We start from the raw sequence: 99,595 nt of genomic DNA, 5'->3' as shown, positions 1-99,595 counted from the left end.
CCTGGCGCATGCTGCGCTTCTGGCGTTCGCGTCATTGGCGGTAACGGTGGCAGAACTGGCTGTAGCGCAACGCCTGTCCGCCGTGCACGGCCACGTACTCCGACCACAGCAATTGCAGGGTGACGCCCTTGCGCTTGAGCTCCTGATGGATGGAGGGGTAGTCCAGTTCGGCCAAACGCGTGGTGGCGGTTCGAGGCGGATACAGGCGCGCCTCCAGTGCCGCCTCATCCATCCCCTCGGGCAGGGGCCAGGACAGGCCCTGCGCCTGGGCCAGGCTCACATACTTGTTGACCGCCCCCTTGGACAGGCCGACGGCACGGCCGATCTTCTCGTGGCTGAGTTTGGCCTCGAACTTCAGTCGAAGTACTTCGGTAATTTTACGCATTGGAATCCTCTTGCCCGGCATCGTCTCCCCCGCTTGAGAAAATGCGGGGGGCTATGCCTGAAAAAGTTGAAAGATTCCAGTGCTTTTCGAGAGATTCCGGGGATCGTGACCGGCGTTTCCGGCATCGTGACCGCCGATTCCGGCAAGCTGGCCAAAATCGGTCACGATAAAACGGAATCACCGGTCACGTTCGACCGGAATGAGCGGTCACGATCAATCGGAATGGGCGGTCACGTTCGTCCGGAATACGCATTTACCTGATTACCCATCTAACTCAGCTGTGTTGCGGAAAATATTATCCGCGAGGAGTGGTACAGGGATGCACCTGTTAATGGCCATTTAAACTGACCCACTATTGGCCATTTATTCTGACCCACCTTGGGTGGCTTTGGCCACCAAGCCATGTAGTGTTCCCGGTCTTATCCAGCGGTGTAGCCTGGATGAAGCCGCAACCACCGAAACAGGGAGTTGAGCACAGGGGCTGGCGGCGGCGTAATCCGGGGCGTGGGGCGACGCAGCGCAGAGTCCTGGATTCCGCCCGATCGGGGGTGAGGGTCTGTCGGGGTTTCGTGGGGCGGGCTTCATCCAGGCTACAGTGCTTGTCAATCTCCCTAAGCATGTAATGGATACGTAATCCGATAGTTGCATCAAGATACGTTAAATATTACCCAAAGCCGTGTATTTTCAGGTTAAACGCTCGTCCTGTTTCCGCAGCCGGAATTCACCGGCAGTACCATCCAGTCTGTGTGCACATCCCCACACTTATTTCCATCGGCACGCTGAAAATCCATCAAGGATCGACTATAGTTCAGGCACGCATCACAACTATATGTGTGCTTATAGATTGCCATTATTAAGATAGAAAATAGGGACTAATCAGAACTATGCGCTGCCTTCGACCAAGGATTCAAAAGACAGGCAATTCCTGGAACATAATTCTTTAGCCAGGTCCATTTTAGGACCAATCATGGAGGAGTCCATGTTACAAGAAAAGGAATTTGCATTAACCGAGCGCCAGAAACGTGAACTTGAATATCACCGTGAATACGCTCGTCAGCATACCGCCCTGTTAAAAAAACCCTTTTCCTGGGATGTTCTGGAGCACCCCTCTGACCGATGGTGGAACGCCTACTGGCAGATGTATGATCACCTCACTAAATTGAAACTTGAAGGAAAACGCGTACTGGTAGTGGGATGTGGATTTGGTGATGATGCCTTGCGTCTGGCGAAACTTGGCGCAACTGTATTTGCTTTCGACTTATGCCCTGACTCACTAAATATCGCGAAAGCACTAGCAATTCGGGAAGGGTTAAGCGTCACATTTGATAACATGGCAGCTGAATCACTAGCGTATGAAGATAATTTTTTTGACGTCATCATTGCCAGGGACATCCTTCACCATGTCGATATACCCTTGGCCATCAGGGAGATTAAGAGGGTGGCCAAACCCGGCGGATTACTCATCGTCAATGAAATATACTCCCACTCGATCACAAACCGAATCAGGCAATCCGCTTTTGTTGAAAGATTTCTCTATCCCAAAATGCAGAGATTGATCTATGGTGCTGATACCCCTTATATCACCCAGGACGAAAGAAAGTTAACGGAACTGGATATCGAGGAAATTGTAAAGAACTCAAACAAACCTAATTCTGAAAAATACTATAATTTCTTGGTTACCCGGATTGTGCCTGATCGATTTGTTGCCTTTTCGAAAGTTGACCGTTTGCTTTTGATCATGCTGAAACCAATTGCCCATTTTTTGGCAGGACGGATTTTTTTCTCTATACAGATCGCCAAGTGAATGAATAGGCAGTCGGCTAGCAGTCCATTCACCCGGTGAGTGAATCAAGACAAACTGCAAGTTTCTGTGAAGACGTTCGCCTTGAATATTTTTCGATGACGATATCCGATGCCACCGTTGCAGATCCATTTTCGATACTGGTGATAAATTGCAATAGGGCCTGTTCTATTGAGCCGACATCATCCAGGGGCGCTATATCAGACAATCCCGCTTCTCGCAAGGTATGTGCGGTATCCCCACTGGCATCGGTAAGCGCCAGAATCGGCCGACGGGCTCGAAAATATTCATAGAGTTTTGCAGGTACCTGATGATTACAATTGGCTGCCTGGAGTATTATCAACCCGTCGGCTGATAACATCTCTTTCAAGGCATGGCGATAGGGTATACGCGGCTTCATCTGGACAATATCATCGATCACCAATCGATTCAGGGATTTTTGAAACGACTCATCATGCCCCGTGGCTCTGAGTATGATGTTTAGTCGCTGTTTATCGATCAGCCGCCGCTTTTTCAGATTCGACAACGCCTGAAAGAAAACCTCTGGGTCCCTCTCATCAGGATAGATGACACCACTGTGGATCAACTTTACAGCCCTGGTATCTTTCTGTGGACTTGCGGTGAGACAGGGCGAGATAGCCGCCGTTTCTATTTCGGCGAAAATATCTTCATTGTAGCCATTGGGTAGTTGGAGCCATTTTCCGTCTGGTTCTCCGGGATAACGTTTCTGATACATCGAAACCGCCCCGGGTGTAGTAAAGACCGCTTTCGAACAGGCCTGGATCGTTTTCTTTTCAATCCATAAAAACACCCTCCGTCGTGCCTCTTCTCTCGGGTAGGTTGGCTCTGTCATTGAATCGCGAAAATCGGCTATCCAGGGCAGGCCGGTGAGCTTATGCAGGGTCAAGCCAATAAGATGGGAGGTGGCGATCGGATAGGTACTCCATATCACCTTCGGCCTGTATTTTCGGATTAGACGCAACCCGGACCAGACGCCCCCAAACCACCAACTGGACCATGGATCGGGTAGTGCCAACAGGTCGAGGTAGCGCCCCCCGAGGGAGAGATGTTTTCTGGAGTTCAGGGCAAAGGCCCTTATCACAGGCACCCCCTGTGGAATATCCCTTAACTGATCGTCATTGGTATCGGCATAGGCGCGTGTATGTGCCGAAAGAATCAGGGGAGACCAACCATAATCGCCAAGATATCTGGAGAAGGCCAATGTACGCTGTAACCCGCTGCTCACCTGAACGGGTGGATAGTGGTAAGCCACCATCAGTACCCTGTTTACCATGATTTAAGCCAATCCCGAATCTCCGCAGTAACGGCATCTCTCCAGACAGTTCGCGAAAATGTGTGATCGGCCTCATCGATCTGTTTAATCCTGAAACGCCCCTGCGCAACAATACTCTGGAAGGCTGACGAGGCATCGACAGCTTGCCTGAACTCAGCAGCAGTGAAATCATTACCACTGAGCACCAGCAACACCTTGCCGGTAAAGGTTTCCAAGGCCCGTTCCAGCCTCAGCGCCAGTGACAAGTCAGACTGGCTGATACGCGGGTCGGCCGTACTCGGGACAGCGTGGCTGGAACCCCGCCCGGTTGCCCTGACAACCAACTCAAAAAAAGAGTTCAGGGCAGACCAGTAATCCACTCTACCGGCACGTAGCTTTCGCCAAAATCCCTTACTGAACAATCGATTCAGATAATAGTGTCTGATATAAGTCCTGGCCTCGCCTGCGTCACTGCGTACCCAGGGATTCAATAGCACCAAGCCCTGAACACGTTCATCATCCGCGGCGTAGAGTGCCGCCGCGGTGGCGGCGTCACACAAACCCAAAATCACTACTTCCGTGAGCCCCGGACATTCGTGCTGGAAACAGTCCATGGCAGTTGCGATATCGTCGGTGATACCCTCAAAACCGATCAAGTCACCACTGCTATCCCCCATTCCTCGATAATCAAAACGAAATACCGGTATATCAGATTCAGCCAAGTCTCTTGCCAAGAGTACAAATTGGCGATGACTACCGACCCGATACTGTGGTCCTCCTACGACCAACAAGACACCGCACTGAGCGGGCTGCCTGCCAGGGTGTATAACGCCGATCAGCCGTTCTCCCTGACAAGCGAAGTTTAGCGGACGCTCAGTGGCCACATTTTCTGAGACCTCCTCAGGGGTCGGAGTCTGGCAGGATACGGGCTCATTCAAATCCCCACCATCCATCACAGCCCCATCATCGCGAGGACAACTGATTGCAGCACGTACGCCTTCCTCCGAACGCAGGATCAAATCCGGCACCAGGGTAATCTCTGGCGTCATCCAGAATGGCTCACCTGCGACTAACTCAACGGTGATCTCGACTCCATGATGTTGCCAGGACTCCACAATCCGTTGCTTATCGATTGGCAAAGGGGTATCGGAAGTTTTTGTTAACTCCAGCCAGTTGATCTTGGTCCCTGCTGCAGGCAACATTAATGATAGATTCAGCTCATCCAACTCATTCGCCAGCTTTGGCGATAGTCTATAACCCGCGATTTCCAGACTTGTGCCCTGACCAAGCTGAGTTCGTAAATCACTTACCTTTTCTTGCTGTCCGTCCATGAACCCGGCCACCGTGCGCAGTCTCAAAAACTGGGTCAGCATCCGTGCGCCAGTGCAGACCGGCTGCCACAATAGCAGGCTGCTGACCGGGTTATTCAGTCGCCTAGCCACATCCAGGGCCAAAAGCGCACCGAGTCGAAGACCCCAAAAATGAATTTTGATGGCGCCCTGCGCCCGCATCCAGTCGACAAGGTAAAGCATATCCGCACACCAGACCGACCAATCCGCCTCGGAGAAATCCCCACCACTCTCCCCCGTGCCATACAGGTCAGGGACAACTACCGTCATCCCCATCCCAGCAAATGATCGTGCTTGGGCACTGACCATTTTACGACTTTTATTCATCTCTTCAGCAAAGGCAGGAAAATGCAGGACCCAATGATCGAGTGCGTGATTTGAAGGGGTATACAGCGTGACAAACAGCTTTCTATTCTGATGATTGAGGAAAAAAGGTTCGGTATTGATGGTGTTCTTCATGAGAATAGATTTCATCAATGGGTAGGGGTATGTCGCGGTGCGCCAATTGAGGTCTTATCTTTATACCTGAACGGGATATCTGCACCTACCCACCGCTTGACATCCATCTGTTGCAGCCTCGTGAGACTACGACTGGGACATCTTCATCGTCACGAAGGCATGGAGTGACCCTAATGACTCGAACACATCAGCATTGACCTCGTCGTCATCAAAATAGATATCATACTGCTCTTCGAGTGAGGTCATCAGATTGACGACCGCTAAAGAATCCAATTCCTGCACATTCCCCAATAATGTCGTATCCGAGTCAAACCCGTCAATCCGCGACCCCAGTTGTAGAACCTCAGCCACCGTGCGCTTGATATCATCCAGTGCTACCACGTATAAATCTCCTCTGCTATCTTTTAAGCGGTTCGTTGCCTATATTAATTAAATCATATACTGCCAAACCGGGATGCCGTCAATCGCAACCCGCTCCCCGACACCGGTTGGGGATAACTACTGGGCCAGTGCGATGCCGATTAGTCAATGCGTCCTTGATTGTAGCCAATGGGTTTCCTATCAATGTCCCCCTGGCTAGCGGCGCTAGACTTGTTACGCTCGCATTATAAGCATACGGGATAAATGGATAGTCAGTCACTCGGTTATTGAGCATGGCGGTTATGGCCACACACATACCGACTAAGCTATGATAAACGATTATCCCCCGGCAAAATAATAGACAGGAAGCACGTTGGAAGATGGAACAAGTCACCAGTAACTTTGAACTTAATGTCAGAGCATTTAAAGAATCGCTAAAGTTCAATATACCGGCAAGTCATAACCTCACTGAACATCTCCATGCTGTCATGCGGTGGCTCTGCCGAGCCCATGATATGACTACCGATGACGGGGTTTCACAGACCTATCTGGTCAGGTATAAAAAATGGGCCAATTCTTACCCCGAGACCACGGGCTATATCATCCCTACGATGTACCGATATTGGGCCATCTCGGGTCTCGATGAATTCCGGGAACGAGCCAGGAAAATGACAGATTGGGAGTGTGACATCCAACTGCCCAACGGCGGTGTTTTAGCCGGTGCGATAGGTGATTCTGACAAACCTACTGTATTCAATACCGGCCAGGTATTATTTGGTTGGACAAGGGCATTCGAAATAGAAAATATTGAGAAATACAGAGAATCTGCCGTAAAGGCGGCACACTGGCTCTGCAATATTATGGATGATGACGGTTGCTGGAGAGCGTACGGCTCACCGATGACGCTTTCAACTGGACCCAATTTATATAACACGCGCAGTGCCTGGGGATTGACCAGGACGCATCAAATATCGGGTGAAAAGCGATTTCTGGATTGCGCGATCAAAAATCTGGAGTGGGCACAATCTAAAAGCCACGTTAACGGCTGGCTGGAGGAAAATTGCCTGCAAGACAATAGTCAGCCATTTCTTCATACGATCGCCTATGCCATGCGTGGATTTCTGGAAGTCGGGATTTATGCCCAGCGCCAGGATTTTGTCGATCTCTCGATTAAAATTGGAGATGCTCTGCTTCATCAACTACCCGCAACGGGGTATATGCCGGGCCGATTCAATAAAGACTGGGAGCCCACCGTGAAATGGTGTTGTCTTACCGGGAATGCCCAAATCGCCATCAACTGGGGCAGGCTATATCAATTGACAGGAGACACAAAGTACAAAGAGGCGGTTATACGTATCAACAAATTCACCAGGAGCACTCAGAAATTAAAAGGTAATCCGGATGAACTTGGTGGTATAAAAGGGTCACATCCAATCAATGGGGGATATCATCCCTGGCAATACCCCAATTGGGCCGCGAAATTTTTTGCTGATGCATTGTGCATGGAAGGTTATCTGACGAATCTTATCGAGTGCCCGGAGGAGATGGATAACGTGACCACCTGACTAGTCTATTTCCGGTGCATGCTCTGATAACCAAAGTTCCAGCACAGTCAGGATCCATACCAGCTCACCATAGTAGACCACATGCCTTTCCCGATGCATACTGATGACCTTATCTATGAATTCCGGTTTGAAATAACCCCTCTTTTTTAAAGAATTCAGGGAGTCATAAGCCAACTCCTGCAGGGATTTATGCGTACTCATCCAAATTCCAAATGGCAGCCCGAAACCGTGCTTCTTTTTGTTGATGGTGGCGTCCGGCAGCCAGCCGCGGAGCGCCTCTTTATAAAAATACCGCAGCTTTTGCCCTTTCAATTTCCACCGATCTGGCAGTGTGCAAGAAAACTCGATCAGTTCATCATCTATCATTGGATAAGCGACCTCGATACCGGCAACTGCACACATGTGGCTCACTTTTCGTAAATCGTTGTCAGCCAGCGTGTACTGCCAATCCAGATATAGCATCCGGTTGAGTTTTGATGCATCCTTGGGAAGACTATAGACCTCTCGATAATATGCCTCTGGATAACTAACGTTGACCGCCTGAAGAAATTCATCAGTGAACAATTCGGAGGGGGAGTGAAGATTAGTGTAGTTGTTAATTTGTAACCTATCAGGGAGGGAGACGTTGGCCTGTCTGATGTAACTATTAATTTTACGAAACAGATATAACTTGTCGGTAGTCAAACCAAAAGCTGGCTCTAGTACATTCGTACGTAACCATTTTGGCAAACTGCCGTAGGCCTCAAAAATCGATTGTTTGGCATATCGCTCATTGCCGGCAAACAATTCGTCCCCGCCATCGCCTGCCAAGAGCCGCTCTATTCCGTGGTCCTTCGCGAACTTGGCGCAAAAATAGGCAGGCAATGCCGATGAATTGCCGAAAGGCTCGTCATAACTGGTTGCGACCTTTGGAAGCGCCTCCACCACATCATCAGGGGTTACATAGTATTCGTGTAGCTTGACACCGAAATGTTTGGCTGTGATACGGGCATAGGGAACCTCATCATAACCCTCCGCATTAAAACCTATGGCAAAGGCCTCCTGCTCCCCCTCACCTATCTCCGCCAACATGCCCACAACCGTGGAACTATCCAGACCACCACTAAGAAAGGCCCCCGTCCGCCGCGAAGAATCCAGGCTTTTCCGTAGACTTTTTCTTAGCAACTCCCTGAGTTGCGCACCCGCTTTGGAAAATTGCTGAGTTGAACTATTCTTGAATACCGGTATGGACAAATTTCGGATGCGTATTTTATCCTTATCTGCAATCAACAGTTCGCCAGCCGAGAGTTTCTTAACGCCTTCATAAACGGTGCTGGGACTGGGAATCATATGCGAGTAGACATAATTGTAAATACCCTGGTTACTCAGGTTAACGGCCACCTCCGGACAGGCCAGGACAGCACTGGCTGACGATCCCAAAACCAGGCCGGATGCCAAGGTTGACCAATAGAGAGGGTATCTGCTCATTCGATCAACACCGGCCAAGACGATGTCTTCAGAATCATCAACCAGTACGAATAAATACTCGCCCCAAAGCGATTTTAAAAACGATTCCCCCTGTTGATGATATTCCTTGACAAAAGCCTGGCAGAGAGCGGCGGCGTTACCGGTGGTCGTATCCGGCATGCCTGGCCAACAGGGTAAGCCCAATATAGCCAGTAGTCCATTCTCACCAAATGTATAAATATGGCCTGTTGTTCTGAAGGAGCACAAGGCATTCCCGACTATCCTGTGTGGCAAGGAGGTGTTACTCGCCTTGCCCATCCACTCTTCTGGCTGGCCAGTGTTTTTTAGTTGGGCAGACCAACTCCTATACCCCCACAGCGAGGGAGACATGATGTTATTCATAAATGTTTCCTGATTACCCATCATACTCAGCCAAGTTTGGATACCGGTTATTAAAACCGCGAGTGAACGGAAATACACGCAAATGGCGAGCAGGTGGGCAAAGCTTGCTGCTCACACTTTGTGGCCTGGGTGGAGTCCGCTCCAGGGGAACTTGACAGGCGCACAGCACTGTAGCCTGGATGAAGCCCGCCCCACGAAACCCCGACAGACCCTCACCCCCGATCGGGCGGAATCCAGGGCTCTGCGCGGCGTCCGCCCCACTTCCCGGATTACGCCGCCGCTAGCCCCTGTGCTTAACTCCCTGATTCGGTGGTGGCGGCTTCATCCAGGCTACGCGGCTACGATGCCTGCTGGCATCCTGCCTTAGTAACTTTATTTGCGTTCATTTGCGGCTCATTTTTTCCTGGGTACGGCTGAGTTAGATGGGTAATCGGGTAAATGTTTGAATGAAAGTAGGTTATGGCCAATAGCCGACGTTTTTCAATTTATTGATTAGTCCCTGTAGGGGATGCCCTTGGTTACCTGCTTTGAGCGCCATCTGTTTGGATTCAGGATACTTTTTTAGATCGAACAATAACAGTCCATAGTTATAGTAAAAATCCGGGGAGTCAGCCCCCAGTGATTCAGCCACCCTATACTGTTCCAGCGAATTATCCGCCGCTCCCGACAAGTGCAGGTGGGCCGCATAAATTGTGCGGACTTTGGAATCTTTTGGCCGAAAGCGAATGGCTCGATCGAAGAAACAATGGGGTGTGCGTTTCCAGTCCCCAAATCGCCTTATATTTCGCTTGGCGTTTTCTTTATACTTCGCCAGCCGAAAATAGCGTGACATAGCCCAGAGTGCGCGGTGGTGATTGGGGAACCGTCTCAAGGTATATTCGATGTCCCCAAACGGGTCCTCGCCGCTTGTATTGCCTTTTACTAGCGCTTCGATATAGGGCTTGAAATGGACATTTTCAACCAACTTGATCCTACTCTGCGGTGCATCGCCTGAGGGTTGCCAGTTTTTCGGATCATTATAGTCCCAGGTAAGGCCGTCATTGACCAAAGGTCCGCAGTCAATTTCCGCCGAGGAAGCAGTTGAAAGCATGACGATACTCATCATGCCGCATGCCATCAATATGAGCTGTTTCTTGTCCATGATCATTTATGCATTCATATCCATTACAGGTTTGACCGACTTATTCTCTTCCGGGTTCTCTTCCGGGGTGTCGAAAAAACTCTTTCCTTTTTGGTACATCTCTTCAACACAGTCTCGCATCCGTTGACACTCGACCAGTAGCAGACGGGTATTACCTATTCTTGACCGCTGGATAATTCCATGCCTGTCCAACTCCTGAATTAAGCGTTCTTCGCATCGCAATGCATTGGCCCGTTCACTCAGCACAAAAGCTTTTAACTCCCTTCTATTCCCCGCTTGATCTATCAATATGCCTGTCATCGGTTGCGATTCATAAAGGGAAAAAGGGAGATGCCCTGCAATCCGATCTTCGAGGTGATGCGTGAAGGTAATGCTGGAAAACGGGGTGTTGATACAAAGCACTTTTCCGTTGAGCTTTAATAGTCTATTAAATACGGAGTCTTTACCAAAGGGTTTATCATTCTGCGCCTGGCCCTCTATCAGGGCCGTGCCACCCTTGCCCCAGACCAAGATAGGGTGGGTAACACTCTGGCTTCGCTGAACCGCTCTGTTCCTTCGGAAAACCTCACTCAAGATGCCCATTTTTGACGGACTACGGCGAATATCCACGGGTTTGCCTGACTCAAGAAATTCCCTTGAGGATTGATTGTGGTAAGTCATCGATGGCATGGCCAGTAATCCCTCTTCACCCACTGTCGACTTCAAAGCTTCAATCATTTCCAAAGGGCTTCCCCGGAATCCACTGGTTGGTATCCAGGAGGCATGAACCATCAGTGCATCCCCTGCCCCAACTCCCATTTTTGTTAGTTTAGCCTTTAACTTATTGCCATCATACGAAAATAAGTATTTAATTATCAAATGCTTACAGTTTTTATATGGATCCATCACACTCTACTTTATTTCATATTCATCGGTTATAAGCTACAGTTTATGCCGAATACCTGTCATGCTCATATAATGAATTTAAGTAATAGCAGGCCACTCTCCCTTACTCTCCGACTCTATGTAACATCATGACAAGTATTAGAAATTCCCTGGCCGTCTCGTTCCTCGACAAGTATAGCTCATTGGTGTTACAGACCCTATCAACTCTGATTCTAGCCAGGTTGTTGACCCCGGAAGAGATCGGCATCTATTCTCTGGGGGCCGTTATAATCGGTTTCGCTCAAATGCTTCGGGATTTCGGGGTTTCCAATTATCTGGTTCAGGAAAAAGATTTGACCAGAGAACGCATTCGAACAGCATTCGGGGTAACCCTTTTGATAGCCTGGAGCGCTGCGACTCTGCTCCTGATTTTTAGTGATAGCTTGGCCACACTCTATGACAAACCGGAAGTTAGTACCGTTATCTGGATATTAACCATCAGTCTCTTCTTCATTCCAATCAATTCGACAGTACTCGGTTTGCTGAGGCGCAATCTCGATTTCAAAACCATCTTTCATATCAATATCAGTAGCGCTATATCACATGCAGTAACCGGCGTCTTCCTGGCCTATAATGATTTTGGCTTCGCGAGTCTCGCCTGGGCTTCTGTTGCGAGCGCCGCTACAACACTGCTTGTTGGCCTACTGAAAAGACCGGATGATTCTGAGTTTATTCCCTCACTCAAGGAGTTCAAACGCATCTTTTCTTTCGGAGCCTATGCAAGCAGCTCCTCACTTCTCTCGGAAGCCGGTTTAAGCGCACCGGATCTTACCATCAGCCACAATCTTGGATTTTCATTTTTAGGGTATTACAGCCGGGCGGTAGGTCTGGTATCGATATTCAACTACACGGTATCTGCTGCCATTAACCCCGTCATACTCCCGGCCTTTTCCAACAGTCTGCGCGAGAATCGCCCCATTAAGCAACCCTATTTAATGGCAGTCAGTTATATGTCTGTTGTCTCCTGGACTTTCTTCGGCTTTTTGACGCTATTGGCTTTACCAGTTACCAGAGTGCTCTATGGGGATCAATGGGATGATGCTGTATTGGCTGCCCAGATACTGTGTTTCGCCTTCATGATCCAGTCGGTTATCTCTTTTGCTGGCCCCGGGCTCATGTCACTCGGAATGATCAAGTATACTTTTTTCATTCAACTCATCGTTCAGACGCCCAGAGTGATACTGACCGTAATTGCGTCTTTTTATAGTATCGAGCATGTTGCCCTGGTTCAGGTCCTGTTCTATTTCTATTGCCTGGTCATTTATCACTTGATTTTACATAAAAGGCTCGATATATCCGTCGCCGACCTATTCCGTAATACATCCAAAAGTTTTGTCATCGCGTTCATTGCTAACTTGATCCCTTTCGCTATAGTTTATACTTCATTTTTTGATAACCATTTTATTATGGTGTTATCAGCTGGTATCGGATGTTTGATGGGTTTTGTACTGGGTATTTACATAACCCACCACCCATTATCCCTTGAGATTAATGCTCTCAAGGATAAACTATTCTTTTTCGTAAAAGGAATTAAAAATGAATCCTGAAAAGAAAGTTCAGAACAGTAATACCTATGACGAGATGTACGCGTCAAATCAAGAGTCTGGAGCCTATGGCTTACCTTACTATAAATCATGTTACTTCCCCCTCTACAAACATGTAAAACGGATCCTAGATAAAAATCGGGATAACAGGATTCTCGAGGTGGGTTGTGGATCAGGTGGATTCGCTCACTATCTGTTTGATACCACAAACATGATTTACCGAGGCTTTGATTTTTCAGGTGTCGCTGTTGATTATGCCAGGATGCGAACCGGCCGTTCAGATGTTTTCCATATTGGTGATGCTACCCATAAAAAGAGTTATCTCTGTGATTACGATACGATCATATGCACCGAAGTGCTTGAACATGTCGAACAAGATCTCGATATAATGAGTATGTGGAAATCGGGGACCTTCTGTATTTGCAGTGTTCCGAATTTCGACTCCCCATACCATGTAAGACACTTCAAAAATGAAAATGAAGTGATATCCAGATATGGTGATATCATCCAAATTGACTCATTGAAAATCATTAAAAAGCCGGTGATCGAGGATATTTCCCTGTCAAATAGACTCAAAATGATTCGCTGGAACCGTTATCGCCCAAAGCGATTGATTGAGCTACTTGGGCTAGGCGATTTTGACACGGTAGGTGGGTGGTATATTTTTACTGGTTACAAAAAATAACGGGGTAAGGATATTGCTCAACAAGAGTATCTGAAGCATGCATGGATGGTATCTAATAAAACCTTTTTAGGCGATCTTGTTAAGCCTTGACAGTCAAAGTAAGATATTGAACTTATATACCAAAATATAGGTGATAGTGATTTTCTAATAGCTGGACGCGAGCGTCCCATGAATGCTGTTGAGCGATGGTACGACGTCGATGTGATAACTCCATGCTGGGTTCCAGTAAGGCAAATTCAATCTTCTGCTCCCACTCTGAAGCCGAATTTGCGACTTGAATAACGCCACTGAAATAGTCATTAATACATCTCAATGGTGATGAAACTATCGGTTTACCTGTTGCCAAGTATTCTACCAATTTTAGTGGAAAAGCCACATGCCCCCATGCACCCGAATCTTTGCGGATCACTGAAGTAAGAATATCGAAATGATGGTTATAAGCTGGAATCAGGCCCCGATGGCGCTCACCTAGCAAGTGGACATTAGGTAACTCACATAATACTTTATAGGCCTCAGCATTATAGGTATCTCCAAGAAGCTCTTTGTGTTCGACCCTCCCAACAAATACCCAATGCCAGTCAGGCCGGTTGCGGACAACAGCAGCGACAACTCTCAAATCCAATTTTCGATTGAATGAGCTGATATGACCGATTCGCGGATGTGGGATTTGTCGAATGTCTTCTGGCTCGGACACATTGACATCGGCGAACAGCGCTACATCTCCACCGTTCTCTACACATTCCGCTGTAACATGATACTTTTCCAATAATACATCACATAGATGCTGAGACGATGCGGTGACAAGATTACTGGCATTGAGACATTGCTTCATGAACAATTCATTATTAGCAGTCCAAGCTCCTTGCATCCAATACATATCGTATGCATGAAAATGATTATATCGAGCATTCAACTCTTTTACATAGGGCCAGTAAATCGGATTAAAATTAGCAACAATGAAATTATCATTCCGGATACCAGCAGCTTGCCTGATATACCTGCAATAAAAGCGAATAGCAGCTTGCGTGGTTATCGGTGATTTGAGCCAGGTAGGAAATACTCTCCCCGCCCTCACTATATTAACTTTATCCATTTTCACATTATGATGAAAAAGCGTGGCCTCCTGCCAATCAAGCTGATGGCGATCCCACAGATCAAGGCATCCTGTACAGTAGTATACTGGCCACCCCATTCCCGCCAATCTTGACAGTATATGCTGCCTATTCATCCATTGGAGTTCGTCCCATGGATGGCTGGCAAAAGCAATGATTGGAATTCGAGTCATAGAAATAGAATCCTGATTACTGATATCTCTATATTTGTCGGGAAAAATGTATAATCCTTGGTAAGGCAATATGCCTTAAGTAGAGCAACTTCCCAGCTATAGATTTACTATTTATCAACATAATTCCCCAACGCTCCCTCTTTTTAAAACCCCAATCTTTCTTATAATTATCATCACCGATCAAAAAATCGATTGTAGTTATTCCTTCATGCAAAAGTAGATTTTTAATAATTTCATGGAACAAAAGGGTACCGACAGAATATTGTCGAAACTCTTCGCAATGGGCGAGTTTGAATATTGACGCTATACCATCCTTCACATACCACAGTTGAGCGGCCGCTAACTGCCCATTCAATCTAAGGATCCCAAGCCGCAACCAGCCCTCCTCAGCAGCACGCGTAGAAAACTCACGTATAAATTCAGGGTTACCTTCTTTCTTCTTCCAGCTTCTGTCATAGACCGTTTCGAAATTCCGAATTGCCTCATCGATATTCTCTCTTCCATTGATCATCTTGAAATCATAACCATCAAAGCTGGCTTCCAGCTTCCTGGATTTCCGCTTGATGGTGTTCCTTAGACGTGAAGGCAATTGGTTATAATAGTTTTCATAATCCACACTGGATAGGTCTAGTGTGTAATTATCAAACCAATAATAGGTAGTATAGGGAATCCCCAACTGTTCGCATGCTTCAATTATCCGGGAAAATGACTTACCGCCTTTATCCATCGGTCCCAACGTCATTTGATCCCATGCCCTGTTTGCTAGCAGATTGGATAGCAGGGTGCGATAAGAGGTGGGGCCGGATGGTGAATCATCAAGTTCCAATATTTCGAATAGGGAGGTGTAGTAGTTGGCAATCGGCACAATCTGATTAAACAGAAACTTTTTTCTAAAGATGACAGGAAGCACTAGCGCCAAATCATTAACATCATTTAATAGTACAGCAACCATGCCGATATCGTTTTTGCTTTTTATATACTTGAGCAGTACCTGATACCAGATATAGGCTTGTTCAAATCTCAAAACGCGGTCATTGTCTTTCCACTTACGCGCTATTTCGGGAATATCAGCTGAATCAAACGCGGTAAGCTTAAATTGAGTTATATCGCTACTCATGATTTATTGAAGTTCCAACAGATCCTCAAAAAGAACCGCAGGGGGTCTCTATCCCATGGGGTAAATCTTTGTAGAAAGTAGCGACTGCTGTTCTTGTTTACCGCCCCCCAATTGGTTGTAACCGCCGTTTTAAATCCAAGCGAAGCAATCATATTTAGATGCTCAGCATGAAAATTTTCGCCATACTTTCCATAGGGATAGGAGAAGTGCCGGATTGGTTTATTGATAATGCTCTCTATATACTCTTTCCCTTCAATAACATCGGACTGCGCATCGGTTATACCTATGTACGACATCATAGGGTGTCGCATTGTATGTGTACCGATGGTCATCCCTTTCTCTTCTGACAAGCTAATCAATTCATCTTTTGTCAACATATTTCTTGTAGTCAATGAGACGTTGCCAGTGATGACCTTCAATGTGTTGATTCTATTTTTCTGCTCTTCAGGCATAAGCGTCTTTAAGTTTTCAATCAGAAGATTCATTACATTTTGTTTATCCCGATCCGATAAAAATGGATATTTGCCCAATCCCAATTCGCTTAAATCTATCTCAGGTTGGCGCGTGGCCTTGATAATTTCAAATACTGTATCGTTCCACAACGCCCCACTACGCACTGCGTCACCAACCACATAGAATATCGCGGGCAATCCATATTTTTTTAAAATGGGAAGAGCTTCATGATAATTATCGCTATACCCATCATCAAAGGTGATTACTATTGTCCTGGGTGGAATATTACCTTGCTCGATATACCTGGCAGCCTCTTCTATAGTAACCACATTGAAAAGCTTGCTGATGATCCGCATTTGCTGATCAAACTCTTCACGATTAATACAATCCTGTCGTAAATTGTCTTTAACGGGCAGTACCTGATGATAGATGAGTATGGTAATATTGTTCCTCATCCCAAATGGCGCAATAATATGAGCTACGATCTTCAAAAGACGCCAGAACCACTCTCTGTCCGAATTGAATAACCCACTAAAACTCATAGAATTTTCCTTTATTGGACTATCCCATAATATACTGTGTGCTTGATTTGTCATCATATACTGATAGACTTCATTATTAAACAATTAGGAACGTTATTATTTACTTAAAGGGCAAAAATAAATAGATGAAGTGCCTCCTGGTTTCGAGCTTTTTCCCACCAATCAGTGGCGGTTCTGCCGTAGTTTATGAAATGCTTTGCCGGCACTCGCCCGACCATGCTGTATACGTACTAGCACCAAAAAGGCATTGTGCAACAAATGTGGAGCTCGCCTGGAGGGAATACGATAAGACAGCTCCGTTCAGTATCTTTCGGTTAAAACTACTGCGGCCACTGGTAGTTCAATCCAGGTCCAAGTTGCATTCGCTATTTTTGGCGCTTTGTTATGATCTTCCCCAGCGGCTGAAGATTTTTATCTATACCTCATTGCTCATCAAGAAATACGATATTGATGTGATCTGTATTGGCGAACTTAACTCTTTAAGCTGGCTAGGCAGCGCTTCGAAACTTTTTTATGGAACCAAGGTAATCAGTTATATTCATGGCGAGGAGGTCACCACAGAGACGAATTTTTTTCGCTATGGAAAACGTCGAGGAGAATATCTTAGAAATTCTGACGCCATTGTAGCAGTAAGTAAATTCACTAAAGAGTACCTTATTAACCGTTTCAATCTGAGCGATCCAGATATTACACTGATACCAAACGGTGTTGATTTGGACAAATTCAGTCCGAGTGAGAAACCTGACGCGCTCCTCGACCGGTATGACCTGAAAAACAGGTTCATTCTATTGACCGTGGGGCGGTTGGTGCCGAGAAAAGGAATCGACACCACACTGAAAGCCCTGCCGCTTGCCTTGCAGTCGATCCCCAATCTTCACTACATGATAGTTGGAACCGGCCCCTATGAAGATGAGCTTAAACACTTGGTTGATGAATTGGATCTGAACGACCATGTCACCCTCACCGGCCGAATCGATGAAACCGAACTGGTCGATCATTACCGACTATGCGACTTGTTTATTATGGCTAACCGGACGATGCCGGATGGGGATACAGAAGGCTTTGGTTTAGTCTTTCTGGAGGCTAACGCATGCGCCAAGCCGGTAATCGGCGGTAAGGCTGGCGGGGCCGTTGAGGCAGTTATAGACGGATATAACGGCATCTCTGTCAATGCCTTTAAGCCAGAAGAGATTGCCAAAGCGATTATCAAGATTTACTCTAATGACACATTACGTAAAAGATTAATCGACAACGGAATTGAATTTGCCAATCGCTCGAGCTTCCATAATTGTGCTTCGCTGTTTAACGAACTCTGCCTAAAGCTTTCTAATGAAAAATAGAAGGAAGGTTCTTGTAATAGCCGGTGAATTTCCACCATTAAAGACTATTGGCCGTATTCGCAGCGCCAAATTCGTACAACATATGCGTCAATTTGGTTGGCAACCGTACGTCCTGACCCAGGATTACAGCACATCGGATCCCAATTATTTTTGCGAGTTGGAGGATGAGATACCCGATGATGTAAAGGTTTTCAGAGTCAAAAATGATGTCTACGATGAATTACTGATTCAAAAAGTTAAACGTTTAGTCCATCGAAATCATATCAAAGCGAGTGAATCCACTGGCCATACGCCACACGAAAATACTCGACAAAGGCGTCATAACGATGCACTAAAAGATATTTTGCTCGATCATTTCAAGTCTTTTTTCAAAAATTGGGTGCACATTCCAGATGACTATATTATCTGGAGCAGAAGAGCGTTTACGGAGGCACTCAAAATAATAGATGAATACAACATTGACTTGGTATATACCAGCCTTCCCCCTATTAGCGCGTGCATCACTGGCTATAAGCTCAAATTGGCAACTAATTTACCCTGGATTGTTGACTACCGTGATTTGTGGACAGGTGATGTGCTTCGTGAATGGATTAATCCATTACGCAATAGCTACGAAGTTTATCTTGAAAAGAAGCTGATTAAAAAGGCGGATGTGGTTATTTCCGTCTCAGAACAGAAAACTCAATATTTGAGAGAGCTGCATTCATCTTCCCGATGTCAATGGGTAACGCTCACCAATGGATATGACAGCGATGTATTTGAACCATTTTTGAAAGAGCGGAAGCCCACGCAAGAGTTGGACGAAATCAGCTTTGTATATACCGGCAGACTCTTTAAAAACCGACGCGGCTATTCATTCGCAGAGGCGCTTGGGCAGATTTACCGGCAACAGCCTGAATGCGTAAAAAAAATTCGCGTCCATATATATGGTGGCATTTCACCTGAAATTCAGGAACGGTATAACCAGATACTCAACCGGTATGAGATCCACCATCTCTACCAATTTCATGGTGACGTTTCATACCATGATGCCATGAGGGCTCAGGTCAATGCGGACTATCTTTTGCTAATTGTAGATACAGGCACCACGTCGGATGGCGTTATACCTGGAAAACTCTTCGAATATATCGCATCGAAGCGCCCCATATTTGCACTCTGCGATTCAGGTGCTACCAAGGACATTATTGAGAAATCAAATGCCGGAGTTGTCGTACCTGTAGAGTCAGTGGAATTGTGTAAAAAAGTGTTACTTGAGGTACTGCAGCAGGATACTCCCACTACTCTCCCTGTAAATCAACCCTATCTCTCCCAGTTCGAACGTCTCACCATCAGTAAAAAACTTGCTTCATTATTTGATCAGACCGTTAAGAATAAAGCCCGTTAAATACATTGTCTGTCAAGCAGTTTTGGTGTCGAACTGATACTGTTTTTCAACAAGGTCATCCTTGAGGTAATTTTTACAGCATATTGTCAGAGCCAAGACATGGTAAGGCAAATCCCAGTACGCAAGACCTAAAAAAGCTCCCCCTGTCATGTAGGCTATCAAACTGACCTGCAGCATTCTGTTTAATTGGACTATCCATAGATCTTTCTGTATTCCACTTTTTCTGACATGTTGAATATTTCGCCGCGCACCGAACCAGATACTTCCCAATATCATCAGAAAAAGAATCAATCCTGGATAACCCAGTTCGCCAAGCACCTCAAAATAGATGCTATGGACATCGTGTACATTTTTGGGATCCGGCGCATAGATGTGGAAGACTTCCGGCTGGAACATATTGAACCCCCCCCCCGTGAACCGGTCATTGGCCACGTTGATGGCCACACTCCACGCATTGATCCTTCCCATCGCAGAGGCATCCTCTTCATAATGTTGTATCGAGGCCATGCGATCGTGCCAGGACTGTGGCAGTAGAGGGAGTGCGACCAATACGCCCAGAAGGACCAGGGACCCGATTGCCAGTTTTGATTTGCTCTTTGACCATAGAAATATTCCCGAGCAGATGAGTGCTAAAAATGCACCGCGCGATTGGGTGCCGGCAACCGATGCAATAATGAGCAGCATTGACACAATCAACGCATATTTAACCCATTTATTGCTGTACTGTTGGTATAGAAAATACCCCATGGGTAATACAATCAAGAGCGCCAAACCGATTTCATTATTGCCCTCAATAAAGGAGCCTTCCGGCCCCCAGACATGGAATGACCCCGCAGTCAAGATTGTAAATACGCCTCCTTTTATCCCATAAAAGCCAATAGATAAGAATATTGTCCATACCAATCCTATTATTTGGGTTTTTGATCTAATTATCATAACTGTCAGGAATATGATCAGTTGTATCTTGAAAAATCGCATCAACTCGATATAGGAAAAATCGCCGTAGATGGCATTTACTGAGCTTATTCCCCCCCAGACAAACATGAGTATGATGAGTACCAAAGGTAGCGCAAACCAATCCTTTGGCTTCTCCTTATAGAAGAGATAGCCGGCAACGGTTAAAGCGAAGGCAACTGCCGAAAGCGGAAGAGAATAGACGAAGCTCCACGGAACCATTCTGTGTGGGCTCATATATCCTAGCCAACTCATTAGATACACTCCGATATGGGGCGCTTGCAGTGTCTTAATACCAGCCAATATGAATAAAGTCAGTATCAGTAGCGCTTTCATACCGTGGACTGCCTCCCGCTGAGCCAGCTATTTCCGCTCTCCGGACAGAGCGTCCAGAGACGGCAATATCGAACGCCGGTAAGCCTTGCTTTAAAGACATACTGAGAGATCAGCCCGTTGCACCACGGTGGTCCCCCTTGGAAAACCTGATCACTTTGTGGACGGAGGCCCGCTATGTAGATCTGCTCACGCCCGCCCGTGGCAGTGAAGCCTGCCTGCCATAAGATCATCCCCGCTCTATAGACAAGATGAATCATGATGCTAGAATTCATTGCTCATACAAATTTCGCTAAAACTCTTTTTTATCGAACTTGATATCTCACTCCATGATAGTGTTTCGGCATATTTTCTTACCGAATCTCTGGAGGGGTAACTGCTTTTTAAACTTCGAATACCCGATACGATATCTTCTACGCTTCTTGTCTTGAGAATCAGACCCACCTCCCGATCCTGCACCACCTCCCGATTACCACCAACATTGGTAGCAATGACGGGTGTGCCACAAGCCAAGGATTCGAGTAACACATTTGCCATACCTTCCCTGCTAGAGGCGAGTACCAGTACGTCTGCTGCATTGTAGAGCTTACAAAGTTCTGATTGTGATACGTTATCCAGAAATCTGACTCTGTCACCCACTCCACTCTGTAGTGCCAATTTTTCCAGCTTATGGCGCATCTCACCCTCGCCTACTATCATAAGCACGGAGTCTGGAAGCTTATTCATCGCCTGTATGACGAGATGATGGCCCTTCAATTCGATAAGATTACCCACTGAAAGTAACACAAATTTACTCAGGTTCAATTCCTGACGAATACGGGTTCTATTGAGTGGACGAAACTTATTGAGGTCAACACCATTTCTAAATACTTCGATTTCTGACTTCTCAAGCCCCAGGCCAGCCAACTCACATTTTAGACTTTCTGACACAGCGGCTATTTTTTTTGCGCGATGAGCCGCCCATTTAATCATTTTCCGCGGAAGGTAATATTTTGGTATCAAGTTAATATCACTGCCTCTGGCAGTTATCATTACGGGTTTATCAAGCCAGTTACCGAGAATTGCGGCTGCAACACCATCAGGATAAAAATAGTGGGCATCGATCAGGTCGAAGTTATACCCTTTTCGTTCTATCTTTTTAAGCAACTGATAGGTGAACCCTGCGAGAAGTAATGGGGCGATATTCATGCCGATCTTGGGAAATACTGGATATCTTGGATGATAAATCTGGATCCCGGAATACTCCTCCTGTCTCGGAACGTTCGCGTAAACAGCATACTTTACAAATTTTTTATGCTTGAAAGGAAACCAGGGCACAGGCGCAACAACCTTTATTTCAACATCCTTATATTCATTCAATTGTCGAATCCGCTCTCCGACAAATATTCCATGTCTTGGTTGCGATGCGTTGGGAAATAGCGTGGTGAAAGTTAATACCCTCAACGCGGGCCACCAATAAGCCGTTCAAATACCGGTTTATACTGTGCGACGCTGACCGACCAATTTCTCTCATTTTCGACATAAGTACGACCGGCACGTCGATACAAACTCCATAATTCATTGGCCTCTATCATATCCACCGCCGTTTTTATTAATGAGGCTGTGTTACCCGCCTTGAACAGACGGCCATTTTCACCGTCCTTGATCAACTCCTTATGACCACCCACATCGGAGGCCAGGACCAATTTCCCCTGAGCCATGGCTTCGAGCGGCTTGAGCGGGGTCACCAGGTCAGTCAATCGCATGGAAAATCTCGGGTAGATAAGTATATCCACCAAACTGTAATACTTCTCAATATCGGCATTAGGAATTCTTCCGGTGAACAAGACCTTGTCCTGAATATTCAGTCTTTTTACAATAGCCTCGATTTGGTCCTGTTGCGGTCCGCCTCCCACTAGCAAAAGTCGCACATCAGGCATCAACTTCAGGATTTCAGGCATTGACTGTACTAAAAATATCAATCCCTCATAGGCATAGAAGGAACCAATGAACCCAAGCACGATGTTATTTTCAAGACTGAGTTCGTGCAGGAGTTCTGTGTTCTTACTCTCGCTAACTGAAAACCGCTCGATATCAACACCATTCGGTATGACGGTTATTTTTTCTTCCGGTAGCCCACGATTGATGATATCGCGCTTAAGCCCCTCGCAAATGGTTGTGATCGCATCTGCCCTTTGAAAAACATAGGATTCAAGGCTACGCGTCAATCGGTACCTGAGGCCCCATTCTCTACTCGTGCCGTGATCGACAGCTGCATCTTCCCAGAAGGCGCGACATTCATAAACCACCGGTATCCCATATTTTTTACCCGCCTGGATCGCCGCTATTCCATTCAGAGCAGGAGAGTGGGCATGAAGAATATCAGGTCTCTCCATTTCGATAACCTGATCCAGCCTTTTCCGTAAGGAGGAAACCACGACCAACTGGTTGAGAATAGGCAACTTGTCAAATTTCCGGCCGGTATGTGCGCTTCGGTAAAAAAGCAGTCCGTCAACGGTTTCTTCGTCCATTGAGTCCGCCGTATGTTTAATACTCGTAATGTGGAAGGTTGACCAGCCCATGGCGCGCTGTTGGTCAAGAATTGCCCTGCTACGGAACGTATATCCGCTGTGCATTGGTATGGAATGGTCAAATATGTGGAGAACCTTCATGTTCAAATACCGGCTAACACATTCTGAGATGCAGTAATTCCTTTCACCATTTATGTTACTTCCTGTGGCGATGTGGATTTATTGTCAATTGTGATCCAGGCCCCGGGAATCTGATTAGGCATTCAAAACACCTGATGACGGTATTTTCCTTTCGACAGGATTTTGCTCGTCTGTATTCGAATGCACTATCTGCCGCTGAAACGACTCAAACATGAGAAGGCTCCATATGGCTGCACTGTAATCACGAAGGCCTGACTGATGCTGCCTGATGAGTTGTTCGACATATTCCATATTAAATAAACCACAGTCCCTCATCGACTTACCGAGTAAATCATCTCTTACTCTTTGCTTCAGGGGACCACGGAACCACTCCGCCAATGGAACGGCGAAACCCATTTTACTTCTATACAGTATGTCATTGGGGAGATAGGGTTCCAGTGCTTTCTTCAGGATAAACTTCCCCTCCTGGCCCTTTAGTTTTAGTTCGGGGGGAAGCCCGGTTACCCACTCTACCAGTTTATGATCTAAAAATGGTGCGCGCACTTCGAGTGAATTGGCCATGCTCGCCCGGTCGACCTTGGTATGGATATCCCCCACCAGGTAAGTCTTGATATCCAAGTATTGAATCAATGACAATGGGTCCCGACTTGGGGCTTGACTGGCATGATGTCTGAACACCATCACCGCATTGTAGCCTTGCAATGATTTTTTGAGTTCGGGTGAAAAGAGATTCTCGCGCATTTCATCCGACATCAGTGAAACAGTGTGAAAATAGGCCGCCACACTATCACGTCCCAGCGCCTGCAAAGTGGTCTTAGCCCGGAGAAACCTTGGTGCCCAATCCAGCTTCGGATACCAGCTGCCCAGCAAGCCAAAAATCGGCTTGCGTAGACTATAGGGTATTAAGTTTCTGATGCGCTCCTCATTCATGTGCCATTGATGACGTCGATAACCAGAAAAATATTCGTCCGCCCCATCTCCCGATAATGCGACTGTGACCCGCTTTTTAGCCAGAGAACAGACCCGGTACGTCGGGATCGCGGAGCTGTCGGCGTAGGGCTCGTCGTAAATGTTGGCCAGCTGATCAACTAAACCAAAGTCATCAGGATCAACCTTTTCCACATAGTGGTTGGTATGACAGTGCTCGGCCACCAGTGCGGCAAACTCCGATTCATTGAAGCGGTGACTGTCGAATGCGATGGAACAGGTATTGATCGGTTCATTCGATACACTGGACATTCTGGAAACCACCGCACTCGAATCCACTCCGCCGGATAAAAATGCGCCAAGGGGAACATCCGACACCATTCGGACTCTGACGGCATCCGTCAGTTGTTCGATCAATTGGTGTGCTATCTCTTCCTCGGCGATTTTCTCATGTACCTCAAAAGCCAAGTCCCAGTATTTACGCGGAGTAAAATCCAGGTTCCCTCTGGTTAGAGTCAATGTATGTCCGGGTGGTAATTTATAAACACCCTTAAATATTGTCTTGGGGTCAGGAACATAACCCAAAGCAAAATAGTCTTCTATCGCCGTGGGGTCCATATCCTTCTTCAGCAGGGGGTGTACATAGAGGGCCTTCAATTCGGAAGAAAAGATCAGCTCACCACTCGTTACCCTGGCATAGTGAAGCGGTTTCTTTCCAAGCCGGTCCCTCGCCAGGAACAATGTTTCCCTGTTTCTGTCCCAGATGGCGAAGGCAAACATCCCGCGAAACCTTTCGACACAGGCCCTTCCCCACTCCTCCCAGGCATGTACGATGACTTCCGTATCACAATGGGTGCGGAAGATATGACCTCTGCTCTTTAGTTCCTGGCTAAGTTCTTCAAAATTATATATTTCACCGTTGTAGGTGACGACTACGCTCCCATCTTCGTTGAATAGCGGCTGCTGCCCACTGGACAGATCGATAATGGAGAGGCGGCGGTGCCCCAGACCCAGACCAGGCTCAATATGCAGCCCCCCCGCATCCGGACCCCGATGGTGCAGGGTTTCATTCATCCGGGTGAGCAGATCACGGGATATTTCCCGATTACCCGTCAGATCAAAGATACCGACTATTCCGCACATAGATTCAGTTACTTGCCAATCTATCCAGCGTCGTTTCCAGCGCCGGAATCAACTGATTAAGGAATTGCTGTTCCGAACTGAGATTATCGCTGCCAATTATCTCCCGCGGAATCGAAATGACCACCCGGGCGCTGTCTTGTCGACCGAAGGTTAATCGATAGAAGGCCTCAAGCAGCTTTCCTTTATAGCGACTTGCCGTGTAAGAGTCCCCGATACGGTACCATGTCAATACCTGAAAAGTACCCTCTCTCCCTTTGACTATATACTGATCTATCTGCAAGGGCTCGCCTTTGATCTGGATGGTGAGTTTGTTGGTATCCGTGATTCGCCATTTCTTTTCATCTTTTCCCAACAGCAGATTTTGACTGTTGATCAGCTCTGCGTCCCGCTTGCGTTGTGCATAGTGACCAATGGAGACCCGTATCCTTTCTTGTCCATTCCGATATTGACTATGCACAACCTGACTGGCCCCATTGAATTGGGGCAGCCACGTCGTGCCCGACGCGGGCACGCTTTTCCAGACGCCGAGCTGGGCCGGCAGGGCCAACGGATCAGCGGAGGTGATCTCTTGCCGGTTATCCATGGCGAAGGCCAATATCGGCCATATCGCGGCGCCCAGCAGGACCATGGAAAAGCTGGCAATGAGGCGTCCCTTGTTGACCCTGGCTGAAGATCCGGTTTCACCAGCTTTCTGTTTCGGCACCTGAAAAGTGTCACGCCAGATGGCACCGATTGCGAAAAGGATGAACATCACCAATCCAAAAAATAGCCAGCCATAAATCAGGTGGTCGACACCGGTTGCAATCTTCATGTCGCTCAGGTGGCCCAGCATGACGATAATGTAGGCACGCAGGCTATTGGCGATAATCGGCACGATTGCACAGGCAAGAATGAACATGGCCCGCTTGAATAGACGGGTATAGCTCATATAGGCATAGAGCGTACCAAGGGTTATGGAGGCGATCAGGTAGCGCACACCGCTACACGCCTCAACTACCGACCAGTCGCCGGACGGAAGTGAGAAAAACAGCCCCTCCCGAAATACCGGAATGCCGCTCAACTTGATCAGATAGACCGTCGCCGTGGCGGTGATCTCCATGAGCCCCGGGACCAGATCCTCACCCATGGGTACGGCAAAAAAGAGAAAGGCCAGCGGAAAGGCCAGGAACCAGGTGACCTGGTTTCCCAGTAAGGTCCAGATCCCGAAAATGATTAGCGAGACCAGGGCCAGTTGTTGAATGACCAGGGCATCCGCGAGATAACCGATCAGCCAGAGAAACCCTCCCCCGGCCAGCAACAGCAACGCCCGGTACTCGGGGTGCGGTACCAGCGACTTCAGAACTGAGCGCTTTTCCCAGATTAGCCACAGGGAGATAGGGGCTATGATGAATCCGTGTGCAAAGGTTTCCGATCGATACCAGATGGAGACCATGGACCAGGCGGTTTCATAAAACAGGCCGATGATAGCCGCGATCAGGAGGATAGTCAGCACCAATGCGACTGACCAGGGGGATGACTCCGAATACACTTCCCTTTGCGAGCCCATAGATTCAACCTCTACTCCCTTTTTCCGCCTCCAGCCACTGGTACACAATAGGCAAGTTCGCTTCCCAACTGAAATCTCTTTTCACGCGGACGCGGGCATCCTTTCCAAGGCCATCATACGCACCCGAAACCAGCCTGGGAATATAGGAGACAAACTCTTTTGTCGTGTTGGCCAGCAACAGCTCTTTACCCGGTTCGGCAGTGATTCCCTCAAAACCCTGATCGCTCACAATAACCGGTTTCTCCATAGCCATGGCTTCAAGAACTTTATTCTGTATCCCCCGTGCAATCCGCATCGGCGCCACGGCGGCCCTGGCGAACTGCAGATAGGGCCGAATATCTTCCACCCTGCCGATGACCTCTACCCGGTCCAGTCTGGCCAGCTGTTTCACCGCCTCGGACGGGTTGCCGCCGACAATACAAAAACGCACCTTGGGGGCAAGCCGCGTGATCTCCGGCAGAACCTTCTTTGCGAACCAGCTGACCGCATCGATGTTGGGCCAGTAGTCCATCGCCCCGGTGAACACCAAGACTTCATCTCCATCCTGATAGGGATTAACAAAATCCCCGGAAGGGGAAAAATAGTCGGTATCAACCCCATTATTATAGTAGGCGATCTTTTCATGATCGGCCGGAATCAGGCTGCGAAACATCGCCGCCTCGGCGGACGAGACAAACAGACTGGCATCGAAAACCGCTGCAAGGGACCGCTCATAGGCAAGCAGCTTGTTCGCCTCACGCCGGTACACCCAGTTCATCGGCCACTGTTTCCTCAGGGCATACTGGCGCCATTTATCTGAATCGATATCGACAAAGTCGATCACCCGTCGTTCCAGTCTGGCGAGTTGCCCGGTGACATATTGAGCCATGGCCGAAGAGTAGACCATGGCGCGGACTATCTGTTGCTCTGCCACGATACTGTCTACCCACTGGCTCATCTGTGCATCGGCATAATAGGGCAACGTCAGGGGCTGCCCCCTCAGCAGGCCGGAGATACTTTTTATCCGTGCCTTTCCGGGATTCAGATCCACAAAACAGCAGCCGTCACACAGGCTTTCCATATGCGCAACATAAGCCCAATCCTGCTGGTCATCGATGAACGCGCCCAGGTATACCCGGTAGTGTTCACGAAGATAGCGCAATAGATGATAGGAGCGGATCTTGTCTCCCTTGTTGGGTGGATAAGGGATCCGATGGCAGAGATAGAGCAGCGCCGGTTTCATTGGCACAATCAGCCTAGCTTCCTGGCCAAAAACGGGCCTATCCTGTTGGCCACAGGGAGAGGAAGTTTTTGCCACGCCTTGATAAACAACTGATATTTTGGATTGTTCGGATTGATTTCCGGAACCGCCGTGGAGTTCACCAGATAGTATTCATAATGCAGCGGTTCCGGGCTGAAACCCCAGTTTTTCTTGAAGCTGTAGGAACCCGCATCCAGCTTGCTGCGGCCATAATCAAACACCCTGATACCACGCTCTCCGCACCGCCGCATCAGCTCCCAATACATGAAATCGTTACCCTTCAGATTGCGGGCCAGGGGAATGCTGCCACCATAGTAGGGCAATACTTCATCCCTGAAATAGAAACTCATGACGCCGGCGATATCCTTGCCCTCATGGGTCACCATCAATACATCACAATCGTTACCGAAGACCGCCCTGAGCAGTTGGAAATACTTCAGCGGCATGACCGGCGTACCCAGATTCCGGACACTCTCGGAATAGATGCGGAAAAACCTGTCGCAACCGTCGACGCTTTCGCTGGCGAGTCCGGCGTTGATGCCTTTCCTGACCATGGCCCGCTGTTTTCTGGGTATTGCCTTGAGATTTTCTTCCGGATCCTGCGAGATCTCTTTCCTGAACGTGACATACAACTCCTTGACCGGCCAGCCCTGATTGGACGGCACCCGGTTTTTCAGTTCCAGAGCATCCACACCCAGGGTGTCTGCCAGCCGACAGGCAGCCATTCTCAGCACCATCGCGGATTCGTCGTCCTCGGCGATCACACCGCCATAGACACAGAAGGGGACCGAAATCAGTGAATTACCAAAGAGGACACTTTTAACATGTCCCAGCGGCAGGACACCGGTAATTTGCCCGGCCCGTTCGGTGTAGAAAAAGTATACCTTGAATCCGAAAGCCCGCTCGATCACCTCCTTCCAGCCGGATAGATGAAAAAAAGTACCGTCCGCCGCATCCTTTACAAACCGATCCCAGCGCGCATAGTTCACCCTGTCGAGTTCGTGGAGCGTGATCGCTTCACCCACAGTTTTTGTCGATTCCATTACGATAAAAATACCCGGTCCATCCTGCTCCAGTGAAAATCAGCGAACAGGCGGTTTAGCCGTTTTTCCGTGTGATGAAGATTCAGATAGTGCCTGAATCTCGTTTTAAAGCCGATGCCGTGCTGGCGAGGTTGCCCGGGATCAATCTCCCAGGGGTGGAAATAGAATATTCCCGGTTGCTGTTCCTTATTGTTCACCTTGCGCAACATAGCCCTGGAAAAAGCGTAGGGAAAAAAGCGGAAATAGCCGCCACCACCCGCCGGCAGGCGCCGGTTGAGTACATAGGATGTGGTAATCGGGATCTCGAGAAATTCCGAATCGGCTATCGGATGATAAGCAAACCTGGGCGCCGACGGCATGCCATAGTGATCATGACTTATGGGATAGATGCTGGAGCTGTAGCGATAACCGGCGCGTTGCAGTTCCTCATGTGCCCAGAGATTGTCGGCGCCTATCGAGTAACTGGGAGCGCGATAGCCCAGCACCGCGACGCCTCCGATATCTTCCAGCAGCTTTTTCGTATCGATTATCTCTTCCATGAACTCTGTTCTACTCTGATTACTCGCGCGTGTATGCCAGTAACTATGGCAGGCCAGTTCATGTCCGGCATCAACCACGGTACGAATCAGCCCGGGATAGCGTTCGGCAACCCAACCGAGAGTAAAAAATGTGGCCTTTATCCGATGACGTGCCAGTAATTCAAGAATAATCTCCATATTCCGTTCGAGCCGGCACTCCAACCCATCCCATCGGGATTTGTCAAAATGATGTTCAAATGCGGAGACATGGAAATAGTCCTCCACGTCAATGGTCATTGCATTGGTGATGGCACTCCGGGATGTTGCAGAATCGCCGGACACGATCAATTCACCGCTGCCGGGCCCAATCGATGATCACCTCGGCAATCCGCTCAGCCGCCCGCCCATCCCAGTATTCCGGTACCCTTCCCTGTTTACCGCCGCTGCCAAGCACCTCATCAACACATGTCCGGATCTTTTCGGGATCGGTACCCACAACCGTGTTGGTCCCTTCATTCACCGTAATGGGTCGCTCCGTATTCTCCCGCAGGGTGATACAGGGAACCCCCAGCGCGGTCGTCTCCTCCTGGATACCTCCGGAGTCGGTCAGGACCAGCTTGGCATGCCGCATCAAACCCAGCATTTCCAGGTAACCCTGGGGTGGCAGGCACAGTATGCGCGGTGAGTTGGTCAGGTTCTCCAGGGCGAACTCTTTGATACGTTGGGCGGTTCTCGGATGCACCGGGAAGGCTAACGGCAGCCGGTCACTGATTGATCTCAACTCAGTAAGCAGGCGCTTCAGGTTTGCCGGGTTATCGACATTGGATGGCCGGTGCAGGGTCACCAGCCCATAACCGGCGCCAAAGGGCTCAGGCACTATTTCACCACCCGCGGCCGAGAACAGGCTCATCGGCTCAATGGCCCGGTCGAGATTGTAACGCAGGGTGTCGATCATGACGTTCCCTACAAAGTGAATCCGCTCGGCCGCGATCCCCTCGCGCAGTAGGTTGGCTTCCGCGCCTCTTTCGGTGGTGAACAGCAGGTCCGAAATCTGATCCGTGAGTACCCGGTTCACCTCTTCCGGCATGCCACGATCATAACTGCGCAGACCGGCCTCCACATGGATTACCGGAATACCCTTCTTGACCGCTACCAGGGCACAGGAAATTGTCGAGTTGACATCCCCCAGCACCAGTACCGCGGTCGGCTTCAATTCCTCCAGCACCGGCTCGAACCGCCGCATGATTTCCGCGGTCTGCACGGCATGGCTGCCGGAGCCCACACCCAGGTCGATATCCGGTTCAGGAATATGCAGCTGGTCAAAAAAGGATTTTTTCATGGCCGCATCATAATGCTGTCCGGTATGCAACAGGGTTGCACCCAGGGTGTTTTCATGACGTTTAAACACCCGCATGATGGGGGCGATCTTCATGAAGTTTGGCCGTGCACCCACGACACAGAGTATATTGGCAATATTTGCAGACATGGTCAGCGCCGTCCCACTCGCCCTCTCCCCGGATTGGGGAGAGGGCACTCAGTTTTTGCGACATTCACGTCTCGACACCTTTGTGTTTGATCAATGTACTGCCGGAGGCAGTGGATTGTCATGATTTGGATCCTGCCAATGCGACACCGGAACTGAACGAACCTCTACAAGGTATGTATCAGGGTCAGGGCCAGTTTATTCTCTTCGTAGCTCTGCCCTGCCTGGTTTGAGCTGCGATCGGTATAGATGTAATTTAAGCGGAGATTGGTCTTCTGGCCCAGCCGCTGATTCAGGCCGGCCTGCAATCGCCAGGTGTCCGACTCCCGGTTGCCGGTGCCGCTCTCCTCCTGCTGGTTCCAGTTCAGGCCGACATCTGCGGACACCTTCCCGGACAGGGTTCGACTGAGAGACGCCCCTAGTCCCCTTAACGTTACCTCACGGTTGGAATCCTGGAAGGTCTGATCCGACATATCCGCGTTCAGGGTCAGACGGGTTCGGCGCCCCTCGAGAGTATAGGAGAGCGCCAGCCGTTCATCGACAAAGGTACTGGTGCCGATGGTCGCCAGGTTGCCGGAAATCAGGAACGGGTCGCCGGTGACCGGGTCGATAATTGGCTGGCCGAACTGATCGGTCACGAGAAACACCACCTGGTTACTCAACAGGGCGGTGGAGTCGGTCAGTGCGTGGGTAAAACTTGCCGTCAAGACCGAACGTCTCGATTCGTGACTCAGACTCAGCCGCTGGGTGTTGCCGAAAAACCGTTCCCCTATGCCGAAATCAAGCACGGTCCTGGCACTGGGCGTCCACGTGGCGCCGATATCCCAGCGGGATCCGTCACGGCTCGACTGAACGGAAGCGAATTCATTGGATTCATTGCCCACCGATCCGTTTATGCGCCATTGGCGGTTGATCCGGTAACCGAGCCGCAGATCCAATGAATTCAGCTCGCTCACCTCGCCCTGGTCGTTGTCGGTAGTGCGGCGGTTGGTGTCGATCCCCCAGGTTCCCTTGGCAAAGTCGCTGCCACTATCAATCGACAGATTGAACGCCTCGCTGCTGGTATCGGCAACCGTGCTTTCAGAGTGATTCAACTGATTGTAGGTATAGCGCAGTTCCATCTCCGCCAGGCCCTTGTAGCGATGCTTCAGATAGGGGCTGATTCTGTAGCTGTAGGTGGTCGTCTTGTTGCCACGATTGCTCAGGTTGTCCGTGCCCGTGACCGCCAGCGGATCGATAGCATTCTGGGTCGCCGTGGCATTGAGATCGAGGAAAACCACCCGTTCGTAAAGTTCCGCATTGGCATCCGCCTGCAGGCGTGGATTGACGGAATCGTTATTGCCGCCCTGGCTATTGATTTCAAGGGCGCCGACCAGGTCGAGGTTGGCGCGTGCCCCCCTGCCGTGCAGCGTGATATTGGGCGTCAGTATGCCGTTGACTTCGCTCTCCTTACCGGTACTGGCCAGATTGATATTATCGCTATAGACGACACTGGTATTAATACTAGCCGACCGGGTCCACTCAGCCGCGGATGCAGTCATCGACAGCAGCAGCAAGCCGGTTCCGACTATACAAGTTGAAAAAAACGATCTCCCCATACTGACCATCAAATTGAGCCCCTGTTAATTATTTTTTCGATCACGTTTGTAGCCATACCCATACCCGTAGCCGTAGCCATAACCAAAGCCATAACCGTCTGCTCCATTTCCCCTATTGGTCGATTTATTGAGCAGGAGTCCGATGATTTTTTCCGACCCAAGATGGCTGAGTGCCTCAACAACCTTCCCCTGTGGGGTCTGGGTTTCAGCCACCACAAAAACTATCTGCCCCATAAGACTGGCCAACACCCCCGCTTCCGTTGTGAAAAGGATGGGTGGCGAATCAAAAATAATCACTCGGTCCGGATAGCGCTGTGCCAACTCGGCCATCAACCGCTGCATCCCGGCACTGGCCAGCAACTCGGTGGAACGCTCGTGGGCGTGGCCCGCGGGCAATACGCGCAGATTGGGGATACTGGTGTGTAACAGCACATCTCTTATTTTGGTGCCGTTGTCCATTAGCAGATCAATAAGCCCGGGATAGTCATCGGGAATTCCCAGTAGTGCGGCAGCCGAAGCCTTGGCCACGTCCGCATCGACGAACAACACCGTTTTATCCTGCTCCATGGCGATACTGATTGCCAGGTTGAGCGCGGTAAAGGTCTTCCCTTCACCGGATTGTGCGCTGGTGACCATGATCAGGTTTGGATTATCGACAGTAGTAGCGCCCTTCCCGGCTATATTCATCAGCAGCGGCCGCTTGATAATCCGGTTTTCCTCGGCGATCCTGCTGCGCGGATCATCGGGCGTCACCATGCCGAGCAATTTGAGCCGGTCAAGCGGCAAGTCGATAATCTTCCCGTTTGGCTTTACCGCGGGCGATTCTTGTGGCTGCTCAAAAGTGGGGGCGGGACCATCGTCCTGCGGCTCCACCGGCGCGTGTCCGGACACCTGCGGATCCCGCGCGGGATCAAGCGGCCGATCGACATTATCCGCAAGCCCATCCTGCTTGCCCGCCTGCTCCGCATTCAGCTTCTCTATCGCTTTTTCGATAATGCTCATAAAATCCGGACCCCGAGACCTTGCATTTTCCCTAACAGATCAATCCCCAGGTCATGCATCAGATTGATCCCGACCAACAGGGTTCCCAGCAACAGTACCAGGGAGACGAACACGGCACTTGCGAGCCGCTGTTTCCGTTTTTGAGCATTGGAAAGAACGAATGCCACCGAGCCCAGTACCGGCAATCCCGTTATCCGATTGAGCGCACCGCGACTGTAGAACACCGGTCGAATAAGCGAACTCAATAACGCCAGACCGATACCCGCCATCAGGCTACCGATGAAAACCGCCCCATTCAGCAAAAGTTTGTTGGGCTCGGACGGCTTGAGCGGTACAAACGGCGGATCGATCACCCGGAATTTGATTTCCGACGCATCCTGCTCGGCCTTTTCCGAAAGATGTGCCGACTCGCGACGCTTTAACAGCGCCGCATGCTGTTGCGCAACCGCGTTATAATCACGATTCAACTGCTGCAGTTCAGCCTCGATCAGGGGAATCTGATCAACCTTCGCCTCCAGTTCCCGGGCCCGGTTGGCGTACTCATCGGCGCGCACCCTGAGTTCAGCAACCCGCGCCTCCGCTTCGGAAAGCATGGTGCGCATCTGCTGATAGACCGGGCTGGTCTGCAGTCCCCCCACCTGGAAGGCTGAGGGTTCCGTCTGGCGCGCTTCCAGCTCCTGTTTTCTCTCTGTTTCGAGTGTGGCCAGAATGGCCTTTATCTCGATCACATCCGGATGGCGATCAGTATACTTCAGCAACAGTTCGTCCAGGCGCGACTGCAAACCCTGGATACGTTGATCCACCGATGAAGGGATGCCGAAATCCTCGACCTCGCCCGGCAGAAACACCGGCTCCTCGCCAGCCAGCTGGCGTTTGATTTCAGCACGCCGGTTCTCAGCCTCCCGAAGATCCAACTGCGCGGTGCTCAGCTGGCCTTTGGCGATATCCAGGCGCTGATAGTAATCCCCCTGTTCACCGGGCATAGTGCCCACATAACGTCGCTTGAAGTCGGCCAATCTAGCTTCCGCCTCCGCCAGCCTGATTTCATATTCGGCAATCTGCTTGTCCAGGAACTCCTGGGCACCCGCGCTGTCCTTGCGCTTGTCACCCAAGGTGCTCTCGATAAAGATTGAGATCAGCGACTGCACCACCCGTTGGGCAACCAGTCGATCGGAATGGGTGTAAGAGATCGAATAGAGGGAGGCATTGGTACGCTGACCCTCCAATTCAATATTCTCACGCAACTCCGTTATCAGGCTCTCTTTATCCTGATCATTCCTGATCCTGAGGTCGAGATCGACCATGCGCATCAGTTTTTCCATGTTTGGCCTGCTGAGCAGCGTCTTGCTCAACAGGGTCACCCGCTGTTCCACATCCGGCTGGATTGCCAGTCCACGCAACAGCGGCCCAAGAATAGTGTTGCTGTCAACATGCAATCGGGCGGTGGCTTCATATTTATCCGGAAGCTGTGCCACGCCGATCCATCCGGCAATGGCGATACCCCATGCCGCCACCAACGCCACCCAGCGAAATCGCCAGACACCATGAAGATATTCTGTAGTCTGCTCAAGGAGTTCTCGCATATATCCCTACGCCCGTGATTGTTGAGGTTTAAACCTCAAGGTCCCTGCTGGTTTTATCTAAATATCTTTTTGCGATCTTTCGGCCAGTTTAAGAATTCGGACTGCCGGATGGATGAACGGCTTGTCAGACCGGGCCTCGGTTGACTAGCGACCGTGACCCGATCTGACTCAGGCACATACCAATCCGCCAGAAGGTCCGTATAGCCGGTCTAGAACCAGGCCTCGGGGATGATCATGATATCGCCGGGCATCAGTGCAAGATTTGCGGAGATATCACCGTCTTTTACCAGATCTTCCAGCCGGACGTTATACACCTGCTGCTCACCACCAACATTTCTTATCAGCACCGACTTGTTGCCGTCGGCAAATTCCGTCAAACCACCGACGTCAATCATCAGATCAAGCAGGGTCATGTGTTTTCTGAACGGCACCGAAAGCGGTTCCGCCGCCTCCCCCACAACCCGGACCTGTTGCGTGGGAATGCCGACAAACTCATCTACAATGACCGTGACAACGGCATTTTTCACATATTCGGAATAGGCCTTCTCAACGTCCCTGGCCAATTGGGTGGGTGTCTTGCCACTGGCCGGGATATCTTCCACCAGACGGGTCGTGATCTTGCCATCCGGACGCACGGGAACCGTCACCGTCAGCTCCTGATTTCCCCAGACGAAGATATTCAATTCGTCTCCAGGCCCGATGATGTAGTCGAAATCCTCTTCCACATTCAACTGATCACTGGTGACCTGAGGATATTTCGATGCACAACCGGCAAGCAGCAGAACCAGTAGTATTGAAAGACATTGGGTTAACAATCGACGAGATGGTAGTGATTTATTGATAGGCACGAGCATGTTCTCCCTTACGCTATTGTTGTATAACCGTTTATCCAGCACCTTGCCAAGACAAGAAATGACCTGATAGTCCCGTCACAGACTCACGCCGCTCCCCGGTTCCGATTACATTCCTATTCGCCACATCAACCGTCAGAACGATGGAAGATCGGCCGGGCTCCAGCCGGTATAGATTCACCCAAAACCTGAAGATAACAATCCAACCATCTGGGTTTGTTAATAAATCAGTGGTTTATATTACCCCACTGTTGTCCGTCGGGCCAACTATAAATAAACTGATCCTAACATGTGAACGGCAAAATCCAACACCATTCTCGTCACAGATCCAGGGTTCAGCGCTACAAACCAAGTTTAGTTCCTGTTTGCTCTTTAAAACAGTCGCTTATGCGTATAATTACCACCACGAACAAAAGGCTTACCGATTACCACGGCAGCGAGGCCCCGAACCAAGCGGCTCTGCACCGAACAAGGCTGGCCGTGACCGCAGTCGCACCTACGCTCAACCCTCGTTATCCCCTCCCTTGTCCCTGGCGACCCGCCGTTTCATGAACAGCCCCTCCCGCATCTTAGCGGACGGACGCCGGGCGTATATCAGAACCAGCAGCGCGGGCAGGAGCAGCAGGTCAAAGAGCAGCGCGGTGACCAGACCGATACTGGTCAGAAGCCCGAAATGTGTCGTCGGCACAAATTCCGAGAGCGTCAGCACGATGAATTGGGCGCTCAGGATTATCGTCGTGGTCATGACCGCCCTGCCCGCCTGCTTATAGGTCTTAACCAGGGCGGTGATCGGACTGATACCCCTGCGCACACGACTGATGAAACCGTGATAGACATGGATAGTGTCATCCACGGCGATGCCGACCGCGACACTGGCAATCATGGCGGTTGCCATATCCAGCCATAGACCAAACATCCCCATGATGATAAAAATCAACAGGATAGGAGACAGATTCGGTATCATGCAGAGCAGTGCACTGCCAATGGAACGCCACTGTATCAGCATCAGCAGGAATATCAGCCCCAACGCCCCAATCAGACTCTTCACCTGCCCCTCTATCAGCAGATCCTCCTGATCCGCAAACAGCCGGCCGAACCCCGCTATCTCCCATTCGACGCCATTTGCGGGATGATCGCCGAGATAGGTCCTGATTCGCCCCATCAGCTCGGAAAGCGCATTGGCACCGTGCACATTCACATTAAGGCTCACATGGGCGATGCGATACTCTTGATCGACAAAATCAAACAGATCCTCCCCGTCATAGACCAGCAGATACTGGCTGATCAACTCAATGTTATCCGGAATGCGCCGGTACTCGGGATCCTCCGCATTGAAGCCCCAGTGCATCTCCTCGACGAAATCGGCCATGGAGATACTCTTATCCACCTCGGGTTGCGCCTCCGCCCAGCGCTGAAACGCCCGCATGGCATTCAGCACCCTGGGCTGCTTCAACCCGCCCCGCTGTTTTGCCGTGAAGACAATATCCAGGGAGGCGGTGCCAACCAGCTTCTCCTCGATGTGTTGCGTGGCCTGGCGAAGCGGATGGTGAGGATAGAAAAACTCCTGGAGATTGGTCTCCACAACAATATTGCCGAGCTGGGGCAACAGTAGCCCAAACCCCACACCGATCACACCGACCACATAGAGCGGATAGCGGACACCGATACGGAACAGTCTGCCGACCAGTCGGTCCAGGCCGGCCAGCCCCGATTTCCGGCTGGGCCAGGGCGCATAGTCAAACCGGGCAAAGATATTTGGCACCAGGTGGATCACCACAAAATAGATCAGCGCCACCCCGGCGGCCGAGATCAGCCCGAACACCTTGATCGGCGGGATCGGACTCAGGCCGAGTGAGGAGAGGCCGGCGACCGTGGTCAGGGCGGTGTACAGCGCGGGCCGCCGCACTTCGTTGAGTGCACTGCGTACCCGGCGCGGTCCGGTCAATCCACGTTTCGAGGCATAGTGAAGGGCGTTGAACAGATGCACCAGCGCAGCCACCGTCAAGGCCGACAGCAGCGGCGGAATAATACTGGAAATCAGGTTGAACGGTTGATTGAAAACCACATAAAACGCCACGGTGGAGCTGACCACTACCCCGATGACCACGCCGGCCACTATCACCGCAAGCCAGCGATGGAATAGCCACCATATCAGGAACAGGCCGATCAGCGTGGTGGCGGGTATGAAGATCATGTTATCCCGCAACATCGATCTCATCTGCGCCACATCGGTGGTGATCTGCCCGGCCATACTGGTCAGATAGCCAGCCAGCCTGGCCTTGCGGACCTGCTCGAGAATGGCGTCCTCCAGGGCCAACCGTTCGAGGCTCGAATCGATCGCGACAGGTATCACCAGCATCGCAACCGCGCTGCCGTCCGCTGCCACCAGGGCGTTTCTGGCAAAGCGGTCGGAGAGTACCCGCTCCAACCGCTGTGGCGGCCTGGTTTTCTCCAGATCCCGGACACTGAGCAGCGGCTCAACCAGAAAGCCCTCGTCGGTCCCGTGGATATGATCCTGCGTGGTCATATTCACCACGTCATCAATCAGCGGATGGGCAGCCAGCGCCTCGGCCAGGTCTTTGAATGCCCGGGCGAATCCGTCCGAATAGAGCGCCACTCCTTCGAACAGCAGCAGGACGACCTGATCGCTGGGAAAATGGCGCCGCAGTTCATCATCAATAATCACCGAAGGCGCATCCGCCGGCAGGTAGACCCTCGGGGCGTTGTTGATGTTGAGATTCAACAGCAGCCCATTGGGCAGTACCGTGAATAAAAACAGGAACAGCACACTGAAGTAGTATTTCCAGGGCAGATGCAGAAAAATATACTTCAACTGCACGTCCGCTTCGGTGGTGAGCGAGAACTCGATCGACTCCTCGCCATCGACCAGGGTAGAGCAGGAATTCATGATGGCCACCAGACGGTCACCATCACTCTTCAGCAAGGTCACTTTGGCCCGGGGATATTCCCTGGCGCTGCGGGGCACCTGCCCGGCTTCGGAAAAGTGCTCCCGCAGCCGCTCCTTGTGACGGTCAACCACCAGGTCGAGAACCGGTACAGCTTCAAGTTCACTGAAAGATCGATAGCCCAGGAGCCTGAGAAAGGCCGGATTGGCATAGACAAACATGCCATCATGTTGAATCGCTATCGGTTTGCGATCGTGATCATAGCGGGCGTATAGGGTGGTGTCAGCTTGCATGCGAAGTCAGATGTGAGACCAGGTCATTGGAATACACTCCTGCAATATTGATTCAAATTCGGCACGACCTCTGCACAAATCTACCTTATTACCCATCTAATTCAGCCATCATCAGGAACAACCTTAGCCGCGAATAAACGCAAGTGAACACGAATAAGCCCGTTCCTCGGGGTAGGAAGCCGGTGAGGCACGAACCGCATCAAACCCTACCGCGAACGATGCGGTTCGCAAGCTCACCGGTATCCTACGTTACCGGCAAGCACCGTGGTCTGGATGAAGCGGCCATTCCCCCAACAGGATTAACCGCGTTATTTGCGTTTATTCGCGTTCATTCGCGGCTTTATAAACGGTATCTGACTTTAGCAGTAGTCTGATGGGTAATCAGGCAAATTCATAAAATCTTGGGGTCAGAACTTTGCTCGCCACCCGACGGCGAGCAGTGAATTATCCTGATGGAAGGCGCCGGGCGTACCGGCGGAACCCTCAAAGTAGTGCGCCTCCAGATACACCTCCTGGGAGTCCCAGCCGGTGTAGGCAATTTCGGGATTGAGATAGAGATCATGGGTATCCAGCCCCTTATAGAATCGCGCCTTCACCCGCCATTGATCACGGGCAAAGGGGACCTCTAACGAGCCGCCAAACAGGTAGACCTCGGTCCGGTCTATGACAGCCGGCGCATCGAGATGGTTGATGCCGGTCAACTGCAGATTGACCCGGGCATCGCCATCCCCCGGAAAGAACTCCACGCCGGCACCCCAGTTCAGGCTCCTGACCGTATCGAAGGAGCCGTCGGTGCGGGTAACCGGGGCATCACTCAGCCAGCCGGCCTCAAGACGCCAGATCGCCCCCAGCGCCTCCACACCGAGATCGCCGCCGAGCAACCAACTGCGCGGGTATCTTGCCTCGAGCACCCCACGGGAACTGTTGAAGCTGAAATAGGGGATCGATTGCCGGACCTTCTGCACGGTCAGGGCGTAGTCCAACCCCTCCCCCGTGCCGCTATAACGAATACCGAAACCACCATCCGAATCCGCCGCCTTGACATCCACCGGGGCACTCTGGATCAGTGCCGCACTGGCCGGCGTGGATTTCAAACCAAAAATCTGGCCCGATTCCCGGTCAACCGGGAACCAGACACTGTCGACCCCCGGTAACTCCGCTTCCCTGAAATAGGGTAGAAAGACCACGTCCAGTTTGTTCTCGCCGAAGAAGTGTTCATAGCGGATCGCCGGCGAGGCCCGCTTGCGATCGGCCAGATCATCCAGGATATAGCGGGTCAGGTCGTGGGTACTGAGTCGATCGGTAGGGGGAAATTCATCAATCCGCCCCCAGACTATTTTCTGCGCCCCGGCGGTCAGCCTGAAGTTATCCGCACGATAACGGATGAAGGTCTCGCCATAATCAAGCGTGGCATGTTCCCAATCCCGGCTGCCGTGCTGGAAATAGCCGTCCAGCCGGACGGAGGCCTGCAGGTCCCAGCGACCGGCGGGACTCCAGAGCGCCGTCGCCTGGCCATGCAGATAGCCCTGGCCATTGGCATTCGAGGCCGAACGGTTGAACACCCCGTATTCGGCCCGCAACTCATCCAGCTTGAGGGAGAGATCGCTGTCCCCGGCAATAGCCTGGTCACTCTCCGGGATGGGCGTCTGCTCTTCCGACTCAAGCAGAATCCCGTCACTCCCCGACTCTTCAATGATCAAAAGCTCTTCCGACGGTACGGCAGGCCGACCTTGATCAATCGCCGGCTCCTCTTCAATGATCAAAAGCTCCTCATCCGGCGCATGTTCCGCGGCCGACGTGGCCAGTGGCGACAGTGCAATACAGAGCCAGGCCAACAGCGTGGTGCTGTCGAATTTATTATTGATGTGTGCCATACGGCTAGGTTCCCCTGTTCAAGATGACTGCCCCGGTTTAGGGCTCGCGCAAGAATAATTCCGCAGTACCGAGGGCGTCACTGGGCCATGTCGGCAAGGCACGCTTTGCAGGCAATGGCCGCTCCCGGCCATCCATGGCCTCCGCGGCATAAGTCCATCCATGGACAAAGCCGTTCCCTTGGCAAAAAGCGTAACGCCGCCGACGGGGTCCAGTGGCGACCGAATACCGGAACTTATTTTTGCGCGAGCCCTTAGGGGCGGTAGGCCTTTTCATTGGTATCGTCGGTAAGATCACGTTGGGTGAAGAGCCGATCGGGCAGACCCTGGTCGTACTTGATCTTTTCGGTCAGCAGCTGGGTACGGTGCCCGGAGTTCAGATCATACATGGTACTCTCCAGGATGCTCCAGTAGCCCTGGATTTTCTTGATTCTTCTGGCGGAGAGCATTTTGCTCGGTTTCTCCCTGCCCCGCTCGAACAGTTCCACTTTCAACGGGATCAGAATCTTGCGGTAGATACAGCTGACCCGTTTTGAATAGACCGAGTTATCCGGATCCCTGGGGGTACTGACCAGGATCTCGCAGGGCACCTTTCCCACGCTGCCCTTACCCTGTAGGTAGTGATGATCCATGTCGACTTCCCTGTCGAGCAGGTCTTCATAAAAAAAGTCGGAACCGACGAAGCGGCCGCCTTTTCGTGAAGATGAAATTCGCCGGACCTTTTTCAGAGCCGGCAGATAGAGCCATTGATCACTCGCATCCCCGGGGTGATCCTGGGTCAGCAGCCCGGTTCCCGCGATATCATCCGGCTGAATGAAGCGCATCAGGGTCCAGCGCTCTCCGGCGCCCTTCTCCTTCGCGTAGCTGTAGAGCACCCGCCGTCTGGATTGACTCTCCTTTCCCTGAAGTGTCATCACCACGAGGGCACTTAAATCATTGCCATTGGGTCGATCGTAAACCGCCTGGGCCAACGCCGCCCCCTCAGCATTGCTCAAGGGTTCACTCCCAAGAACGGCAACAGGCGAAATCAGCAAACAGGCTGCAATCATCCGTCGGGCTATGCCTTTTGTGACCATGGTTCCGCTTCTGCCTTGACGAGAACCGACCGGCTCTCTTAATAATCCATATCTGAAACATTCTATAACTACTTGAATGTATTGCAAGTTGATTTATTTAACTGCCATTTTTTCATCAGGCATCCCACGCCTGATCCGGGACACACTCTCTCCAGCCACATTAGGCAAGTCGGTGAACCCATTTCAGAAAATAGGTATCTCGTTGATTATGCAGGCATTAATCCTAAGGCGCCGAGAAAGGTATCGCAGTTCGTGAACAACCAAAACCATCCGTACCGGGACCACACGTCAGCCGAAGGTCAACGGGGATACACGTCATCCAGCCACCCAACCACTCCCCGGGCCTTTTCAACCGGTTGTAAAAATCATTTATAGTTTAGCCACGGATGGCGGCAACACCCTGAAAGTTTTAGCCAGACCAACTTGAAACCTGACTCATTCCGCTACGCCCTACACCTGTCGATTTTTTTTACACAGTACACCGGGCTCACAAACAACTACTCTCCAAGCCATTGTTAATATTTACAATAAATCTGGTGGCTTGGTATTTGCATTACTATTGACAGCTGGCGCGGCCGCCTAATACAGGCAGAGGTGGGGGAATGTTTACGACTTCGGTGCTTAAAGTCAGGTTAAAAACTTGCCATGCCTTAACCGCATAACTGGTTGCCTGGTGTCGCTAACCACCGGTTATTTGGGAGATTATATAATCGTGCGCGAATACCCTACTCCGAGACATTGAAACCCATAAGGAACTATTTGATTCTATTGGATATTTTTACACTTATTCCGCGAACATTTTCCAAGCGCTGAATAAGTGCTACCTTCTACAACATGAGGGACAATCCTGAGCCCAGCTCAGGAACAGGCTCGAGAAGCAACTCGATTTGAAGCTCAGATAACCATAGAGTAACAAGTAATGTCGAAGAATCGAGAGACAAACAAGGAATCAAAGTTGGATAGTCCGATTGAGAAAGGCATCTCATCGAGTCGCAGGCAATTTACCAAGGCGAGCCTGCTCGCCTCCCCTGTATTGATGTCGGTGGTATCGCGCCCCGTGTTCGGTGTGGGTTGCCTCTCGAATATGCTCTCCGGCAACCTGTCCGATCCGAATCGTGGCGAATGTAATCTGGGGCTGAACCCGGAGTACTGGCTGGAGAACCCGGGGGCTTGGCCCATTGCGGCCGGTTTCACACCGGAGGGCACCCCACCCAGTTCCTGCAGTGACTGTATCAACGGTAACGGCAATGGCAATGGCAACTGGAAATGCGAGGGAGGGGCTCTGTTCAACGATTACTTCCTCTCCGGGCCGCAGGACGCGCTCAACCGCTCGATGTACGAAATACTCTGCACCGACGGGAGCAGTGACGAGTTCCTGATCATTACCGCCCTGTTGAATGCCATGACTGACTCCAACTACGTCCTGAGCGTGGAACAGGTAATGACGCTCTGGGCCGATCCGACGTTGGGCGGTCAAATCGCCGACTTCCAGTCGTTCCTGAACAGCACCTGGGCCTGACGGTCTGTCGCACGATTTTGTCTGGCCGCGAGTGCCGGATAAGGCTCAAGTCAGCCGGGATCCCGGTTGCGCGGATTATTGGCGATAAAGCGCTGTACTTCCCCCGGCAGCTCCCCCTCATCTTCCCCGGTCAGCGCCTTCCTCACCAGATGGGGGATGAGCAGTTTCAGCGGCATGCGCAGATAGTGCGAACGCACATAGAGCGCCCAGCGCGCCAGTCCGGTGCCCCACATCCCGCAACTTGCATGATCCGGTCGCAAGGCGCGGAGAAACAGACTGTCCATGGTCGAATCGAGCAAGCTCCCCGGAAGCCGGTCACGCATCCACAATGTCACATCATCGGGAATGTCCACTGCCAACAGGAGCTGGACATAACGTAACCCATAAATCAGTGGACGCACCAAGTCCATCTCCTGCGCCCGGTCACACAGCGCCGGCCAGAAGCCGGCTCGCCCCGCAAAGTGCCGCAGCAGCTCGGCGATATCCACCAGATCCCGCAGCCCATGCTCCAGTTCGCCATCATGGAACAGGTGCGTTGCGCTGTGCAGGATCAGGTCCAGGTCACACAACCAGTAGAGATCCCCCTGCCCCCCATCGTTGGTTGCCTGCGCCAGGAGTTTTTGCGGGTCGGGCTTGAGTCTCGCCGTCAGCGGCAGGATTGAGTGGTGAATATCCAGCACCGTCTGGCGCTTGATATGTCTCATCGGGGGGATTTCGTGCATCCAGGTACGATAGTAGCGTTGATCGTATGCGCTGCCAGGGGTTGTACGCCACCCCCACGTCAACAGTCGCTTCTCTACATCCTCGACCGCCGACCTGGGCACCAGGATATCGATATCATGAAACAGCCGCCCGCGGCTGATCGGCAGATCCGCCATGACATAGGCGGCCCCCTTGAGCAGGACAATAGGGATGGCGAGGCTGTACAGCGCCTCCTGCAGCTGCGAGATCTCCCAGCGGACCGCCAGTACGCTCCGCTGGGTGATCAGGTTCGCGGCCCTCAGGTGATGGGCCGGCCCTTCCGGTATGCCGTCCCCCAGCACCCGGTCCTGTAACACCTGGTGAAGATGGGCAAGCAGGTTTGCCGCCTTTGCCTGGCGCATCAGGAGATCCCATTCGGCCGCGGAGAACCGGGTTATCCTTTCCGGTGACACCAGGACCTGTACGATAAGTGGCTCAGCCATGATCAGGCGGGGACCTCCGAATCAGCAACCAGCCGTTCCATGATCGGCAACGCCTCCTCCAGTTGCGAATACTCCAGCGAGAAGACCGGACAGCCGTTGATCAGTGATGTTGCCGACTCAAATCCGACCTTACCCAGGATATGGGTGTTGAACGCGTTCTCCTGTATCTCCAGTAGCGCGCTGTTCTTGGCTTTCTCGGTCAGACGGGTACGGCTGTCCGCTTGGTATTTAGGGAACACGATCGCATGCGGCCGGCTGGTTGCCCTGGCCAGCCGGATGCTCGTTTCCGATGGCTTCAGGTGCGCCACCGTTCCCTTCGCCGTATCTTCCGCCGCCGGCCCGATTTCCGCCGTAGCCGAGAAATCCCGAATAATCCCTATCGATTCATTTTTCAGGCTGACGGGCCTCGGCACCGGGGTGATCTCCCGTGTTGCCGGATCCAGCAGTACCATCTCATCCGACAACAGGCGCCAGCCACGCAGCGCCATGGCCGCACAGAGCGTACTCTTACCGGAGCCCGGCACGCCCGGCATGATGACCCCGCGGCCCGCTTTCTCGAGCACCGCGGCGTGGATAATCAGATAGCGATGCGCGGTGGTGGCGATGCACCAGTTGAGACCCCACTCGAACATGGCGAAGGCATGGATATAGGGCAGCGGCTTGAACGGGGCATATTCATCCAGCAGAAAATGTACCTGGGGTTTTACCCAGCGCCGCAGACCGCCGGCGTTTTTCAGCGTGATATGAAAATCAAAGAACCGCGCCGATTCCGTGGTCTCGTACCCGGCGTAAAAAAAGGTTACGTGTCGCAGGAGATCGGGAATAGTGGAGTGCAAATTGATCCAGAAAGGCCCGATCTGTATCGGTAACCCCTTCCCGGTCAATAGGCCGGCCATGTCGCGCTGGCTGAGATCGGCTACTTTCACAGCGAGTCTGAGATAACCAGGCCCAGGGAGCGGAAGGTAAGCAGCGAGAGGTGGACGGCATCCGCCAACTCGCCGTTGGCGTCAATCTCAAAGTAATCGGCGGCGGATCGCATCAGCTCGGAGGGAGTCTGGCGTTCCAGCTGCAGCCGCTTGAGCAGAAACTCACCCAGAGGATTCAGCATCAGGGTATCGCCGGACCCCTGATGAAAAAGTACCGCCTCCTCCTCATCTGGCCAGATGCTCCAGCAAAACTGTTCCGGGGCATTGGCAAACCATCTCCTCTCCATTTTTTCGGCTCGGTCCATCCCACTCATAGCGCTGATCACTATCACCTGTTACCTGTAATATCAAGTAGTTATATACAAACAGGAGCAGCTGTTAGCATACCCGGTTTTTATCGTTCTGTCCCGTCGATCGGCTATCCCGGCAGGGCCACGCCATCTAAACATGCAACTACTTGTGAGCGTGGATCTGGCTGTTTGACCGACAAACTCCTGGGCAGCCTTACGCTCGCTGCCTATGATTACGCTTAGACAGCCGGTCGATTACCTGTTCAGTGTATTATGGTCACAATCATTTAGTGCAATCGACGCTCGCGTCTGTCTTCCGGGTCACAAAGGGGAGCGAGATGAATACACTCTTGGCAAACATTGGAACGGTCGCGGGAATAATCGGTATTCTGGTCTGCCTGATAGCGGGGCTGGCCAGACTCGGGGGGTTCTATTACCTGGCCGGTTTCGAATCGATGACCCTGCTCAATACAGGGGTCGCCCTCATGGTGCTGGCTATCCTGATGAAGGTGGAGCTGATCTACCGGAAATCGAATTCAGCACCATAACCTAGGAGCCTGTCGGGTTTAACACTGACCTACTGCGGAAAAGCCGAATTTGGCCATATTTCCCGATCTTTCTCGTTAAATAAGCCCACTATTCGCCTCGAAAGATCGAAAAATCTGGCTCATTCAATCGCCGGGAGCGATTGACGTGCCAACCCCGAAGGGGTGAAGCACAGGGATGTGCGGAACAAATCGGCTTTCCCTCGCTACGGCCGGTCAAACCCGACAGGCTCCTAGCGGAAATCGGATCACTGGAAACCTTCCGGATTGGCGCGCTGCCATCGCCAGCTGTCCCGGCACATCTGCTCCAGTCCGCGTTCCGCACGCCAGCCGAGCTCGACCGACGCCCGCGCCGGGTCGGCATAGCAGGCAGCGATATCCCCGGGCCGGCGATCACCAATCCGGTAGGGCACCGGCCGGCCGCTTGCCTGCTCAAATGCCCGCACCACCTCCAGCACCGAGTAACCACGACCGGTTCCGAGATTATGGGTGATCACCCCGGGGTGCCCGGCCAGTTTATCCAGCGCCGCGAGATGCCCCCGGGCAAGATCGACCACGTGAATATAGTCCCGCACCCCGGTACCATCGGCGGTCGGATAATCGCCGCCAAAAATCGACAACCGTTCCAGCCGGCCCGCTGCCACCTGTGAGATACAGGGCATCAGGTTATTCGGGATACCGCCCGGGTCTTCCCCGATCAGGCCGCTCTCATGGGCACCCACCGGGTTGAAATAGCGCAGGATGGAGATATCCCAGGCATCATCGGCAGCATGGAGATCCCGCAGCATCTCCTCGATCATCAACTTTGACCGACCGTAGGGATTGGATGCCGACAGGGCGAAATCCTCGGGGATGGGCAGGGAGTCCGGATCACCATAGACCGTCGCAGAGGAGCTGAACACCAGGCGCTTTATACCCGCCGCCGCCATCGATTCCAGTAGCGTCAGGCTGCCGGTGATATTGTTCTGGTAATAGGCCAGCGGCAATTTGACGGACTCTCCAACCGCCTTCAGGCCGGCAAAATGGATCACGGCATCGATCCCCTCCCGGGAGAAGAGCCGGGTCAGTGTCTCCCGGTCCCGGATATCCCCCTCGACAAAAGAGACGCGCCGACCGGTGATGGCGGCTACCCGGTCCAGGGAGATCCGGCTGCTGTTGCAGAGGTTATCGATAACCACCACCTGATGGCCGGCCTCCAGGAGCTCCACACAGGTGTGAGATCCGATGTAACCGGCACCGCCGGTAACCAGTACTTTCATTGGATTATCCTGACTTCCATTGAGCACTTATTGAGATGGGCTATTCTGCAACAGGGTGGTGTGGTTTGACACCTGGGATCACCGTAGCCTGGATGCAGCCGCCACTCTCAAACGGAAACAACCACATGAACAGCGCGGCGCAATCCGGGAACCAGGCCGCCCCCGCCACAATCCCGGATTCCGCCCGCGAAGAGCGCAGATGTCTCAAATCCCATGCGGCGGGCTACATCCAGGCTACCAATCTGTGTGACTCGTCTATTCTGCAACAGCGAAGTGTGATTTAACAGCCTCGCGGCAGCACGAAGCGGAGCGGGTGAATGATATGGGGCGTGGCGATCCGACGGATACGCCGCACGACTTGACATGGCCGTGGATTTTTCTCGGTTGCAATAGCGCCTCCGCGGGGTATCATCGGTTGTTTTTGCAGGTACGGGATCAACCCCGGTGACTACCGCTATGCTCCGTCTCCTCAATCTGCCCGACGGCAAACGGATCGCCTACCATAAGCTGGAGGGGACGGGACCCGGCGTGCTCTTCCTTGGCGGGTTCAAATCGGACATGACCGGCACCAAGGCGGTCACCCTGGAGCAGTGGTGCCGGGAACAGGGACGCGCCTTTATCCGTTTCGACTATTCCGGACATGGCCAGTCCAGCGGCGATTTTGAAACCGGGACCATCGGCGAGTGGCTGGCTGACACCCTGACGGTTATCGACCGGCTGACCGAAGGGCCGCAGATCATCGTCGGCTCCAGCATGGGCGGCTGGCTCGCGCTGCTGGCCACCATCGCCCGGCCGCAACGGGTACACGCCCTGATCACCCTCGCCTGCGCCACCGATTTCACCCGGCGGCTGCTGCTGGCTATGTTCACGGAAGAGCAGAAACAGCAATTGAGCGACGAGGGACGCGTGTTGATCCCCTGCGACTATGATGATCAACAGCCCTATCCCATCACCCGAAAACTGATCGAAGAGGGAGAGAACCACTGCCTGCTGGACAGGCCCATCCCCATCCACTGCCCGGTGCGGATGTTTCACGGCATGCGGGACCCGGATGTAGCCTGGGCGTTCAGCCGCCAGACCTGCGAACGGTTGGAGAGCGGAGACGCCACCCTCACCCTGATCAAACAGGGGGATCACCGGCTCTCCGAGGCGGCCGATCTGCGCCTGATCCTCAACTCCCTGGAACAGCTTTGATGGCTGCCGGCGCCACAACCCGGGCCGTCGGTCGGATTTGGTAGCGCATGACCCGGCAAGCCAAAGCCTACCTCTACGGGGGCAGCGCCGTGTTGCTCTGGTCCACGGTGGCCACCGCCTTCAAACTGTCGCTGCGCCACCTGGAACCGATACAGCTGCTGTTTTACGCCAGCATCGCCTCGTTGCTGGTACTGCTCGTGGTGTTGCTATGGCAGGGCCATTTACGGCTGCTGCTGCAGACCTCGCGCCGCGACCTGCTACTGTGCGCCACGCTGGGCCTGCTCAATCCCTGCCTCTACTACTGGGTGCTGTTCAAGGCCTATGACCTGCTGCCGGCCCAGGAGGCACAGCCGCTCAACTACACCTGGGCCATCACCCTCTCCATCCTGGCGGTCCCCCTGCTCAAGCAGCATCTGCGCCGGCTCGACCTGCTGGCCATCGGCATCAGTTATTTCGGTATCCTGGTGATCGCCACCCACGGCGCCCCCCTGGAACTCCGCTTCAGCAACGGTTACGGGGTCCTGCTGGCCCTTGGCAGCACCCTGATCTGGTCGCTGTTCTGGATCTTCAACACCCGCGGCCGCATGGAACCGGTGGTCGGGCTGTTCCTCAATTTCCTGTTCGCCATTCCGGTGATTGCCCTGATTACCTGGCTTACCGCCGGGTTCGGGTTTGACTCGATAAAGGGACTGTACGGTGCGGCCTATGTGGGCCTGTTCGAGATGGGTATCACCTTTGTACTCTGGCTAAAGGCGTTGCGCCTGACCGAGAGCACCGCCAAGGTGGCCAATCTGATCTTCCTCTCGCCGATCCTCTCGCTGTTCCTGATTCATTTCATCGTCGGCGAAGAGATCCACTGGTCCAGCGGTGCCGGGCTGTTGCTGATTATTGCCGGTAATGTGCTGCAACAACTGGGCAAACCACCTGCCCCGCCCCGGGATGAAGAGCAGCCGGCACGTGAAACCGCCTGAAAATGGTTGCCTTTGCCGGCCGGCACGAATTATTCTCGCAGGGATGCAAAACAGGTCCCGCAATAACCCGGCACACAGAACCCTTCCCTATGAGTGATAAATACTACATAACCGCCCAACAGCTGCTGACCGATTCCTTCCGCCTGGGACTGGAGATCCTGCAAAGCGGCTTCCGGCCCGACTTTATCGTCGGCGTCTGGCGCGGCGGTACGCCGGTCGGTATCGCGGTACAGGAGATCCTGGACTACTTTGGTGTACCATCGGATCATATCGCCATCCGCACCTCCTCCTACACCGGCATCGGCGAGCGCAACAAGGAGGTACGGGTACACGGCCTCGGCTACCTGATACGCAACATGGACTGGGACAGCTCCCTGCTGATCGTCGATGATGTATTCGACTCCGGCCTGAGCCTGCAGGCGATCCTGGACTCCCTGCGGGAGAAGAGCCGGCGCAACATGCCGGAACAGATCCGCATCGCCACCCCCTGGTACAAACCGGGCAACAACCGGACCGCGCTGACGCCCGATTACTATATCCATGAGACGGATCAGTGGCTGGTGTTTCCCCATGAGATGAAGGGCCTGGACCAGCAGGAGATACTGGCCAACAAACCGGAGATGGAAGTGCTGTTTCGCAGCAAGGGGCTGATTGAGTAGATTTCCTCTGCGGAACTTGCCGGATCATCAACCAGCTGATGGATGCGAATACGGATCTCCGGGCGGGATGCGAGATCACCGTCATCGCGGATCAGTTGCCGTGGTGTCATGGAGTGCAGTATGGTTATTAAGGGCTCGCGCAAAAATAAGTTCCTGTATTCGGTCGCCACTGAACCCCGCCGCCAGCGTTACGCTTTTTGCCAAGGGAACAGGTTTGTCCATGGATGGACTTATGCCGCGGAGGCCATGGATGGCCGGGAGCGGCCATTGCCTGCAAAGCGTGCCTTGCCGGCGTGGCCCAGTGACGCCCTCGGTACTACGGAATTATTCTTGCGCGGGCCCTAAGTTGTATGAACAATGGTCGATAAGTTAATTTCAACTACATAACAAAAACATAAAAACACGAGGCTCTACTCGATGGCGAAGACAAAAATTGTCACCACGGATGATATCCTGATCATGCTCTGCAAGTCGGTCACTTCGGTACTCACCACCGCCACGCACAACGAGATCAACTACTCGGCCATGGTACAGAAGATCAACCGCACCTGCCTGAAACCGGACATCGGCTGTTTTGTCCTGTTCGATGGCGGCTTCTCCGGACTGGTGGTGATCAATTTTACCGCCGCCGCCGCCCTCGAACTCTATCAGGCTTACCTCTCGAACATGGGCATCCCGCGCGAGGAGCTGGCGGTCAGCCACACCTCGGATGAGGTCGGCAACGTGCTGGGCGAACTGATGAACCAGATGATCGGCGATTTCATCAGCAATGTGGGCAAACAGTTGCTGACCCCGATCAATCAGAATCAGCCCAAGATGCTGACCATCAACAAGGAAGTACTGCTCTCCATCAACACCAATCTGGACCGGCCGCAGGCGCGTCGGGTCACCTTCACCACCCAGCGCAACAATATTTTTTATCTTGAGCTTGCCATGGATAAAACCGAGTTTATCCAGCTGCATGAATTCGAGCAGCAGGGCGATTTTGATCCCGACGACATCCTGGAAGGCGAGGCGAATAAAAGGGCGGCCGCGGCGCAAGCTACCTCCGGCGATGACCGCAGTGATTCCGACAGCCTGCTGGACGAACTGGGTATCTAGCCTCGAACAGCGGTGCCGCCGAGCGGTACCGGCACCGTAGCCCGGATGAAGCCGCTGGCACCGAAACAGGAATTACCCCATGCGCTCATCGCGGCGTAATCCGGGGAGCAAAGCAGACGTTGTGCGTTGCCCGGATTCCGCCCGCCCGGAGTTTTGTATCACAGGGTATTCGTGGGGTGGGCTTCATCCAGGCTACGAACTACAGAATTATTCTCGCGCGGTAACTACTCCCCCCTATCCACACCACGGAGACACAGAGAAACCACAAGATTCTCCCGTGTCTCCCATCCTGTGGTCTGTAAGCGGTGTATTCCAGGATCGAGGGGGGGTCGGCTCCAATTACCCGCCACGCTATGTTGTTCAGTTAACCTCTGTGTCCTCTGTGCCTCCGTGGTGCACTGGAGGGGCTTTAATGGACACCTTGGGTGAGTAGTTACCTTGCGCGAGCCTAAATAGTGGCCGCCAGTTCATTGGCTCTCGCCAGCAGGAACTCCAGGTAGGCAAGCCGTTTGACTGAAACATCGATCTTTTCCCGCAGATCCTCGCCGGGGTCATCGATTATATAGAGCAGGTCCTCGTGAAAAAACACCTCGAAGCTGTCCAGGTAACGGACCTCCTTGTTTTTATCCAGCACCAGATTATCCAGACCGTATAGATCTATCACCTTCTGCTGTTCATACCGGATCTCCTTGGCTGTCTGAATGAACAGCCCAAGTTGCAGCCTCGCCTTGTGCAGCTTAGCCAGCAGTGGGATAGCGTCATCGGCGATGGCCGGATTGGCCAGATTGAACCAGGGGGTAAAAGCCTGTGCCAGGACCAGCATATTCTCCTCGCCATCGATGCGGGTGCGCACAAAAATGGCCTCGGGGATAATATCGTGCAGCTTTTTTTTCAGCATCCCATAGTCACGCCGATAGATCATCACTTCGAGGGAATGACAGGTCAGGGTGTGGCGTTTTATCACCATATCGAAGGCGCGATTCTTCTCCCGCTCAAAGTGATATCCGGCCGTTTGCCACACGTCACAGTGGGCCCCCTGGGTAGAAATCAGGGTGACCCGCAGGTTCTCGGTATCAAGACAGCCGATCTCGGCTGGAATACGTGCATCTTCTTTCGCCATCGACTACCGCCCTTGATAGGGAATACCGCTTAAACAGTATCACAAATAGAATTAATAGTATTACCTATCTTGTTGAATATTTTAGTATATTTTTCACGATCATTAATACACGAATAGTTGATCCTGAGAAAATGGTCGAACTGTCCCCGGGTCCCGAACAGCGACCCCGGGGTGGCGTTGATCCCCTGCTGCATCAACTCGCTATAGAGCCGGGTCGAATTGACCGCCGCCGGCAACTCGACCCAGCAGTGGAATCCGCCAAGCGGCATATTTACATGGGTCGGATCGGGGAAAAAGCGGTTAATCGCCTCCAGGGCGAAATCCCGTCGCTCCCGGTAGCAGCGAGTGACCGTCCTGATATGCCGGCCGAAACGGCTGCCGGAGAGAAACTCCGCGGCGGCGGCCTGGATCTGACCGCGACAGGCCATGGTCGTCACATATTTTCGATAACAGAGCGGTTCGCTGTAACGCCCGGCGGCAACCCAACCCAGCCTGAGATCGGAATCCAGGCTTTTCGACAAGGATGAACAGAGCAACACCCGCCCCTGGGTATCCCAGGAGCGCACCGTTCGCGGCCGTCCCTTCTCATAACTCAGGTCGCCGAAGACGTCGTCCTCGATTATTGGCAGATCATAGCGCTCGGCCAGCGACAACAGCCGTCGCGCCGCGTTTTCGGGCATCACGTGCCCCTGCGGGTTGCTGAACAGCGGGTTGACCAGGATCACCCGTATCGGCCAGCGCTCCAACGCCTTGGACAGCAGCTCCAGATTGATGCCGTGCAGCGGGTCGGAGGGAATTTCCAGGATTCGCATCCCCAGCACCTCCAGGCACTGCAGGGTGCCATAGAAGCCGGGCGACTCGATCGCCACGATATCGCCCGCGGCGGCCACGGTCTGCAGCGCCAGGCTCAGAGCCTCCTGACAGCCGTTGGTGATGACAATCTCCTCCGCGTCGACCACCGTCCCCGATCGCGCCATGTGGCGCACCAATTGCCGACGCAGTCCCGCGTGGCCGGGCGGTACCTCATACTGGGTGAGTCGCACCTCCTCCCGGCGGGCAATCCGCTGCTGGCGATTGTAGATTCGCCGAAAGGACTGGAGCGCCGGGAATTCCCCACTCGGATGGGCGCTGCCGAGCGGCGCCAGCAGGCTGGAACCGGCGGAACGCACCACCGAAAATGCCAGGTGATCCCGCCCCGGGGTCGACGGCATCAGTTCATCGATGGCAGTGGCCGGCTCGGTTCTGGCAGTGGAGCAGAGGACATAAAAACCGGACCGGTCCCGGGGCGCGATCAGCCCCAGCTCGGCCAGCCGGTCATAGGCCTGGATCACCGTGTTACGGCTGACCGAGCGCTGCAGCGCCAGCTCGCGGATCGACGGCAGTGTCTGCCCCGGTCTGAGCACACCCGTCTCGATCTGATGCGCCAGCTGGGTCATGAGACGCCGGTAGAGGTACATCGGCCCCCCCGGGGCGGGAATTAATCAGACTTTCAGGATAGGTACAAATAATTTAATACGCAAATTATTTATCTTGCGGCGAATCTGTACCCGCTGTTTTTGGCCCTATCTGCCCCTATAACCACCGCTCCAGGCCCTATATATTCATGCCTGACTTAAGGGCCGCTAAAAAAATAAACTATCCCATCTCGCTTCGCTCTCGGCCTGCTCACGGCGTTGTGCAAAGGGTTACATAGGCCCGCTATGCGCCCCTTTGCACGCCTTGTGAGCAAACCGATAGCTGTGCGATCTTGGAATACTTTAATTTTTACCGCGACCCTAACCTGGAAGCCGACTATGCCCTCACCCCAACTGCTGCGCTGGATCCCCATTCTGTTTGTCCTGTTGTGGGCAACCGGGTTTATCGGCGCCAAGTACGCGCTGCCCTTTGCCGAGCCCTTCACCCTGCTCGCCATCCGCATGTACATCACCCTGGGGGTGTTCCTGGTCCTGATCCGCCTCTACCGGCCGCAATGGCCCACGCGCCAGGGGGCGCTGCACTCCATGCTGGTGGGATCGCTGGTCCACGCTGCCTACCTCGGCGGTGTGTTTGCCGCGATCAACGCCGGCATGGCGGCCGGGCTGACCTCGCTGCTGGTGGGGCTGCAGCCGATACTGACCGCCCTGATCGCCTGGCTCTGGATGGGGGCCCGTATCAGCGGCAAACAGCTCACCGGACTGCTGCTGGGCATCCTCGGTGTGGCCATGGTACTGCTGCTGGGAAAGGCCAACAGTCATGCCCTGCAGTTCAGTTACCTCTCCCTGCTGTTTGCCCTGATGGCGTTGTTCGGTATCACCTTCGGCACCCTGTTGCAGAAGCGTTACTGTGCCAAGATCGATCTCCTGACCGGCACCTTTTATCAGTATCTGGCCAACGCCCTCATCATGAGCCTGCTGGCACTGCTGTTTGAAACCCGGGAGATCGACTGGCAACCGCAGTTCGTCGCCGCACTGCTATGGCTGGTTTTCGGCCTTTCGCTCAGCGCCATCTTGCTGCTGATGCTGATGATTCGGGAGGGCGAGGCCACCAAGGTGGCGGCCTATTTCTACCTGACGCCCCCGGTGACGGCCCTGATCGCCTGGATCCTGTTTGATGAACGGCTTACCGTCTGGGGTATCGCCGGGATCAGCCTGACCGCCTACGGGGTCTTTCTGGTGATCCGCAATCCCGCCAGGGTTCTTGAACGGAGCTGAGGGCCCGCGAATCCGCCCGGGTGTGGACCAAGGGGATAAAGTCGGCCAGGGTCGTGTTCATTTGCCTTCATTGTGGTACGCATCCCCCACTGTCTCAGGGATAGATCTCCGGCACGAAGGTCTGGTCCGACATCGGCGGACGCACATAACCCAGACTCTCCTTGCGTTCCGGCAGGACGATCTCCCGCGGCGTCAGGTCCTCATAAGGGATCATGCTCAGCAGATGGGCAATACAGTTGAGCCGGGCATGCTTCTTGATATCGGACTTGACCACGTACCAGGGCGCCTGCTTGATGTCGGTATGGGCGAACATCATATCCTTGGCCCGGGAATACTCTACCCAGCGGGAGCGTGACTCCAGATCCATCGGGCTCAGTTTCCAACGTTTGTGCGGCTCTTCCAGACGGCTCTGGAAACGCCGCTCCTGCTCCTCGTCCGATACCGAGAACCAGTACTTGATCAGGATGATGCCGGAACGCACCAGCATGCGCTCGAACTCGGGGCAGGAGCGGAGAAATTCGCTGTACTCCTCGTTATCGCAGTATCCCATCACCCGCTCGACACCCGCGCGGTTGTACCAACTGCGATCGAGCAACACCATCTCGCCGCCGGCGGGTAGATGGGTGACATAACGCTGAAAATACCACTGGGTGGTCTCCCGCTCGGTCGGTGCCGGCAGTGCCACCACCCGGCAGATACGCGGATTGAGGTGTTGGGTGATGCGCTTGATCACGCCGCCCTTTCCGGCCGCGTCGCGGCCCTCGAAGATGACCACAACCTTGAGTTTCTCCTGGGCGATCCAGGCCTGCAGCTTCACCAGTTCCAACTGCAGCCGGAACAGCTCCTCCTCATACACCGAGTTCTTGATTTTCAGGATCGGCGCGTCGGCCACTTCATCCAGTGACTCTTCAACGTAGGGATTCCGCTCCTCACCGCGCCCACCCTGGTTGTTCGATTTCTTTTTGTTGCCCATAACGCCTCATCTCCCGATCGAGCTTGCATGATGCCCCGAACCGGACCGCCACAACAACCGTTAATGGCCGGGGTTTGCGCGAAGGGCTCGCGCAAGAATAATTTCGTAGTACCGTGGGCGTCACTGGGCCACGCCGGCAAGGCACGCTTTGCAGGCTATGGCCGCTCCCTTGCCAAAAAGCGTAACGCCGATGGAGGGGTTCAGTGGCGACCGAATACCGGAACTTATTTTTGCGCGAGCCCTAAATCAACCCGTGCCGGCAAATTACCTCACTCATCCACCCGCCCCCGCAGCGCCTTGATCCTGCCCCGTTTATCCTTGCTCTCCAGGCGCCTTTTCTGCGAACTGCGGGTGGGCCGGGTCGGTTTACGCGGTTTCTGTATCCGGGTCGCCGCCAGGATCAGCTCCCTGAGACGCGACAGCGCCTCCTCGCGGTTTTTCTCCTGGCTGCGGAAACGCTGTGCCTTGATGATCACCACCCCCTCCTTGGAGATGCGCTGATCCTTGAAGTGTAGCAACCGCTCCTTGTAGAAGGGTGGCAGGGAGGAGGCCTTGATATCGAAACGCAGATGGACGGCGGTGGAGACCTTGTTCACGTTCTGGCCGCCCGCGCCCTGGGCACGGATGGCGCTGATCTCGACCTCGTTCTCGGAGATGGTTACGCTATTGATGATATGCAGCATGGGATCAGTTTAGCCATAGAGAAACGACACCGCCACCACCGCCGCGATCACCCCCACGATATCTGCTGTCAGTCCGGCCGCCAGGGCATGGCGGATGCGTCTCACCTGGACCGCCCCGAAGTAGACGGCCAGCACATAGAAGGTGGTTTCGGTCGAGCCCTGCAGGGTGGATACCAGGTAGCCGATGTAGCTGTCCGGACCGATTGCGGGGTCGTTGATGATGGAGGCCATCACCCCGTAGGCACCCGATCCGGAGAGCGGCCGCAGCAGTGCCATCGGTAACGCCTCGGCGGGCAGTCCGAACAGGCTGGTGAGCTGGCCGATCTGCCCCACCAGCCACTCCATGGCGCCGCTGGCCCGGAACATGCCGACCGCAACCAGGATGGCCACCAGATAAGGGATGATCTTCAGCGCCACCTGGAAGCCGTCCTTCGCCCCCTCGACAAAACTCTCGTAGATCGGCACCCTGCGCAGCATACCGAACAGCAGGAAACCGAGCATCAGTCCCGGCAGGATCCAGGGAGAGACGACCTGGCCATAGAGTACCATCAGCGGTATCAGCAGCAAAAAACCGATCAGTGCCGTCAGGGAGACCCAGGCCGGGTAACCGCTGCCTGCATCCTCCGCCAGCGCAATGTCCGGCTGCGCGTTGTTCTGCCCGGCTTCATCCGAATCTGCCGCTTGCCGCTCTACCGCTTCCCCGGTGAGCGGAAAAAACCGCCGATAGCCTTTGACCGCCAGAATCGCGGCCAGGGTCGAGCAGACTGTGGCGAACAAGGTGGTCGGCAGAATACCGGCCGGGTCGGCCGAGCCGGCCGAGGCCCGCAGGGCGATCACGCCGGTGGGCAGCAGGGTAATGCTTGAGGTGTTGATGGCGAGGAACAGCACCATCGAATCGGTTGCACTCCCCTTGCAGGGGTTCAGGCGGTCGAGCTCCTGCATCGCCTTGATGCCGAATGGCGTGGCGGCATTCCCCAGCCCCAGCATATTCGCCGACATGTTCAGGATCATTGCCCCCATGGCGGAGTGATCTGCCGGCACATCGGGAAACAGCCTGACCATCAACGGCCGGATCAGACGGGCCAGGATCTTCAGCAGGCCGCCCTGTTCGGCGATCTTCATCAGGCCGAGGAACAGCGCCATCACACCCACCAGGCCCAACGCCAGCTCCACCGCGCCGGTAGCCGAATCGATCAACGCCCGGGAGAGTGCATCCATGGGAGTGATATCGGCCGCGGGGAGGCTGAACTGCCGCCAGGCGGCGGTCAGAAAGGCAATAAGTACCAGCAGGAAAAAGACGACATTCATGGGAACGGTAGCGATTATTGTTAGGTTGCTACCGCTTATACGCGATGTATATAGCGGGGGCAACCAGGCGGGCGCATGGGATGATCTCTGCGAACTCGCGCATAGCGCCGGATCATGAGATTTACTACAGGGTGAGTTATAACTCAAGTTTCGGAGTTTAGTTCCAAACGTCGGGCGGGCCGCCCCCTTTCCGAGACACGCTGTAAATACGTCCCTGTACGCTCGGCGTCGGCATCCGTGCCTCCGACGGTCCCGGAAAGGGAGTAGCCCGCCCTGAACGACGCCTTGTGAACCCCAAAACTTGAGTTATAAAACCATCCCGATGGTCGGTGGCCGCGGATACGGGCGTGTTCTATCTTGGTGTCACTATACTGCGGATAAAACGGCGGATAGGTGGAAGCCGGTAGCGAGTGGGTATGGGGGAGGTCGCGGTGCCACCGGCTTCCGAAATCGTCAACGGGAGGCGTTCAACCGGGTGACCTTCCCATCCTGCAGCTCTATTTCAGCCAGCGCCTCCGGCCTTCCCTTGCAGGCCTGGATGATCAACTCCTTGTTTCTTGCCAGCACCAGCCCGAACTCTTCGGCGGCCTTCTCATCGACCCCGGGGATCACCTGCTCCAGCAAATGCGCGAACTGCTCGCCCAGCTCCAGCATCCGGTCATGGGCATCCGCCGTCTTTTTGTCTTCGAACATGCTGTTGTCCCGGTCACATTTCCACATTGCAATAACGGCCATAGTCTCTTCACCCTGCGCTGAACCTTAATGAAATCCCACCTACCGAGAGTCACGGAAGAACGGACGGGATTAATGACCCTTTAATCCCGACCGGTTCTGATCGACCCAGATCAGTCGGGTTTCGTTGAAGTCGGAGACATCATACAGAGAACTTATATAGAACGTCAAGCGGGATGTGCTCGTGAGCCGTGCCGCTTTATCCAATCGGCACCCGCCACTTTTATTTCAATTGCAACGAGTTTGTTGGAGAATAGCGCAATTACCCAGCAGAGCACCCGGAAACCGATATGCGATTCAACGGAACAGATACCTACGTGGCCACCGATGATCTGATGCTCGCCGTGAATGCCGCGATCCAGCTGGAGCGTCCGCTGCTGATCAAGGGTGAGCCGGGAACCGGCAAGACCATGCTGGCCGAAGAGGTGGCCAAGGCACTCGACCAGCCGCTGTTTCAGTGGCACATCAAATCCACCACCAAGGCGCAGCACGGGCTGTACGAGTACGATGCGGTCTCCCGGCTGCGCGATTCGCAACTGGGTGACGACCGGGTGCACGATATCGGCAACTACATCGTCAGGGGCAAGCTGTGGGATGCCTTTGCCCATGAAGGCCGTTCCGTGGTGCTGATCGATGAGGTGGACAAGGCGGATATCGAATTTCCCAATGACCTGCTACGGGAACTCGACCGCATGGAGTTTTATGTCTATGAAACCCAGCAGTTGATCAAGGCGAAACAGCGGCCGCTGATCATCATCACCAGCAACAATGAGAAAGAGCTGCCTGACGCCTTCCTGCGCCGCTGCTTCTTCCACTACATCCGCTTCCCCGACAAGACGACCATGGAACAGATCGTCGCGGTGCACTACCCGGACCTGAAAAAACAGCTGTTGCAACAGGCCCTGGAGGTGTTCTTCGAGCTGCGTGAGGTGCCCGGGCTGAAAAAGAAACCCTCCACTTCGGAACTGCTCGACTGGCTGAAGCTGCTGATGGCCGAGGACATCCCCCCGGAGGCGTTGCACAGCGGCGACCCGCGGCAGGCCATCCCGCCGCTGCACGGGGCGCTGCTGAAAAACGAGCAGGATGTCCATCTGTTCGAGCGCCTCGCCTTCATGCACCGTCGCAGCCGCTCCTGATCCGCCATGCTGGTTGAGTTCTTCTATCACCTGAAGGAGGCCGGACTGCCCGTCACCATCCGCGAGTTCCTGGATCTGCTGGCAGCCATGCAGGCGCGGGTCATCTTCTCCAGCGTGGACGATTTCTACTATCTCTCCCGCACCTGCCTGATCAAGGATGAGCGACTGTTCGATCGCTTTGACCAGGCCTTCGGCGGCTATTTCAAGGGGATTACCGATAGCGGGGAGAACATCACCGCCGCGATTCCCGAGGAGTGGCTGCGCAAGCAGCTGGAGAAATACCTCAGTGAAGAGGAGAAGCAAAAGCTCGATGCCATGGGCTGGCAGAAGCTGATGGAGACCCTGAAAAAACGCCTGGAGGAGCAGCGGGAAAGGCATCAGGGCGGCAGTAAATGGATCGGTACCGGCGGCACCTCCCCGTTCGGCGCCTACGGTTACAATCCGGAAGGGGTGCGGATCGGACAGGAGCGCTCACGTCATCGCAAGGCGGTGAAGGTGTGGGACAGACGCGAGTTCCGCAATCTGGACGATTCGGTGGAACTGGGCACCCGCAACATCAAGGTGGCGCTGAAACGGCTGCGCCGCTTCGCCCGCAGCGGCGCGCCGGAGGAGCTGGACCTGGAGGCCACCATCCGCTCCACCGCCCATCACGGCGGCCTGCTGGATCTGAAGATGGTGTCGGAGCGCCACAACAAGGCCAAGGTGCTGCTGTTTCTCGATGTCGGCGGCTCCATGGACGACCATGTCCAGGTCTGCGAGGAGCTGTTCTCGGCGGCCCACTCGGAGTTCAAGCACCTGGAGCACTTCTATTTCCACAACTGCGTCTACGAGGCGGTCTGGAAGGACAGCCGCACCCGTCGCTCCGAACCTCTCTCCACCTGGGACGTGATCCACACCTACGGCGCGGACTACCAGTTGATCTTTGTCGGCGACGCCACCATGAGTCCCTACGAGATCACCTATGCCGGCGGCTCGGTGGAGCACTGGAATCAGGAGACCGGCATGGTCTGGATGGGCCGGCTGCTCGGGGCCTACCCCAACGCCATCTGGATCAATCCGCAGCCGGAACATCAATGGCCCTACATCGATTCGATCCAGTTGCTGCGCGAGATCATGATGAACCGCATGTTTCCGCTGACCCTGGAGGGGCTGGAGCGAGGCATGAAACTGCTGAGCCAGTAACAACGTCAGGGATCCGGGGAAGTCGATTCATAAAAATGCAAATAATCGGCGATAAGCTTCGGACACCGGTAGCCCAAGGATTCGGGACGGTTGCGCCGTAATCGGCTATGCTTAAACCATTACAGAAAAACAAGGGGATCGCGGGGATCCGACCGTTGGCAAAGGTCTCACACCGACCCGTTCCGAACAGTTGACCGTTCCCTGTATCCACCAAAAAACACATTCTTAGTGGCTGGGTAATGCCGGCCCGTCAGGAAGTCCAATGTTAAAAAAGAGAGTAATTAACAAAGTAGTCAATAGCACCATCCGCCCCGCCTCCCACATGGCCGTCCTCTCCCGGCGGGAGATCGAACAACTGCGAGACGTCACCGGCACCGGCCTGCACCGGCTGTTCCGCAAATGCGCCCTGGCGGTGCTCAGTTCCGGCTCTCAGGTGGACAACTGCGAGGAGCTGATGTCCATGTACCCGGATTTCGATATCCAGGTCAGGGAGCGGCATCAGGGCATTGTGCTGGAGGTTTCCAACGCACCGGCGGAGGCGTTTGTTGACGATCAGCTGATTGAAGGTATCCGCTACCACCTGTTCTCGGTGCTGCGGGATATTCTCTACCTGCGCGACACCGCCAGCAATCACAAGCACCTTGCGCCCAACATGCAGATCAGTCACGAGATCTTCTACCGGCTGCGTCACGCCGGCGCCTTCCATCCCGGCAAGAAACCCAACACCGTGGTCTGCTGGGGTGGTCACGCCATCCCGGTCGAGGAGTACGACTATACCAAGGAGATCGGTTACTACCTGGGGCTGCGCGGGATTGACATCTGCACCGGCTGCGGCGCCGGCGCCATGAAGGGACCCATGAAGGGTGCGGCGATCGCCCATGCCAAACAGCGGCACACCAAGGGGCGGCATATCGGCCTGACCGAACCCGGCATCATCGCCGCGGAGGCACCCAACGCCATTGTCAATGAGCTGATCGTGATGCCCGATATCGAGAAGCGCCTGGAGGCCTTCATCCGCCTGGGGCATGTGCTGATCATCTTCCCCGGCGGGGTGGGCACCATGGAGGAACTGCTGTTCGTCCTCGGCGTGCTCTCTCATCCGGACAACCTCGACATCGAATTGCCTATCTTTCTCACCGGCCCGGAATCCTCCAGCGGTTATTTCGATTCGGTGATCCGCTTCATTGAGATGACCCTGGGCAGCACGGCGCTGAACCTGGTGAGAAAAGTGATCGGCAACCCCGGCCTGGTCGCCAAGCTGGTCAATGATGCCCTGCTGCATGTCACCAAGGAGCGACGCCAGCGCGATGACTCCTTCCACTACAACTGGTCGCTGCATATCGAACAGGAGTTTCAGGAACCCTTCGTGCCGGATCATGAATCCATGGCGAAACTGCAACTGTCCCGGGATCTGCCGACCCAGGAACTGGCGGCCAACCTGCGCCGCGCCCTCTCCGGCATCGTCACCGGCAATGTCAAGGAACCGGGCATCAACGCCATTCGCGAACGCGGTCCGTTCCAGATCACCGGCGAGCCGGAGCTGATGAACGCCATGGACGAGCTGCTGACCTCATTCACCCGTCAGGGACGGATGAAGGTCAAGGGCGACTATCTGCCCTGCTACGAGATCGTGAAGTCGGCCGAAGCGGCGACCCTGACCCGGGCCAGGGCTATTGAACCGGAGACCACACACTAGGAGTCTGTCGGGCCTGGCCGACAGACTCCTGGCGGTATCCTTACGAAACACCGATCAGATTCCGGCCACCCCGCTTGGCCTCGTATAACGCCTTGTCCGCGCGACGCAACAATGTATGCACCGATTCACCGTCATGCACCCGGTTCCGGAAGGTGGCCAAGCCGATACTGATGGTCATTTGCGAAGAGTGCATATCATTTCTGATCATCAACCTGCTGACCTTATCCTTCAACCGCTGCGCCAGTACCAGCGCCTCCGCATCACCGGTATCCGGCAGGGCTATGGCGAACTCATCCCCGCCCAAGCGGCCGAATATATCGACGACGCGGATCGTCTCCTGCGCGGCCCGGGTAAATCTCAGGATCGCTTCATCACCCAACGCATGCCCTCCCTGGTCATTGAGCTGTTTGAAATGATCGATGTCGATAATCATGAACGAAAGCGGTGTGCCATAGCGTTTTGAATAGGCCAGCTGGGAATCCACCTCCTCCATGAAATGACGCCGATTGAAAATACCCGTCAACGGGTCGGTGGAGGCCAACTCCTTGAGCTGCTGTTCCATCTGTTTGCGTTCCGAGATATCCATGCTGATACCGACAAATGCAACCAGCTCGTCCCGCTGATTCAGCACCGGGGCGATGGAGATGCTTTCCCAGTAATATTCACCGTTCTTGCGCCGATTCTCCAGCTCGCCCTGCCACGCCCGCTTGTCCTTGATGGCGCTCCAGAGTTCACGATAAAGCTTGCGGTCGGTCCTGCCGGACTTGAACATACTGGGAGTCTTACCGATCACCTCTTCCGGGCGATAGCCGGTGATCTTCTCAACGATCGGACTGACATACTCGATAATTCCGTTCGGGTCGGTGATCACCGTCAGTACCGGACTGTGGGTAATGGCCAGTGAGAGCTTCTGCAGTGCATCCCGCTGATTGAAGCGGCGGCATTCCGCACCCATCCGTTGACTCAGCAGCTCAAAAAAGAAACGAACTTCGGGTCGATCGTCCTGCGGTTTGTCGTCCAGGGCAAAGATATGCCCGATCACCTGCCGGTCTTCGCAATAGAATGCCTGTCCCCGATAACTTTCGACGCCCAGTTGGCGCAGCAGATCACAGGTACTGAAGGTTTGTTGAATATCTTCGGCATAGTAGACATGCGCATTCGCAGGGGCCGCCTGATAGACCCGTTCACAAGGGGAGCCGGCGATATCGAAACGAAAGCCCTGACCCAGGCCCTTGCCATCCCAGAACGCCACCACTTCAAGTTCGCCGGATTCCGGCCGACTGAAACCGACCCCGGCCCAACGGCATTCGCTGGCCACGGCAATCGCCTGAACGGCACGCCTGAAAAACTCGCCAGCACTATCCGCCTGTCCGGCAAGCAGTATGTGCGCCTGGTTAAACTGATCCATCGGGAGCTATCGCTACTGGGTTATGCATAAAGTTGGCATACTCTAGATAGGGTTTTTCCTGTCCGCAACACAAAACAGTAAAAAATTGGAGTCTTGCGAAAAAAACCCGGGAACACCCTTCTTTATTGTGAGAAGCACACTTGCTTTATTGACTTATCTCAATTTTTTTCAGCAATGCGCACCACCTAAAGTAAATACCCTCACCGGTATTTTACAAGGTAAAATGCTGGGTAATTATGACAATCAACCCGGGAGCACGGGCCTGCTTATGAAATTCAGCGATCTGAATATTGGCCAGCGATTTAGTTACAAAGGTATCGAGTTGGAGAAGAGCGGGCCGCTTCAGGCCACGGATACGACAACCGGCAAACCGAGATCGATCATGCGGGCGGCGACTGTCGATCTGCTGAACAGCCGGAGTGAAGGTAGTTCAAAGGAGGGCGGAAGTCTGGATCTGCTCAGGCAGGCGCTCGCCGCCTATCACCAGACCTGTCTCTCCCTGCTGCAGGCACCGGGAGAGGATCGGGTGACGGAGGTCGAAACCGCCTACCGGGAGATCCAGCAGGCGGTCGAATCTCTTTCACAAACTGTGGAACAGCGCACGCCCGTGGGGGGGACGTTCTTCATGAGCACGTTCCCCCCGCTACGCGGCCCTGAATCAAGGAACAACGAGGGACAGTTTTGTCGGGTGGGTTAGGCGCGCGCCGTAACCCACCGTTTGGCGGTCGGGATGTCGGTGGGTTACACAGCGCCCGGGTATTGTCGTAGTCTGAAAGTGTGGTGCCTGTGCGCCGCTAACCCACCCTACGAAACGAACGCCCTCGGTACTACGGAATTATTAGGCTGCATAGCGGTCGATGGAGAGCCCTTCGGTATCGATCTCGGGAATCTTGCGGCTGATCAGATCGGTCAACAGACGCCCCGAGCCGCAGGCCATGGTCCAGCCGAGGGTGCCGTGTCCGGTGTTGAGGTAGAGATTGGGGATGCGGGTGGCGCCGACACAGGGCGTGCCATCCGGCGTCATCGGGCGCAATCCGCACCAGAACTCGGTCCTGGAGAGATCGCCTCCTCGGGGAAACAGATCGGAGACGACAAACTTCACCGTCTCCCCGCGGCGCTCGTCCAGCCCCAGGTCATAGCCGGCCAGTTCCGCCGTGCCCGCCACCCGGATCCGCTCACCCAAACGGGTGATCGCCACCTTGTGGGTCTCGTCCATCAGGGTGGAGACCGGGGCCGCCGCGGCATCCACGATCGGCAGGGTGATGGAGTAGCCCTTGACCGGGTAGATCGGCACCTTGATGCCGACCGCCTTCAGCAACAGCGGCGAGTAACTCCCCAGCGCCATCACGTAACCGTCGCCGGTGAAGGTCCCGGCATCGGTCTCCACCCCGCTGATGTTGTCCTGCTCCATCAGCAGGCGGCGGATATTGACCCCCATACGGAACTCCACGCCGAGCCGTTCGGCCTCCCTGGCCAGACGCTGGGTAAACAGGAAACAGTCGCCGGTCTCATCGTTCACCAGCCGCAGCCCCCCTGACACCTTCTCCCTGGCGTGCACCAGGCCCGGCTCCACCGCCAGGCACCCTTCCCGATCCAGCAGCTCGTAGGGGACGCCATAGCGGTCGAGAATGGCCATGTCGGTCTGTGCGGCATCCAGCTGTTTCTGCGTACGGAACATCTGCAGGGTGCCACGACTGCGTTCGTCGTACTGAATCCCCGTTTCCGCACGCAGCTGCTTGATGGCATCGCGGCTGTATTCAGCCAGGCGTACCATGCGACCCTTGTTCTGTTCATAGCGTGCCGCGGTGCAGTTGCGCAGCATCCGCAGGCTCCAGGACCACAGCGCCGGGTCCAGCTGCGGGCGGATCACCAGCGGACTGTGTTTCATCATCAGCCACTTGATCGCCTTCAGCGGGATGCCCGGGGCGGCCCAGGGTGCCGAATAACCGGGAGAGACCTCACCGGCATTGGCAAAGCTGGTTTCCAGGGCCGCTTCCGGCTGTCGGTCGATCACCGTCACCTCGTGACCTTCCCGAGCCAGATAATAAGCGTTGGTTACGCCGATGACGCCACTGCCAAGAATAATCACCTTCATGGGTTTCCGCTCCGTGATGAAGTGCCTGTAAACAGCCAAAAGCATACGTGAAAGCGGTCGACAAGTGCTTGCAAAAACAGTCAACCAGAGGAGATAAAGCACAACTTTATGCTTTTTTTACTACATTAATTAGAATAATATGCTGGACATGAAACTGGATACGATAGATCGAAAGATCCTGAAGACGCTCCAGCTCGACGGACGGCTGACCAACGCCGAACTGGCGGAGCGGATCAATCTCTCCCCCTCCGCCTGCCTGAGACGGGTCAGGCAGCTGGAAGAGCGCGGGGTCATTGCAGGTTATGTGATGCTGGTGGATCCGCTGGCCATCGGTCGTCCCACCACCATTTTCGTCGAGATCACCTTGAACAGCCAGAGCGTCGAATGCCAGGAAGCCTTCGAGGCGGCGGTACGCAAGAACCCCGAAATCATGGAGTGTTATCTGATGACCGGCGAGGCGGATTATCTGCTACGGGTTGCCGCGGCCGGCACCACCGATTATGAGCGGCTGCACAGGCATCACCTTTCCCGTCTTCCCGGTGTTGCCCGGATCAAAACGGCCTTCGGCATTCGTACCGTGTGCAAGAGCACCGCCTATCCGCTGGAGTAGACGAGACGCACCAGCGCTTCCTTCGCCGTGGCGACCTTCCTGGTCGCCACGGCAGGGGTTTTATTTCAGGATGCAGTGCTGGGCAAAATCGGCAGCCTCGTTGGCTGTCCAGTCACCCTTCGGCTTTTCCTTCATGGCCAGACACCACTCTTCACTACCCACTTCCGGCGCACAGCCGGTAACCAGCAGCACCAACAATCCGGCCAACCCCATCAGAACGATTTTTTTTGCTTTTGGCATCGATGTACTCACTTATCTGGTCAATTTTCCGTCCGTACTATAGCACAGCCCCCACCGCAACCCGGGGCGATGCCAGGCTGAACCGCGCCCACAGAGATCAGGCAGATCGCCCGCCCGACTGAACGGGAGGTTTCAGATGCCTGCAGATTAATTTGTCCTCTAAATATATTTTTCCAACCATGTTATGATGGCCGCTGTTTTTTATAGCATTTTCAATAGATAGATTGAAAAATAAGCTTAACAATGGAGCATCATGACTTTAGTACACGAACCTATTAATCCACCCCATCAAATCAGCAATCCGCTCTCCTGGACAACCCGGGACTGGAAACAGGAGCTGCAGAACAATATTCGCAGTGTCGACGACCTTAAAGCGTTTATCGACCTCTCTGCTGAGGAGCAGCGCGATATCGAACAGGTGATCGAGGCGCATCCGATGAATATCCCGCGTTACTACCTCAACCTGATCAACCGGAATGATCCGAACGACCCGATCCGCAAGCTCGCGGTGCCGACGGGCGACGAACTGGTGGTGGCGGGCCAGATGGGCGCGACCACGGGCGATCCCTATGGGGACGACAAGCACGACAAGGGGAACGGCGTGCTGCACAAGTACGGCTACACCGCGCTGGTCGTCGCCACCGAGTACTGCTCAATGTATTGCCGTCACTGCTTCCGCAAGCGTCTGGTCGGCCTGCCGAACGACCAGACCGTGCAGAACTTCCGCGCCGCGGCGGAGTACATTGCGGCACACCCCGAGATAAGCAACGTGGTGGTCTCGGGCGGAGATCCGATGATGCTGCCCACCTCCATCATCCGCTCCATGCTGGATCGATTACGCTCAATCCCCCACCTCAACTTCGTGCGCATCGGCACCCGGGCGCCGGTGGTCTACCCGCTACGTTTCCAGGACGATGAACTGATCGAGTACCTGGCCGATTTCAATCGGGAGAAAACCCTCTACGTGCCGACCCACTTCAACCACCCGAACGAGATCACCGCAGAAGCGACTGAAGCGGTGGCACGGCTGCGCGGCACCGGTATCGCGGTCAATAATCAGGCGGTGCTGCTGCGCGGAATCAATGACGACGAAGAGACCCTGGTGCAGCTGATGAGTGGCCTGACCCGGATCGGCGTCAATCCCTACTACCTCTATCAATGCATGCCGGTGTCACGGGTGCGTCACCACTTCCAGGTGCCGCTGAAGCAGGGCGTGGACATGGTGGATCGGGCGCGCAGCCGCCTGGACGGCTACGCCAAACGCTTCAAGTTCATACTCGGTCACGATATCGGCAAGATCGAGATCTGCGGCCGCAGCGGCGACCATCTGATCCTCAAGCAGATCCACGCCCGCGCCGAAGAGCAGGACCAGGCCTCGCGGATCATGATTCGCCGGCTGAATGAGCAGGCGGGCTGGCTGGATGACATGGAGGAGATTGCGCTCTGATTTGGCCCGTTTTTCCCGGATTCCGCTACGCCAGGCCGGTGATTTTTTCAGTTGGGGTACTGGCGGCTGCATCCAGCCTACAAGGCTACGCTAATCCGACCTGCCCGAATTACGGTAGGTCGGGTTGGCCGAAGGCGCAACCCGACAGGCGGTGTTACGCTATTTCCCGCTGACCGCCTTCTGAATCAGGGGTATCAGGGGTTCCGGCAGTTTAAGCGCCCCGGAGAGGGCAAACTCCTGGGCCGCCGCGGACATCTTTGCCCAGGTCTTGCGGACGATATCGAGCCACTTCTCTTCGCTGTATTCGGGATGCTTTTCGGCAAATTCGAGCATGTAGTGTTCGATAAAGACCAGGTCCGCCACATCTTCCAGCAACTGGCTGTCCGGATTCACCTTCAGGGCCTTCTTGCCAACCGCCTTTTTTGCCCGCTCGATACTTGCCGCGTCGTAGCCCGCCTCGGCCATCAGCCGGCCGGCCGTCTCGGCATGAAATTTATACAGGCCGGTGCGCCACTGGAAGTAACCCTGACGTCCCTCTGGGTAGGAGTCCCGGGGGGTCTTCCAGCGCTGGATATGCTGCGCGCGGATCGCCAGTTTCATGGCATCGTCCGTCTCCGGCGCATAGCGCGCCAGCATCTCGGACATGCGGTGGGAGTAGAGCAACTCTTTCGGCCACTCCTTGCCCTCCACGGTTACTCGGTTGGGGTCTTCACTGTTCGCCTGATCAAACAGGGCCGTGGCTTTATCAAATTTTTGCTGCTCGGACATACTGCCTCCAAAACTTCATTAGGGGGCAATTATATACCGGATACGCAGGCGATTGGCAAAGCCGGCCTTGATAAATGGAATTACGGGCTAGGATCCCCCGTCGTCCCCCATCTGGGACTGCAGGTAGTTTTTAAGCCCGACCCGCTTGATCAATCCGAGCTGCTTCTCCAGCCAGTAGGCGTGATCCTCTTCCGTGTCATCCAGCATCACCTCCAGGATCTCACGGGTCTGATAATCCCGCTCCTCTTCACAGATGGCGATGGCCTTCTTCAGCGCGGCGACCACCTGGTACTCCACATCCAGGTCGTTTTGCAACATCTCTGGTACGGTTTTGCCGACATGGAGTTTCTCCTGATCGGAAAGATCGGGCACCCCTTCCAGAAACAGGATGCGTTTGATCAGGGAATCGGCGTGCCCGGTTTCGTCCTCCATCTCGTGATGGATACGCTCATAGAGCCGATGCAGACCCCAGTCGTCGTACATGCGGGAATGGATGAAATACTGGTCCCGAGCCGCCAGTTCACCCGCCAGCAGTTGTTGTAGCTGTTCCAGTACCCTTTTTTTGCCTTTCATTCTTTTTCTCCTCGGCGGTAGCCGCCTCAGGAAGCCATGGACTGCTGGTAGTTCTCCAGCCCGGTATGGGCAATCAGCCAGAGCTGGCTCTCCAGCCAGTCGATGTGTGCCTCTTCAGCCTCCAGGATATCCTCCAGCAGATCACGCGAAACAAAATCCTGCTCTGTCTCACACAGGGCGATCGCCCCCAGCAGCCCGGCGTGGAGGTCCGATACCAGCTGCAGATCACCCTGCAACATCTCCTCAACATCCTGGCCCAGCAACAGCTTGCCCAGGTCCTGCAGATTGGGCAGCCCCTCAAGAAACAGAATTCGCTCGATCAGCTCATCTGCCTGCTTCATCGCCTTGATGGACCACTTATAATCGTGTTCATTCAGTTCGCCAAGCCCCCAGTTGCCGAACATCCGCGCATGCAGAAAGAACTGGTTGATCGCCGTTAACTGACCCCGCAAGACACCGTTTAGCTCGGTTATTACCTGTTTGTCTCCCTTCATCTTATTCCCCCACTTACCTGACCATCCCCTAATTTATAGACCAAACCCGCCATCACACCAGCGATCAAGTAATTGACATATATCACTGGACAAATCACCTGATGTTAAATATATTATGAATCATTCTCATTTGCACTACTAGTGGAGCACCCGACCATGTATGTCTGCATTTGTCATGGCATCACCGACAAGGACATTCGTGCAGCCGCCCGTAATGGAGCCAACTCTATGGAGGCGCTGAGTGAACAGCTGAATGTCGCCACCTGCTGCGGTCGCTGCGCCGATTGCGCCCGTGCGGTGTTGCATGAAGCGATCCAGTCGCCGGCCTGTAGCCCCGATCACGCCAGGGCGGCCTGAGGGAAGACCCCATGAAGAGACGTATCCAGATTGGAGTCAGTAACAAGAGAGAACGCCCCTACTTCATTGACTGCATGGGTCGGCTACTCAGACGCAACCCGCTTTCGGGCCGTCACAGGCGCTGGAGAATCCTGCAAAAACTGGCCGACGATTCAGAGCATCAGAAAAGCTGAGCGGTAAGGGCCTGGAATGAAATAACTGCCGCATATTGCGCCGGTTTTTTTTAACTTGAAGGGGCGTTTGCCTTCAAGGCCGCTCCTGGGCATCCCTGCCCCCGCGGCATTAGTGAATCCCTTCACGTCGCACGGCAAGGCGCGCATAGTCGTTCTATTTAAGTCTTGCCGTAACGCAGAAGGCGGACGAAAAGACCAGCAAGATGTAACTGTTATTTATTGACAGGTCCTAAATACACCTCCCAGACCCTGCGCTTTCCAGGGTTTGGCCCCTGCCGCGGGTGATCTACCCTCTTAGGTATGAGCAGCGACTTTATCGAGCGGAAATACCGGATGAGCCAGGATGAGGCCCTGCACTCGCCCTGTGTGCGTATGTGCACCCTGGATGACGATGATGTCTGTCTCGGCTGCGGGCGTTCACTCGAAGAGATCAAAGGCTGGGCCGCCTTTAGCGAGAGTACCCGTGCCGCTCTGCTGCTGCGGTGCCGCGAGCGGCTGGCGGCACGCCCCCGGTTTGGCGACTGGTAACCTGAATGGCGCGGGCGCGCCGTCCCGCTGCGGACCGACGGCTCACTCCGGGGAGTCGAGCACGCCGTCGATATAGCGGTCGCGGGCACACTTTGCCCGGGTAAATATCTCCAGCAGCCGCTCACCATCCCCGCGTTCAATGGTCTCCGCCAGCTCCTGCATCTCACTCAGGTAGTGGGACATCATCTCCCCCAATGCACGGCGATTGGCGACACAGACATCGCGCCACATCACCGGGTTGCTTGAGGCGATCCGGGTAAAGTCCCTGAACCCGCCGGCGGCGTAGCGGAAAATCTCATCGTTCTCCTTCATCCGCGCCAGGGTATCCACCAGGCCGAAGGCGAGCATATGGGGCAGATGGGAAGTGGCGGCCAGCACCTCGTCGTGATGCGCCACACTCATCAGGGTGATCTCGCCGCCACACGCCTGCCACATCGCCCGCACCCGGGCCAGGGCCTCCGGGGAGGTCCCTTCCGTGGGGGTGAGGATGATCCGCCGGTTCTGGTAGAGTTCGGCGAACGCGGCCTCAACGCCACTGTTTTCAGTACCGGCGATGGGATGACCCGCCACCAGATTGGGCAGCACCTCGCCGAACACCGCCCGGCAATCTTCGACCACGCTGAACTTGGCACTGCCGCCGTCAGTGATCACCGCATCGGCCGCCAGGTGCCCCTTCATGGCGGCGAAGGTCGCGCGCATGGCGCCCAGCGGTACCGCCAGGAACACCATATCGGCCCCCGCCACCGCTTCACCCACGTCGTGGGTATAGCGGTCGATCACGCCCAGCTGGACAGCGCGTTCCAGGTTGGCCGGACCCCGGCCGCAACCGACGATCTCACCCACCGCGCCGGCCGCACGCAACGCCCGCGCCAGCGAACCACCGATAAGTCCAACCCCGATGATGGCCAGCCGGCGAATAATCATACGGCCAGCACCTGCTTCAGCGCCGCCAATACCCGGCTGTTCTCGCCCTCGGTGCCGATGGTGATGCGCAGGTGATTGGGGAGGCCGTAGTTGGCCACCGGCCGGGTGATGCAGCCGGTCCGCAGCAGCCCCTGGTCCACCTCGGCCGCCGGCCGCCCCACATCCACGGTGACGAAATTGCCCACCGAGGGGATGTATTCCAGCCCCATGGCCGCGAAGGCGCCGGTCAGCTGGGCCATGCCGGCCCGGTTCAACTCCACCGAGCGGCGGATAAACTCCTGGTCCTCCAGGGCCGCCCGGGCCGCCGCCAGGGCCATGCTGTTGACATTGAACGGCTGGCGCACCCGGTTCAACAGATCGGTGATGTCGGCATGGGCCAGGCCGTAACCGACCCGCAGGGAGGCGAGCCCGTAACTCTTGGAGAAGGTGCGGGTGACGATCAGGTTGGGGTACTTGTCCAGCCACTGGCTGGCGTCGGGGTAGTCCGGCTCGTCCACATATTCGATATAGGCCTCGTCCACCACCACGATCACATTGGCCGGCACGGCGGCGATAAAGCCCTCCAGCTCTTCTCCGTTCAGCCAGGTGCCGGTCGGGTTGTTGGGGTTGGCGACCCACACCACCCGGGTATTCTCCCCCACCCGGTTGAGCATCTCCTCCAGGTCGTGACCATAATCCTTCGCCGGCACGACATTCAGCGTGGCCCCCACCGCCTGGCTGCTGATGGGGTAGACGGCAAAGGCGTATTGGGAGAACAGCGACTCATAGCCGGGCGCCAGAAACACCCGGGCGACCATGTCCAGCACATCGTTGGAACCGTTGCCCAGGGTGATCCGGTTGGGCGCGATGCCGTGTTTGGCCGCCAGCGCGGCACGCAACTCCACGCCGCCGCCATCCGGGTAGAGTCCCACATGGGCAAGCTCCGCCTTAATCGCCGCCTTGGCAAGTTCACTGCAGCCCAACGGGTTCTCGTTGGAGGCCAGCTTGACTGAATCGGTTATGCCCAGCTCCCGCTCCAGTTCGGAGATCGGTTTGCCCGGCACGTAGGGCTTCAGGTTGGTGACGCCGGGTACGGCAATGGCCAGAAATCGGTTGGCGGTCTCGGTCATGATGGATTTCCCTGTTTTCAAACTGCGGTCTGTCTAAAGCACGGCATTGGGATAGGAGCCCAGCACCTTGAGCAGCCTGGACTCGGACTCCAGGGCGGTCAGCGCCTGCTGGACATTCTCGTCATCCCGATGCCCGTTGATGTCGATGAAGAAGAGGTAGTCCCAGTTACCCTGCCGCGAGGGGCGGGATTCGATACGCGACATACTGATGCCGTGCCTGGCCAGCGGTGTCAACAGGGCATTGAGCCCCCCCGCCACGTTGCGCGTGGCGCACATCAGGGTGGTCTTGTCCTCCCCGCTGGGCGAAGCCAGCTGGCGCCCCACCACCAGAAAACGGGTGGTGTTGTCCGGTTCATCCTCGATGTTGCGGGCCAGACCTTTCAGCTGGTACAGCTCGGCTGCCATCTCACCGGCAATAGCGGCGCTCCCGCTCTCCTTGCCGGCCAGGCGCGCCGCCTCGGCATTGCTGCCAACGGTGATCTGCTCGGCCTGCGGCAGATTGCGGTCCAGCCAGAGCCGGCACTGGGCCAGCGATTGCTGGTGGGAGTAGACCCGCTCGATCTTGCTCAGGTCGGACTCCAGGCTCAACAGGTGGTGGTGAATGCGCATCATCACCTCGCCGCAGATGGAGAGGGAGGAGGAGATGAACATGTCCAGGGTGTGATTGATCACTCCTTCGGTGGAGTTCTCCACCGGCACCACCCCGTAGTGCGCGTTGCCCGACTCCACCTCGCGGAAGATGTCCGGGATGGAGTGCATCGGTACCGTCTCCACGGAATGGCCGAAGTGTTTCAGCGCCGCGGCCTGGGTAAAGGTCCCGGCGGGGCCGAGGAAGGCGACCCGCAACGGCAATTCCAGGGCCAGGCAGGCGGACATGATCTCGCGAAACAGCCGCGCCATCTCCTCGCTGCCCATCGGTCCGGTATTGCGGCGTTTGATGGTCCGGAGAATGGCCGCTTCGCGTTCCGGACGGTAGAAAAAGGCGTCCGCGTCCTCGGTCTGCTTGATCCGGGCCACCGCCTGGGCCGCCGCGGCACGCTGATTGATCAACTCCTGGATCTGGTTATCCAGTGCATCGATCCGTGCCCTGATCTGTTGGAGACTCTCCTGCTCACTCATAGTTGTCGGCCGGGTAAGATTGAAAGTAATGATAAATCCAAGGGGGGCATTCTACCTTATGCGTGCAAGGCCGCACAGCCGCCGCCACACCTTCCACGGCGTGGCCCGTGCCCGCCGTGATGAGACCGGATCCACCCCGCCCACCCTCACCAACAGGCTGGTGGGCGGGGCAACGGGCTATTCGGAGCGGCCCAGACTACGCACCGAAAGTACCCCGGCAATAGCGGCGATGCGCTGCAGCGTGGCCTCATCCGGCGCCTGATCCACATCGAGCAGGGTGACCGCCACGTCGTTGCGCGAGCGGTTGAGCATATCGATGATGTTGAGGTTGCTCTCCGCCAGATCGGTGGAGATCTGGCCCAGCATATTGGGCACATTGGAATTGACCACCGCGAGGCGATAGCCGCCATTTCTAGGCAGATTGATATCCGGGAAATTGACCGAATTGCTGATGTTGCCGTCCTCCAGGTAGCTGCGCAGCTGATCCGCCACCATCACCGCACAGTTATCCTCCGCCTCCGCCGTGGAGGCGCCCAGATGCGGCAGGGTGATGCAGCGGGGATGATCCTTCAGCAGATTGCTGGGGAAATCACAGACGTAGGCATAGAGATGACCGCTGTCCAGCGCCGCCAGCGCCGCCTGGTCGTCGATGATCCCGGAGCGGGCGAAGTTGAGCAGCACGCTGTGCTTCTTCATGCTTTTCAGGCGCTCGGCATTGATCATGTGCCGGGTCGATTCGATCAGCGGGACATGAAAGGTGATGTAGTCACACTGGGAGACCAGGTCGTCCACGCTCAGGGCCTGCTTGATGTCGGAGGAGAGCTGCCAGGCGCTCCTGACCGTGATGGTGGGATCGTATCCGATCACGTTCATGCCCAGGGCGTGGGCCGCGTTGGCCACCTTGACGCCGATTGCCCCCAGGCCGACCACCCCCAGGGTACGTCCGGGCAGTTCGAAGCCGACGAAGTTCTTCTTGCCCGCCTCCACCGCCTTGTTGATCTCCGCATCCTCACCGCTCAATCCGCGGGCAAAATCCCAGGCCTGGGCGATGTTGCGCGAGGCCATCAGCATGCCGGCCAGCACCAGCTCCTTGACCGCGTTGGAGTTGGCGCCGGGGGCATTGAACACCACCACCCCCTGCTGGGTCATGCGCTCCACCGGGATGTTGTTGACCCCGGCCCCGGCCCGGCCGATGGCCTTGACGGTAGGGGGTATCTCCATATCGTGCATCTTGTAGGAGCGCAACAGGATGGCGTCCGGGTGGGTGATCTCCGAAGCGATCTCGTAACTGTCACGCGGCAGCCGGTCCAGACCAGCGACGGAGATGTTATTCAGGGTCAGGATTTTGTGCATAGATGTTCTCCCTCTCTCTTATAGGTATTGTAGTGAGGGTACGGGGAACAGCCGGAGTTCACAGCCACCGCGCCGGGGGGCGATCCGCCCCCCGGCCTGCGGCTTACCGGGCGGCAGGCAGGCCCTATGATAGTTAACAAAATAGATTATATATATTACTTTACTATCTGTTTTATATGCTAATTACATAGAATCTATTTGATATCGCAAGCGAAACCGCCCCCATCTCCAGAGGTCCCTCGCCCCGCCTGTTCAGCCGTTGCGTTTCTCGAAATCGGCCATGAAGTCGATCAGGGCCTGCACCCCCGCCTCCGGCATGGCGTTGTAGATGCTGGCGCGCATGCCGCCCACCGAGCGGTGGCCTTTCAGCGTCACCAGCCCCGCCTCCTTGGCCTCGGCCAGGAATTTGCCGTCCAGTTCGGCATCGACCAGGGTAAAGGGCACGTTCATCCAGGAGCGACAGCTCACCTCCACCGGGTTGTTATAGAAACCGGAACCATCGATGGCGGCGTACAGGGCGGCCGCCTTGCGCTGGTTGGTCGCGGCCATGGCCACCAGGCCGCCGTTGCGCTTCAGCCACTGGAACACCAGCCCGGCCAGATACCAGCTATAGGTGGGCGGCGTGTTGTACATGGATTCGCCATCCGCCTGGATCTTATAGTCGAACATGGCCGGGGTCCCGGCCACGGTTTCCCCGATCAGATCGTCGCGGACGATCACCACCGTGAGCCCGGCCGGTCCAATGTTTTTCTGGGCGCCGGCGTAGATCACCCCGTATTTGCTCACATCCACCGGACGGGAGAGAATAGTGGAGGAGAAATCGCCCACCAGCGGCACCGCGCCACTCTCCGGAGCATCGGCCGGAACATAGGGAAATTCGACACCCTGGATGGTCTCGTTCGGGGTGTAGTGCAGGTAGGCCGCATCCGGGTTGAGCGTCAGGGTATCGGCCGCCGGCACGGTGAACTCACCGGCGGGGGTCTCTCCCACCACATTCACCTGACAATATTTCTTCGCCTCGCCAATCGCCTTCTTCGACCAGGAGCCGGTATTGATGTAGTCGGCGCTCCCCTTACCGCGCAGCAGATTCATCGGCACCATGGAGAACTGGCTGGAGGCGCCACCCTGCAGGAACAGCACCTTGTAGTTGTCCGGAATCGCCATCAGCTCGCGCAGATCGCTCTCGGCCTGGGCGGCGATGGACATGAACTCCTTGCCGCGGTGGCTCATCTCCATGACGGACATGCCGCAGCCCTGCCAATCAAGCATCTCTTCCTGGGCCTGTTTCAGTACCTCTTCCGGCAGGGCGGCTGGCCCGGCGCTGAAATTGTAGACTCTCGACATGATTAACTCTCCAGCTCTCTATATTTTACAGAACGAGAAGTGGCTCACTCCCCGGTAGATTCCGTGTCGACTTCGGCTTCCGCCTCTTCCTGCTCCTCGCCCCCCAGGGACTCGATACGCTCGATACCCACCAGTTTCTCCTTTTTGGAGAGGCGGATCATGGTGACCCCCTGGGTATCCCGTCCCATCACCGATACGTCGGAAATGGGGGTGCGTACCAGGGTACCGCCATTGGTGATCAGCATCACCTCGTCCCCCTCTTCCACCAGCACCGCACCGACCTGCTGGCCGTTGCGCTCGGAGGCCTTGATGGAGATGACGCCCATGCCGCCCCGGCCACGTAGCGGGAACTGCTCGACCGGCGTGCGCTTGCCATAACCGTTCTCAGTCACGGTCAACACGCTCCGGCCCGGTTCGGCGATCATCAGCGAGATCACCCGCTGCCCCGGCCCCAGCTTCACGCCGCGCACGCCGCAGGCGGTCCGGCCCATGGGGCGTACCTGGGATTCATTGAAACGGATCGCCTTGCTGGCGGACGTGAACAGCATGACATCCTGATCGCCGTCGGTCACCGCGACCCCCACCAGTTGATCGTCATCCCGCAGGTCCACGGCGATAATGCCGCTGGCCCGCTGGCGGGAGAAGTTGATTAGCGGGGTCTTCTTCACGGTACCGGAGCTGGTGGCCATGAAGATGTACTTGTCCTCCGAATAGACACGGATCGGCAGCACCGCGTTGATCCGTTCATCCTTCTCCAGCGGCAGCAGATTGACAATCGGCTTGCCGCGGGCGTTGCGGCTCGCCTGGGGCAGTTCGTACACCTTCATCCAGTAGACCCGGCCACGGCTGGAAAAGCAGAGGATGGTGTCGTGGGTACTGGCGACGAACAGCTGATCGACAAAATCTTCGTCCTTGGTGCTGGTGGCGCTCTTGCCCTTGCCGCCGCGCCGTTGCGCCTGATAGTTATCCAGGGTCTGGGCCTTGGCGTAACCGGTATGGGAGAGCGTGACCACCACGTCCTCCTCGGTGATCAGGTCTTCCAGGGTCAGATCCAGCCGATTGCTGATGATCTCGGTACGCCGGGCGTCGGCATACTGATCACGGATCGCGATCAGCTCATCCCGGATCACCTGCATCAGTCGATCGGGGCTGGAGAGAATATCAAGTAAATCCTTAATTTTCTCTATTATCTCGCTGTATTCACTAAGTATTTTTTCCTGCTCAAGCCCGGTCAGGCGGTGCAGGCGCAGATCCAGGATCGCCTGGGCCTGGGTATCGGTGAGCCGATATCCCTGTTCGCTGAGGCCAAACTCGGGGGCCAGTCCCTGGGGCCTGGAAGCGTCCGAACCGGCCCGGCCCAGCATCGCCTCGACCGCCCCCGACTTCCACGGGCGTGCCAGCAGTTCCCGTTTCGCATCCGCCGGGCTGGCGGCCTCGCGGATCAGCTTGATCACCTCGTCGATATTGGCCAGGGCGACCGCCAGACCCTCCAGCACATGGGCGCGGTCGCGCGCCTTGCGCAGCTCGAACAGGGTGCGGCGGGTCACCACCTCACGCCGATGGCGAATGAAGTACTCCAGCATCTGCTTGATGTTGAGCAGACGGGGCTGACCATCCACCAGGGAGACCATGTTGATGCCGAACACATTCTGCATCTGGGTGTGCTGATAGAGGTTATTGAGCACCACCTCCGCCACCTCGCCGCGGCGCAGCTCGATCACCATGCGCATGCCGTCCTTGTCGGACTCGTCACGCAGCTCGCTGATCCCCTCGATGCGCTTCTCCTTGACCAGCTCGGCAATCTTCTCCAGCAGACGCGCCTTGTTCACCTGGTAGGGCAGTTCGTGCACCACGATGGTCTGGCGGCCGGTCTTGTCGTTGGTCTCGATCCCGGTACGGGCGCGCACATAGATGCGCCCACGACCGGTCTTGTAGGCCTCGTGGATGCCCCGGGCGCCATTGATCAGGGCGGCGGTTGGAAAGTCCGGACCGGGGATGTACTCCATCAGGCCGTCGATGGTGAGGGCGGGATCATCGATCAGGGCGACACAGCCGTTGACGATCTCGGTCAGATTATGCGGCGGGATGTTGGTTGCCATGCCCACCGCAATGCCGGTGGAACCGTTCACCAGCAGATTGGGTATGCGCGCCGGCAGTACCGCCGGTTCGTGCTCGGATTCATCGTAGTTGGGGATGAAATCGACGGTCTCCTTGTCCAGATCGTCCAGCATGCTGTGGGCTATCCGGGCCATCCGTACCTCGGTATAACGCATGGCAGCCGGGGCGTCACCATCAACCGACCCGAAGTTGCCCTGACCATCCACCAGCATATAACGCATGGAGAACGGCTGGGCCATGCGCACGATGGTGTCATACACCGCGGTGTCGCCATGCGGGTGATACTTACCGATCACGTCACCCACCACACGGGCGGATTTCTTGTAGGGTTTGTTCCAGTCGTTTCCCAGCACGCTCATGGCGTAGAGTACGCGACGATGGACCGGCTTCAATCCATCGCGCACATCCGGCAGGGCACGCCCGACGATCACGCTCATGGCGTAATCGAGGTAGGACGTCTGCATCTCATCTTCGAGATTGACCGGCAGGACTTCTTTGGCAAATTCGGTCATAGGCGGTTCATTAACCTTCTTGTTTTATGACGACTTACAATCTGATTAGCGCAACCCAAGAGGGCATCGTCCGGGACGTCGTCCACACAGCCCGGGCTACGCATTTTAAGCCGCTTATAGTAACACATTCCGGGAAGGTACCGCCTGAAAAAAAAGCCGCTGAAAACGGCTTTTCGCCACTCTCAGCTTATCTGGACATCAGTTCAGCCATCTTTTGGCTGTCTGGCGACAGCACAACCCCCCTTTCGGTGACGATGGCATCGACCAGTGCCGCCGGGGTCACATCGAACACCGGATTCCAGGCGTCCACGCCCGCCGCACCGACCCACCGTCCGCCGCACTGCAGGACCTCGGCCGGGTCGCGGGATTCGATCGGGATATCCTTTCCGCAGCGCACCGTCATGTCAATGGTCGAGGTCGGCGCCGCCACCATCACCTTCACGCCATGGTATCTGGCCGCCACCGCCAGGTTGTAGGTACCGATCTTGTTGGCCACGTCGCCGTTGGCGGCGATGCGGTCCGAGCCGACGATGATCCAGCCGATCCCGCCCTGCGCCATGCGGCTGGCGGCGGCCCCGTCGGTCAGCAGGGTGACCGGTATCCGGTCCCGCGCCAACTCCCAGGCGGTGAGCCGCGAGCCCTGCAGCCAGGGGCGGGTCTCATCGGCATAGACCATGCCGATCCGCCCGGCCGCGTGAGCGCTGCGAATCACCCCCAGGGCGGTGCCGTAGCCCCCGGTCGCCAGGGCGCCGGCATTGCAGTGGGTTATCACGGAAGTGGTGGCTTCAATCAGTCCGGCGCCAAACTCGCCCATGGTGCGATTGGCGGCAATATCCTCCCGGTGGATCGACTGCGCCTCCCGCAACAGGCGCGGCTCCGGATCCGCCCCACCGATACCGGGAAACAGCCGTTGCATCCGCTCCAGGGCCCAGCACAGGTTGACCGCAGTAGGCCGTGCCTCGGCCAGCGCCTGCAGCTCGTCCACCAGCAGGTCACGCCAACCGTCCGGGGAGGCCCGGAAACAGCTGCGCGCCGCCAGCACCACACCGAAGGCGGCGGTGATGCCGATGGCCGGCGCCCCGCGCACCACCATGTCGCGTATCGCCCCGGCCGTGTCGCGGGCGCTCTGCAGCTCGATATACGCCTCCTCGTTGGGGAGAATACGTTGATCCAGCAGGTAGAGCCGGTCGTTGGCCCAGACGATCGCCTGGTCGGCGCTGGCGCGAATCGTGAGCGGTTGTGCTTCCATCTTGTCTAAACCCATGGCAAATTCACCTGATTCTACCCGATAACCTGACCCAGACGCATTCAAACGGACAGCAACTTGATTATCGATACCCTTATCTTTGCCCAGTGGATCATCCCCGTGGTTCCCGATCAGCAGGTGTTGCAGGACCATGCCCTGGCGGTCCATGGCGGAAATATCCTGGAGATTCTGCCGGCGCAGCAGGCGCGCGCCAAATACCAGCCGAGCAGTATCCACGAACTGCCCCGGCACGCCCTGATCCCCGGCCTGATCAACGCCCACACCCACGCCAGCATGAGCCTGATGCGCGGCTTGGCGGACGATCTGCCGCTGATGTCCTGGCTCAACGAACACATCTGGCCGGCCGAGGGGCGCTGGGTGAGCGAGGAGTTCATTGCCGACGGCACCCGCCTGGCAGTGGCCGAGATGCTGCGCGGCGGCACCACCTGCTTCAACGACATGTATTTCTTCCCGGAAGTGACCGGCATGGTGTGTGCCGCCGCCGGGATGCGCGCCGTGGTGGGCCTGATCACCATCGATTTCCCCTCGGCCTGGGCCAGCGGTCCGGACGAATACATCAGCCGGGGCCTGGAGGTACATGACCAGTTTCGCAACCACGGCCTGATCAGCACCGCCTTCGCCCCCCATGCCCCCTATACCGTCTCCGACCAGCCGTTCGAGCGCATCCGCATGCTGGCGGATGAGCTGGAGATCCCGATCCACATGCATGTGCACGAGACCCGGGACGAGATCCATCAGGGCATCGGTCGTTACGGCAAGCGGCCGATCGAGCGCCTGCGGCAACTGGGCCTGATCTCCCCCGCCCTCAGCGCGGTGCACATGACCCAGCTGGAAGAGGCAGAGATCGAACTGTTCGCCGAGAGCGGCGCCAGCGTGGTCCACTGCCCCGAATCCAACCTGAAACTGGCCTCCGGTTTCTGTCCGGTGGAGAAGCTGCATCGGGCCGGGATCAATATCGCCATCGGCACCGACGGCGCGGCCAGCAACAACGACCTGGACATGTTCAGCGAGATGCGCAGCGCCGCGCTGCTGGCCAAGGGGGTGGCCGATGACGCCAGCGCCATCCCGGCCCACACCGCCCTGCGCATGGCCACGCTCAACGGCGCCATCGCCCTGGGCCTGGGCGAGCGCACCGGCTCACTGGAGCCGGGGAAGGCCGCCGACATCACTGCCGTGGACCTGGGTAGCCTGGAGACCCAGCCGGTCTATCATCCGATCTCGCAACTGGTCTACGCCACCGGCCGCGACAAGGTGACCGATGTCTGGATAGCCGGCAAGCCGGTACTGCACGGCGGCCGCCTCACCACCCTGGACCCGCGCGAGATCGTGGCGCGGGCGGCGGAGTGGCAAGTGCGGATTGCCGAATTCGAGTAACCACCACCTCCCGGGGTGGCCTGGCCACCCGCAGACCGATCCACGGCAACATCAAGGAGTCAAGTATGAGCCGAATCAACCTGTTACTGATCCTGCTTTTGGCCGGCCCGGCCCTGGCCCAGGACCCCATCACCCCGGCGGACGCGCCGATCGCGGTCTACCAGGTCCAGGATGAATACGACGCCATCCGCTCGAACCTGGAATTGGCCATCACCGGGCGCGGCATGCTGATCAGCAGCACCCTGCATATCAGCGACATGTTCAAGCGCACCGCCGCCGACACCGGCCTGGCCAACACCCTGTACGACAAGGCCGAGGCGTTCGAGTTCTGCAACCTCAAGCTCTCCTGGCAGATGTCCGACGCCCACCCCGCCAACCTGTCGATCTGCCCGCTCACCATCGGCATCTATACCCTGCAGGGGCAGCCGGGTGAGCTCTTCCTCAGCTACCGCCGCCCGCTGATGCTGGGCGAATCGGCGGCGGCGGAACAGGCGCTTACCGAGCTCTACCAGGGCATTATCGAAGAGGCGCTGGAGTAATCTGGGTTATACTCTCGCCTGCCGACCCGATCGGCCGAAAACGTGACGCCTGGTAATCAATAAAGGGCCAAGACAACATGACTGACAGCAGCATCAATGTCGATCACGCCGAAATCAGTAAATTCGAGGAGCTGGCAGCCCGCTGGTGGGACCCCCACAGCGAGTTCAAACCGCTCCACGAGATCAACCCGCTACGCCTGGGCTATATCGACCGGATTGCCGGCCTGAACGGCAAACGGGTCCTGGATGTGGGCTGTGGTGGCGGCATCCTCTCCGAGAGCATGGCGCAGGCCGGCGCCACGGTGACCGGCATCGACCTGGGCGAGGCGCCCCTGCAGGTGGCCCGGCTGCACCTGCTGGAATCGGGCCTGGAGGTGGACTACCGGCGCATCCCGGTGGAGCAGCTGGCGCAACAGGAGCCCGGCACCTTCGATGTGGTCACCTGCATGGAGATGCTGGAACACGTACCCGACCCGTCGTCGGTGGTGGAAGCCTGTGCCCGACTGGCCAAACCGGGCGGCCACCTTTTCTTCTCCACCCTGAACCGCAACCCCAAATCCTACCTGTTCGCCATCGTCGGCGCCGAATACCTGCTGCGCCTGCTGCCGAAGGGGACCCACGACTTCTCCAAGTTTATCAAACCCTCCGAGCTGGAGCGCTGGATCCGCCGCGCGGAGCTGCAGGCGCAGGAGATGATCGGACTGACCTACAACCCCCTGACCGGCCAGTATCGGCTGGTGCCGGGTGACGTGGATGTCAATTACATGGTGAGCTGCCGTAAAGCGAGTGATGAGTCGAGTGATGCCTGACGGCATCCGCTTCCACGGCCGCCCGGTCAGGCTGGTGCTGTTCGATCTGGACGGCACCCTGGCCGACACCGCCCCGGACCTCGCCTATGCGCTGAATCAGACACTGCTCCGACATGGTCGTGATGCCCTCCCCTTTGAGCGGATACGCCCCCACGTCTCCCACGGCGGCATCGCCCTGATCCGTGCCGGCTTCGCCATCGAACCGGACCATCCGGAGTTCCAGCGCTACCGGAAGGACCTGCTGGCCGTCTATCAGGCCAATATCGCCCGTGAGACCACGCTGTTTCCCGGCATGGCGGAGGTGCTTGAACAGCTGGAACGGCATGGCGTCGGCTGGGGGGTTGTCACCAACAAGCCGGCCTGGTTGACCGACCCGCTGATGGCCGGTCTGGGACTTACCCGGCGTGCCGCCTGCATCGTCAGCGGCGACACCACCGCCAACAGCAAACCCCATCCCGGACCGATTCTGCACGCCTGTGAAGTCGCCGACACCGCGCCGCGGGAGTGCCTGTTTATCGGTGATGCCGAGCGCGACATCATCGCCGGGCGGGCGGCGGGCACCACTACCCTCACCGCCCTGTTCGGCTACCTGGACGAGCAGGACCGCCCGGACAGCTGGGGAGCCGACGACAGCGTCGCCACGCCGGCCCAGATCCTGGAAAAACTCGGCCTTGGGGCCGGCCAATAACTCAAGTTTCGGAGTTCAGTTCCAAACGCCCTGAACGACGCCTTGTGAACTCCGAAACTTGGGTCAATAAACCACTATCACAGCTCGAATACCGGGCGACACCCGGTTAGAATAGCCGGACACCATCAGCTTCAGGATCCCGATATGCGTGACTACCACCCCCCGAAAGACCTGCTGAGCGGACGCACCATTCTCGTCACCGGTGCCGGCGACGGGATCGGCCGGACCGCTGCCATCGCTTTTGCGGCTCACGGGGCCACCGTGGTGCTGCTGGGAAGAACCATCGCCAAACTCGAAGCGGTCTACGATACCATCGAGGCCGCCGGCGGGGTTCAGCCCGCGATCTACCCGATGAACCTGGAGGGCGCCACGCCCCACGACTATGGCGAACTGGCCGAGACGCTGGACAAGGAGTTCGGCTCGCTGGAGGGGCTGCTGCACAACGCCGCCCAGCTGCGCCTGTTGAGCCGAATCGATGATTACGATCCCGAGACCTGGTATCAGGTGATGCAGGTCAACCTCAACGCGCCGTTCCTGCTGACCCAGGCCTGCCTGCCGCTGCTGCGTAAGGCAAAGGATGCCTCGGTGGTATTCACCGGAGACCAGGTGGGACGTCAGGCGAAGGCCTACTGGGGCGCCTACGGGGTTGCGAAATTCGGCCTGGAGGGCCTGATGCAGCTGCTCGCCGAGGAGACCCGGGACAGCAGCAACATCCGGGTCAACAGCTTCGCACCCGGCCCCACCCGCACCAAATTGCGTCTGCTCGCCTTTCCCGGCGAGGATACAGAAACCCTCAAGACGGCCGACAGCCTGGTTCCCGACTACCTCTGGCTCATGGGGCCGGACAGCATCGGCACCAGCGGCCAGGCACTGGAATACCGCTAACGGGCGGCCAATACTGCCGCCCGGGTGGCGGCAAGCGGCAACAAATAGCCGCCAATATGCGTCATTTTTTTGTCCTCCGTCACATTAATAAATTTATCTGCTTGTTTTTTATATTTTATTTTAATATGGCACGAATATCGCTTGAATAATCGCAGCTATCTTGTGACAAAAAAATAAAGTTGGAAACACTGACTATGACAAACCAGATGCAGCATGTTTCAGGCAACACCAGAAGGGTCACACCGCACCCGTCACATCCCGACCGGAATGAAGAGTCGCATTACCGGTTTGCATCAAAGATACTGGCCCTCAGTGGTATTCTGCAAAGTACCCTGGAGATCAATGAACTGCTGGCGCTGTTTGCCAAAGAGATCCGCGAGTTCATCAAATACGATGGCCTCACCTACAGCTTTCCCTCACTGAAAATAGATATCAAGCTCGGCGATCAGCCGACCAACAACTGCGCCTATGAGTTGGTGGTCGCCGGCGATCACCTGGGTGACCTGCAATTTTTCCGTCACTATCCATTTGAGGTATCGGAACTGGAGGCGATCGAAAACCTGCTGGCCGGGCTGCTCTACCCGCTGCGCAATACCCTGCTCTATCAGCGGGCGGTGGAGTCGGCCACCATCGATCCCCTGACCGGGGTGAGAAACCGGGCCGCCATGGACAGCTCGATGAAGCGTGAGATCGGTCTGGCCCTGCGCCACAACACCCCGCTCTCTATCATCCTGATGGATCTGGACCACTTCAAATCGATCAATGATCGCTACGGACACCTGTATGGCGACCAGGCGCTGAAGGCGGCGGCCCAGTGCGCCGAGCGGAGCATCCGCGAATCCGACATCATCTTCCGCTACGGTGGCGAGGAGTTCCTGATTCTGTTGACGGGAACCGACCTGCGCGGCGCCGAACTGCTCGCGGAGCGCATCCGACAGAATATGGTGGCGATGCCACCGCAGACAGAGAAGGCAATCCGGATGACCGTCAGCCTCGGGGTCACCAGCCTGGAACAGGGCGACGACATGAACAGCCTGTTCCAGCGCATGGATAGCGCCCTCTATCGCGCCAAGAATAGCGGCAGAAACCGGGTTGTCGTCAGCGCCACCGCCGACGGGTGAGTCCAAGGTTGGGGTGAGGCACAAACCCCAACATCATGGTGCACACGGATGAAACCCTGTCGGGGTTCACAAGCCCCCTCCCAACCTTGGGCTGGATGAGTTTGTAGCCTGGATGGAGCCCGCTCCATGGGAGCTTAATCGGCGCACAGCCCCAGTCGGGCGGAATCCGGGGCAGCGGCGTGCCACGCCCCGGATTCCGCCGCCGTGGGCGTATGCGGTTTACCCAGTTCGGAGAATAGCGGCTTCATCCGGGCTACGGTGCCGCAAGCGTGTTTTGGGCTGAAAAATCTTGACGAAATAACCGGGCCACCGATAATCGGATGGCCCTTTTCTTTACATGAACCGAAAATGTCCCGATTGATCCTGTTCAATAAACCCTACGGCGTACTCACCCAGTTTACCGACCCGTCAGGGCGCCCGACACTGGCCGATTTCATCCACGCCAAAGGGGTCTATCCGGCCGGGCGGCTGGATCGGGACAGCGAGGGCCTGCTGCTGCTGACCGATGACGGCAAGCTGCAACACCGACTGGCGAATCCGCGTGCCAAGACCTGGAAACGCTACTGGGCCGAGGTTGAGGGCATCCCCGCCCGGGCAGCGCTGCAACAACTCCGCGACGGCCTGGAACTGAAAGACGGTCCAACCCTGCCGGCACGGGCCCGGCTGATCGCTCCACCGATACTCTGGGAACGCAATCCACCGGTGCGGTTCCGCGCCAATATCCCGACCCAGTGGCTGGAAATCGAGATACGTGAAGGCCGCAACCGGCAGGTTCGCCGCATGACCGCGGCCATCGGCTTTCCCACGTTGCGCCTGGTACGCGTCGCTATCGGCGACTGGGAACTGGACGCGCTGCAACCCGGCCAGTCCCAGCTCATCGAGTTGCCCGACGACGGACTCGCCCCCCGCTCCATCGGCAAGAGGCGTCGCTGACAGTACCCCTGCCTCGGCACAGAATTCAGGATAAAATAGACCCATGATCTGGACACCCCACACCACCGTCGCCTCGATCATCGAACGATCCGGGCGCTTTCTCATGGTCGAAGAGCTCACCCGCGACGGCAAGCGGGTATTCAACCAGCCGGCCGGCCACCTGGAGGAGGCGGAAAGCCTGCTCGCTGCCGTTATCCGGGAAACCCGGGAGGAGACGCGCTGGGGCTTTACACCGCAATCCCTGGTCGGCATCTACCGCTGGCAGGTTCCCCCGGCGGAGACCACTTACCTGCGCTTCTGCTTCCACGGCAACGGCCATGACCACCAACCGGAACTGCCGCTGGACGACGGCATCCTGCGTGCGGTCTGGCTGAGCCGGGAGGAGCTGGCGGCCAATCCACAGCGGCTGCGCAGCCCAATGGTGCTGCGCTGTATCGACGACTACCTGGCCGGCTGCCGCTATCCCCTGGAACTGCTCAGTGACCTTGCCTAAGGACCCGCGCAAGAATAAGTTCCGGTATTCGGTCGCCCCTGGGCCCCGCTGGCGGCGTTACACTTTTTGGCAAGGGAACGACCATTGCCTGCAAAGCGTGCCTTGCCAGCGGGGCCCAGGAACGCCCTCGGTACTACGGAATTATTCTTGCGCGGGTCCTAAACTGGCCGGTCTCTGCCTCATGCTGTGGCTGCTCGCCGGCTCCGGCAGCGCCCACGCCGTGGTGTTCGTCAGCCCGGAGATCAACACCACCCCCACCCCGGACAACTTCTCCATCTGCTTCGACAACAGCTGCCAATCGATCCGCCAGCTGGCCCTGCCGGATCATCGCTGGCAGGAGATCCGGGACATTTTCCGCGCCGGCGCACACTCGCCCGAGGAGGAGCGCCGACTGATCGGTCAGGCCGTGGCCCGGCTGGAGCGGATCATCGGCGGCATGACCGGCACCGCCAACGACAAGGGGGCCAACGAAACCAGCGACAATCCGCTGGACCACCGCATGGACTGTATCGATGAGTCCACCAACACCACCAGCTACCTGTACCTGCTGCAGCAGGACGGTCTGCTGCGCTGGCACCGGCTCAGGGACCCGGTGACCCGCGGCTTTTTCTTCTTCGGCTGGCCGCACACCACCGCGGTGATCGAGGCGCGGGAGGATCGGCGCCTGTGGGCGGTAGACTCCTGGTTTCATGACAACGGCATTGCCCCCGAAATCCTGCCGCTGGAGCATTGGAAGCAGGGGTGGAGTCCCGACCCACGATGAACCGCCGGGTGATTGCCCTGTTATGCTGTCTCTACCCGGGCAGTCAACTGCATGCCTGGGCCTCCCCCCCCCAATTCGAGGCATGCACCGATTATCACTGTGACATCCTCAAGCCTGTTACACTGCCTCCCGATCAATGGCGGGAGATCCGCAGCCTGTTCTCTGCCAGCCGATCGGCCGTGGAGGAACGGCAACAGATCCGGGCCGCCATTGCCCGATTCGAGCAGCTGGTGGGCGAACAGACGGATAATTGGCGTGACCTGCCGGAAAACGACGGCGAAGGCTCCGAGAGCGGTCAGCTGGACTGCATCGCCGAGTCACGCAACACCACCACCTATCTGCAGCTCATGGCACGGGACAACCTGTTAAAATGGCACCGGGTAGAGGAGCGGCGGCGACGCAATCCCTGGCTGTTCAATATCCACTGGACCGCCACCATCATGGATACCCGGACCCGGCAGCAGTATGCCGTGGACTCCTGGTTTTTTGCCAACGGCCAAGCGCCCGTCATCCAGCCAATCGAGGCGTGGCTCTCGGGACAGGATTTCAGACTGAAGTGAACCATGCGTACTAAAGAAAAGATTATCGTCGGCATGTCAGGCGGTGTTGACTCCTCCGTGGCCGCCCTGCTGCTGACCGAGCAGGGCTACCGGGTCGAGGGCCTGTTCATGAAGAACTGGGAGGAGGACGACACCCGGGAATACTGCTCGGCCAGCGTCGACCTGGCCGATGCCCAATGCGTCGCCGACCAGCTCGGCATCCGCCTCCACACCATCAACTTCTCCGGTGAATACTGGGATCATGTGTTCGAGTATTTTCTCGCCGAATACCGCGCCGGACGCACCCCCAATCCCGATGTGCTCTGCAACCGCGAGATCAAATTCAAGGCGTTCCTCGACTACGCCCTGCATCTCGGGGCGGATGCCATCGCCACCGGACACTATGCCAGCATCGACCGCCGGGGTGATGCATGGCGGATGCTGCGGGCGCGCGACGAAAACAAGGACCAGACCTACTTCCTCTACATGCTGGGCCAGGCGCAGCTCGGCCGCAGCCGCTTCCCCCTGGGCGACCTGGAGAAACCGCAGGTGCGGCGCATCGCCGAACAGGCCGGCCTGCCCAATCACAAGAAGAAGGACAGCACCGGTATCTGCTTTATCGGTGAGCGCAAATTCAGTGAATTCCTCAGTCGCTACCTGCCGGCCAGCCCGGGCCGGATGGTCACCCCCGAAGGCGCAGACGTCGGTGAACACCAGGGGCTGATGTACTATACCCTGGGCCAGCGCAAGGGACTTGGCATCGGCGGGCGGGCGGACAGCGCGGCCAACCCCTGGTTCGTCATCGACAAGGATCTGGCGGCCAACCGGCTGATTGTGGCACAGGGTCACGACCACCCGCTGCTGCTGAAACAGGGGCTGGAGGCGAGCCAGCTGCACTGGGTTGCCGGTACCGCACCGTCATTACCGGTCTCCTGCCTGGCCCGTATCCGCCACCGCCAGCCACTCCAGGCCTGCACCCTGTCAGCGCTTGAAAACGGCCATGTGCGGGTCCTATTTAACAAAAAACAACGCGCCGTCACCCCGGGACAATCCGTGGTCTTCTACCAGGACCGGGTGTGCCTCGGCGGCGGCATAATTGAACAGGCATTCGAATGAAGAGTGACAGAGAGCGATGCATCGCCCTGGCAGGCGTTTTCCAGGCTGCCAGTATGGCGGCAAAGATTGCCGAACAGGGCATTGTGGACACCCGGTCGATGGAGGCCAGCATCCACAGCCTGTTCGCGATCGATGCGGAGAGCGTGGATAGCGTCTACGGCGGCCTGCAGGGGGTGGAATCCGGGCTGCGCCTGCTGCACCGGCAGCTGGGGGAAAAACGGACGGACAACGTGCTGGTTACCCAGTATGTCATCGCCCTGCTCCACCTGGAGCGCAAACTGAGTAAAAACAGCTCCCTGCAACAACAGATACGCGAGGGCATCCAGGTGGCCGAAGGACGGATTGCCCATTTCCATCTGCTGCACCCCAACATCATCGCCCAACTTGCCGATATCTACACCCAGACGATCAGTACCCTCAAGCCACGCATCATGGTCAAGGGGGAGCCGCTGCATCTGCAAAACCCCGACAATGTGAACCGCATCCGTGCCCTGCTGCTGGCCGGAATCCGCTCCGCCATGCTCTGGCGCCAGTGCGGAGGTGGCAAATGGCAGGTGGTTCTGGGGCGCAAAAAGATCGCCGAACAGGCACGCCGCCTGCTGCACATACTCTGACCTTTCTTTATCATGGGTCTCGTGCGGTGAATCACATATCCGCACCGACCTGCCGACGCCCATGAAAAAATTGGGAACCATTCGAAAATCCCGGACTCGGAAGCGTGCGACACTGGCAAAAAATTAAGACTATGTACGAATGGCACTAAGTTAAGCCCAGAGTCCCCGTCATCCCGGCGAATACCGGGATCCAGAACCCGCATCCGCGGTGAATTCATGGATTCCGGCCTGCGCCGGAATGACGAAAAAATGGATTCCTGCCTTAACTTAGTGCCATTCGACTATGTACCAGTTAGGTGTTGCATGAGGGACCGTGCATTTGTAGGAGTGGCTTCGCCGCGAAAACCTTCGCGCCAGAGGCGCTCCTACGGGGTGATTCACCAAGCTTGATCAACACCAACAACTAACTGGTATATAGCCAAAAATTAACCCGGGACCGACCGACATGCATAAACGACCGTTTCAACTACTGATACTGCTGCTCTGGTTTTCACTGCTGAGTCTTGCGGCCCTCGCGGGCGATAGCGCGGCGCAGGAGCCAAACCACCCTGCCGCTACCGACCAGGCCGAAACCGGGGTTTGGGACCAAACCCGGGAGGCGGGTTCGAACGCTATAGAATCTGGTCAGGAGCTGGGTTCGGCGGCCGCGGAGAAATCCCGACAGATCTATCTGACCGTCAAGGAGAAAGGCAGCGCTGCCGGTGAGGTGATCGCGGACACCTCGCGCACTGCCTGGAAAAAGACCCGGCAGGCAGGCGCGGTGGTAGCCGAAAAGGCGGGGGCGTTGGGCGACAGTATTGCGGAGAAATCAAAATCGCTCTACCGGCAGGCGACCCAGCCCGCGCAACGGAGCGACCGCCAGGATATCTGAAACGACCGATCCTTCCCCGCGCCGGCGCATCCACCATTGCCGCGGTGGATGCGCCTACCGGCTTATCCACCCTACGAAACTGCTATGACACGTTGCCGCAAACGCGTGGGCACAAAAAGCGTGCCCATCACCCTACGAAGTCTCTCGCCAAACCGCCAAGCACGCCAAGGAAAACTGATTACTTCCTTTAATCTTTGCGCTCTTGGCGTCTTGGCGAGAGCGTGTAGGATGGGTGCAGGCGCGGCACCATTGTTGACGGCTGTTCACGGCAGTCGGAGCACCGTAACCCATCTTCGGATGCGGATGCAGGTGCGCGATGGGTTGTGCGCCGGAGAGGGCGCCGGCGGAGAGTTCATGGGGGTGCTCCACCCATCCTCTCATGCAACACCTAACTGCTACATAGCCAAAAAAAAGCCCCTGGACTTACCAGGGGCTTCTCTGTTTCCGACCAGGTGGTCGTATCAGGCGATGAACTCCACCCGGTTGGCCACCGACTGGTAGGCCTCGATCTGATCGAAGTTCATGTAGCGGAAGATATCCGCCGACATGGCGTCGATCTGGTCGGCGTAGACCATGTACTCCTCCACGGTCGGCAACTTGCCGATGATGGCCGCTACCGCCGCCAGTTCCGCTGACGAGAGGTAGACATTGGCACCGGTACCAAGCCGATTGGGGAAGTTTCGCGTAGAGGTGGAGACCACTGTAGCATTGTCATGCACCCGTGCCTGGTTACCCATGCACAGGGAGCAGCCCGGCATCTCCATGCGCGCCCCCGCCTTGCCGAAGATGGCGTAATAGCCCTCCTCGTTCAGCACATAGGCATCCATCTTGGTCGGCGGCGCCATCCACAGGCGGGTCGGGATATCATGCTTGCCTTCCAGCAGTTTACCGGCGGCACGGAAATGACCAATATTGGTCATACAGGAGCCGATGAACACCTCATCGATCTTTTCACCGGCCACTTCGGAGAGCAGCTTCACATCATCCGGGTCGTTCGGACAGGCCAGGATCGGCTCTTTCACATCGGCCAGGTCGATCTCGATCACCGCCGCGTACTCGGCATCCGCATCGCCTTCCAGCAGCTGCGGATTCTCCAGCCACTTCTCCATACCCTCGATACGCCGCTGCAGGGTGCGTGGATCCTGGTAGTCGTTGGCGATCATCCACTTCAACAGGGTGATGTTGGAGTGCAGATACTCGATGATCGGCGCCTGATCCAGCTTGATGGTGCAGCCGGCCGCGGAACGCTCGGCCGAGGCATCGGAGAGTTCAAACGCCTGCTCCACCTTCAGCTCCGGCAGACCCTCGATCTCCAGCACACGACCGGAGAAGATATTCTTCTTGCCCGCCTTGGCGACGGTCAGCAGGCCCTGCTTGATGGCGTAGTAAGGGATCGCATTGACCAGATCGCGCAGGGTGATGCCCGGCTGCATCTGGCCCTTGAAACGCACCAGCACCGACTCCGGCATATCCAGCGGCATCACCCCGGTGGCCGCCGCGAAGGCGACCAGGCCGGAACCGGCCGGGAACGACAGACCGATCGGGAAACGGGTGTGGGAATCGCCGCCGGTACCCAGGGTATCGGGCAGCAGCATGCGGTTCAGCCAGGAGTGGATGATGCCGTCCCCCGGACGCAGCGCCACACCGCCACGGGAGGAGATAAAGTCCGGCAAGGTGTGATGGGTGGTGATATCCACCGGCTTCGGGTAGGCCGCCGTGTGGCAGAAAGACTGCATTACCAGATCGGCGGAGAAGCCGAGACAGGCCAGGTCCTTCAGCTCATCACGGGTCATCGGACCGGTGGTGTCCTGGGAACCAACCGTGGTCATCTTCGGCTCACAATAGGCGCCGGGACGGACACCCTCGACACCGCAGGCACGGCCGACCATCTTCTGCGCCAGGGAGAAGCCCTTGCCGCTATCGGCCACCGGGGCCGGTGATTTGAACAGGGTGGAGGGCGCCAACCCCAGCGCCTCGCGGGCCCGGGCGGTGAGACCGCGACCAATGATCAGCGGGATCCGTCCACCAGCACGCACCTCGTCCAGCAGGACGTCGGTCTTCAGCTCGAAACGGCACAGCTCTTTGCCGCTGTCGTGGCTCTTGACCACCCCTTCGTAGGGGTAGACGTCGATGACGTCGCCCATGTTCAGGTTGGCAACGTCACACTCGAACGGCAGTGCCCCGGCATCCTCCATGGTGTTGAAGAAGATGGGTGCGATCTTGCCGCCCAGGCAGAAGCCGCCGGCGCGCTTGTTGGGGATGAACGGGATATCGTCACCCATGTGCCACAGCACCGAGTTGGTCGCCGACTTACGCGATGAGCCGGTGCCCACCACATCGCCCACATATGCCACCGGATGGCCCTTCTCTTTCAGTTCCTGAATGAACTTGATCGGCCCGATGACGCCCGGCTGATCGGGGGTGATGCCCTCCCGCTCCATCTTCAGCATGGCATTGGCGTGCAGCGGGATGTCCGGGCGCGACCAGGCGTCCGGTGCCGGTGACAAGTCATCGGTATTGGTCTCGCCGGTCACCTTGAACACGGTCAGGGTGATCTTTTCCGCCAGTTCAGGCTTCTGGGTATACCACTCGCCTTCGGCCCAGGATTGCAGAATGGCCTGGGCATGGGCATTACCGGCATCCGCCTTCTCCTTCACATCATTGAAGGCGTCAAACACCAGCAGGGTGTGGGAGAGCGCCGCGACAGAGGTCGGAGCCAGCGCTTCATCATCCAGGGCCTCGACCAGGGGGGCGATATTATAGCCACCGAGCATGGTGCCCAGGAGTTCGGTCGCCTTGACCCGGTCGATCAGGGGACAGCCGCAATTGCCTTTGGCGACATCCGCCAGGAAGGCCGCCTTCACGTAGGCGGACTGATCGACACCGGCCGGCACGCGATGGGTGATCAGGTCCAGCAGATAGGCTTCTTCACCCGCGGGAGGATTCTTCAGCAGTTCAACCAGCTGAGCGGTCTGTTCCGGATTGAGTGGGAGCGCGGGAATGCCCTCCGCGGCACGCTCTTCTACGTGTTTGCGATAGCTTTCTAACACCGAGTGATCCTCCTGGGTAGATGCCTGGATCAGGCTCTGTTTCATCAAAATATTCAAGGAATTAGCGCCCGCCACATCAGGGACGAAGGCTATTTATAACTCAAAACCGGAAAAATTTCTGCACCGCAGCAGAAATATTTCCCAAAAATATCCGAAATATTAGGACAATCATCCTTTTTTCATATAAGCAGATGCGGCGATATTACCCCATCATGCCGGCTTTAGCGAGTGACCCCGAATCCCGCCCGTGGCGCACCCGTAACTTTTGGTCATCGCCGGGCATCGAATGGTATAATTCGCCGCTTTATCGCTCTTGGCTTTTAAACTAACGCAGGCACCCAGGAACCCCATGGAACTCTCTACTTTAACGGCAATATCCCCGGTTGACGGTCGCTATGGCAGCAAAACTGTTGATCTTCGTCCTATTTTCAGCGAGTACGGACTGATCCGTGCCCGGGTTCAGGTGGAGGTGAAATGGCTTCGGGCCCTGGCAGGCGATCCGCGGATCACCGAGGTGCCGGCACTCAGCGCGGCGGCCGAGGCGGCGCTCAATGGCATTCTGGACAATTTCAGCACCGCGGATGCCGGCCTGGTCAAAGAGATCGAGCGTGAGACCAACCACGACGTCAAGGCGGTCGAATATTTCCTCAAGCGTAAAATTGCCGGCAACAGTGAACTGGAGGCGATCAGCGAGTTTATCCACTTCGCCTGCACCTCCGAGGACATCAATAATCTCTCCCATGCCCTGATGCTGCAGCTGGGGCGCGAACAGCAACTGCTGGCGGAGATGGATCAGCTGATCGACGCGATCCGTAACCTGGCTCACACCCATGCCGGAATCCCCATGCTCTCCCGTACCCACGGCCAGCCCGCCTCCCCCACCACCCTGGGCAAGGAGATGGCGAACGTGGTCTACCGGCTGCAAAGGCAGCGGGACCAGGTGGCCCATGTCCCACTGCTGGGCAAGATCAACGGTGCGGTCGGCAACTACAACGCCCACCTGTCCGCCTATCCGGACGTTGACTGGGAACAATTCGCGCAACAGTTTGTTGAATCCCTCGGGCTGGTCTGGAATCCCTACACCACCCAGATCGAACCCCACGACTACATGGCCGAGCTATTTGATGCCACGGCCCGCTTCAATACCATTGTCATCGATTTTTCCCGGGATATCTGGGGTTACATCTCCCTCGGATATTTCAAGCAGCGCACCATCGCCGGCGAGGTGGGCTCCTCCACCATGCCGCACAAGGTCAACCCCATCGATTTCGAAAACGGCGAAGGCAACCTGGGTATCGCCAATGCCCTGTTCAGCCATCTGGCGATGAAGTTGCCGATCTCGCGCTGGCAGCGCGACCTCACCGACTCCACCGTATTGCGCAATGTCGGCGTCGGCTTTGCCTACACCTCCATCGCCCTGCAGTCCATTCTGAAAGGGATCAGCAAACTGGAGGCCAACGCGGCCCTCCTGGCCGATGACCTGGACCACAACTGGGAAGTGCTGGCCGAACCGATCCAGACCGTGATGCGTCGCTACGGCATTGAAAAGCCCTATGAAAAACTGAAGGCGCTGACCCGCGGACAACGCATCGGTGCCGATGAGCTACGGACCTTCGTCGATGGCCTGGAGATCCCCGAGGCCGCCAAGGCGGCGCTGCGGGAGCTCACCCCGGGCAGCTATATCGGCAATGCCAATGAACAGGCGAAAAAGATCTGACAAAACTCTTCCTGATTGCCCATCCAACCCCGGCCGTACTCAGGAAAAACATGAGCCGCAAATGAACGCGAATAAGCCCGTTGGGGTAGGCCATTCATAAAAAACCGGGGCTGATTCATCAGCCCCGGTTTTATTTTTACGACGCGCTCAGGTTATGACCGCCCCTGGTTACCTCATCATCACATCGAACTCGACCCGACGGTTCATGGCGCGTCCCGAGTCGGTATCATTGCTGAAGGCCGGCTGTGACTCACCGGCACCCCGCGCCTGGAGCTTGCTGGCATCCGCGCCCTGACTGATCAGGTATTCACGGACCGCATTGGCACGCCGCTCGGACAACCCCTGATTATAGGCATCCGAACCGATGCTGTCGGTGTGGCCGGTAATAGTGACCGACTCGACCTCAGCGTTGCCCCTGAACTTGGCATAGCTGCTGTTGAGCACCTCGGTGGAGCCCGCCTTCAGCTCGGCGCTGTCGAAGTCGAACAGCAGGATGTTGTCGATCACCACCTTTTCTATCTTTGCCATCGGCTTGATCTCGCAGCCGTCCTTGTCAACCTTGGCTCCGGCCCGGGTGCCCGGACATTTATCCAGATAGTCCGGCACCCCGTCGCCATCGGAATCGAGCGGGCAGCCGCGGGCATCCACCGGTGCACCCCGGGGCGTATCCGGACACATGTCCTTGTCATCGGTCACCCCATCACCGTCCGCGTCACCCACCACCATATCGCCACACTCGGCCAACTTCTCCCTGATGCCACCCACGGTGAGCCAGCACTCACCGGCACTGTTTTTGACCACCCCCTTGGAGGCATCGATGGCATAGCGGTTGTGACTGTCCGCCACACCCTCGACCGACAGCGCCATGCCGCCGATCAGACCCAGTGGGATGAACATTGCAATAAGTTTTTTGTGATTGAATTGTGCCATTATTTTTTTCCTCGCATTATTGACCATGGCGCCTGATGCACAGACATCTTCTGCCCTGAAGTGATATATCCAACACATGTAGTCTAAAGTTACCTCAATCTTCCTCTTTAACTGTCCTGTATAAAGAAGCCTGCCACAGCATCTACCAATTATTCAGGGCATGAAGCCGTTCATTACAACCGCGTATTTCCCCAATAACAGGGGGCATCCCTTGTTCATCGTTCATTGATAGAGGTAGCTGCAAGCCATGGAAAGCACCCTTAATCGTGCTGCGCGAGCCTCTCATAGGGTCCAAGTATAGCCGCTTCGGCTGAAATAACCGGCGACTATCCGCAACACTTTTTAAATTTTTTCCCACTCCCGCAGGGACAGGGATCGTTTCTGCCGATCTTGGGTGACTGGTTGACTCTGGTTTCCGGCAGCACCGGTTCTCCGTCGACAAAAAACCACTCCCCGTCGACTCTACTGAAGTTGCTACGTTCGTGATGGTGGCGTACGACGCCCTTCTCCTTGAACGTGGCGATAAATTCCACCACCCCGTCGGCGTCCTGTTCGCCACCCCGCTCACTCGCCACAATCCGCAGACCCAGCCAGGTTGAATTCTCTGCCCAACGACGGGTCGCCTCCACATCGTGGTCATCCCGGTGCTCGGGATGCAGACTGCTGCTGAGGAAGTCGACCCTTCCCGAGGCAAAGGCGCAGTAGCGTGCACGCATCAGGTCCTCGGCGGTGACCGCCTGGCGGTCACCATTGAGAACGGGATTGCAGCAGTCATCTGCCGGTTTACTGGAACCACAAAGGCAAAGCGACATTTGTAAATATCTCCTGAAAAGTTGCGGGATTGAATCATTTTAGCTAACTACTCACGGGGTGATTGGTCTGCCTTGTTGGCCGATCTTGATGGCGCCTCGAATCCGGCCCCTTTTTCAGTTTAAAGCCTGCCCTTGTTTGAGCGAAGCGAGTTTGGGCAGGCGCTGAAAATGGGGCCAGATTCGGGGAAACAAGCCATCGTGTGAGGCCGGCAAGGCAGGCCAATCACTTACAGACCGGGTAAGTAGTTACCATTTTAGTAA

Annotated in this window: 88 protein-coding genes; 36 read left to right on the top strand and 52 right to left on the bottom strand. The window is 55.8% G+C overall.

Annotated elements, in window-relative coordinates; genetic code table 11:
• Window positions 1-31: 31 nt before the first annotated feature.
• Window positions 32-385, bottom strand: coding sequence for a hypothetical protein (locus O9K64_RS12865; RefSeq protein WP_275098482.1), 354 nt, complete (start codon window positions 383-385; stop codon window positions 32-34).
• A 66-nt stretch (window positions 386-451) separates the two neighbouring features.
• On the opposite strand from O9K64_RS12865, the gene O9K64_RS12860 reads away from it, so the two are divergent.
• Together O9K64_RS12860 and O9K64_RS12855 are read left to right on the top strand one after the other, a co-directional pair.
• Window positions 452-646 carry a hypothetical protein gene (locus O9K64_RS12860; protein ID WP_275098481.1) on the top strand — a complete coding sequence of 65 codons (195 nt, stop codon included), beginning with the start codon at window positions 452-454 and terminating at the stop codon, window positions 644-646.
• A gap of 718 nt (window positions 647-1,364) precedes the next feature.
• A complete protein-coding gene (locus tag O9K64_RS12855; RefSeq protein ID WP_275098480.1) occupies window positions 1,365-2,189 on the top strand; it encodes a class I SAM-dependent methyltransferase in 825 nt (274 codons plus the stop codon).
• 28 nt (window positions 2,190-2,217) lie between these two features.
• Here O9K64_RS12855 and O9K64_RS12850 read toward each other — a convergent pair whose 3' ends face one another.
• The 3 genes from O9K64_RS12850 to O9K64_RS12840 form a co-directional block, all read right to left on the bottom strand.
• Window positions 2,218-3,480 (bottom strand): glycosyltransferase, encoded by a 1,263-nt coding sequence (locus tag O9K64_RS12850; RefSeq protein WP_275098479.1) that lies wholly within the window; start codon window positions 3,478-3,480, stop codon window positions 2,218-2,220.
• Complete coding sequence (locus tag O9K64_RS12845; RefSeq protein ID WP_275098478.1) at window positions 3,474-5,267, bottom strand: hydrolase 1, exosortase A system-associated; 1,794 nt, start codon at window positions 5,265-5,267, stop codon at window positions 3,474-3,476. The genes O9K64_RS12850 and O9K64_RS12845 overlap by 7 nt, the downstream gene beginning before the upstream one ends.
• Window positions 5,268-5,393: 126 nt before the next feature.
• Window positions 5,394-5,648 carry a phosphopantetheine-binding protein gene (locus O9K64_RS12840; RefSeq protein ID WP_275098477.1) on the bottom strand — a complete coding sequence of 85 codons (255 nt, stop codon included), beginning with the start codon at window positions 5,646-5,648 and terminating at the stop codon, window positions 5,394-5,396.
• Window positions 5,649-6,007: 359 nt separating this feature from the next.
• Here O9K64_RS12840 and O9K64_RS12835 point away from each other — a divergent pair, with 359 nt between their 5' ends.
• Window positions 6,008-7,192, top strand: coding sequence for a hypothetical protein (locus tag O9K64_RS12835; protein ID WP_275098476.1), 1,185 nt, complete (start codon window positions 6,008-6,010; stop codon window positions 7,190-7,192).
• Here O9K64_RS12835 and O9K64_RS12830 read toward each other — a convergent pair whose 3' ends face one another.
• The 3 genes from O9K64_RS12830 to O9K64_RS12820 all read right to left on the bottom strand — a co-directional run bounded on the left by O9K64_RS12830 (window position 7,193) and on the right by O9K64_RS12820 (window position 11,066).
• Window positions 7,193-9,040, bottom strand: a complete 1,848-nt coding sequence (locus tag O9K64_RS12830; RefSeq protein ID WP_275098475.1) for an asparagine synthetase B family protein — start codon at window positions 9,038-9,040, stop codon at window positions 7,193-7,195.
• 457 nt (window positions 9,041-9,497) lie between these two features.
• Window positions 9,498-10,187, bottom strand: coding sequence for a tetratricopeptide repeat protein (locus O9K64_RS12825; RefSeq protein WP_275098474.1), 690 nt, complete (start codon window positions 10,185-10,187; stop codon window positions 9,498-9,500).
• A complete protein-coding gene (locus O9K64_RS12820; protein WP_275098473.1) occupies window positions 10,188-11,066 on the bottom strand; it encodes an AAC(3) family N-acetyltransferase in 879 nt (292 codons plus the stop codon). It abuts the gene before it with no gap.
• Between the two features lie 128 nt (window positions 11,067-11,194).
• On the opposite strand from O9K64_RS12820, the gene O9K64_RS12815 reads away from it, so the two are divergent.
• Window positions 11,195-12,652, top strand: a complete 1,458-nt coding sequence (locus O9K64_RS12815; protein WP_275098472.1) for a lipopolysaccharide biosynthesis protein — start codon at window positions 11,195-11,197, stop codon at window positions 12,650-12,652.
• Window positions 12,642-13,334: a class I SAM-dependent methyltransferase gene (locus O9K64_RS12810; protein ID WP_275098471.1), complete on the top strand. Its 693-nt coding sequence runs from the start codon at window positions 12,642-12,644 to the stop codon at window positions 13,332-13,334. The genes O9K64_RS12815 and O9K64_RS12810 overlap by 11 nt, the downstream gene beginning before the upstream one ends.
• A 112-nt stretch (window positions 13,335-13,446) precedes the next feature.
• On the opposite strand, the gene O9K64_RS12805 is transcribed toward O9K64_RS12810, so the two are convergent.
• Genes O9K64_RS12805 through O9K64_RS12795 form a run of 3 tightly spaced genes read right to left on the bottom strand, consistent with a single transcriptional unit; the run spans window position 13,447 to window position 16,731 of the window.
• Window positions 13,447-14,619, bottom strand: coding sequence for a glycosyltransferase (locus O9K64_RS12805; protein WP_275098470.1), 1,173 nt, complete (start codon window positions 14,617-14,619; stop codon window positions 13,447-13,449).
• Between the two features lie 28 nt (window positions 14,620-14,647).
• On the bottom strand, window positions 14,648-15,736 hold the full coding sequence (locus O9K64_RS12800) for a GNAT family N-acetyltransferase (RefSeq protein ID WP_275098469.1): 1,089 nt from the start codon (window positions 15,734-15,736) through the stop codon (window positions 14,648-14,650).
• A complete protein-coding gene (locus O9K64_RS12795) occupies window positions 15,733-16,731 on the bottom strand; it encodes a polysaccharide deacetylase family protein (RefSeq protein ID WP_275098468.1) in 999 nt (332 codons plus the stop codon). The genes O9K64_RS12800 and O9K64_RS12795 overlap by 4 nt, the downstream gene beginning before the upstream one ends.
• A 125-nt stretch (window positions 16,732-16,856) precedes the next feature.
• Between O9K64_RS12795 and O9K64_RS12790 the strand changes: the two genes are divergently transcribed.
• Both O9K64_RS12790 and O9K64_RS12785 read left to right on the top strand, forming a co-directional pair.
• A complete protein-coding gene (locus O9K64_RS12790) occupies window positions 16,857-18,071 on the top strand; it encodes a glycosyltransferase family 4 protein (protein ID WP_275098467.1) in 1,215 nt (404 codons plus the stop codon).
• On the top strand, window positions 18,061-19,455 hold the full coding sequence (locus O9K64_RS12785; protein WP_275098466.1) for a glycosyltransferase: 1,395 nt from the start codon (window positions 18,061-18,063) through the stop codon (window positions 19,453-19,455). The genes O9K64_RS12790 and O9K64_RS12785 overlap by 11 nt, the downstream gene beginning before the upstream one ends.
• A 12-nt stretch (window positions 19,456-19,467) precedes the next feature.
• Here the strand turns inward: O9K64_RS12785 and O9K64_RS12780 are convergent, their stop codons facing one another.
• From O9K64_RS12780 to O9K64_RS12705, 16 genes are all read right to left on the bottom strand, one after another.
• Complete coding sequence (locus O9K64_RS12780; protein WP_275098465.1) at window positions 19,468-20,745, bottom strand: putative O-glycosylation ligase, exosortase A system-associated; 1,278 nt, start codon at window positions 20,743-20,745, stop codon at window positions 19,468-19,470.
• A 261-nt stretch (window positions 20,746-21,006) separates the two neighbouring features.
• Window positions 21,007-22,101: a glycosyltransferase family 4 protein gene (locus O9K64_RS12775; RefSeq protein WP_275098464.1), complete on the bottom strand. Its 1,095-nt coding sequence runs from the start codon at window positions 22,099-22,101 to the stop codon at window positions 21,007-21,009.
• An 80-nt stretch (window positions 22,102-22,181) separates the two neighbouring features.
• Window positions 22,182-23,393 (bottom strand): TIGR04063 family PEP-CTERM/XrtA system glycosyltransferase, encoded by a 1,212-nt coding sequence (locus O9K64_RS12770; RefSeq protein WP_275098463.1) that lies wholly within the window; start codon window positions 23,391-23,393, stop codon window positions 22,182-22,184.
• 114 nt (window positions 23,394-23,507) lie between these two features.
• Entirely contained in the window at window positions 23,508-25,463 is a 1,956-nt protein-coding gene (locus tag O9K64_RS12765; protein ID WP_275098462.1) for an XrtA/PEP-CTERM system amidotransferase, read from the bottom strand.
• 4 nt (window positions 25,464-25,467) lie between these two features.
• Entirely contained in the window at window positions 25,468-26,955 is a 1,488-nt protein-coding gene (gene xrtA, locus O9K64_RS12760) for an exosortase A (RefSeq protein WP_335342290.1), read from the bottom strand.
• Window positions 26,956-27,013: 58 nt separating this feature from the next.
• A complete protein-coding gene (locus O9K64_RS12755) occupies window positions 27,014-28,231 on the bottom strand; it encodes a TIGR03087 family PEP-CTERM/XrtA system glycosyltransferase (protein ID WP_275098460.1) in 1,218 nt (405 codons plus the stop codon).
• 8 nt (window positions 28,232-28,239) lie between these two features.
• Window positions 28,240-29,292: a FemAB family XrtA/PEP-CTERM system-associated protein gene (locus O9K64_RS12750; RefSeq protein WP_275098459.1), complete on the bottom strand. Its 1,053-nt coding sequence runs from the start codon at window positions 29,290-29,292 to the stop codon at window positions 28,240-28,242.
• Entirely contained in the window at window positions 29,292-30,152 is an 861-nt protein-coding gene (locus O9K64_RS12745; protein ID WP_335342289.1) for an XrtA system polysaccharide deacetylase, read from the bottom strand. The genes O9K64_RS12750 and O9K64_RS12745 overlap by 1 nt, the downstream gene beginning before the upstream one ends.
• Before the next feature lie 7 nt (window positions 30,153-30,159).
• The gene (wecB, locus tag O9K64_RS12740; protein WP_275098458.1) at window positions 30,160-31,296 is read right to left on the bottom strand and encodes a non-hydrolyzing UDP-N-acetylglucosamine 2-epimerase; all 1,137 of its coding nucleotides are present in this window, start codon (window positions 31,294-31,296) and stop codon (window positions 30,160-30,162) included.
• Between the two features lie 164 nt (window positions 31,297-31,460).
• The gene (locus O9K64_RS12735; RefSeq protein ID WP_275098457.1) at window positions 31,461-32,849 is read right to left on the bottom strand and encodes a TIGR03016 family PEP-CTERM system-associated outer membrane protein; all 1,389 of its coding nucleotides are present in this window, start codon (window positions 32,847-32,849) and stop codon (window positions 31,461-31,463) included.
• Window positions 32,850-32,915: 66 nt separating this feature from the next.
• On the bottom strand, window positions 32,916-33,893 hold the full coding sequence (locus O9K64_RS12730; protein ID WP_275098456.1) for an XrtA-associated tyrosine autokinase: 978 nt from the start codon (window positions 33,891-33,893) through the stop codon (window positions 32,916-32,918).
• Complete coding sequence (locus tag O9K64_RS12725; RefSeq protein ID WP_275098455.1) at window positions 33,890-35,476, bottom strand: XrtA system polysaccharide chain length determinant; 1,587 nt, start codon at window positions 35,474-35,476, stop codon at window positions 33,890-33,892. Before O9K64_RS12725 ends, O9K64_RS12730 begins: the two co-directional genes overlap by 4 nt.
• Before the next feature lie 209 nt (window positions 35,477-35,685).
• Complete coding sequence (locus O9K64_RS12720; RefSeq protein ID WP_420493170.1) at window positions 35,686-36,330, bottom strand: XrtA/PEP-CTERM system exopolysaccharide export protein; 645 nt, start codon at window positions 36,328-36,330, stop codon at window positions 35,686-35,688.
• A 499-nt stretch (window positions 36,331-36,829) separates the two neighbouring features.
• On the bottom strand, window positions 36,830-39,526 hold the full coding sequence (locus tag O9K64_RS12715; RefSeq protein ID WP_275098453.1) for an MMPL family transporter: 2,697 nt from the start codon (window positions 39,524-39,526) through the stop codon (window positions 36,830-36,832).
• A gap of 407 nt (window positions 39,527-39,933) precedes the next feature.
• Window positions 39,934-41,400, bottom strand: coding sequence for a hypothetical protein (locus O9K64_RS12710; RefSeq protein ID WP_275098451.1), 1,467 nt, complete (start codon window positions 41,398-41,400; stop codon window positions 39,934-39,936).
• A 251-nt stretch (window positions 41,401-41,651) separates the two neighbouring features.
• Window positions 41,652-42,392, bottom strand: coding sequence for an outer membrane lipoprotein-sorting protein (locus O9K64_RS12705; RefSeq protein WP_275098450.1), 741 nt, complete (start codon window positions 42,390-42,392; stop codon window positions 41,652-41,654).
• Between the two features lie 1,036 nt (window positions 42,393-43,428).
• On the opposite strand from O9K64_RS12705, the gene O9K64_RS12700 reads away from it, so the two are divergent.
• Entirely contained in the window at window positions 43,429-43,992 is a 564-nt protein-coding gene (locus O9K64_RS12700) for a hypothetical protein (protein WP_275098449.1), read from the top strand.
• Between the two features lie 50 nt (window positions 43,993-44,042).
• On the opposite strand, the gene O9K64_RS12695 is transcribed toward O9K64_RS12700, so the two are convergent.
• Genes O9K64_RS12695 through O9K64_RS12685 form a run of 3 tightly spaced genes read right to left on the bottom strand, consistent with a single transcriptional unit; the run spans window position 44,043 to window position 46,389 of the window.
• Window positions 44,043-45,176, bottom strand: a complete 1,134-nt coding sequence (locus tag O9K64_RS12695) for a nucleotidyltransferase family protein (protein ID WP_275098448.1) — start codon at window positions 45,174-45,176, stop codon at window positions 44,043-44,045.
• A gap of 2 nt (window positions 45,177-45,178) precedes the next feature.
• On the bottom strand, window positions 45,179-46,102 hold the full coding sequence (locus O9K64_RS12690) for an HprK-related kinase A (protein ID WP_275098447.1): 924 nt from the start codon (window positions 46,100-46,102) through the stop codon (window positions 45,179-45,181).
• Entirely contained in the window at window positions 46,099-46,389 is a 291-nt protein-coding gene (locus tag O9K64_RS12685; RefSeq protein WP_275098446.1) for an HPr-rel-A system PqqD family peptide chaperone, read from the bottom strand. Before O9K64_RS12685 ends, O9K64_RS12690 begins: the two co-directional genes overlap by 4 nt.
• Before the next feature lie 341 nt (window positions 46,390-46,730).
• On the opposite strand from O9K64_RS12685, the gene O9K64_RS12680 reads away from it, so the two are divergent.
• A complete protein-coding gene (locus tag O9K64_RS12680; protein ID WP_275098445.1) occupies window positions 46,731-46,940 on the top strand; it encodes a hypothetical protein in 210 nt (69 codons plus the stop codon).
• 245 nt (window positions 46,941-47,185) lie between these two features.
• On the opposite strand, the gene galE is transcribed toward O9K64_RS12680, so the two are convergent.
• Complete coding sequence (gene galE, locus O9K64_RS12675) at window positions 47,186-48,196, bottom strand: UDP-glucose 4-epimerase GalE (RefSeq protein ID WP_275098444.1); 1,011 nt, start codon at window positions 48,194-48,196, stop codon at window positions 47,186-47,188.
• Between the two features lie 456 nt (window positions 48,197-48,652).
• On the opposite strand from galE, the gene O9K64_RS12670 reads away from it, so the two are divergent.
• The 4 genes from O9K64_RS12670 to O9K64_RS12655 all read left to right on the top strand — a co-directional run bounded on the left by O9K64_RS12670 (window position 48,653) and on the right by O9K64_RS12655 (window position 52,121).
• Window positions 48,653-49,390 (top strand): alpha/beta hydrolase, encoded by a 738-nt coding sequence (locus tag O9K64_RS12670; RefSeq protein WP_275098443.1) that lies wholly within the window; start codon window positions 48,653-48,655, stop codon window positions 49,388-49,390.
• Between the two features lie 47 nt (window positions 49,391-49,437).
• Window positions 49,438-50,361, top strand: a complete 924-nt coding sequence (locus tag O9K64_RS12665) for a DMT family transporter (RefSeq protein WP_275098442.1) — start codon at window positions 49,438-49,440, stop codon at window positions 50,359-50,361.
• Between the two features lie 89 nt (window positions 50,362-50,450).
• Window positions 50,451-51,020, top strand: a complete 570-nt coding sequence (locus O9K64_RS12660; protein WP_275098441.1) for a phosphoribosyltransferase — start codon at window positions 50,451-50,453, stop codon at window positions 51,018-51,020.
• 417 nt (window positions 51,021-51,437) lie between these two features.
• Complete coding sequence (locus tag O9K64_RS12655) at window positions 51,438-52,121, top strand: DUF3334 family protein (protein ID WP_275098439.1); 684 nt, start codon at window positions 51,438-51,440, stop codon at window positions 52,119-52,121.
• Window positions 52,122-52,569: 448 nt separating this feature from the next.
• Here the strand turns inward: O9K64_RS12655 and O9K64_RS12650 are convergent, their stop codons facing one another.
• Window positions 52,570-53,241: a hypothetical protein gene (locus O9K64_RS12650; protein ID WP_275098438.1), complete on the bottom strand. Its 672-nt coding sequence runs from the start codon at window positions 53,239-53,241 to the stop codon at window positions 52,570-52,572.
• 29 nt (window positions 53,242-53,270) lie between these two features.
• The gene (locus tag O9K64_RS12645; protein ID WP_275098437.1) at window positions 53,271-54,698 is read right to left on the bottom strand and encodes a PLP-dependent aminotransferase family protein; all 1,428 of its coding nucleotides are present in this window, start codon (window positions 54,696-54,698) and stop codon (window positions 53,271-53,273) included.
• Between the two features lie 336 nt (window positions 54,699-55,034).
• Between O9K64_RS12645 and O9K64_RS12640 the strand changes: the two genes are divergently transcribed.
• The gene (locus O9K64_RS12640) at window positions 55,035-55,931 is read left to right on the top strand and encodes a DMT family transporter (protein ID WP_275098436.1); all 897 of its coding nucleotides are present in this window, start codon (window positions 55,035-55,037) and stop codon (window positions 55,929-55,931) included.
• A gap of 94 nt (window positions 55,932-56,025) precedes the next feature.
• On the opposite strand, the gene ppk2 is transcribed toward O9K64_RS12640, so the two are convergent.
• The 4 genes from ppk2 to O9K64_RS12620 form a co-directional block, all read right to left on the bottom strand.
• Window positions 56,026-56,904: a polyphosphate kinase 2 gene (gene ppk2, locus O9K64_RS12635; RefSeq protein ID WP_275098435.1), complete on the bottom strand. Its 879-nt coding sequence runs from the start codon at window positions 56,902-56,904 to the stop codon at window positions 56,026-56,028.
• Window positions 56,905-57,173: 269 nt separating this feature from the next.
• Complete coding sequence (arfB, locus tag O9K64_RS12630; protein WP_275098434.1) at window positions 57,174-57,587, bottom strand: alternative ribosome rescue aminoacyl-tRNA hydrolase ArfB; 414 nt, start codon at window positions 57,585-57,587, stop codon at window positions 57,174-57,176.
• A 9-nt stretch (window positions 57,588-57,596) separates the two neighbouring features.
• On the bottom strand, window positions 57,597-58,895 hold the full coding sequence (locus O9K64_RS12625; protein WP_275098433.1) for a nucleoside recognition domain-containing protein: 1,299 nt from the start codon (window positions 58,893-58,895) through the stop codon (window positions 57,597-57,599).
• A gap of 453 nt (window positions 58,896-59,348) precedes the next feature.
• Window positions 59,349-59,630 carry a YebG family protein gene (locus tag O9K64_RS12620; protein WP_275098432.1) on the bottom strand — a complete coding sequence of 94 codons (282 nt, stop codon included), beginning with the start codon at window positions 59,628-59,630 and terminating at the stop codon, window positions 59,349-59,351.
• A gap of 287 nt (window positions 59,631-59,917) precedes the next feature.
• Between O9K64_RS12620 and O9K64_RS12615 the strand changes: the two genes are divergently transcribed.
• The 3 genes from O9K64_RS12615 (at window position 59,918) to ppnN (ending at window position 63,641) form a co-directional block, all read left to right on the top strand.
• Window positions 59,918-60,763 carry an AAA family ATPase gene (locus O9K64_RS12615; RefSeq protein ID WP_275098431.1) on the top strand — a complete coding sequence of 282 codons (846 nt, stop codon included), beginning with the start codon at window positions 59,918-59,920 and terminating at the stop codon, window positions 60,761-60,763.
• A gap of 6 nt (window positions 60,764-60,769) precedes the next feature.
• On the top strand, window positions 60,770-61,945 hold the full coding sequence (locus O9K64_RS12610) for a vWA domain-containing protein (RefSeq protein ID WP_275098430.1): 1,176 nt from the start codon (window positions 60,770-60,772) through the stop codon (window positions 61,943-61,945).
• A gap of 262 nt (window positions 61,946-62,207) precedes the next feature.
• Window positions 62,208-63,641, top strand: coding sequence for a nucleotide 5'-monophosphate nucleosidase PpnN (gene ppnN / locus O9K64_RS12605; protein WP_275098429.1), 1,434 nt, complete (start codon window positions 62,208-62,210; stop codon window positions 63,639-63,641).
• A gap of 40 nt (window positions 63,642-63,681) precedes the next feature.
• Here ppnN and O9K64_RS12600 read toward each other — a convergent pair whose 3' ends face one another.
• Window positions 63,682-65,049, bottom strand: coding sequence for a diguanylate cyclase (locus O9K64_RS12600; protein ID WP_275098428.1), 1,368 nt, complete (start codon window positions 65,047-65,049; stop codon window positions 63,682-63,684).
• Window positions 65,050-65,317: 268 nt separating this feature from the next.
• Here O9K64_RS12600 and O9K64_RS12595 point away from each other — a divergent pair, with 268 nt between their 5' ends.
• Window positions 65,318-65,746, top strand: coding sequence for a hypothetical protein (locus O9K64_RS12595; RefSeq protein WP_275098427.1), 429 nt, complete (start codon window positions 65,318-65,320; stop codon window positions 65,744-65,746).
• Window positions 65,747-65,887: 141 nt separating this feature from the next.
• On the opposite strand, the gene O9K64_RS12590 is transcribed toward O9K64_RS12595, so the two are convergent.
• A complete protein-coding gene (locus O9K64_RS12590; protein WP_275098426.1) occupies window positions 65,888-67,144 on the bottom strand; it encodes a D-amino acid dehydrogenase in 1,257 nt (418 codons plus the stop codon).
• Window positions 67,145-67,283: 139 nt separating this feature from the next.
• On the opposite strand from O9K64_RS12590, the gene O9K64_RS12585 reads away from it, so the two are divergent.
• A complete protein-coding gene (locus tag O9K64_RS12585) occupies window positions 67,284-67,754 on the top strand; it encodes an Lrp/AsnC family transcriptional regulator (RefSeq protein ID WP_335342288.1) in 471 nt (156 codons plus the stop codon).
• 60 nt (window positions 67,755-67,814) lie between these two features.
• Here the strand turns inward: O9K64_RS12585 and O9K64_RS12580 are convergent, their stop codons facing one another.
• Entirely contained in the window at window positions 67,815-67,994 is a 180-nt protein-coding gene (locus O9K64_RS12580; RefSeq protein WP_335342287.1) for a DUF3012 domain-containing protein, read from the bottom strand.
• 253 nt (window positions 67,995-68,247) lie between these two features.
• On the opposite strand from O9K64_RS12580, the gene O9K64_RS12575 reads away from it, so the two are divergent.
• On the top strand, window positions 68,248-69,441 hold the full coding sequence (locus O9K64_RS12575; RefSeq protein ID WP_275098425.1) for a KamA family radical SAM protein: 1,194 nt from the start codon (window positions 68,248-68,250) through the stop codon (window positions 69,439-69,441).
• Between the two features lie 159 nt (window positions 69,442-69,600).
• Here O9K64_RS12575 and O9K64_RS12570 read toward each other — a convergent pair whose 3' ends face one another.
• From O9K64_RS12570 to bfr (O9K64_RS12560), 3 genes are all read right to left on the bottom strand, one after another.
• Window positions 69,601-70,209: a DUF4202 domain-containing protein gene (locus O9K64_RS12570; protein WP_275098424.1), complete on the bottom strand. Its 609-nt coding sequence runs from the start codon at window positions 70,207-70,209 to the stop codon at window positions 69,601-69,603.
• An 87-nt stretch (window positions 70,210-70,296) separates the two neighbouring features.
• Complete coding sequence (gene bfr, locus O9K64_RS12565; protein ID WP_275098423.1) at window positions 70,297-70,782, bottom strand: bacterioferritin; 486 nt, start codon at window positions 70,780-70,782, stop codon at window positions 70,297-70,299.
• Between the two features lie 26 nt (window positions 70,783-70,808).
• Window positions 70,809-71,276 carry a bacterioferritin gene (gene bfr / locus O9K64_RS12560; protein ID WP_275098422.1) on the bottom strand — a complete coding sequence of 156 codons (468 nt, stop codon included), beginning with the start codon at window positions 71,274-71,276 and terminating at the stop codon, window positions 70,809-70,811.
• Between the two features lie 156 nt (window positions 71,277-71,432).
• Here bfr (O9K64_RS12560) and O9K64_RS12555 point away from each other — a divergent pair, with 156 nt between their 5' ends.
• Both O9K64_RS12555 and O9K64_RS12550 read left to right on the top strand, forming a co-directional pair.
• Window positions 71,433-71,633 carry a bacterioferritin-associated ferredoxin gene (locus O9K64_RS12555; protein WP_275098421.1) on the top strand — a complete coding sequence of 67 codons (201 nt, stop codon included), beginning with the start codon at window positions 71,433-71,435 and terminating at the stop codon, window positions 71,631-71,633.
• 473 nt (window positions 71,634-72,106) lie between these two features.
• On the top strand, window positions 72,107-72,334 hold the full coding sequence (locus tag O9K64_RS12550) for a DUF1289 domain-containing protein (RefSeq protein ID WP_275098420.1): 228 nt from the start codon (window positions 72,107-72,109) through the stop codon (window positions 72,332-72,334).
• A gap of 42 nt (window positions 72,335-72,376) precedes the next feature.
• On the opposite strand, the gene O9K64_RS12545 is transcribed toward O9K64_RS12550, so the two are convergent.
• The 7 genes from O9K64_RS12545 to mtnA form a co-directional block, all read right to left on the bottom strand.
• Window positions 72,377-73,255 (bottom strand): prephenate dehydrogenase, encoded by an 879-nt coding sequence (locus O9K64_RS12545; protein ID WP_275098484.1) that lies wholly within the window; start codon window positions 73,253-73,255, stop codon window positions 72,377-72,379.
• A complete protein-coding gene (hisC, locus tag O9K64_RS12540) occupies window positions 73,255-74,367 on the bottom strand; it encodes a histidinol-phosphate transaminase (RefSeq protein WP_275098419.1) in 1,113 nt (370 codons plus the stop codon). Before hisC ends, O9K64_RS12545 begins: the two co-directional genes overlap by 1 nt.
• 33 nt (window positions 74,368-74,400) lie before the next feature.
• On the bottom strand, window positions 74,401-75,486 hold the full coding sequence (gene pheA, locus O9K64_RS12535; protein ID WP_275098418.1) for a prephenate dehydratase: 1,086 nt from the start codon (window positions 75,484-75,486) through the stop codon (window positions 74,401-74,403).
• 177 nt (window positions 75,487-75,663) lie between these two features.
• Window positions 75,664-76,839 carry a 3-phosphoglycerate dehydrogenase family protein gene (locus O9K64_RS12530; protein ID WP_275098417.1) on the bottom strand — a complete coding sequence of 392 codons (1,176 nt, stop codon included), beginning with the start codon at window positions 76,837-76,839 and terminating at the stop codon, window positions 75,664-75,666.
• A 252-nt stretch (window positions 76,840-77,091) separates the two neighbouring features.
• The gene (gene serC, locus O9K64_RS12525) at window positions 77,092-78,183 is read right to left on the bottom strand and encodes a 3-phosphoserine/phosphohydroxythreonine transaminase (protein ID WP_275098416.1); all 1,092 of its coding nucleotides are present in this window, start codon (window positions 78,181-78,183) and stop codon (window positions 77,092-77,094) included.
• A gap of 44 nt (window positions 78,184-78,227) precedes the next feature.
• Entirely contained in the window at window positions 78,228-80,813 is a 2,586-nt protein-coding gene (gene gyrA, locus O9K64_RS12520) for a DNA gyrase subunit A (protein WP_275098415.1), read from the bottom strand.
• 187 nt (window positions 80,814-81,000) lie between these two features.
• Entirely contained in the window at window positions 81,001-82,077 is a 1,077-nt protein-coding gene (mtnA, locus tag O9K64_RS12515) for an S-methyl-5-thioribose-1-phosphate isomerase (protein ID WP_275098414.1), read from the bottom strand.
• A gap of 60 nt (window positions 82,078-82,137) precedes the next feature.
• Here mtnA and O9K64_RS12510 point away from each other — a divergent pair, with 60 nt between their 5' ends.
• From O9K64_RS12510 to O9K64_RS12450, 13 genes are all read left to right on the top strand, one after another.
• A complete protein-coding gene (locus tag O9K64_RS12510; RefSeq protein WP_275098413.1) occupies window positions 82,138-83,454 on the top strand; it encodes a TRZ/ATZ family hydrolase in 1,317 nt (438 codons plus the stop codon).
• Between the two features lie 65 nt (window positions 83,455-83,519).
• Complete coding sequence (locus O9K64_RS12505; protein ID WP_275098412.1) at window positions 83,520-83,993, top strand: hypothetical protein; 474 nt, start codon at window positions 83,520-83,522, stop codon at window positions 83,991-83,993.
• A 77-nt stretch (window positions 83,994-84,070) separates the two neighbouring features.
• A complete protein-coding gene (gene ubiG, locus O9K64_RS12500) occupies window positions 84,071-84,802 on the top strand; it encodes a bifunctional 2-polyprenyl-6-hydroxyphenol methylase/3-demethylubiquinol 3-O-methyltransferase UbiG (protein WP_275098411.1) in 732 nt (243 codons plus the stop codon).
• A complete protein-coding gene (locus tag O9K64_RS12495) occupies window positions 84,795-85,490 on the top strand; it encodes an HAD-IA family hydrolase (protein WP_275098410.1) in 696 nt (231 codons plus the stop codon). Before ubiG ends, O9K64_RS12495 begins: the two co-directional genes overlap by 8 nt.
• A gap of 144 nt (window positions 85,491-85,634) precedes the next feature.
• A complete protein-coding gene (locus tag O9K64_RS12490; RefSeq protein ID WP_275098409.1) occupies window positions 85,635-86,375 on the top strand; it encodes a YciK family oxidoreductase in 741 nt (246 codons plus the stop codon).
• Window positions 86,376-86,569: 194 nt separating this feature from the next.
• The gene (locus tag O9K64_RS12485) at window positions 86,570-87,496 is read left to right on the top strand and encodes a GGDEF domain-containing protein (protein WP_275098408.1); all 927 of its coding nucleotides are present in this window, start codon (window positions 86,570-86,572) and stop codon (window positions 87,494-87,496) included.
• A gap of 348 nt (window positions 87,497-87,844) precedes the next feature.
• Window positions 87,845-88,429, top strand: a complete 585-nt coding sequence (locus tag O9K64_RS12480) for a pseudouridine synthase (protein ID WP_275098407.1) — start codon at window positions 87,845-87,847, stop codon at window positions 88,427-88,429.
• A 43-nt stretch (window positions 88,430-88,472) separates the two neighbouring features.
• Window positions 88,473-88,922 (top strand): NUDIX hydrolase, encoded by a 450-nt coding sequence (locus O9K64_RS12475; RefSeq protein ID WP_275098406.1) that lies wholly within the window; start codon window positions 88,473-88,475, stop codon window positions 88,920-88,922.
• 181 nt (window positions 88,923-89,103) lie between these two features.
• Window positions 89,104-89,685, top strand: a complete 582-nt coding sequence (locus tag O9K64_RS12470; protein WP_275098405.1) for a hypothetical protein — start codon at window positions 89,104-89,106, stop codon at window positions 89,683-89,685.
• The gene (locus O9K64_RS12465; protein WP_275098404.1) at window positions 89,682-90,245 is read left to right on the top strand and encodes a hypothetical protein; all 564 of its coding nucleotides are present in this window, start codon (window positions 89,682-89,684) and stop codon (window positions 90,243-90,245) included. The genes O9K64_RS12470 and O9K64_RS12465 overlap by 4 nt, the downstream gene beginning before the upstream one ends.
• Window positions 90,246-90,248: 3 nt before the next feature.
• Window positions 90,249-91,340, top strand: a complete 1,092-nt coding sequence (gene mnmA, locus O9K64_RS12460) for a tRNA 2-thiouridine(34) synthase MnmA (protein WP_275098403.1) — start codon at window positions 90,249-90,251, stop codon at window positions 91,338-91,340.
• Complete coding sequence (gene hflD, locus O9K64_RS12455; protein WP_275098402.1) at window positions 91,337-91,954, top strand: high frequency lysogenization protein HflD; 618 nt, start codon at window positions 91,337-91,339, stop codon at window positions 91,952-91,954. Before mnmA ends, hflD begins: the two co-directional genes overlap by 4 nt.
• 445 nt (window positions 91,955-92,399) lie before the next feature.
• Window positions 92,400-92,825, top strand: coding sequence for a hypothetical protein (locus tag O9K64_RS12450; protein WP_275098401.1), 426 nt, complete (start codon window positions 92,400-92,402; stop codon window positions 92,823-92,825).
• A gap of 461 nt (window positions 92,826-93,286) precedes the next feature.
• Here O9K64_RS12450 and acnB read toward each other — a convergent pair whose 3' ends face one another.
• Window positions 93,287-95,875: a bifunctional aconitate hydratase 2/2-methylisocitrate dehydratase gene (gene acnB, locus O9K64_RS12445; protein ID WP_275098483.1), complete on the bottom strand. Its 2,589-nt coding sequence runs from the start codon at window positions 95,873-95,875 to the stop codon at window positions 93,287-93,289.
• Between the two features lie 349 nt (window positions 95,876-96,224).
• Between acnB and purB the strand changes: the two genes are divergently transcribed.
• Window positions 96,225-97,592, top strand: a complete 1,368-nt coding sequence (purB, locus tag O9K64_RS12440; RefSeq protein ID WP_275098400.1) for an adenylosuccinate lyase — start codon at window positions 96,225-96,227, stop codon at window positions 97,590-97,592.
• Between the two features lie 168 nt (window positions 97,593-97,760).
• On the opposite strand, the gene O9K64_RS12435 is transcribed toward purB, so the two are convergent.
• Together O9K64_RS12435 and O9K64_RS12430 are read right to left on the bottom strand one after the other, a co-directional pair.
• Window positions 97,761-98,522, bottom strand: coding sequence for an OmpA family protein (locus tag O9K64_RS12435; protein ID WP_275098399.1), 762 nt, complete (start codon window positions 98,520-98,522; stop codon window positions 97,761-97,763).
• 326 nt (window positions 98,523-98,848) lie between these two features.
• Window positions 98,849-99,334 carry a YchJ family protein gene (locus tag O9K64_RS12430; RefSeq protein ID WP_275098398.1) on the bottom strand — a complete coding sequence of 162 codons (486 nt, stop codon included), beginning with the start codon at window positions 99,332-99,334 and terminating at the stop codon, window positions 98,849-98,851.
• Between the last annotated feature and the right edge of the window lie 261 nt (window positions 99,335-99,595).

The organism is Sedimenticola hydrogenitrophicus (assembly GCF_029017505.1).
GTDB lineage: Bacteria > Pseudomonadota > Gammaproteobacteria > Chromatiales > Chromatiaceae > Sedimenticola > Sedimenticola hydrogenitrophicus_A.
The sequence above is the reverse complement of the archived record's forward strand: the minus strand, read 5'-3'. Positions and strand labels throughout refer to the sequence as shown.

Bases quoted from the DNA above. Each gene is read 5' to 3' on its own strand.
- O9K64_RS12770 (WP_275098463.1), bottom strand. From the start codon at position 23,393: ATGAAGGTTCTCCACATATTTGACCATTCCATACCAATGCACAGCGGA.
- O9K64_RS12465 (WP_275098404.1), top strand. From the start codon at position 89,682: ATGAACCGCCGGGTGATTGCCCTGTTATGCTGTCTCTACCCGGGCAGT.
- O9K64_RS12450 (WP_275098401.1), top strand. From the start codon at position 92,400: ATGCATAAACGACCGTTTCAACTACTGATACTGCTGCTCTGGTTTTCA.
- O9K64_RS12835 (WP_275098476.1), top strand. From the start codon at position 6,008: ATGGAACAAGTCACCAGTAACTTTGAACTTAATGTCAGAGCATTTAAA.
- mtnA (WP_275098414.1), bottom strand. From the start codon at position 82,077: ATGGGTTTAGACAAGATGGAAGCACAACCGCTCACGATTCGCGCCAGC.
- O9K64_RS12430 (WP_275098398.1), bottom strand. From the start codon at position 99,334: ATGTCGCTTTGCCTTTGTGGTTCCAGTAAACCGGCAGATGACTGCTGC.
- O9K64_RS12825 (WP_275098474.1), bottom strand. From the start codon at position 10,187: ATGATCATGGACAAGAAACAGCTCATATTGATGGCATGCGGCATGATG.
- O9K64_RS12480 (WP_275098407.1), top strand. From the start codon at position 87,845: ATGTCCCGATTGATCCTGTTCAATAAACCCTACGGCGTACTCACCCAG.
- O9K64_RS12805 (WP_275098470.1), bottom strand. From the start codon at position 14,619: ATGACTCGAATTCCAATCATTGCTTTTGCCAGCCATCCATGGGACGAA.
- O9K64_RS12720 (WP_420493170.1), bottom strand. From the start codon at position 36,330: ATGCTCGTGCCTATCAATAAATCACTACCATCTCGTCGATTGTTAACC.
- O9K64_RS12670 (WP_275098443.1), top strand. From the start codon at position 48,653: ATGCTCCGTCTCCTCAATCTGCCCGACGGCAAACGGATCGCCTACCAT.
- bfr (WP_275098422.1), bottom strand. From the start codon at position 71,276: ATGAAGGGAGACAAACAGGTAATAACCGAGCTAAACGGTGTCTTGCGG.
- O9K64_RS12695 (WP_275098448.1), bottom strand. From the start codon at position 45,176: ATGGCTGAGCCACTTATCGTACAGGTCCTGGTGTCACCGGAAAGGATA.
- O9K64_RS12620 (WP_275098432.1), bottom strand. From the start codon at position 59,630: ATGGCCGTTATTGCAATGTGGAAATGTGACCGGGACAACAGCATGTTC.
- O9K64_RS12625 (WP_275098433.1), bottom strand. From the start codon at position 58,895: ATGAATGTCGTCTTTTTCCTGCTGGTACTTATTGCCTTTCTGACCGCC.
- O9K64_RS12600 (WP_275098428.1), bottom strand. From the start codon at position 65,049: ATGGATCAGTTTAACCAGGCGCACATACTGCTTGCCGGACAGGCGGAT.
- O9K64_RS12505 (WP_275098412.1), top strand. From the start codon at position 83,520: ATGAGCCGAATCAACCTGTTACTGATCCTGCTTTTGGCCGGCCCGGCC.
- hflD (WP_275098402.1), top strand. From the start codon at position 91,337: ATGAAGAGTGACAGAGAGCGATGCATCGCCCTGGCAGGCGTTTTCCAG.
- O9K64_RS12610 (WP_275098430.1), top strand. From the start codon at position 60,770: ATGCTGGTTGAGTTCTTCTATCACCTGAAGGAGGCCGGACTGCCCGTC.
- O9K64_RS12495 (WP_275098410.1), top strand. From the start codon at position 84,795: ATGCCTGACGGCATCCGCTTCCACGGCCGCCCGGTCAGGCTGGTGCTG.
- O9K64_RS12765 (WP_275098462.1), bottom strand. From the start codon at position 25,463: ATGTGCGGAATAGTCGGTATCTTTGATCTGACGGGTAATCGGGAAATA.
- bfr (WP_275098423.1), bottom strand. From the start codon at position 70,782: ATGAAAGGCAAAAAAAGGGTACTGGAACAGCTACAACAACTGCTGGCG.
- O9K64_RS12580 (WP_335342287.1), bottom strand. From the start codon at position 67,994: ATGCCAAAAGCAAAAAAAATCGTTCTGATGGGGTTGGCCGGATTGTTG.
- O9K64_RS12810 (WP_275098471.1), top strand. From the start codon at position 12,642: ATGAATCCTGAAAAGAAAGTTCAGAACAGTAATACCTATGACGAGATG.
- gyrA (WP_275098415.1), bottom strand. From the start codon at position 80,813: ATGACCGAATTTGCCAAAGAAGTCCTGCCGGTCAATCTCGAAGATGAG.
- O9K64_RS12555 (WP_275098421.1), top strand. From the start codon at position 71,433: ATGTATGTCTGCATTTGTCATGGCATCACCGACAAGGACATTCGTGCA.
- O9K64_RS12575 (WP_275098425.1), top strand. From the start codon at position 68,248: ATGACTTTAGTACACGAACCTATTAATCCACCCCATCAAATCAGCAAT.
- O9K64_RS12785 (WP_275098466.1), top strand. From the start codon at position 18,061: ATGAAAAATAGAAGGAAGGTTCTTGTAATAGCCGGTGAATTTCCACCA.
- O9K64_RS12550 (WP_275098420.1), top strand. From the start codon at position 72,107: ATGAGCAGCGACTTTATCGAGCGGAAATACCGGATGAGCCAGGATGAG.
- O9K64_RS12585 (WP_335342288.1), top strand. From the start codon at position 67,284: ATGCTGGACATGAAACTGGATACGATAGATCGAAAGATCCTGAAGACG.
- O9K64_RS12725 (WP_275098455.1), bottom strand. From the start codon at position 35,476: ATGCGAGAACTCCTTGAGCAGACTACAGAATATCTTCATGGTGTCTGG.
- serC (WP_275098416.1), bottom strand. From the start codon at position 78,183: ATGTCGAGAGTCTACAATTTCAGCGCCGGGCCAGCCGCCCTGCCGGAA.
- O9K64_RS12650 (WP_275098438.1), bottom strand. From the start codon at position 53,241: ATGGCGAAAGAAGATGCACGTATTCCAGCCGAGATCGGCTGTCTTGAT.
- O9K64_RS12470 (WP_275098405.1), top strand. From the start codon at position 89,104: ATGCTGTGGCTGCTCGCCGGCTCCGGCAGCGCCCACGCCGTGGTGTTC.
- O9K64_RS12815 (WP_275098472.1), top strand. From the start codon at position 11,195: ATGACAAGTATTAGAAATTCCCTGGCCGTCTCGTTCCTCGACAAGTAT.
- O9K64_RS12830 (WP_275098475.1), bottom strand. From the start codon at position 9,040: ATGAATAACATCATGTCTCCCTCGCTGTGGGGGTATAGGAGTTGGTCT.
- O9K64_RS12800 (WP_275098469.1), bottom strand. From the start codon at position 15,736: ATGAGTAGCGATATAACTCAATTTAAGCTTACCGCGTTTGATTCAGCT.
- O9K64_RS12490 (WP_275098409.1), top strand. From the start codon at position 85,635: ATGCGTGACTACCACCCCCCGAAAGACCTGCTGAGCGGACGCACCATT.
- O9K64_RS12660 (WP_275098441.1), top strand. From the start codon at position 50,451: ATGAGTGATAAATACTACATAACCGCCCAACAGCTGCTGACCGATTCC.
- O9K64_RS12590 (WP_275098426.1), bottom strand. From the start codon at position 67,144: ATGAAGGTGATTATTCTTGGCAGTGGCGTCATCGGCGTAACCAACGCT.
- O9K64_RS12570 (WP_275098424.1), bottom strand. From the start codon at position 70,209: ATGTCCGAGCAGCAAAAATTTGATAAAGCCACGGCCCTGTTTGATCAG.
- O9K64_RS12750 (WP_275098459.1), bottom strand. From the start codon at position 29,292: ATGGAATCGACAAAAACTGTGGGTGAAGCGATCACGCTCCACGAACTC.
- mnmA (WP_275098403.1), top strand. From the start codon at position 90,249: ATGCGTACTAAAGAAAAGATTATCGTCGGCATGTCAGGCGGTGTTGAC.
- O9K64_RS12680 (WP_275098445.1), top strand. From the start codon at position 46,731: ATGAATACACTCTTGGCAAACATTGGAACGGTCGCGGGAATAATCGGT.
- O9K64_RS12795 (WP_275098468.1), bottom strand. From the start codon at position 16,731: ATGAGTTTTAGTGGGTTATTCAATTCGGACAGAGAGTGGTTCTGGCGT.
- pheA (WP_275098418.1), bottom strand. From the start codon at position 75,486: ATGAGTGAGCAGGAGAGTCTCCAACAGATCAGGGCACGGATCGATGCA.
- ppk2 (WP_275098435.1), bottom strand. From the start codon at position 56,904: ATGGGCAACAAAAAGAAATCGAACAACCAGGGTGGGCGCGGTGAGGAG.
- ppnN (WP_275098429.1), top strand. From the start codon at position 62,208: ATGTTAAAAAAGAGAGTAATTAACAAAGTAGTCAATAGCACCATCCGC.
- O9K64_RS12655 (WP_275098439.1), top strand. From the start codon at position 51,438: ATGGCGAAGACAAAAATTGTCACCACGGATGATATCCTGATCATGCTC.
- O9K64_RS12715 (WP_275098453.1), bottom strand. From the start codon at position 39,526: ATGCAAGCTGACACCACCCTATACGCCCGCTATGATCACGATCGCAAA.
- O9K64_RS12755 (WP_275098460.1), bottom strand. From the start codon at position 28,231: ATGAAACCGGCGCTGCTCTATCTCTGCCATCGGATCCCTTATCCACCC.
- O9K64_RS12790 (WP_275098467.1), top strand. From the start codon at position 16,857: ATGAAGTGCCTCCTGGTTTCGAGCTTTTTCCCACCAATCAGTGGCGGT.
- O9K64_RS12645 (WP_275098437.1), bottom strand. From the start codon at position 54,698: ATGTACCTCTACCGGCGTCTCATGACCCAGCTGGCGCATCAGATCGAG.
- arfB (WP_275098434.1), bottom strand. From the start codon at position 57,587: ATGCTGCATATCATCAATAGCGTAACCATCTCCGAGAACGAGGTCGAG.
- O9K64_RS12640 (WP_275098436.1), top strand. From the start codon at position 55,035: ATGCCCTCACCCCAACTGCTGCGCTGGATCCCCATTCTGTTTGTCCTG.
- purB (WP_275098400.1), top strand. From the start codon at position 96,225: ATGGAACTCTCTACTTTAACGGCAATATCCCCGGTTGACGGTCGCTAT.
- wecB (WP_275098458.1), bottom strand. From the start codon at position 31,296: ATGTCTGCAAATATTGCCAATATACTCTGTGTCGTGGGTGCACGGCCA.
- O9K64_RS12855 (WP_275098480.1), top strand. From the start codon at position 1,365: ATGTTACAAGAAAAGGAATTTGCATTAACCGAGCGCCAGAAACGTGAA.
- O9K64_RS12850 (WP_275098479.1), bottom strand. From the start codon at position 3,480: ATGGTAAACAGGGTACTGATGGTGGCTTACCACTATCCACCCGTTCAG.
- O9K64_RS12820 (WP_275098473.1), bottom strand. From the start codon at position 11,066: ATGGATCCATATAAAAACTGTAAGCATTTGATAATTAAATACTTATTT.
- O9K64_RS12595 (WP_275098427.1), top strand. From the start codon at position 65,318: ATGAAATTCAGCGATCTGAATATTGGCCAGCGATTTAGTTACAAAGGT.
- O9K64_RS12685 (WP_275098446.1), bottom strand. From the start codon at position 46,389: ATGGAGAGGAGATGGTTTGCCAATGCCCCGGAACAGTTTTGCTGGAGC.
- ubiG (WP_275098411.1), top strand. From the start codon at position 84,071: ATGACTGACAGCAGCATCAATGTCGATCACGCCGAAATCAGTAAATTC.
- hisC (WP_275098419.1), bottom strand. From the start codon at position 74,367: ATGACCGAGACCGCCAACCGATTTCTGGCCATTGCCGTACCCGGCGTC.
- O9K64_RS12665 (WP_275098442.1), top strand. From the start codon at position 49,438: ATGACCCGGCAAGCCAAAGCCTACCTCTACGGGGGCAGCGCCGTGTTG.
- O9K64_RS12485 (WP_275098408.1), top strand. From the start codon at position 86,570: ATGACAAACCAGATGCAGCATGTTTCAGGCAACACCAGAAGGGTCACA.
- O9K64_RS12475 (WP_275098406.1), top strand. From the start codon at position 88,473: ATGATCTGGACACCCCACACCACCGTCGCCTCGATCATCGAACGATCC.
- O9K64_RS12845 (WP_275098478.1), bottom strand. From the start codon at position 5,267: ATGAAGAACACCATCAATACCGAACCTTTTTTCCTCAATCATCAGAAT.
- O9K64_RS12780 (WP_275098465.1), bottom strand. From the start codon at position 20,745: ATGAAAGCGCTACTGATACTGACTTTATTCATATTGGCTGGTATTAAG.
- O9K64_RS12710 (WP_275098451.1), bottom strand. From the start codon at position 41,400: ATGGCACACATCAATAATAAATTCGACAGCACCACGCTGTTGGCCTGG.
- O9K64_RS12435 (WP_275098399.1), bottom strand. From the start codon at position 98,522: ATGGCACAATTCAATCACAAAAAACTTATTGCAATGTTCATCCCACTG.
- O9K64_RS12865 (WP_275098482.1), bottom strand. From the start codon at position 385: ATGCGTAAAATTACCGAAGTACTTCGACTGAAGTTCGAGGCCAAACTC.
- O9K64_RS12530 (WP_275098417.1), bottom strand. From the start codon at position 76,839: ATGCACAAAATCCTGACCCTGAATAACATCTCCGTCGCTGGTCTGGAC.
- O9K64_RS12730 (WP_275098456.1), bottom strand. From the start codon at position 33,893: ATGAGCATTATCGAAAAAGCGATAGAGAAGCTGAATGCGGAGCAGGCG.
- O9K64_RS12615 (WP_275098431.1), top strand. From the start codon at position 59,918: ATGCGATTCAACGGAACAGATACCTACGTGGCCACCGATGATCTGATG.
- galE (WP_275098444.1), bottom strand. From the start codon at position 48,196: ATGAAAGTACTGGTTACCGGCGGTGCCGGTTACATCGGATCTCACACC.